The organism is Pseudomonas sp. E1BtOHC1 (assembly GCF_058744285.1).
Genome location: NZ_CP196023.1, coordinates 3628280 through 3742880, shown reverse-complemented (window position 1 = coordinate 3742880; position 114601 = coordinate 3628280). Strand labels below are relative to the sequence as shown.

At 64.2% G+C, this 114601-nt stretch carries 99 protein-coding genes (1 of these 99 only partly in view); 44 read left to right on the top strand and 55 right to left on the bottom strand.

The window, feature by feature from the left end; genetic code table 11:
* Nucleotides 1–129, bottom strand: the 5' end (the start) of a protein-coding gene (locus ACSSVC_RS17250; protein ID WP_346632646.1) for a DUF3995 domain-containing protein. The gene continues 309 nt to the left of window position 1, outside the view; the window shows 129 of its 438 coding nt (coding positions 1–129); its start codon is at nt 127–129; its stop codon lies off the left edge, out of view.
* Between the two features lie 96 nt (nt 130–225).
* Between ACSSVC_RS17250 and ACSSVC_RS17245 the strand changes: the two genes are divergently transcribed.
* Together ACSSVC_RS17245 and ACSSVC_RS17240 are read left to right on the top strand one after the other, a co-directional pair.
* The gene (locus tag ACSSVC_RS17245; RefSeq protein ID WP_346632645.1) at nt 226–612 is read left to right on the top strand and encodes a DUF2946 domain-containing protein; all 387 of its coding nucleotides are present in this window, start codon (nt 226–228) and stop codon (nt 610–612) included.
* 87 nt (nt 613–699) lie between these two features.
* Complete coding sequence (locus ACSSVC_RS17240) at nt 700–2835, top strand: TonB-dependent receptor (RefSeq protein WP_492611054.1); 2136 nt, start codon at nt 700–702, stop codon at nt 2833–2835.
* Nucleotides 2836–3092: 257 nt separating this feature from the next.
* Here ACSSVC_RS17240 and ACSSVC_RS17235 read toward each other — a convergent pair whose 3' ends face one another.
* The 3 genes from ACSSVC_RS17235 to ACSSVC_RS17225 form a co-directional block, all read right to left on the bottom strand.
* On the bottom strand, nt 3093–4103 hold the full coding sequence (locus tag ACSSVC_RS17235; protein ID WP_446440101.1) for an ABC transporter substrate-binding protein: 1011 nt from the start codon (nt 4101–4103) through the stop codon (nt 3093–3095).
* 135 nt (nt 4104–4238) lie between these two features.
* Entirely contained in the window at nt 4239–4442 is a 204-nt protein-coding gene (locus ACSSVC_RS17230) for a hypothetical protein (RefSeq protein ID WP_102864458.1), read from the bottom strand.
* Nucleotides 4442–4912, bottom strand: coding sequence for a hypothetical protein (locus ACSSVC_RS17225; RefSeq protein WP_346632642.1), 471 nt, complete (start codon nt 4910–4912; stop codon nt 4442–4444). The genes ACSSVC_RS17230 and ACSSVC_RS17225 overlap by 1 nt, the downstream gene beginning before the upstream one ends.
* A gap of 683 nt (nt 4913–5595) precedes the next feature.
* Between ACSSVC_RS17225 and ACSSVC_RS17220 the strand changes: the two genes are divergently transcribed.
* Nucleotides 5596–5826 (top strand): hypothetical protein, encoded by a 231-nt coding sequence (locus ACSSVC_RS17220; protein WP_102864456.1) that lies wholly within the window; start codon nt 5596–5598, stop codon nt 5824–5826.
* A 179-nt stretch (nt 5827–6005) separates the two neighbouring features.
* Here the strand turns inward: ACSSVC_RS17220 and ACSSVC_RS17215 are convergent, their stop codons facing one another.
* The 14 genes from ACSSVC_RS17215 to ACSSVC_RS17150 all read right to left on the bottom strand — a co-directional run bounded on the left by ACSSVC_RS17215 (nt 6006) and on the right by ACSSVC_RS17150 (nt 23645).
* Nucleotides 6006–6224 carry a hypothetical protein gene (locus tag ACSSVC_RS17215; protein WP_346632641.1) on the bottom strand — a complete coding sequence of 73 codons (219 nt, stop codon included), beginning with the start codon at nt 6222–6224 and terminating at the stop codon, nt 6006–6008.
* Between the two features lie 118 nt (nt 6225–6342).
* Nucleotides 6343–7968: a methyl-accepting chemotaxis protein gene (locus ACSSVC_RS17210; RefSeq protein ID WP_346632640.1), complete on the bottom strand. Its 1626-nt coding sequence runs from the start codon at nt 7966–7968 to the stop codon at nt 6343–6345.
* A 162-nt stretch (nt 7969–8130) separates the two neighbouring features.
* Entirely contained in the window at nt 8131–8535 is a 405-nt protein-coding gene (locus ACSSVC_RS17205; RefSeq protein WP_123723309.1) for a TraR/DksA family transcriptional regulator, read from the bottom strand.
* A gap of 408 nt (nt 8536–8943) precedes the next feature.
* The gene (locus tag ACSSVC_RS17200) at nt 8944–9966 is read right to left on the bottom strand and encodes an ABC transporter permease (protein ID WP_346632639.1); all 1023 of its coding nucleotides are present in this window, start codon (nt 9964–9966) and stop codon (nt 8944–8946) included.
* A gap of 69 nt (nt 9967–10035) precedes the next feature.
* Nucleotides 10036–11601, bottom strand: coding sequence for a sugar ABC transporter ATP-binding protein (locus ACSSVC_RS17195; protein ID WP_492611053.1), 1566 nt, complete (start codon nt 11599–11601; stop codon nt 10036–10038).
* A gap of 172 nt (nt 11602–11773) precedes the next feature.
* Nucleotides 11774–12700: a sugar ABC transporter substrate-binding protein gene (locus ACSSVC_RS17190; protein WP_346632637.1), complete on the bottom strand. Its 927-nt coding sequence runs from the start codon at nt 12698–12700 to the stop codon at nt 11774–11776.
* Nucleotides 12701–13082: 382 nt separating this feature from the next.
* Entirely contained in the window at nt 13083–14135 is a 1053-nt protein-coding gene (locus ACSSVC_RS17185) for a Gfo/Idh/MocA family protein (RefSeq protein ID WP_446440097.1), read from the bottom strand.
* A gap of 142 nt (nt 14136–14277) precedes the next feature.
* Nucleotides 14278–15288 carry a bifunctional inositol 2-dehydrogenase/D-chiro-inositol 1-dehydrogenase gene (iolG, locus tag ACSSVC_RS17180; RefSeq protein WP_404939561.1) on the bottom strand — a complete coding sequence of 337 codons (1011 nt, stop codon included), beginning with the start codon at nt 15286–15288 and terminating at the stop codon, nt 14278–14280.
* Nucleotides 15289–15322: 34 nt separating this feature from the next.
* On the bottom strand, nt 15323–17260 hold the full coding sequence (gene iolD, locus ACSSVC_RS17175) for a 3D-(3,5/4)-trihydroxycyclohexane-1,2-dione acylhydrolase (decyclizing) (protein ID WP_492611052.1): 1938 nt from the start codon (nt 17258–17260) through the stop codon (nt 15323–15325).
* A 132-nt stretch (nt 17261–17392) separates the two neighbouring features.
* On the bottom strand, nt 17393–18214 hold the full coding sequence (locus ACSSVC_RS17170; protein ID WP_346632633.1) for a TIM barrel protein: 822 nt from the start codon (nt 18212–18214) through the stop codon (nt 17393–17395).
* A gap of 36 nt (nt 18215–18250) precedes the next feature.
* Nucleotides 18251–19750, bottom strand: a complete 1500-nt coding sequence (locus ACSSVC_RS17165) for a CoA-acylating methylmalonate-semialdehyde dehydrogenase (RefSeq protein WP_492611051.1) — start codon at nt 19748–19750, stop codon at nt 18251–18253.
* Between the two features lie 112 nt (nt 19751–19862).
* Nucleotides 19863–20669, bottom strand: a complete 807-nt coding sequence (gene iolB, locus ACSSVC_RS17160; RefSeq protein ID WP_492611050.1) for a 5-deoxy-glucuronate isomerase — start codon at nt 20667–20669, stop codon at nt 19863–19865.
* The gene (gene iolE / locus ACSSVC_RS17155) at nt 20666–21574 is read right to left on the bottom strand and encodes a myo-inosose-2 dehydratase (RefSeq protein ID WP_346632630.1); all 909 of its coding nucleotides are present in this window, start codon (nt 21572–21574) and stop codon (nt 20666–20668) included. Before iolE ends, iolB begins: the two co-directional genes overlap by 4 nt.
* Before the next feature lie 130 nt (nt 21575–21704).
* A complete protein-coding gene (locus ACSSVC_RS17150) occupies nt 21705–23645 on the bottom strand; it encodes a bifunctional 5-dehydro-2-deoxygluconokinase/5-dehydro-2-deoxyphosphogluconate aldolase (RefSeq protein ID WP_404939555.1) in 1941 nt (646 codons plus the stop codon).
* On the opposite strand from ACSSVC_RS17150, the gene ACSSVC_RS17145 reads away from it, so the two are divergent.
* Complete coding sequence (locus tag ACSSVC_RS17145) at nt 23644–23805, top strand: hypothetical protein (protein ID WP_404939553.1); 162 nt, start codon at nt 23644–23646, stop codon at nt 23803–23805. The two genes, ACSSVC_RS17150 and ACSSVC_RS17145, sit on opposite strands and share 2 nt — an antisense overlap.
* 152 nt (nt 23806–23957) lie before the next feature.
* Nucleotides 23958–24878 carry a MurR/RpiR family transcriptional regulator gene (locus ACSSVC_RS17140; RefSeq protein ID WP_346632627.1) on the top strand — a complete coding sequence of 307 codons (921 nt, stop codon included), beginning with the start codon at nt 23958–23960 and terminating at the stop codon, nt 24876–24878.
* A gap of 15 nt (nt 24879–24893) precedes the next feature.
* On the opposite strand, the gene ACSSVC_RS17135 is transcribed toward ACSSVC_RS17140, so the two are convergent.
* From ACSSVC_RS17135 to pdxR, 3 genes are all read right to left on the bottom strand, one after another.
* Complete coding sequence (locus tag ACSSVC_RS17135; RefSeq protein WP_346632626.1) at nt 24894–25163, bottom strand: DUF7660 family protein; 270 nt, start codon at nt 25161–25163, stop codon at nt 24894–24896.
* Between the two features lie 14 nt (nt 25164–25177).
* Nucleotides 25178–26098 (bottom strand): DHH family phosphoesterase, encoded by a 921-nt coding sequence (locus tag ACSSVC_RS17130; RefSeq protein WP_346632625.1) that lies wholly within the window; start codon nt 26096–26098, stop codon nt 25178–25180.
* A gap of 82 nt (nt 26099–26180) precedes the next feature.
* The gene (gene pdxR / locus ACSSVC_RS17125) at nt 26181–27650 is read right to left on the bottom strand and encodes a MocR-like pyridoxine biosynthesis transcription factor PdxR (RefSeq protein ID WP_492611049.1); all 1470 of its coding nucleotides are present in this window, start codon (nt 27648–27650) and stop codon (nt 26181–26183) included.
* A gap of 92 nt (nt 27651–27742) precedes the next feature.
* Here pdxR and ACSSVC_RS17120 point away from each other — a divergent pair, with 92 nt between their 5' ends.
* Both ACSSVC_RS17120 and ACSSVC_RS17115 read left to right on the top strand, forming a co-directional pair.
* The gene (locus tag ACSSVC_RS17120) at nt 27743–28966 is read left to right on the top strand and encodes a multidrug effflux MFS transporter (RefSeq protein WP_492611048.1); all 1224 of its coding nucleotides are present in this window, start codon (nt 27743–27745) and stop codon (nt 28964–28966) included.
* Between the two features lie 147 nt (nt 28967–29113).
* Nucleotides 29114–29725, top strand: a complete 612-nt coding sequence (locus ACSSVC_RS17115) for a glutathione S-transferase (RefSeq protein WP_346632622.1) — start codon at nt 29114–29116, stop codon at nt 29723–29725.
* Nucleotides 29726–29958: 233 nt separating this feature from the next.
* On the opposite strand, the gene hcnC is transcribed toward ACSSVC_RS17115, so the two are convergent.
* From hcnC to ACSSVC_RS17085, 6 genes are all read right to left on the bottom strand, one after another.
* Complete coding sequence (gene hcnC, locus ACSSVC_RS17110) at nt 29959–31212, bottom strand: cyanide-forming glycine dehydrogenase subunit HcnC (protein ID WP_492611047.1); 1254 nt, start codon at nt 31210–31212, stop codon at nt 29959–29961.
* Nucleotides 31205–32614: a cyanide-forming glycine dehydrogenase subunit HcnB gene (hcnB, locus tag ACSSVC_RS17105; protein WP_346632620.1), complete on the bottom strand. Its 1410-nt coding sequence runs from the start codon at nt 32612–32614 to the stop codon at nt 31205–31207. Before hcnB ends, hcnC begins: the two co-directional genes overlap by 8 nt.
* On the bottom strand, nt 32611–32928 hold the full coding sequence (gene hcnA / locus ACSSVC_RS17100; RefSeq protein ID WP_102864437.1) for a cyanide-forming glycine dehydrogenase subunit HcnA: 318 nt from the start codon (nt 32926–32928) through the stop codon (nt 32611–32613). The genes hcnB and hcnA overlap by 4 nt, the downstream gene beginning before the upstream one ends.
* 379 nt (nt 32929–33307) lie before the next feature.
* Nucleotides 33308–34249: a hypothetical protein gene (locus ACSSVC_RS17095; protein WP_492611046.1), complete on the bottom strand. Its 942-nt coding sequence runs from the start codon at nt 34247–34249 to the stop codon at nt 33308–33310.
* Between the two features lie 186 nt (nt 34250–34435).
* Nucleotides 34436–34822: a hypothetical protein gene (locus tag ACSSVC_RS17090; protein WP_346632618.1), complete on the bottom strand. Its 387-nt coding sequence runs from the start codon at nt 34820–34822 to the stop codon at nt 34436–34438.
* 38 nt (nt 34823–34860) lie between these two features.
* Nucleotides 34861–35202, bottom strand: coding sequence for a YdcA family protein (locus tag ACSSVC_RS17085; RefSeq protein WP_346632617.1), 342 nt, complete (start codon nt 35200–35202; stop codon nt 34861–34863).
* A 169-nt stretch (nt 35203–35371) separates the two neighbouring features.
* Here ACSSVC_RS17085 and ACSSVC_RS17080 point away from each other — a divergent pair, with 169 nt between their 5' ends.
* Both ACSSVC_RS17080 and ACSSVC_RS17075 read left to right on the top strand, forming a co-directional pair.
* Nucleotides 35372–36055, top strand: coding sequence for a response regulator transcription factor (locus tag ACSSVC_RS17080; protein WP_346632616.1), 684 nt, complete (start codon nt 35372–35374; stop codon nt 36053–36055).
* Complete coding sequence (locus ACSSVC_RS17075) at nt 36033–37427, top strand: sensor histidine kinase (protein ID WP_404939543.1); 1395 nt, start codon at nt 36033–36035, stop codon at nt 37425–37427. Before ACSSVC_RS17080 ends, ACSSVC_RS17075 begins: the two co-directional genes overlap by 23 nt.
* A gap of 14 nt (nt 37428–37441) precedes the next feature.
* Here the strand turns inward: ACSSVC_RS17075 and ACSSVC_RS17070 are convergent, their stop codons facing one another.
* On the bottom strand, nt 37442–37702 hold the full coding sequence (locus tag ACSSVC_RS17070; RefSeq protein ID WP_492611045.1) for a DUF1652 domain-containing protein: 261 nt from the start codon (nt 37700–37702) through the stop codon (nt 37442–37444).
* Nucleotides 37703–37920: 218 nt separating this feature from the next.
* Nucleotides 37921–39420, bottom strand: a complete 1500-nt coding sequence (locus ACSSVC_RS17065) for a PAS domain S-box protein (RefSeq protein WP_346632613.1) — start codon at nt 39418–39420, stop codon at nt 37921–37923.
* A gap of 180 nt (nt 39421–39600) precedes the next feature.
* On the opposite strand from ACSSVC_RS17065, the gene ACSSVC_RS17060 reads away from it, so the two are divergent.
* Nucleotides 39601–40143, top strand: a complete 543-nt coding sequence (locus ACSSVC_RS17060) for a GNAT family N-acetyltransferase (protein ID WP_404939541.1) — start codon at nt 39601–39603, stop codon at nt 40141–40143.
* A gap of 27 nt (nt 40144–40170) precedes the next feature.
* Here the strand turns inward: ACSSVC_RS17060 and ACSSVC_RS17055 are convergent, their stop codons facing one another.
* Nucleotides 40171–41484, bottom strand: a complete 1314-nt coding sequence (locus ACSSVC_RS17055; protein WP_346632611.1) for a sigma-54 interaction domain-containing protein — start codon at nt 41482–41484, stop codon at nt 40171–40173.
* 251 nt (nt 41485–41735) lie between these two features.
* Here ACSSVC_RS17055 and ACSSVC_RS17050 point away from each other — a divergent pair, with 251 nt between their 5' ends.
* The 4 genes from ACSSVC_RS17050 (at nt 41736) to ACSSVC_RS17035 (ending at nt 45331) form a co-directional block, all read left to right on the top strand.
* Nucleotides 41736–42620: an MBL fold metallo-hydrolase gene (locus ACSSVC_RS17050; RefSeq protein ID WP_346632610.1), complete on the top strand. Its 885-nt coding sequence runs from the start codon at nt 41736–41738 to the stop codon at nt 42618–42620.
* 26 nt (nt 42621–42646) lie between these two features.
* Nucleotides 42647–43924, top strand: coding sequence for an NAD(P)/FAD-dependent oxidoreductase (locus ACSSVC_RS17045; protein ID WP_346632609.1), 1278 nt, complete (start codon nt 42647–42649; stop codon nt 43922–43924).
* Nucleotides 43921–44748, top strand: a complete 828-nt coding sequence (locus ACSSVC_RS17040; RefSeq protein ID WP_346632608.1) for a sulfite exporter TauE/SafE family protein — start codon at nt 43921–43923, stop codon at nt 44746–44748. Before ACSSVC_RS17045 ends, ACSSVC_RS17040 begins: the two co-directional genes overlap by 4 nt.
* A gap of 244 nt (nt 44749–44992) precedes the next feature.
* Nucleotides 44993–45331, top strand: a complete 339-nt coding sequence (locus tag ACSSVC_RS17035; RefSeq protein ID WP_492611044.1) for a YkvA family protein — start codon at nt 44993–44995, stop codon at nt 45329–45331.
* Between the two features lie 94 nt (nt 45332–45425).
* Here ACSSVC_RS17035 and ACSSVC_RS17030 read toward each other — a convergent pair whose 3' ends face one another.
* Complete coding sequence (locus tag ACSSVC_RS17030) at nt 45426–46442, bottom strand: PDDEXK nuclease domain-containing protein (RefSeq protein WP_492611043.1); 1017 nt, start codon at nt 46440–46442, stop codon at nt 45426–45428.
* Between the two features lie 123 nt (nt 46443–46565).
* Nucleotides 46566–46976, bottom strand: a complete 411-nt coding sequence (locus ACSSVC_RS17025; RefSeq protein ID WP_346632605.1) for a PA0061/PA0062 family lipoprotein — start codon at nt 46974–46976, stop codon at nt 46566–46568.
* 230 nt (nt 46977–47206) lie between these two features.
* Here ACSSVC_RS17025 and ACSSVC_RS17020 point away from each other — a divergent pair, with 230 nt between their 5' ends.
* The 6 genes from ACSSVC_RS17020 (at nt 47207) to ACSSVC_RS16995 (ending at nt 55243) form a co-directional block, all read left to right on the top strand.
* On the top strand, nt 47207–50428 hold the full coding sequence (locus ACSSVC_RS17020; protein ID WP_492611042.1) for an efflux RND transporter permease subunit: 3222 nt from the start codon (nt 47207–47209) through the stop codon (nt 50426–50428).
* Nucleotides 50418–51584: an efflux RND transporter periplasmic adaptor subunit gene (locus ACSSVC_RS17015; RefSeq protein WP_492611041.1), complete on the top strand. Its 1167-nt coding sequence runs from the start codon at nt 50418–50420 to the stop codon at nt 51582–51584. The genes ACSSVC_RS17020 and ACSSVC_RS17015 overlap by 11 nt, the downstream gene beginning before the upstream one ends.
* The gene (locus ACSSVC_RS17010) at nt 51568–52989 is read left to right on the top strand and encodes an efflux transporter outer membrane subunit (protein ID WP_492611040.1); all 1422 of its coding nucleotides are present in this window, start codon (nt 51568–51570) and stop codon (nt 52987–52989) included. Before ACSSVC_RS17015 ends, ACSSVC_RS17010 begins: the two co-directional genes overlap by 17 nt.
* Nucleotides 52990–53110: 121 nt before the next feature.
* Nucleotides 53111–53290: a type II toxin-antitoxin system HicA family toxin gene (locus ACSSVC_RS17005; RefSeq protein WP_092315415.1), complete on the top strand. Its 180-nt coding sequence runs from the start codon at nt 53111–53113 to the stop codon at nt 53288–53290.
* A 43-nt stretch (nt 53291–53333) separates the two neighbouring features.
* Entirely contained in the window at nt 53334–53741 is a 408-nt protein-coding gene (locus ACSSVC_RS17000) for a type II toxin-antitoxin system HicB family antitoxin (protein ID WP_102864418.1), read from the top strand.
* A 1229-nt stretch (nt 53742–54970) separates the two neighbouring features.
* Nucleotides 54971–55243: a hypothetical protein gene (locus ACSSVC_RS16995; protein WP_350024001.1), complete on the top strand. Its 273-nt coding sequence runs from the start codon at nt 54971–54973 to the stop codon at nt 55241–55243.
* A gap of 84 nt (nt 55244–55327) precedes the next feature.
* Here the strand turns inward: ACSSVC_RS16995 and msrA are convergent, their stop codons facing one another.
* The 7 genes from msrA to ACSSVC_RS16960 all read right to left on the bottom strand — a co-directional run bounded on the left by msrA (nt 55328) and on the right by ACSSVC_RS16960 (nt 63798).
* Entirely contained in the window at nt 55328–55792 is a 465-nt protein-coding gene (msrA, locus tag ACSSVC_RS16990; protein ID WP_492611039.1) for a peptide-methionine (S)-S-oxide reductase MsrA, read from the bottom strand.
* Nucleotides 55789–56844 carry an ABC transporter substrate-binding protein gene (locus ACSSVC_RS16985; RefSeq protein ID WP_492611038.1) on the bottom strand — a complete coding sequence of 352 codons (1056 nt, stop codon included), beginning with the start codon at nt 56842–56844 and terminating at the stop codon, nt 55789–55791. Before ACSSVC_RS16985 ends, msrA begins: the two co-directional genes overlap by 4 nt.
* Nucleotides 56841–58916, bottom strand: a complete 2076-nt coding sequence (locus ACSSVC_RS16980) for an ATP-binding cassette domain-containing protein (protein WP_492611037.1) — start codon at nt 58914–58916, stop codon at nt 56841–56843. The genes ACSSVC_RS16985 and ACSSVC_RS16980 overlap by 4 nt, the downstream gene beginning before the upstream one ends.
* A gap of 116 nt (nt 58917–59032) precedes the next feature.
* A complete protein-coding gene (locus tag ACSSVC_RS16975) occupies nt 59033–60001 on the bottom strand; it encodes an aliphatic sulfonate ABC transporter substrate-binding protein (protein WP_446440083.1) in 969 nt (322 codons plus the stop codon).
* Nucleotides 60002–60110: 109 nt separating this feature from the next.
* A complete protein-coding gene (locus tag ACSSVC_RS16970; RefSeq protein ID WP_377707678.1) occupies nt 60111–60665 on the bottom strand; it encodes a hypothetical protein in 555 nt (184 codons plus the stop codon).
* 142 nt (nt 60666–60807) lie between these two features.
* The gene (locus ACSSVC_RS16965) at nt 60808–62085 is read right to left on the bottom strand and encodes a Zn-dependent hydrolase (RefSeq protein ID WP_404939523.1); all 1278 of its coding nucleotides are present in this window, start codon (nt 62083–62085) and stop codon (nt 60808–60810) included.
* Between the two features lie 225 nt (nt 62086–62310).
* A complete protein-coding gene (locus tag ACSSVC_RS16960; RefSeq protein WP_346632595.1) occupies nt 62311–63798 on the bottom strand; it encodes an NCS1 family nucleobase:cation symporter-1 in 1488 nt (495 codons plus the stop codon).
* A 622-nt stretch (nt 63799–64420) separates the two neighbouring features.
* Here ACSSVC_RS16960 and hydA point away from each other — a divergent pair.
* The 3 genes from hydA (at nt 64421) to preA (ending at nt 68679) form a co-directional block, all read left to right on the top strand.
* Nucleotides 64421–65860, top strand: a complete 1440-nt coding sequence (gene hydA, locus ACSSVC_RS16955; RefSeq protein ID WP_404939519.1) for a dihydropyrimidinase — start codon at nt 64421–64423, stop codon at nt 65858–65860.
* 176 nt (nt 65861–66036) lie between these two features.
* Nucleotides 66037–67404 (top strand): NAD(P)-dependent oxidoreductase, encoded by a 1368-nt coding sequence (locus ACSSVC_RS16950; protein ID WP_492611036.1) that lies wholly within the window; start codon nt 66037–66039, stop codon nt 67402–67404.
* On the top strand, nt 67405–68679 hold the full coding sequence (preA, locus tag ACSSVC_RS16945) for an NAD-dependent dihydropyrimidine dehydrogenase subunit PreA (RefSeq protein WP_404939515.1): 1275 nt from the start codon (nt 67405–67407) through the stop codon (nt 68677–68679). It begins immediately after the preceding gene.
* A gap of 176 nt (nt 68680–68855) precedes the next feature.
* On the opposite strand, the gene ACSSVC_RS16940 is transcribed toward preA, so the two are convergent.
* Nucleotides 68856–69476: a TetR/AcrR family transcriptional regulator gene (locus tag ACSSVC_RS16940; RefSeq protein WP_346632591.1), complete on the bottom strand. Its 621-nt coding sequence runs from the start codon at nt 69474–69476 to the stop codon at nt 68856–68858.
* Between the two features lie 264 nt (nt 69477–69740).
* On the opposite strand from ACSSVC_RS16940, the gene ACSSVC_RS16935 reads away from it, so the two are divergent.
* The 6 genes from ACSSVC_RS16935 to copD all read left to right on the top strand — a co-directional run bounded on the left by ACSSVC_RS16935 (nt 69741) and on the right by copD (nt 76444).
* On the top strand, nt 69741–70175 hold the full coding sequence (locus ACSSVC_RS16935; protein WP_492611035.1) for a GNAT family N-acetyltransferase: 435 nt from the start codon (nt 69741–69743) through the stop codon (nt 70173–70175).
* A gap of 132 nt (nt 70176–70307) precedes the next feature.
* Nucleotides 70308–71678 carry an MFS transporter gene (locus tag ACSSVC_RS16930; protein ID WP_492611034.1) on the top strand — a complete coding sequence of 457 codons (1371 nt, stop codon included), beginning with the start codon at nt 70308–70310 and terminating at the stop codon, nt 71676–71678.
* 18 nt (nt 71679–71696) lie between these two features.
* Complete coding sequence (locus ACSSVC_RS16925; RefSeq protein WP_492611033.1) at nt 71697–74051, top strand: beta-glucosidase; 2355 nt, start codon at nt 71697–71699, stop codon at nt 74049–74051.
* 57 nt (nt 74052–74108) lie between these two features.
* Nucleotides 74109–75068: a helix-turn-helix transcriptional regulator gene (locus ACSSVC_RS16920; protein WP_492611032.1), complete on the top strand. Its 960-nt coding sequence runs from the start codon at nt 74109–74111 to the stop codon at nt 75066–75068.
* A 128-nt stretch (nt 75069–75196) separates the two neighbouring features.
* Nucleotides 75197–75565 (top strand): copper homeostasis periplasmic binding protein CopC, encoded by a 369-nt coding sequence (gene copC / locus ACSSVC_RS16915; protein WP_346632587.1) that lies wholly within the window; start codon nt 75197–75199, stop codon nt 75563–75565.
* Between the two features lie 3 nt (nt 75566–75568).
* Nucleotides 75569–76444, top strand: a complete 876-nt coding sequence (gene copD, locus ACSSVC_RS16910) for a copper homeostasis membrane protein CopD (RefSeq protein ID WP_492611031.1) — start codon at nt 75569–75571, stop codon at nt 76442–76444.
* Nucleotides 76445–76553: 109 nt separating this feature from the next.
* Here the strand turns inward: copD and ACSSVC_RS16905 are convergent, their stop codons facing one another.
* A complete protein-coding gene (locus ACSSVC_RS16905) occupies nt 76554–77678 on the bottom strand; it encodes an HlyD family secretion protein (protein WP_404939503.1) in 1125 nt (374 codons plus the stop codon).
* A complete protein-coding gene (locus tag ACSSVC_RS16900) occupies nt 77675–79330 on the bottom strand; it encodes an MFS transporter (protein WP_346632584.1) in 1656 nt (551 codons plus the stop codon). The genes ACSSVC_RS16905 and ACSSVC_RS16900 overlap by 4 nt, the downstream gene beginning before the upstream one ends.
* A gap of 214 nt (nt 79331–79544) precedes the next feature.
* Here ACSSVC_RS16900 and dapF point away from each other — a divergent pair, with 214 nt between their 5' ends.
* On the top strand, nt 79545–80339 hold the full coding sequence (gene dapF / locus ACSSVC_RS16895) for a diaminopimelate epimerase (protein ID WP_346632583.1): 795 nt from the start codon (nt 79545–79547) through the stop codon (nt 80337–80339).
* A 15-nt stretch (nt 80340–80354) separates the two neighbouring features.
* Here dapF and ACSSVC_RS16890 read toward each other — a convergent pair whose 3' ends face one another.
* Nucleotides 80355–81839 carry a DASS family sodium-coupled anion symporter gene (locus ACSSVC_RS16890; protein WP_325985927.1) on the bottom strand — a complete coding sequence of 495 codons (1485 nt, stop codon included), beginning with the start codon at nt 81837–81839 and terminating at the stop codon, nt 80355–80357.
* A gap of 246 nt (nt 81840–82085) precedes the next feature.
* On the opposite strand from ACSSVC_RS16890, the gene ACSSVC_RS16885 reads away from it, so the two are divergent.
* Both ACSSVC_RS16885 and ACSSVC_RS16880 read left to right on the top strand, forming a co-directional pair.
* A complete protein-coding gene (locus ACSSVC_RS16885; protein WP_041117679.1) occupies nt 82086–83708 on the top strand; it encodes a methyl-accepting chemotaxis protein in 1623 nt (540 codons plus the stop codon).
* A 133-nt stretch (nt 83709–83841) separates the two neighbouring features.
* Nucleotides 83842–85038, top strand: a complete 1197-nt coding sequence (locus tag ACSSVC_RS16880) for an HD-GYP domain-containing protein (protein WP_404939501.1) — start codon at nt 83842–83844, stop codon at nt 85036–85038.
* A 3-nt stretch (nt 85039–85041) separates the two neighbouring features.
* On the opposite strand, the gene bkdR is transcribed toward ACSSVC_RS16880, so the two are convergent.
* Nucleotides 85042–85530, bottom strand: coding sequence for a Bkd operon transcriptional regulator BkdR (bkdR, locus tag ACSSVC_RS16875; RefSeq protein WP_016963011.1), 489 nt, complete (start codon nt 85528–85530; stop codon nt 85042–85044).
* Nucleotides 85531–85726: 196 nt separating this feature from the next.
* Between bkdR and ACSSVC_RS16870 the strand changes: the two genes are divergently transcribed.
* The 8 genes from ACSSVC_RS16870 (at nt 85727) to ACSSVC_RS16835 (ending at nt 96267) form a co-directional block, all read left to right on the top strand.
* Nucleotides 85727–86962: a 3-methyl-2-oxobutanoate dehydrogenase (2-methylpropanoyl-transferring) subunit alpha gene (locus ACSSVC_RS16870; protein ID WP_346632580.1), complete on the top strand. Its 1236-nt coding sequence runs from the start codon at nt 85727–85729 to the stop codon at nt 86960–86962.
* A 1-nt stretch (nt 86963) separates the two neighbouring features.
* Complete coding sequence (locus tag ACSSVC_RS16865; RefSeq protein ID WP_123725672.1) at nt 86964–88022, top strand: alpha-ketoacid dehydrogenase subunit beta; 1059 nt, start codon at nt 86964–86966, stop codon at nt 88020–88022.
* Nucleotides 88023–89324 (top strand): dihydrolipoamide acetyltransferase family protein, encoded by a 1302-nt coding sequence (locus ACSSVC_RS16860; protein ID WP_346632579.1) that lies wholly within the window; start codon nt 88023–88025, stop codon nt 89322–89324.
* A gap of 17 nt (nt 89325–89341) precedes the next feature.
* The gene (gene lpdA / locus ACSSVC_RS16855) at nt 89342–90733 is read left to right on the top strand and encodes a dihydrolipoyl dehydrogenase (RefSeq protein ID WP_346632578.1); all 1392 of its coding nucleotides are present in this window, start codon (nt 89342–89344) and stop codon (nt 90731–90733) included.
* A 293-nt stretch (nt 90734–91026) separates the two neighbouring features.
* Complete coding sequence (locus ACSSVC_RS16850) at nt 91027–92046, top strand: branched-chain amino acid aminotransferase (RefSeq protein ID WP_123725670.1); 1020 nt, start codon at nt 91027–91029, stop codon at nt 92044–92046.
* Nucleotides 92047–92224: 178 nt separating this feature from the next.
* Nucleotides 92225–92746 (top strand): sigma-70 family RNA polymerase sigma factor, encoded by a 522-nt coding sequence (locus ACSSVC_RS16845; RefSeq protein WP_346632577.1) that lies wholly within the window; start codon nt 92225–92227, stop codon nt 92744–92746.
* Nucleotides 92743–93756, top strand: coding sequence for a FecR domain-containing protein (locus tag ACSSVC_RS16840; RefSeq protein WP_446440074.1), 1014 nt, complete (start codon nt 92743–92745; stop codon nt 93754–93756). Before ACSSVC_RS16845 ends, ACSSVC_RS16840 begins: the two co-directional genes overlap by 4 nt.
* A gap of 81 nt (nt 93757–93837) precedes the next feature.
* Complete coding sequence (locus tag ACSSVC_RS16835) at nt 93838–96267, top strand: TonB-dependent siderophore receptor (RefSeq protein ID WP_492611030.1); 2430 nt, start codon at nt 93838–93840, stop codon at nt 96265–96267.
* Between the two features lie 77 nt (nt 96268–96344).
* Here the strand turns inward: ACSSVC_RS16835 and ACSSVC_RS16830 are convergent, their stop codons facing one another.
* The 3 genes from ACSSVC_RS16830 to ACSSVC_RS16820 form a co-directional block, all read right to left on the bottom strand.
* Nucleotides 96345–97031 carry a hypothetical protein gene (locus tag ACSSVC_RS16830; RefSeq protein WP_492611029.1) on the bottom strand — a complete coding sequence of 229 codons (687 nt, stop codon included), beginning with the start codon at nt 97029–97031 and terminating at the stop codon, nt 96345–96347.
* Between the two features lie 63 nt (nt 97032–97094).
* On the bottom strand, nt 97095–97949 hold the full coding sequence (locus tag ACSSVC_RS16825; protein ID WP_492611028.1) for a TIGR03915 family putative DNA repair protein: 855 nt from the start codon (nt 97947–97949) through the stop codon (nt 97095–97097).
* Nucleotides 97946–99166 carry a putative DNA modification/repair radical SAM protein gene (locus ACSSVC_RS16820; RefSeq protein ID WP_402888377.1) on the bottom strand — a complete coding sequence of 407 codons (1221 nt, stop codon included), beginning with the start codon at nt 99164–99166 and terminating at the stop codon, nt 97946–97948. The genes ACSSVC_RS16825 and ACSSVC_RS16820 overlap by 4 nt, the downstream gene beginning before the upstream one ends.
* Nucleotides 99167–99342: 176 nt before the next feature.
* Between ACSSVC_RS16820 and ACSSVC_RS16815 the strand changes: the two genes are divergently transcribed.
* Nucleotides 99343–99993, top strand: coding sequence for an SEL1-like repeat protein (locus ACSSVC_RS16815; RefSeq protein WP_446440070.1), 651 nt, complete (start codon nt 99343–99345; stop codon nt 99991–99993).
* Between the two features lie 66 nt (nt 99994–100059).
* On the opposite strand, the gene ACSSVC_RS16810 is transcribed toward ACSSVC_RS16815, so the two are convergent.
* The 6 genes from ACSSVC_RS16810 to ACSSVC_RS16785 all read right to left on the bottom strand — a co-directional run bounded on the left by ACSSVC_RS16810 (nt 100060) and on the right by ACSSVC_RS16785 (nt 106858).
* Nucleotides 100060–101226, bottom strand: a complete 1167-nt coding sequence (locus ACSSVC_RS16810) for an acetyltransferase domain-containing protein (RefSeq protein WP_446440069.1) — start codon at nt 101224–101226, stop codon at nt 100060–100062.
* A gap of 183 nt (nt 101227–101409) precedes the next feature.
* Nucleotides 101410–102207, bottom strand: coding sequence for a transglutaminase family protein (locus ACSSVC_RS16805; RefSeq protein ID WP_446440068.1), 798 nt, complete (start codon nt 102205–102207; stop codon nt 101410–101412).
* Nucleotides 102204–103154, bottom strand: a complete 951-nt coding sequence (locus ACSSVC_RS16800) for an alpha-E domain-containing protein (protein ID WP_346635827.1) — start codon at nt 103152–103154, stop codon at nt 102204–102206. Before ACSSVC_RS16800 ends, ACSSVC_RS16805 begins: the two co-directional genes overlap by 4 nt.
* 3 nt (nt 103155–103157) lie before the next feature.
* Nucleotides 103158–104567, bottom strand: a complete 1410-nt coding sequence (locus ACSSVC_RS16795; protein ID WP_346635826.1) for a circularly permuted type 2 ATP-grasp protein — start codon at nt 104565–104567, stop codon at nt 103158–103160.
* Nucleotides 104568–105058: 491 nt separating this feature from the next.
* A complete protein-coding gene (locus ACSSVC_RS16790) occupies nt 105059–105559 on the bottom strand; it encodes a P-loop nucleotide/nucleoside kinase family protein (RefSeq protein ID WP_346635825.1) in 501 nt (166 codons plus the stop codon).
* Between the two features lie 90 nt (nt 105560–105649).
* Complete coding sequence (locus tag ACSSVC_RS16785) at nt 105650–106858, bottom strand: EAL domain-containing response regulator (RefSeq protein ID WP_346635824.1); 1209 nt, start codon at nt 106856–106858, stop codon at nt 105650–105652.
* 338 nt (nt 106859–107196) lie between these two features.
* Here ACSSVC_RS16785 and ACSSVC_RS16780 point away from each other — a divergent pair, with 338 nt between their 5' ends.
* On the top strand, nt 107197–110799 hold the full coding sequence (locus tag ACSSVC_RS16780) for a transporter substrate-binding domain-containing protein (RefSeq protein ID WP_346635823.1): 3603 nt from the start codon (nt 107197–107199) through the stop codon (nt 110797–110799).
* Between the two features lie 71 nt (nt 110800–110870).
* On the opposite strand, the gene ACSSVC_RS16775 is transcribed toward ACSSVC_RS16780, so the two are convergent.
* Entirely contained in the window at nt 110871–111665 is a 795-nt protein-coding gene (locus ACSSVC_RS16775; protein WP_346635822.1) for an ArsR/SmtB family transcription factor, read from the bottom strand.
* 81 nt (nt 111666–111746) lie between these two features.
* Here ACSSVC_RS16775 and ACSSVC_RS16770 point away from each other — a divergent pair, with 81 nt between their 5' ends.
* Nucleotides 111747–112880, top strand: coding sequence for a cytochrome P450 (locus tag ACSSVC_RS16770; RefSeq protein ID WP_492611027.1), 1134 nt, complete (start codon nt 111747–111749; stop codon nt 112878–112880).
* A gap of 83 nt (nt 112881–112963) precedes the next feature.
* The gene (locus tag ACSSVC_RS16765) at nt 112964–113458 is read left to right on the top strand and encodes a DUF1543 domain-containing protein (protein ID WP_492611026.1); all 495 of its coding nucleotides are present in this window, start codon (nt 112964–112966) and stop codon (nt 113456–113458) included.
* A gap of 150 nt (nt 113459–113608) precedes the next feature.
* On the opposite strand, the gene ACSSVC_RS16760 is transcribed toward ACSSVC_RS16765, so the two are convergent.
* Nucleotides 113609–114547, bottom strand: a complete 939-nt coding sequence (locus tag ACSSVC_RS16760) for a LysR substrate-binding domain-containing protein (RefSeq protein ID WP_492612572.1) — start codon at nt 114545–114547, stop codon at nt 113609–113611.
* Between the last annotated feature and the right edge of the window lie 54 nt (nt 114548–114601).

The window sequence follows — 114601 nt, the reverse complement described above, 5'->3', positions numbered from 1 at the left end:
GGGAGCCGGCCCCGGGACTTCGGGGATCACCGCGTCGCTGCCGCGCTTGCCACCGGCGGCCCAGTACAGATGGATCAGGCTGATGAACAGAAAAGTGCCGGACATCCCCTGTGCAAGCAGAAGATTCATGTTCAGACATCCGTGTTGAAAATGTCGCTGAAGAATGGACCCGATTGCTCGTTTTTGTAAGTACGTTCGTCGCCTTCGATGATAAAGTGCCGCCCCATGAAATTGACCCGTTCCGATCGCTCACTCGTTGCCTGGATGCTCTATTGCTGCGTCCTGTTCAACGTGTTCGCCTGCAGCATCGGCCACGGACAGATGCTCGGCATGCAGCTCAACGGCATCGGCGGGCAGTTCTGCAGCATTGATCCCAACACCCAGGCACCGCTGCAACAACCTGCCGACCAGGACTCCCTGCCCACCCTGTCCAAGGCCTTCGGTTGCCCGTTGTGCTCCACCGGCGGCATGGGTCCGGCACTGAACTCCAGCGTCACCCTGGCGCTGTTGCCCCAACCCCAGGCACCGCCGCTGGCGCGCCAGTTCCTGCCCGAACTTCCCGCCCGTTTCACCTGGCCCGCCGCCCATCCTCGGGCCCCGCCCCACGCCTGATTCTTGCTCGTGCTCAACCCGCCCACTGCGCTGCTGCGCGGCGCGCTGTCGTGGGCCTTTTCCTAGTCAAGAATTCAGGATGCACCCATGAAACACCTTCCTTTACTGGCGAGCCTGCTGGCCTGCCTGTCCGTCAACGCCTGGGGCAAATCCGGCCTCGAGCTGGCCCCGGCCACCGTCAATGCCGAAGAGACGGACGCGGAGCCCGGCCTGTCCCTGGAGCAGTCCAGCGGCATGGCCTCGCGGCTTGGCCTGAGCCTGCGGGAGACCCCGGCCTCGGTGGCGATAGCCAGCCGCCAGGACATCGAGCGACGTGGCGCCCAGACCTTCCAGGACGCCGCCAATGCCCTGCCCGGGGTCAACGCCAGCGCACCGCCGGGATTCGGCGGTTTCATCTCCTACCGCGGCTTCACCAGCAGCCAGATCACCCAGATGTTCAACGGCATCAACGTCGCCACCGGCCTGGCGCGGCCGGTGGACGCCTGGATCTATGACCGGGTGGAACTGGTGGGCGGCCCCTCGTCGCTGATCAATGGCGCCGGCTCCGTCGGCGGCTCGCTGAACTACGTGACCAAACTGGCGGACCGCCGCGAACAGGCGGCCGAGGGCCTGCTCAGCTACGGCAGCTACGACACCACGCAAACCGCCTTCGGGGTCAATCACGCCCTGAGCCCGGCGGGGGCCGAGGTGCAGCATTACGCACGTTTGGATGTCAGCCACAACACCAGCAACGGCTACATCGACCGCCAGCAGCGCGATGCCTGGAGCCTGGCGTTCTCCCTGCTCAGCGACCTGACCCCGGACCTGTCCCACACCCTGGCCGTGGAGTATCAGGACGAGCACGAAGACAGCCCCTACTGGGGCACCCCGGTACTCAATCCCAAGGCCGGCGAGCTGAAGATCGACAAACACAACCGCTTCAACAACTACAACGTCGCCGACGGCCTGTATGAGCAGCGCACGGTTTGGCTGCGCTCGATCATCGACTACCGGATCAACCCCAGCACCAGCCTGCGCAACACCCTCTATCACCTGGACAGCCAGCGCGACTACCGCAACCTGGAGACCTACCAGTACAACGCCGACAACAGCCGGGTGAACCGCTCCACCGCCTATCTGGTGCGGCACCAGGGCCAGCAGGACGGCAACCAGTTCGAGCTGCGTCATGACGATCAACTGTTCGGCCTCGACACCACCTGGTCCGGAGGGTTCGAATACAAGGTCAACAGCACTACCAGCTCACCGTGGAACGTGTCGGCCAACAACAGCGTGGACCCCGGCCATTTCCAGCCGGGGTACTTCTATGACCTGAAGGGCACCCGTCAGAGCTGGGTCAAGGACAAGACCAACCAGGTCACCACCCGTGCCTTGTTCGTCGAAAATCGCCTGGCCCTGACCGACGAGCTGTCCCTGCTCAGCGGCCTGCGCTATGACGCCATCGACCTGGACGTGACCAACCACCGAGTGATCACCGCCAGCAACCCGCGACATCTCAAGCGCAGCTGGGAACCGGTCACCGGGCGCCTGGGGCTGACCTGGCAGTTCCTGCCCAGCGCCAACGTCTACGTGCAATACAGCACGGCCGCCGAACAGCCCAGCGGCACCCAGAACTTCGACGTGTCCACCGGCAAGCAATGGGAAGTGGGCAGCAAGTTCGACTACCTGGACGGGCGCGGCTCGGCGACCCTGGCGGCCTACCGCATCGAACGCAAGGACTTTGCCGTCACCGATCCCCAGGACCCGACCAACAGCATTCCCGTGGGCCAGCAGACCTCCAAGGGCATCGAACTGGCCAGTTCCCTGCGGGTCACCCCCAAGCTGCTGGCAGAGGCCAACTTCGCCTGGGTGGACACCGAATATGACGAATTCAACGAGAAGATCGCCAGCGGCGCCGTGGTCTCGCGCAAGGGCAACACCCCGACCAACGTCCCCGAGCGGGTGGCCAACCTGTGGCTGACCTATGACCTGGCCCCAAGCTGGCAGACCGGCGTCGATGCCCGCTACGTGGCCTCGGTGTACGCCGACAACGCCAACACCCAGACCCTACCGGCCTACACCCTGTACGGCAGCTTCCTGCGCTACCAGGTCGACAGCCACACCACCCTCACCGGCCGGGTGCGCAACCTGACCAACGAGGTCTATGGCAGGTTCGCCCATGTCTCCCCGGCTTACTACCTGGGCACCCCACGCACCTTCGAACTGGCGGTGCAGACCCGTTTCTGACCGGCTTGCGGGCCTCTTCGCCGGCAAGCCGGCTCCTACGGGAATATCGTGCGGTGTCAGGGCGGCCGTAGGCGCTGGCTTGCCAGCGAAGGCGTCGCCATGGATGGTGCAAGGCTTGCGGGCCCTTTCGCCGGCAAGCCGGCTCCTACGGGATATCGTGCGGTGTCAGGGCGGCCGTAGGAGCTGGCTTGCCAGCGAAGGCGTCGCCATGGACGGTGCAAGGCTTGCGGGCCCTTTCGCCGGCAAGCCGGCTCCTACTACAGGGCGGCGGCGACTTTGGCGGCGATGTCCTGGGGCACCCAGTTGCGCCAGAGGTCAGGATGCTGCTTGAGGAAGGCCCGGGCCGCGTCACGGGGGGCGCTGTGGTTTTCGCTCATCTGCGCCAGGGCCTGGTTGAGGGGCTCGATGGGCAGGTCCACCTGGCTAAAGAAGTTCACCAACTGCGGGTACTGTTTGTGGAATGGCGCAGACACGCCGATGGACAGTTTCGAGGCCAGGGAACGGGTCGGACGCGGGTTGGGGTTGTCGGCGTCGGTCAGGGTCTTCCAGGCCTCGGCATCAAAGGGCGGCTCTTGCAACTGGACCAGTTTGAAGCGCCCCAGCAGCGGCGTCGGTGACCAGTAGTAGAACAGGATCGGCTTGCCCCGACGGATCGACGAACTGATCTCAGCATCCAGGGCTGCGCCGGAGCCACTGCGAAAGTTCACGTAGCTGTCCTTCAGGCCATAGGCCTTGAGCTTCTGCTGGTTGACGATCTCCGAGGTCCAGCCAATCGGACTGTTGAGAAAGCGCCCCTTGTTCGGACTCTCCGGGTCCTTGAACACATCTTTGTAGCGCACCAGGTCGGTGACGCTGCGCAACTCCGGCGCGAGGGCCACGATGCCCTTGGCGGGGTCGCCCTTGATCACATACTCCGGCACCCACCAACCTTCGGTGGCGCCCTTGACCGTGTCCCCCAGGGCCAGCACCTTGCCTTCGGCCTCGGCCTTGACCCACACCGGGCTGCGACCCGCCCATTCTTCGCCAATCACCTGAATATCGTTGTTGGCCAGGGCGGTTTCCAGGGTGATGGTGGTGCCGGGCAGCGTATCAGTGGGCAGGCCGTATCCCTTCTCGACCACGATCCGCAGGATCTCGGTAATCAGGCTGCCGCTTTCCCAATTCAGGTCGGCGAAGTGAATCGGCGCGGGGGCCGCTGCCAACGGTGGCGCGTTCAAGGCGGCAAGGGCCAACAGGCTGCTGGCCAGCAGCGCTCGAAATCCTTTCATGGGGTGCACCTCTCGGGTCGGAACCAGGGCAATAGGGACGCGCAGCGCAAAGACGCCAGGCCCCTGAAGCATTCAGTCAACTGACTGTAGTAGAGGTTCCGTTTTTTCAACCGAGGGCCAGGCCCGGATCGCCCCTCAAGGGTCCGCCGGCTCCTGCAGCCGCTGCAACTCGCGGCGCACCATGCTGGCGTAAGCCGCCGGGCGCAGGTGATACAACTGGCCAGCGACCCAGTTCAGCCAGGCGCCCTGCAAGCGCGCCTTCTCGGCGAACAGGCGTTGAGCTTCGTCACACGCGGCCTGCTGGTGCTGCTGGTGAAACTCGGCGCGGCTCTGGCTCATCACTCGCTGGCCTTGAAGCTCACCAGTTCGCCCTTGCGGAATTTGGCAGCCTTGGCGCTGACCGCCTTGAGGGTCTTGCTCAAGCCTTCCTGCAATTGCTCGTTGGCGGCGAAGACCATCACCACCGAGTGACCTTCCCTGAACACTATCCCCTGCCCCTGGGGGCTGCTGACAAAGGCATAGTCGCCCAAGCCATAGACCGTCAGCTTGATCTCGCGAAAGCGGATCTCCAGCTTGCCGCCTTCACGGCTGGGCAGCACGGCGGCGCGAAAATGATCGCCCACCTTGAGTTCCAGCCGAGGCTTGTCGTCCACCACCAACGCGGACTCGGTATCGATCTCGGCGATGTAGATGCCTTCGGCGGACTGTTCGGTGATGTAGACAAAACGAGATTGGAACTGCTTGACCAGCTTTGCGCGCAAATCACCCAAAACGAACAACGCATGCATTTCAAGATTACTTACTGCCAAGGAACACTCCCCGATACTCAAAATGGTGCCGTCCGAGGAAAAACGGACAGCACAAAAAAATCGCCATGACGGCGTAGTCAACCCAATCAGTGACCCAAAAAACCCACAAGTGAACCCGGCACTCCTGGCCACGACGCTGACGCCGGCGCTGAGCAACGGGCATTTCGCCGATGCATCAGGCTCATGTCGAAGGCTGTAGGAGTTGGCTCTGACATCCCGCAAAGCGTGGCGGCGCGTTAACTGGAGTGGGTACTGAAACCGGCCTGCTGGCCGGATACACCCTGATCATGATTCCCCAGATCGGCAGCCACTTCGGGTTGCAGAGGTAATTCTAGAGCAACTTTGTGCATTTCGACTATTTAAAGCAACCAAGCACTAGTCGGGCGACTAGTCATACAAAGACCGCTGTTGGACATCAGCCGGTAATGTTGCCGGGAGTCTGTGCTCGACGGCCGGACATTCTAGCCAGTAATACTCTGATGCAGTGGGCTGAATTGCCGGAGTTCTGCATAAGGATTTGCGCATAGGAAGTTTCAGCTTAGAACCTCAGAATAATCTTTACCTAGAGCAAGGTGACATAACTCAGCCCGTCACCACCTAACAACTGCCATACTCCGCCACTGGTTGAATGACCGCAGCACGCGGTGTTCAAGCACTCACTCATCTCCAAGGGAAGGCTAGAAGTGACCGAACTAGATATTGGCGAGTTTTTCATTCGTGGCGAGTGCAGAGAAGTCGAAGGCGAATTCCAGGCCGTGATTGCCATGCGCGCCAAACCCCCACTGACCCAGATCACCTTCCACCAGGTAGAACGCGACCGCTGGTTCAAGACCTCAGAAGAAGCTGCAGCGGCGGCCAGGGAATCCGCCAAGGCCCTCAAGCTGGCCATCGACCAGGGCGCCCTGAACGCCTGATACCCGCCCCAGCGCGCCGCCCAGGGACCCAGCGGCGCCACCGTGACCCAGGCGAGATCCGTTTAAGAGCATCATGATGATTAACTTAAAACCACCGACTCGCCTTCGGGCCCTGCCTGCAACAACCTGAATCCCTACATCCGCCCCTGCCGTTCAAGACGCTACCCGCCACCCAGGCATCAAGCCGAATGCTGGAGCGCATGGCGCCCGGACCGGCACTGCGCCAATTGCGTCTGCCAGGCCTGCCGGCACTCCTCGGCCTCGACGCGGCTGGCAAAGGCAGTGCCACGTTGTTCGCCATTGACCAGCACCACCCAGCACGCCTTGCGTCCCAGATCCCGCAGCATGGGGGGAACACCGCTGCCGATCATCACTGCTACATCAACCTTGCTGTGCATGGAGAACCTCCAGAAATTAGTTAGCTCCCTAACAATGTAGGGAATACTAGTCAGTTCCCGGCGCCTGGAACAGTCAGATTCTGCACAGCAGTGTTACGCCCCTGGTAACAATGTTCTCTCAGCCCTTGCGCTGGGGCGGCGCCTGCTCGGGCTTGTAGCCCAGGCGCAGCCCACCCCAATGCCGCCCCTGGACCCAGATCGGCACCGACAAGTCATGCATCAGTTCGCCGGTATCCCGGGTATAGGTTTGCAGCAACAACGGTTGCTGGTGACTGCCACAACGAATGCCGGTGCGATCGGCGAACTTGCGCTTGCTGCGGTTATGCAGGTTGTCCACCACGGGATCGCCGGTCAGCGGTTGGGAGAAGGCCTGGTTGTGGGTCGGTACATAACCTTCCTGGGTACAGGCGATGGCGAACACCAGGCCGTCATGGCGCGGCAGCAGGGATTCCTGGATCGGCGGCAGTACCTGGTCGGTGTAGCGGTCGAAACGGGTCTGGTACCTGGCCGGATCGGTGTTGGCAATCAACTGGTAGTGGCGGTCGAACAGGTCGTCGAGGCTGATGCGGTTCTGCGCCAGATCGGTCTCGAACTGCTCGGCGATACGCCGGGCACCTTCACGGGCCAGGTCATAGATACGCTGGTGGTAGTCATCCAGTCCCACAGCCGCCAGACGTTCGCTGATGGTTTCCGCCTGCCCTTCCATCTGCACCGCGGCCTGGGCCAGGCTGCGGGTCTGCTGATCGCTGACCGCCAGATCGCTGCGCATCTGCTCCACGGCATGGAACAGGCTGTCCAACTGTTCGCGGTTGGTCTCGGCGCCCCGGGCAATCTCGCTGACCTGGCCTTCTACCCCCGCTGCCAGCCGGGCGATGTTGTCCAGGTGCCGGCCGGTGTGTTCCACCTGTTCCACCCCCAGGTTCAGGTCGTCGGACAGCTGGCGGATCTGCTCCACCACATCACTGGTGCGTTGCTGGATATCAGCCACCATCACCCCGACCTCATCGGTGGCCGTGGCCGTGCGTCCGGCCAGCCCGCGCACTTCGTCGGCGACCACGGCAAAACCCCGCCCGTGTTCCCCGGCTCGGGCTGCTTCGATAGCCGCATTCAGGGCCAGCAGGTTGGTCTGACTGGCAATGGACTGGATCACCAGGGTCACCCGCTGGATCTCTTCACTGCGCTGGCTCAGGGCCTCGATCAGCTCGCGGCTGCCACTGGCCCGTTCGCTCAGGGAGTGCATGCGACTGATGGACTCCCCCAGCACCGTGCGCCCTTCGGCGCTGCTGGCGTGGGCTTCACTGGCGGCCTCCAGGGCTTGCCGGCTGAGTTGCGAGGTGGCCTGTTCGGTCTTGATCATCACTTCGGCGTTGCCGACGATGCGCGCCGCGGCATCCAGCTGGGATTGCAGCTTGCCCGCCAGTTGCGTCACCGAATAGGCCACGCCAGCAGCGGACAGGGCGTTATGGGTGGTGCTGTAGGAGAGGTCGCGGGTCAGCGTCGACAGTTCACTGTCGGCCGTTGTTGCCGGCGCCAAGGGCACTTTGCGGCCTCTCAGCCGGGGCAGCCAGACCACCAGCACCGCCAGGGGCAGGCACAGGTACAGCGGCCAGTCACCCAGTGCCTGGCCGCCCAGCAAGCCCATCAAGGCCGCGCTCTGCAAAGTCGGCGCCCACCAACGGGCAGCGGCGGGTGTTGTTGCCAGCGGTTGCGCGAGCGGCACCGCTAGAGATCCATCTCTTGACATGTTTAGCACCCCACATCGTTCTAATTATTTTCGGCATTAGACGCCACTAGAAGGCCATTATCCATGGTCCCTTAGTCGGGGGTTTGCAGTAGATCAAGGGAATGAGCGGGTATGGAGCCGTACCCGGAAAAACAAAGCCCCCGCTGTGGCGGGGGCTGGCGATCAGGCTTGACGCTGATGCTTGTCGATCTGCTCGTGGCGCTCTTGGGCTTCGATGCAGTACTTGGTGGTCGGGCTGATCAGCAGGCGCTTGAGGCCGATCGGCTCGCCGCTGTCGTCGCACCAGCCGAAGCTGTCGTCACTGATCCGGCCCAGGGCCTGCTCCAGTTGCGGCAGCATGCGCTGGTCGCGATCAATGGCGTTGACCAACCAGGTGCGCTCTTCTTCGACGGAAGCGGCGTCGGCCGGGTCAGCCGGGGTGTCCAGGCTTTCAATGGCGATCCGGTTCTGCTCGATGCGCTCGTGGGTTTCCACCTTCATGGCTTGCAACAGGTCGCTGAAAAAAGCGTGCTGCTCGGCATTCATGTAGTCATCCGCCGGCATGGCCAGCAACTTATCCTTGGTCATTGATTTCTCTATAAAAAATACGTGCATTAAGGCGAATTCAAACTGTTTCCGGTTGACCCGTCAGGTCATCAGAAAGGCGCCATACCTTCCAAGCGCCACCCGGCACTCAATTTACGAGGGGCGGCAGTCTAAGGCCGGTTTGAGGGCGCAGCAACTGAAATGACAGCGAATCTGTCCGACAAACCGCACAAAGCCCGCAATTGCGGGCTTTGGTGGCGCTTGTCAGAGTGCTTTTATAACAAAAAATTCCATACGAGCAGGTCTGTTAGAAGACAAACGGCAGTACCGGACGGCGGATTCGAGCCTTTTACCCCCATTTCTCACCCCCCGTAGAAGCCGGTTTGCCGGCGAATAACCATCTTGTGGACCCCTGCGCCGACAAGCCAGCGCCTGCAACAGCCAGGCGCATCAGCGTTTGAGCTTGCGCTTGTTGCGGTACTGGTCGATGACCACCGCCACCACAATGATCAGGCCCTTGATGATGTCCTGGATGTAGGCATCCACCCCGACAAAGGTGAAGCCGCTGGCCATGACACCAAGAATCAGCGCACCGATCACCGTGCCGGTGATGCGCCCCACGCCACCGGCCAGACTGGTGCCACCGATCACGGCTGCGGCAATCGCATCCAGTTCATAGGACATGCCCATCCCCGCCTGTCCGGTGGCGGCCCGCGCCGAGGCCACCACCCCGGCCAGCCCCGCCAGCAGCCCGGCGATGCTGTAGACGATCACCAGATGGCGCTTGACGTTGATCCCCGAGGTACGCGCCGCCTGCATGTTGCCGCCGATGGCGTAAGTGTATTTGCCGTACTTGGTGTAGCGCAGGGCGATGTGGAAGATCACCGCCACCACCAGGAAGATGATCACCGGCATCGCCCCGTGACCGATGGCGGTGTAGGAATCCGAGAGCATGCTCACCGGCTGGCCTTCGGTGTAGTAGCGGGCCAGACCGCGGGCCGAAACCATCATGCCCAGGGTGGCGATAAAGGGCGGAATGCCAGTAATGGCGATGATGCTGCCGTTGATCGCCCCCGCCAGCAGGCCCACCCCCAGCCCGGCCACCACCGGTATCCACACCGGCAAATCGGTCAGGGACGGAAACACCGCCCGGGAAAAGTCCGAGGTCTGGGCCAGGCTGGCGGCAATCATCGCCGACAGTGCCAGCACCGAGCCCGAGGACAGGTCAATGCCCGTGGTGATGATCACCTGGGTCACGCCAATGGCCAGCAGGCCGATGATCGACACCTGCAGGATCATCAGCACCAGGCGTTGGGAGTTCATCAGGAAGCTCTGGTCACGCACGATCCAGCCGAACAGTTCGAAGACCAGACCGATGCCGATCAGGACCAGAAAAATACTCAGTTCAGTGGGAAAGCGCCGGCGCGTTCTAGCGGGCGCCGCGGCCGGTTTGTTTTCAGACATCACGTTCATAACCACTCACCTTAGTTAGTGCCTGGCCGCGGCGAATCAACGCGCCGCCGGCCGCCATCGATTGAAAAATCAGTGCACCAGCGACATCCCTGATGCCAATTGCATCACCCGTTCCTGGGTCGCCTCGCTGCGGTCGAGGGTGCCCATCAGCTCACCTTCGTGCATGACCATGACCCGGTCGCTCATGCCCAGCACCTCGGGCAGCTCCGAGGAAATCATGATCACCGCCATGCCCTCGCTGGCGAGGAAGGAGATCAAGCGGTAGATCTCGGCCTTGGCACCGACGTCGATGCCCCGGGTCGGCTCATCGAGAATCAGGATTCGCGGATTGGTCATCAGCCAGCGCGCCAACAGGGCCTTCTGCTGATTGCCCCCGGACAAGGTATCGATGCATTGCTCCAGGGACGGAGTCTTGACCCGCAGCTTCTTGCACATGTCCTCGCACAGGGCACGCAAAGCCTTCTGCTGGACAAAACCGCCGCCGGCGTAATGCGGCAGCACCGCCACTTCCATGTTTTCCAGGACCGACAGACACGGAAACAGCCCGCTGAGCTTGCGATCCTCGGTCAGCAGGGCAAAGCCCTTCTCGATCGCCTGGTGCGGGTCGCTGATGCGCAGGGGCTGGCCGTCGAGGACCATCTCGCCGCCGTCGCTGGGGGTGATGCCGAACAGGGTTTCGGCGACATTGGTCCGCCCCGAGCCCATCAGCCCGGCGATGCCGAGGATCTCCCCGGCATGCAGGTCGAACGACACTCTGTCGAACACCCCGTCCAGGCGCAGGTCGCGGACCCTGAGCAGCAGGTCGCCGACCGGGTTTTCGCGCTGGGGAAACAGCTGGCTCAGCTCACGCCCCACCATCATCGAGATCAGGCTGTCGCCGTCCAGGCTGTCGGCCCGTTGCAGGCCGATGTAGGCACCGTCGCGGAACACCGCCACTTCATCGGCGATGGCGAACACTTCGTTCATTTTGTGGGTGATATAGATGATGCCCTTACCCTGGGCCTTGAGGTCGGCAATGATCGAGAACAGGTGCGCCACCTCCTTGTCGGTAATGGCCGAGGTCGGTTCGTCCATGATCAGTACGTCGGAGTCGTAGGACACCGCCTTGGCGATCTCCACCATCTGCCGCTCGGCGATGCTCAGGTTGCCCACCTGCTCCTCGGGATCGAGGTTGATGCGCAGGCGTTCCAGCAACTGCGCGGTGCAGCGGTGCATAGCGCGGTGATCGATCATGCGCAGGCCATTGAGTTGCTCACGGCCGATCCAGATGTTCTCGGCAATGCTCATGTGCGGCATCAGGTTGAGTTCCTGATGGATCATGGCGATGCCCGATTGCAGGGCCTGCAGGGGCGTTTCGAACACCACCGGCCGGCCCTTGAGGCGCAGCTCGCCGGCGTCCGGCTGGTAGATGCCGGCGATGATTTTCATCAGGGTCGACTTGCCGGCGCCGTTCTCGCCCATCAGCGCCAGCACCGTTCCCGGGCGTACCCGCAGTTGCACATCGGACAAGGCGACCACACCGGGAAAGCCCTTGCTGACGTTGATGACTTCCAGCAGATAGGGCTCTTCAATCGATGGGGCGGCAGGCTGGATACCCGCCAGCGGGGTGCTCGAGGCAGTCGCGCGAGAGAACATGATCAGGTACTCCATTGGCAAGGCTGCCCGAGGCCACCTTGCCACTTATTATTGTTAGCGCCTGTTCACGATCTGCTGCGCTTAGCTCATGCGGCGTTAAACATGGCTTGCCTGAGCGGCGCTCGCTAGATCGAGAACAGGTTCTTCTGGAACTGCTCTGGAAGCTGAGCCGTTACTTGAACTGGTCGACGTTGTCCGGGGTGATCAGCCGATACGGAACCCACACCGCCGGCTCCACCGGCTCATGCTTGATCATCTTCACCGCGGTATCGATGGAACCGTCCGCCTGGCCCTTGGCATCCTGGAACACCGAGAGCGCCAACTCGCCCTTCTTCACCGCGCGCAAGCCATCCGGGGTGCCGTCGACACCGGCGATCAGCACACTGCCCTTCTCGACCCCGGCCTGCTTCAGCGCCATGGCGGCACCAATGGCCATTTCATCGTTGTTGGACACCACTGCGTCGAACTTGCGGCCCTGGGTCAGCCAGTCGTTGACCAGGGTCATGCCCTTGTCCCGCAGCCAGACCCCGGTCTGTTCCTGGTCGACCTTGATCCCCGGGTACTGGGCCAGCACTTCCTTGACCCCCTTGGTGCGGTTGGTGGTGGAGTTGTTCGCCAGGTCGCCCAGCAGGATCACGATGTCACCCTTGCCGCCCATCTTGTCGGCCAGGTACTGCATCTGCATTTTCCCGGCTTCCAGGTCATTGGAGGCCACGGTGACCACGCCCTTGGGCAGGTTCAGGTCATCCGGGCGGCGGTTGACGTACACCAGGGGAATACCGGCCTTCACCGCAGCCTCGGTAATTTTCTTGGTGGCGGCGGTGTCCACCGGATTGACCACGATCGCGTCGACTTTCTGGCTGATGAAGTTCTCGACCTGGCTCAATTGCTTGACCACATCGCTGCGGGCGTCTTCGAACTGCAGCTTGACGCCATCGGGCAGGGACTTGGCTTTCTGATCCATCGACTCGCGCAGATAGGTCAGCCAGGTGTCATCGAACTGCGACATGCTCACGCCGATCTTGATGTCGGCGAGCGCGGCCCCGCTGGCCAGCAGCATCGACAGCGCAAGAGAGGCAAAACGGATCTTGGTGTTCATAACAGGTCTTTCTCCACATTCTTGTAGGTTTTATGGATAAAGCGCAGAAAAACTCAGAGCGGCAGATGCACGATCGGGGCACCGGGTACGCAGCACACCAGTGAACCGTTGCGCTCTTCGCACAGAAAGCCGAGGCAAGTCAGGAGGACGGCAGAACGGCTGGCCCGAGGCAGGACGGCGGCCGGCGCGTGAGGATGGCGAAACAATGAACGTACAGCCTGTACAACAGATTTGAAGGTTTTCATCGACGGTACCTGTTTGTTTTTGTTAGTCGGCCCGCACCGGTCTCAAGGCGTGCTTGAGGGGTTCGGAACCTAGCTAGTCGGCAACCTGGAAATGACTTTATTGGAAAATAATTTCTACATCAACTCATTTTAGAATTTTATTCTAAATCTGTTTTTCCCTCGGAAAACGTCGTCATCGATACCACCCGAGACTGCTGCGCACTCAAGCGCGCGGCGTCTAGCACCTGGGTGGTGGCCAACGCGTCGGCGGCCGTGACAGGCAGTGCGCCCTGGCCTTCCAGGGCCTGTTGCAGCTGCTGATAGAACTGCTGCCAGGCACCTCGCTCCGAGGTTACGCGCTCGCGCTCATCCCCTTGTTCGAACCAGCCCCAGCGCCGATGCTCCTCCACGCCCCAGCGTTCGCCCTCGGTTTTCGGCGAGCGACCCGCCACCAACGCCTGCTCCTGGCCGTCGAGGCCGTCAACCGTGTAACAACCGGTGCTGCCACTGACCCGAAACCGCGGCCCCTGGCTGTTCTGCAGGCAACTGCCCCATAAATGTGCAACCACGCCGCTGACGTGGGTCAGGGAAACAAAAAAGCCGTGGTCGACCACGGCTTCTTCAGGGGTGTACTGCAGCTCGGCATAGACCCGGACCACCGGCCCGAATAACTGGAGGGCCTGGTCCACCAGATGGCTGCCCAGGTCCCGCAGGAACCCACCGCCACTGGCATTGCCCACGGCTTGCGGGGCATAACGCTCGACCCGCGACTCGTAGCGGGTGATCCGGCCCAGCGCGCCGCTGTCGAGGAGTTTGCGCAAGGTCAAAAAGTCCGAATCCCAACGCCGGTTCATATAGACGCTGAGCGGCACCTGGCGCGCGGCGGCGGCCTGGATCATCCCTTCGGCCTCGGCTGCATCGGCGGCGAAGGGTTTGTCGCTGACCACCGCGATGCCCCGCTCAATGGCCTCCAGCACCAGAGCCGGGCGCCCGTCCAGGGGCGTGGAAATCACCAAGGCATCGACCCCGGCCTCCGCCAACTGGCCCATGCTGTCGAACGCCGCAACCCCCGGATGATCATCGGCCAGCAAGCGCCGGCGCTCTGCAGAGCGGGTCACCACCCCGACAAAACGCGCACCGGCCAGACTGGCAATCAGCGGCGCATGAAAATGACGACCGCCATGGCCGTAACCCACCAGACCTATACGCATACACCCTCCATCCATTCATTCCCCAGCATCGCCTCCCTCACGCCAGCCCTCGTAGGAGCTGGCTTGCCAGCGAAAGCGTCCTCAAGACATGCACAGCATCCACAGGCCCCTTCGCCGGCAAGCCGGCTCCTACAGGGTGGGGTTAGCCGTAGAAGCGCGGGCGCTCTGGCAGCTCGACCTTGACGATCTGCCCGCTGCCCTGCGCTTCGATGCAGGCATCGGCCGCCACGGCGGCGGCAAAGCCGTCCCAGGCTGACGGTCCGCCCACCTGGCCGGCGCGCACACCGTCGATAAAGGCCTGCAACTCCACGTCATAGGCGGCGATAAAGCGGTCCTTCCAATCCATCAGGATGGCGTTGGACAGCTTGGCTTCGCTGCGCAATTGCACCTGGGACGGCTCCGGCAGCTTGGCGATACCGCTCTCTCCCACCACTTCGCACTGGATGTCGTAGCCGTACTGGCAGTTGACGAACACCTCAACGTCAATGCGCGTGCCACGGGCGGTTTCCAGCAGCACGATCTGCGGGTCCCGCAAGTGAGCGTGGGCCTTGCTGGTCTTGCGCGGGAATACCACTTGCACCGACACGTAGTCGTCAGCCAGCAACCAGCGCAGCACGTCCAGTTCGTGGATCAGGGTGTCGGTGATGGCCATGTCGGTCTTGTAGTTCTCACCCACCCGCGGGTTGCGGTGGGCACAGTGCAGCATCAACGGCTCGCCGATCTGCCCGCTGTCGATCACCGCCTTCAAGGCCTGGTAACCCGAATCGTAGGGGCGCATGAAACCCACCTGCACCAGGCGCTTGCCGTGGGCCACTTCGGCGTCGACGATGCGGCGGCAGCCGGCGGCGGTCACCGCCAGGGGTTTTTCACAGAACACCGGCTTGCCCGCAGCAATCGCCGCCAGCACGAACTCCTCGTGGCTCGGACCCCAGGAGGTGACCAGCACCGCCTCGACGTCCGCCGCCTTGATCAGCGCGTGGCCGTCCGGGTAGACCTCGGCCGTGAGCTTGAGGTCGCTGACCACCTTGGCCGCCGACGCCAGGTTGATGTCGGTGACCGCCACCACCTGGCTGCCCAGCAGGGTCTGGCTGCAACGACGGATGTGATCCTGGCCGATGGCGCCGGTACCGATAACACCAAGTTTCAAAGACATGCAGATACTCCTGTTGTTGTGCGTTGCAGAGCAATCAGTACTGCCGGGCCTGGGCCAGGCGTTGATTAAGGATCTTGGCCGCCGCATCGGTGCGTTCGCTGGTGGACACCTGGGCCACGCCCACCCGCCACCAGGACAGGTAGCTGTGGATCATGGTCTTGGGCAGGACCTTGATGTCGATCAGGGTCGAGACCGTCTGGGTGCGGGCATCGGCCAGGGCCGCCAGCAGTTGTTCCTCAGTGCTGACCTTGTACGTCTTACAGCCGTAGGCCGCGGCGCTCATGGCGAAGTCCACCGGCACAAAGCCGCCGTCGAGCTTGCCGCTCGAAGGGTTGCGGTAGCGGAACTCGGTGCCGAAGCTGTCCATGCCGTGGCCCATCTGCAGGTTGTTGATGCAACCGAAGGTCATGTTGTCCAGCAGCACCACGTTGATCTTGCGCCGCTCCTGGATCGAGGTGGCCAGCTCCGAATGCAGCATCAGGTAGGAACCGTCGCCCACCAGGGCGTACACCTCGCGATCCGGCTCGGCGAGCTTGACCCCCAGGGCCGCGTTGACCTCGTAACCCATGCACGAATAGCCGTATTCCACGTGGTAGGTGTTGACCCCCTTGCTGCGCCAGCTGCGCTGCAGGTCGCCGGGCAGGCTGCCGGCGGCGGCGACGATAATGCCGTCCTCGGGCAAGGCCTGGTTGAGCACCCCGAGCACCCGGCTCTGGGTCAGGCAGGAGCCGGTCAGCTCGATGAATTCCCGCAGCACCGCCGGGTCCATGTGGTCGTTGATCTCCGGGACAAAACCCTGGTCCTGGTATTGCACCTGATAGACCCGGTCCACCTCGGCGTCCAACTGAGCCTTGGCCGCGCTGATCTGCCCGTCCCAGGCCGCCCGATAGCCACTGCGGCCCAAGGCTTCGCTCAGGGCCTGCAAGCCGAGCTGGGCATCGGCCAGCAACTGCACGCCATCCAGCTTGAGGCCGTCGCAGGGGCTGATATTGAGGTTGAGGAACTCCACCTCGGGGTGCTGGAACAGCCACTTCGACGAGGTGGTGAAGTCGCTGTAGCGAGTGCCGATGCCGATGATCAGATCGGCGTCCTTGGCCAGCAGGTTGGCCGCCAGGCAGCCGGTCTCGCCGATCCCGCCGACGTTCAATGGGTGCTCGGAAACCACCGCGCTCTTGCCCGCCTGGGTTTCGGCAAAGGGGATGCCGAAGCGTTCGGCAAAGGCCTGCAACGCCCGGTTGGCCCCGGAATACTTGACCCCGCCGCCACAGATAATCAGCGGTTTGCGCTTGCCCTTGAGCAGCGCCAGGGCATCGCCGAGCATGGCCTCGGTGGCCGGGCGGCGGTCGATGCGATGCACGCGCCTGGCGAGGAAGTAGTCCGGGTAATCGTAGGCTTCGCCCTGCACATCCTGGGGCAAGGCCAGGGTCACTGCGCCGGTTTCCGCCGGGTCGGTGAGCACGCGCATGGCGTGGATCGCCGCGCTCATCAGTTGCTCGGGGCGGTTGATCCGGTCCCAGTACTTGCTCACGGCCTTGAAGGCATCGTTGGTGCTGATGCTCAGGTCATGGAACTGTTCGATCTGTTGCAGCACCGGGTCCGGCTGGCGGCTGGCGTAAACGTCCCCAGGCAGCAACAGCAAGGGAATCCGGTTGGCGGTGGCGGTGGCCGCCGCGGTCAGCATATTGGCCGCGCCGGGGCCCACCGAAGAGCTGCAGGCGTAGATCTTGCGCCGCAGGTGCTGCTTGGCGAAACCGATGGCGGCGTGGGCCATGCCCTGCTCGTTGCGGCCCTGGTGCACCACCAGGTCGCCACTGTCCTGTTCCAGGGCCTGGCCCAGGCCGAGCACGTTGCCGTGGCCGAAAATGGTGAAGACCCCGGCGATGAACTTGCTCTGGACCCCATCCACCTCGACGTATTGGTTATCGAGGAATTTCACCAGGGCCTGGGCCATGGTCAAGCGTGTCGTACTCATGGTTTGCACCTTAATTTTGATGTGTCGCCAACACTCCCTTAGGAGCTGGCTTGCCAGCGAAAGCACGCTCAATGTTTGCGCCCTCTGCAAGGGCCCCTTCGCCGGCAAGCCGGCTCCTGCACACTGGCGGCGTCAAGTCAGGGATTGCTGCAGGTGGGCAATGCTCGCGCCAATCGCCTGCTGGATATCCGCCAGCCCGTGCACACTCTCGGCAAAGGGTTCGAACGACAGGTAGCCGCTGTAGCCACTGCTCAGCAACGTGTCGATCTGCGCTGCATTGCCGAGGATGTCCGCCTCGCCCACCAGCACCCGATGGCCGTCGCGAATGCTGTTGAGCGGCGCTTGGCGGTCCTCGACACCGGAGATGTGCACCAGCCCGGTCAGCTCGGGGAAGAACTCATGCTCGCTGGCCAAGTGGTGATGGAAGGTGTCGTGCACCAGACGGAACACGTCCAGGCCGCCGATGGCCCGGATCGCATCCACCGCCGTACGCTTGCGCCGCAGCGAGCATTCTTCGAAGCCCAGGGGCTCGATAAACCCCAGCAGGCCGTGATCCCGCAGGATCGGCGCCAGCTCGCTCAAAGCGCTGCGCAAACCGCTGATGCGCTGGGCCTCAGTGCGCGGGTCGGCACGCTCATTGAGCGGGCACATCACCAGCCCCTCGGCCCCACAGGCACGGGCATAGGCGGCGAGTTTCAAGGTCTGCTGGCGACGCTCGTCGTTCCACACGTCGAAGGGGTACAGGGCGTTGATCGACAACACCTTGATACCCTGGGCCGCGCACAATTCACGGACCCGTTCCGGCGGCGTGCCGTCCTCGATTTCCACGCCCGCAAGGTCGTTGCGGATCTCAATGGCATCGGCCTTCAGCGTCACCGCCAGGTCAATAAACTCCGGCAGTGACAAACGCGGTGCAACCATACGATTCAGGGCGAAACGCAGGGGCTGGCTCATGCTGGCTGTTCTCCAAAATCCATCGCGTCGAGAAAGTTACTTGGCCGTCGGCATGCTGAATTCCGGGCCCTTGGCGATGCTGTCGGGCCAGCGCTGCATCACGCTCTTGTAGCGGCTGTAGAAGCGCACGCCTTCCTCGCCGTAGGCATGGTGGTCGCCGAACAGCGAACGCTTCCAGCCGCCGAAGGAGTGCCAGGCCATGGGCACCGGGATCGGTACGTTGATGCCGACCATGCCCACCTTGATGGTGCGGGCAAAGGCCCGGGCCACGCCGCCGTCGCGGGTGAAGCAGGACACGCCATTGCCGAATTCATGGGCGTTGATCAGCTCCACCGCGCTGGCAAAGTCGGGCACCCGCACAATGCCCAGCACCGGCCCGAAGATTTCCTGCTGGTAGATGCTCATCTGGGTGGTGACGTGATCGAACAGGGTGGCGCCGACAAAAAAGCCCTGCTCCGCCCCCGGCACCTTGAAGCCGCGACCGTCCACCAGCAGCTGCGCACCCTGGGCCACGCCCTGGTCGATAAAACCTTCAACCCGGGCCTTGTGCTCGGCGGTCACCAGCGGCCCCATGTCGCTGTCGCCCTGCAAGCCGTTGCCAACCTTGAGTTGATCGATGCGCGGCAGCAGCTTGGCGATCAATTCGTCGGCCACCTCGCCCACCGCCACGGCGATGGAGATCGCCATGCAGCGCTCGCCGGCCGAGCCGTAGGCCGCACCGATCAGTGCGTCGGCGGCCTGGTCCAGGTCGGCGTCGGGCATCACGATCATATGGTTCTTGGCCCCACCCAGGGCCTGCACACGCTTGCCTCGGGCGCTGGCCTGCTGGTGGATGTACTCGGCAATCGGCGTCGAACCGACAAAGGAAATCGCCTCGATGTCCGGGTGCTGGAGCAAGCCGTCCACGGCGCTCTTGTCGCCCTGGACCACGTTGAACACCCCTTCGGGCAACCCGGCTTCCGTCAGCAGGCGCGCCATCAGCAGGCTGGCGGACGGGTCGCGCTCGGACGGCTTGAGGATGAAGCAGTTGCCGGTAATCAGGGCAATGGGGATCATCCACAGCGGCACCATCACCGGGAAGTTGAACGGCGTGACCCCGGCACACACGCCCAGGGGCTGGCGCAGGTTCCAGTTATCGATGCCGCCACCGATGTTGTCGCTGAAATCGGTTTTCAAAAGGTTCGGCGCGCCACAGGCGTACTCGACGATCTCGATGCCACGGGTCACCTCGCCCATGGCGTCGGACAGCACCTTGCCGTGCTCGCGGGTGATGATTTGCGCCAGTTCCTTGTGGTGCTGGTCCAGCAGTTCCTTGAACTTGAACATCACCCGCGCGCGGCGCAGGGAGGACTGTTCGGACCAGGCCGGAAAGGCCTTCAGCGCCGAGGCCACAGCCTCGTCCACGGTCTTCTGGCTAGCCAGGGCAACACGGGCCTGGACCGCCCCCGTGGCCGGGTTGAACACCTGGCTGAAACGCTCGCCGGCGTCCTGCACCTGGCCGCCGATGTAATGACCTACTACCGGGGTATCGCTCATTGTTCTTGTTCTCCGTGAAAGGTTGCAGTCTCAATTCAGAAATTCAGTTTTCAGAAATTCAGTTTTCAGAAATTCAGTTTCCAGAAAGTCAGGGCTTCAGAAACTCGGGGGTTCAGAGATCCAGCAGCCAGCTGTGCTGCGGGTCGTTATGGAACTGCCAGACCCGCTTCGGTCCGGCCATGACGTTCAGGTAATAAGACTCGTAGCCGTAAGGCACGCTGACCGGGTGATAGCCCTTGGGCACCACCACCAGGTCGCTGTTTTCCACGGCCATGGCCTGGTCGAGGCTGCGGTCGTCGGTGTAGACCCGCTGGAAGACAAAGCCCTGGGGCGGGTTGACCTGGTGGTAATAGGTCTCTTCCAGAAAGCTCTGGTGCGGCAAGTCATCGGTGTCGTGCTTGTGCGGCGGGTAGCTGGAGGAATGCCCGGACGGCGTGCGCACCTCCACCACCAGCAGGGAATGGGCCGGCTCGCTGTCGGGCAGGATGTCGCAGACATAGCGGGTATTGGCGCCCTTGCCGCGCACGCTGCGCTTGCACTGCTCCGGGCGGATCAGCCGTGGGCCGAGGCCAGCAGCGGCATCACCCGGGGCGGCACACACGGCGATCTGCACCTCGCTCAAGGCGGTGACCTGGGCCTGGCTGCCCGGCGGCAGGTAGGCGGCAAAGGGCGATTTGTCTTCGAACACCGATTGCCGGTCGCCCAGGTTGTCCCACTGGAAGGCGCCCTGGGGGGCTTCGCCCTGTACGTCGATGCGGCCGCTGAGCAGCACCAGGCACAGCTCCTTGTCGCCGGCGCTGACCGGCAGGCTTTCCCCCAGGCTCAGGCGGTAGGCACTGAACCCCACATACTCCAGGGCGCCCTCTTGCAGCTGGACCATGGTCCGGCCCTTGGCGGCGCTTTTAACCAGCAGGCTCATTGGGCAGTCCTCCTGCGTTGCAGGCCGGCGTCCAGCAGGGCCCGCAGGGTGTCGTAACCTTTTTTTGCGTAGACGTAGCTCGGCGCCACGGCCGGGTCCTGCTCGGCTTCCACCACCAGCCAGCCGTGGTAGTCGGCGGCCAGCAGCACATCGAGCAAGGCGGCAAAGTCGATGTCGCCATCGCCGGGCACGGTGAAGGTGCCGTTGACGATGCAATCCGGGAAGCTCCACAGGTTGTTGCGCGCCAGTTGCACCACCGGCTTGCGCACATCCTTGAAGTGCACGTGGCAGACGCGCTGGATATGCTTGCGCAGCACCTCCAGGGGTTCGCCGCCGCCCATGTAGCAATGGCCCGAATCGAACAACAGGCCGACTTCCTCGCCGGTCAGGCTCATCAGCTTGTCGATGTCCGCCGGGGACTCGACGTAGGCGCCCATATGGTGGTGATATGCCAGGCGCACGCCCTGGGACAGGGTGAAGCGCGCCAGCTCCGTGAGTTTGTCGGCGTAATCCTGCCAGGCCTGTTCACTGTGGAAGCGCGGGCGCTCGATCAAGCGCACCGGTGAGCCCTGGATCGAGTCGGCCACTTCGCCGTAAACCAGCACCGAGGCGCCGTTGCGTTTCAGCAGTTCGACGTGGCTGGCAATGGCGTCGATTTCCTCCGCCACCGAGCGCCGGGCCAGGCGGCTGGAGTACCAGCCCGAGACCAGCGCCAGGTCGTAAGGGCGCAACACATCGCCCACGCCTTTGGCGTCCTTGGGGAACTTGCCGTTGAGTTCAAAGCCTTCGTAGCCGATGTCCTTACCTTCGCTCAGGGCGGTGCTCAGGGGCGTTTCACCGCCCAGGGCCGGCAGGTCGTCGTTGCTCCAGGAGATCGGGTTGATGCCAATTCGGATGGCGGGCATGGCTGCACCTTTTGTTGTTATTCATGAAAGCGTGGAGAACGGCCTTGTACTTGTAGGAGCTGGCTTGCCAGCGAGGGCGCCGGCGAGCCTGGCACCAGGCTCAAGACCCTCTTGGCCGGCCAGCCGGCTCCTACAGGGGGCGAGCGCTGCGCCAGGCGTTGATCAGTTGTTCGAAGGTGCCCTGGACTTGCCGGATCAGGGTTTCGTCGTCGATCTCCCCCGCCAGCCACCCACGGCTCGGCTCCTGGAAAATCGTCCGGCCCACGGCAAAACCACGGCAGGTCTGGCTATGGCTCGCTTGCCGGAAGCCCTCGGCCAGGCACTCGGCCGACGCATTCAGGCCCAACAGCACCACGCCACGGCAATACGGGTCGCGCTCCTGGATCAGCTCGTCGAGCTTTTTCCACTCCTCGGCCGACTGTGCCTCGATCTTCCACCACGCCGGATAAATGCCCAGGTTGTACAGGCGCTTGAGGCTGCGGTAGAGCACCTCGGGATGCGCGCCGGGCAGGTCCTTGGGCGGGATGATTTCCAGCAGCAGTTCATGGCCGCTGACCTGGGATGCCTGGTACAGGCCCATGATCTGCGCCTCCTGCTCCAGGCGCAGCAAGGGTTCGTCGTCCGGGTGATATTGCACCAGGCACTTGATGATCTGTTCCTGGGGCCAGGCAATCAGGTTGCTGCCCACCGAGCGCCCATGTTCGAAGGCCAGTGGCCGCGAGCCCTGGACCTCCACTGGCCGCGCCACCCACCAGCCGCGACCGGTGGCGGCATTCAGTGCGTCCTGGCCAAAGCGCTGGTCGGCCAGCAGACCGACATCGGCCTCCACGCCCTGCTCGCCCAACTGGTGCTCGACCCGCTCCACCGCCTGGATAAACAGCTGCTTGAGGGCGCTGATACGCGCCGGGTCCTGCCCCCCCTGTTGCGCCAGTTCCACCAGTTGCCCGCGATGGTCGAAGGCAAAGACGAACAGTTGCTTCCAGGCTTTGCGCGGCACGCTGACCCGGTGCAGGCGTTGCAGGATCGGATCCTGGTCGGGACGGGTAATGGGCACCGGGCTGCTGAACAGATAATCCAGTTCGGCACGGGTCGGCATCGCCGGAGCACAGGCATGGCGCGACACCACCAGACCGCCGCAGGCGTTGGCCAACTGGCAGCAGCGCTCATCGCTGGCGTCTTCCAGCCAGCCACTGAGGAAGCCGGACATAAAGGCATCGCCGGCGCCCAGCACGTTGAGCACCTCCACCCGCACACCGGGGTAGATCGCCCCGTCTTCCAGGCGCTGCGGAATCTCGCCGTGGATCACCGTGCACCCTTGCGGGCCGAGCTTGACCACCAGGGTTGCGCGGCTCAGGGAACGCACGGTACGCAGAGCCGTCAGCAGGTCTTCACTGCCGCCGGCAATCAGGAATTCTTCTTCGGTGCCGACGATCAGGTCGAAGCGCGCCAGGATGCTCTGCACATGCTGGCTGACCTGGTGATCGGCGACAAACCGGGTCTCACCGTCAGCCTTGCCCGCCAGGCCCCAGAGCACCGGCCGGTAGTCGATGTCCAGGACCCGCTTGACCCCGTGTTTTTGCGCATAGTCCAGGGCCTGGATGCTGGCCTGGTAGACGCCATCGGTGGAGAAATGGGTGCCGGTGATCAGCAAAGATTTGCTGGAGGCAATAAAGGCTTCGTTGATGTCTTCGGCGCGCAGCGCCATGTCCGCGCAGTTCTCGCGGTAGAACACCAGGGGGAAGGTTTCGCGGTCCTTGAGGCCCAGCAGGACCATGGCGGTGAGGCGCTGCGGGTCGACCTTGATGGCGCTGACGTCACAGCCTTCACGCACCAGGGACTCCACCAGGAAGCGCCCCATGTGATCGTCGCCAACCCGGCTCAACATCGCCGACTTGAGGCCCAGGCGCGCGGTGCCGAAGGCAATGTTCGCCGACGAGCCGCCGAGGTACTTGGCAAAGCTGCTGACGTCCTCCAGCCGCGCACCGACCTGCTGTGCATAGAGATCGACGCCCAGGCGTCCGAGGCAAATCAGATCCAATTGACGCCCACTGGCAAAACGAGTCTGGCCCATGCTGGCTCCTGTTATTTTTATCAGCCTGTGCTCGCCGCCGCTGGAGGGCGTCGAGCACTCTTGGTGGATGCAGACTAAAACGTCTCTCGGCGCCAATCAATATTTTTTCTATAAGTTTTTTACGTGGAATATTTTTTCCATTAAACTTTTTCAAGCCTGAGCCAGAGGTCGTGCATCGTTTCAGCAAGGCGCCGCCCGGCATCAGCCCGAAGATTTTATGGGCCCCTAGCCTGTAGACTGCCGACTGCCCACCTATTGTCAGGGGACGGAGCCACAGGCCGTTCCCATAAGCACAAGCCAGAAGGATTTTCTATGTCCCGCACCGATCAGCCGGCCTTGTCCGAGAGCACGCCCGAGAGCGACCTCGTCAGCCCCCCGATCAATGCCGAACGCCTGCTGCAACTGATCACCGAGGAATACGAGAGCCTGCCACGCCAGCTCAAGCGCATTGCCAGCTACATGAGCCAGCAGAGCGACCGGATCATGGTCGACCGCATCAGCGACATCGCCCGGGAATGCGAAGTGCATCCCTCGGCCATCGTGCGCTTCTCCCAGCGTTTCGGCTTCAGCGGCTTCAGTGAAATGCAGGCGCTGTTTCGCGAGGCCTACACCCACAAGGCCACGCCGGTACAGAACTACCAGCAGCGCATCCGCAGCATGATTGCCAACAAGTCGCAGAAAGCCAGCGGTGGCGACCTGGCTCGCGAATGCGTGAACGCCACCCTCTCGGGCATCGAACGCCTGGGCCTGGAACTGGACGACGTGGCTTTCGACAAGGCCGTGGACCTGGTAGTCAATGCCGACAACATCTACGTGGTCGGGGTGCGCCGTTCCTTCGCCGTGGCCGACTACCTGGTGTACAACCTGCAGCACACCAACAAGCGCATTCATCTGGTGTCGGGCCTGGGCGGCAGCTACCGCGAGCAGATGCGCAGCATCCGCCCCAACGACTTGGTGATCGCCATCAGCTTCACCCCCTATGGCAAAGAGACCCAGCACTGCCTGCGCATTGCCCAGCACAACCAGGCCAAGACCCTGATCATCACCGACAGCACCCTGTCGCCCCTGGCCAAGCGCGCCAACAGCGTGCTGTTGGTCAATGAAGGCAGCTCCTTCGCCTTCCGCTCACTGAGCGCCACCCTGTGCCTGTGCCAGGCGCTGTTTATCGCCGTGGCGTACCGCCTGGAATTGAAAGTGGACGAGATTCATGAGCAAGGCGGCTTCGACGACTAGCCCGCCCGAGCGGTGCTACTCGTAGATCTTGCCGCAGTACAGGAACACCGCGAAACGCTGCCAGGGCGAGGCCTCCACCAGCCCCTGGGTGGCACCGACGCCGGTGGCCTCGGCCCAGGCGTGGGCGCCGTCGAGAAAGTCTTCGATGGAATGGTTGTGCCAACTGTCGGCCGCGCCGGCCTCGGTGCTGCGCTGCGCCTCGCGGCGGTCGGCAATCAGCGCCTGGACGAAGTCGAGGAAGCTCTGCTCGTCATGCACCTGCTGCAAGCGTTGTTCAAGGTCCATGGGGTTCTCCGGATTCAGGACGGGGCCTGGAGCGCCAGGCCCTTGCGCAGCAGTTCCTTGCGCAGGATCGGCCGGGCCAGGCAATGCACGCGGTCCAGGGCGCTGCACTCTAGCAGCCGCTCCAGCTTGTGGGCACTGCCCGGGCTGCCGGTCAGCAGGTAGCTTTTGCCCTCACTGAGGCTGATCAGGTTCAGCAGCCAGTCATCGCCCCACTGCCCCAGCACCTGCTCGATCAGGCTGCGCTGGCGCGCCAGCAGGCCCTGGCCCTGCCACAGGGTCAGTTGGGCAAAGCGCCGCGGCAGGTTGCTGGAAGGTTCGAGCAGCTTCAGGTCCTTGAGCAGGGCCTCGGGCAGTTGCGCTTCGATCTGCTGCTGGCACTGCTTGAAATACTCTTCAGGCCACTCGGGGCCCAGGTCGGCAAGCGCGGCCAGAGCCGCGTAGGCCTGGCGGTCCGCCGCAGTACAACCCTGGTCGCTGAAGTTCAGGGTATTGTCGAGAATCCCCGCCGCCAGCAGTTGCGCGCTGTCGCGGCTGATCTTCGGCAGCAGCCCGGAATCGCGCCAGCGCTCATAGACCTGGGTGCAGGCGGCGCCGATCGGGCGGATATCCGCGTATTTGCCCAGGCGCTCGTCCCAGAAGGCCTCGAACCCGGGGTGATGGTCGATGACCTCCACCACCCGGGCGAGGTCCACCAGCGGGTCCAGGTGCAGGTGATTGGAAATGTCCACCAGCACGAACTGATCGGCGCCCTCCGGGACGTGGCTGTCCAGGCCCTTGAGGCGCTGGCGGAAGTCGGCCGGGATGCTCTCGTTGAGCGGGGCGCTGCTCAGGGCCCGAGCCGGGCGGCCGCTGAGGTTGAGCCACTCGGCGTAGGCGATGCAACCGGCGTAGGCGTCGATATCCAGATAGGCCGCACCGGCGGTGACAATGATCATGACGTCCGTGTAATCCACAAAGGCCGAAGGCCGGGGCGCCGAGGGTGCCCGAGCGAGATGACAGCCAGATGACAGTCGGTGTTCATGTTTCTGGCTCTTGCCCCGCTTCGGCCACCAGCAGGGCCGCCAGCCGCGCGCCGCTGAAACGGATCTGCGCCAGGCTCAGGGCCGCGTAGCCGACGATCACCGCCGCCGGCCGGCGCACCTGCTGGCAGTGCTCGATCACCCCCTGCAGCAGCAGACCTTGCTGCGCGGCTCGCTGACGGAACCCCGCCTCATCGCTGCCCGGCGGCAATTCCAGCAGCAGGTGCAGCCCGGCTTGCTGGCCGCTGACCCGGTAGCAGCCCGCCGCCTCCCGGGCGAGGATCGCCAGCAGCAGGTCGCGGCGCTCCTGATAGGCCTGGCGCGCCGCCCGCAGGTTGCGCAGAAAGGCGCCACTGGCGATGTAGTCGGCCAGGGCCAGCTGTTCGATCACCCCCACCGAACGCCCGGTGTTCTGCAAGGTGGCCAGCAGCCGGGCACGCAGCGCCTCGGGCACCAGCATGAAACCCACGCGCAAACCGGCGAACAGGGTCTTGTTGAAACTGCCGCAGTAGATCACCCGGTCATCAGGGTCCAGGGACTTGAGGGCTGCCAGGGGCGCGCTCTGGTAGTTGAATTCGCTGTCGTAATCGTCTTCCACCACCCAGGTGTCGCTGTGCCGGGCCCACTCCAGCAGCGCCAGGCGCCGGGACACCGGCATGGTCATGCCCAGGGGCGCCTGATGGGCCGGGGTCACGTAGACCATGCGTGCATCGCCGTGGCCTTGCAGTTGCGTCACGTCGATACCCTCTTCCTGCACCGGGATCGGCACCAACCGGGCCCCGGCCAGGGCAAACAGGCTCTGGGCCGAGAGGTAGCCGGGGTCTTCGATACAGACCTTGTCCCCTGTATTGAGCAGGCTGCGGGCCAGCAGGTCGAGGCCGTGGCGGATGCCAGTGGTGATCATCACTTGCCCGGCATAGCAGGCGATGCCCCGGTGCTGCCCCAGGTACTCGGCGATCTGCTGGCGCAGCGCCGGCAGGCCGGCGGGGTCGGCATCGCATAGCGATTGCGCCGAGGCACTGCCCAGCGCCCGGGTCAGCGAGCGGGTCCAGCGTTGCAGGGGAAACAGCGCCGGATCGGCCAGCCGGGCAACGAAGGGCTGGCCGGCACGCACGCCGAGCGGCGGATACGAGGGCTGGTTGTCACTGGCGGCGCAGGGTGCCACCCGTGCCGGGGCGCTCAGATACAGGTCCGGCACCACCGCGCAGACCCGGGTCCCGGAACCGCTGGCCCGGCTCACATAGCCTTCGCTGCGCAAGCGGTCGAAGACCACTTCCAGGGTGCCCCGGGACATGCCCCAGCGCTGGGCCAGGGTGCGGGTCGAGGGCAAGCGGCAGCCGGCCGGCAGGCGTTTTTCCAGGATTGCCTGGCGCAACGCGCCGTAGGCGCTGTCCTGCTTGCCCAGGGCTTCATCCATGCGCTGTGGCAGGGGCAGGTCGAGGGGCACGGGGTGTTTTCCACGGCTCATAGTGGTCCAGTCAAAAGCACTCTAAACGGTGCTCGGCATTAAACCATAAACACCTTAATTTCAGCGCCGTGCCCCCTTGCCCCGAGCCTGCCATGCCACCCGTTAGCCCCTCCACGACCCGCTCCATTGCTGTTGAACCCACCCTCGCCCCCTGGCTCTGGACCTTGTTGCTGCTGGTGGTGGTCTGCCTGCCAAGGATCAGCATCGACCTGTACCTGCCGGCGCTGCCGGCCATGGCCGACGAGCTGATGGCCAGCGACGCCCAGCTGCAACTGACCCTGAGCCTGTACATGCTCGGCTATGCCCTGTCGATGCTGCTGGGCGGGCCGTTGTGCGACCGTTATGGACGGCGCCCGGTGCTGCTGGCGGGCACGGCGCTGTTCCTGCTGGCCAGCCTGGCCTGCATGCTCGCCGCCAGCGTCGAGGTGCTGATGGTCGCCCGTCTGCTGCAAGCGTTGGGCGGTTGCTGCGGCACCCTGATCGGCCGGGTCATGGTCCGCGACCGCTGCGCGCCCGAGGAGCAGCCGCGACTGCTCGGGCTGTTGTCCATGGGCATTGCCCTGTCGCCCATGCTGGCGCCGCCGCTGGGCAGCCTGATCGACCAGCTGCTGGGCTGGCGCGGCTTGTTTCTGTGCCTGAGCCTGGTGGCCGCAGCGGCCTGGCTGCTGATGTACAAGCGCCTTGCCGAAACCCGCCCGCCGCAGCTCTCCCCCGTGGCCGCCAAACGCTTGCCGCGCCTGTACCTGCGCCTGCTGGGCGAGGCCTACTTCATGCGTTACTCCCTGGTCATCGGCTGCCTGTACTGCACCTATTTCCCTTTTATCCTGCAATCGCCGGCACTGTTGCAGCGCCAACTGGGGCTGTCCTCCAGCACTTACGCCCTGGTGTTCGCCGCCACCGTGGCCGGCTACCTGCTCGGCTCCCGACTGTTCCAGCGCCTGGGGGTACGCCACCGCGCCGACCGCCTGATTGCCGGGGCCTGCCTGCTGAACCTGACTGGCGCCGGCCTGCTGCTGATCTCCCGCAGCCTGTGGCCCGACAGCCTGTGGGCAATTGTCTTGCCGATGCTGCCGCTGATGCTCTCGGTGGGCCTGGCGATTCCCGCCTGCCAGTTGGCGATCCTGCAACCCTATGCGGCGGTGGCGGGCACCGCCTCGGGGCTGTTCTTCTTTATCCAGATGGCCATGACCGCCGGCTGCGGGCTGCTTGCCAGCTTGTTGGCAGACAGCCCGGCCGGATCGCTGCAAGCCCTGACCGGCCTGTTCAGCGTCGCCCTGGGCCTGGTCTGGTGGTACCTGCGGCCTCGGAAGCGCTAGGCGCTGGAGCCGGCTGAGGCAGAATGGCGCCTGCACCGGTGACTGGTGCGCAAGTAGCAAAGTGGCCCTGTTCAACACGAAACCAATGCCGCTACATTAGCCGCGCCGTTCCCATCCGTTGTGCCGTTCAAGACAAGGAAATACGTGATGAAACTCATAGGAATGCTCGATTCGCCCTTCGTACGCCGCGTCGCCATCAGCCTCAAATGCCTGGACCTGCCCTTCGAACACCACTCGGTCTCGGTGTTCAGCACCTTCGAGCAGTTCAAGGCCATCAACCCGGTGGTCAAGGCGCCGACCCTGGTCTGCGACGGGGGTGAAGTGCTGATGGATTCGAGCCTGATCCTCGACTACCTGGAAACCCTGGCCGGCCCGCACAGGAGCCTGATGCCCTCGGCCCTGCCGGAACGTTTGCATGAGTTGCGGCTGATTGGCCTGGCCCTGGCGGCCTGTGAGAAGTCGGTGCAAATCGTCTACGAAAGAAACCTGCGCCCGGCCGAGAAACAGCATGGACCCTGGCTGGAACGGGTGGGCGGCCAGTTGCAGGCCGCTTATACCGAGCTGGAACAGGAACTGCAGAAACGCCCCTTGCCCCGGGACGGCTCCCTGAGCCAGGCCGGAATCAGCCTGGCGGTGGCCTGGAGTTTCAGCCAGATGATGGTGGCGGACCAGTTCGGTCCCGAGCAATTCCCGGCGGTACGCAGCTATACCGAATACGCCGAACACCTGCCGGTGTTCCTCGCCACCCCCGCCACCTGACCTCCACACCGCCCTCACCGTAGGAGCCGGCTTGCCGGCGAAGCGACCCGTAAGCCTTGTGGCGCTCTTGGAAACGCATTCGCTGGCAAGCCAGCTCCTACGACAGCCCCCACAGATCTGCGTAGGAGCCGGCTTGCCGGCGAAGAGGCCCGTGAGCCGTGCAGCGCTCTTGAGACCGTATTCGCTGGCAAGCCAGCTCCTACGACGGTCCGGCAGTTCCCCGCGGGGATCTGTCAGGCCGGTTCGGGCTGTTTCTTCGCAGGGGCCGTGGCAAAACGCCGGGCCAGGAACGGAGTGATGTCCAGCGGCAGGGCTTCGTCGTTCACCAGTTTGTCCAGCAGGACACCGGTGATCGCCGAGGTCAGGATGCCGGTACGGAAGTGTCCGCAGGCGTTGAGGTAACCCTCGACCCCGTCCATCGGCCCAAGAATCGGCAGCTCATCCGGCGAGCCCGGGCGCAGGCCCGCCCAGCAGCGCTTGAGGTTGACCTGGGCCAGCTCAGGGATGCAGCGCACCGCGCCCTGCACCAGGCCATTGATTTCCGGGTAGGTGGTGCTGACGTCGAAACCCTTGTCCTCGGTGGTACTGCCAATCAGGATCTCGCCGTTGTCCTTCTGCGCCATGTAGCAGTCGCTGGTGGTCAGGCAGCCATTGAGCAGCTTGGGCATGCGTTCGGTGAGGAGGATCTGGCCCTTCACCGGCTTCACCGGAATCTCCACCCCGGTGGCCTGCAGGCTCAGCTCGGCGGCCCAGGCACCGGCGGCATTGATCAGGGTCGAGCAATGGAACAGCCCGGCTTCGGCGGTCTGCACCCCACTGACCCGACTGCCCTGGTGCAAAACTCCGGTGACGTTGGTGTTGAAGTACACATCCACGCCGTTCTGCCGGGCGCCTTCGGTGTAGGCATCGGTCAGGCGGAAGGGGTTGACCTGGTGATCGCAGAGGAATTCCAGGGCGCCCTGGGCTTCGTGGCTGACCTTCGGCTCGGCGGCGCGCAGGGCCGCCTGGTCGAGCCAGCGCACCTGATCGGACAGGTGCGGGATGCAACCGACAATGTGCTCGGCGTACAGGCGGTCCTCGTCGTCATAGATGACGAACTTGAGCCCGGTCTGTTCGAACTTGAAGTCCATGCCGTGCAAGCCGATCAGTTCACGGTGCAGACGCGGGTACAGTTCGTTGGACTGCAGGGCGAAGTCAAAGAACGACTGCGGCAGGATATGCGGAGTGCTGGAGTCCACCACCACCGCCGAACCCTGCGCCTCGCGCTTGCGGTTGGCCGACATCATGCGAAAGAAGATCACCCCGCAACCCAGGCCCACCGACTCGCCAATGGCCCACAGGCCACCGGCCGAGGCCCGGCTGGCATTGCCTGGACGCTTGGCATCGATCAGCGCCACTTTGAGGTCTTTGCGCTTGGACAGCTGATAGGCGCAGGACGCCCCGATCACGCCGCCACCGGCGATCACCACGTCGTAATACTTACTCATGTCCGGGGACCTCCTGGTCAGGTGCGGCAAAGGCGGAAAACGGAATCGGGTCCAACGGGAAGCGCGGGCGAATCCAGCCCACATCCTTGCGTCCGGTGGCCTGGCGCAGGCGGTCGCTGCAATAGCCGACGCACATCCGTCCCTGGCAGTCGCCCATGCTCACCCGGGTGCGCATCTTCAGACTGGCCATGTCCTGCACGCCCTGGGACAGGGCGCGCTCGATATCGTTGCGGGTGGTGTGTTCACAACGGCAGATCACGGTGTCGCCCTTGGGCAGGTCTATCTGCCCGGTGCCACGTGCGGTATAGCGGTCCACCGCGCCGCGAAAGCGCAGGATCGAGGCCAGCTTGCGCTGGTAGCCCTGGCGCCGTTGCAAGGCCGCCTCGTTGGTCAGTACATCGCGCTGCATGAGGATCGACAGCGCCGCGATGCGGCCGGTAAGCATCGCTGCTTCACCACCCCGAATCCCGCCCATGTCGCCGGCCAGGTGGATGTGCGGCTCGCTGCTCTGCTGCCAGGCGTTGGCGCTAGCCCGCAGATAGCCGTCGTCGCTGAAGCCATGATCCAGGCCCATTTGCTGGCTCAGTTGGGTCCGGGGAATGAAGCCATAACCCACCGCCAGGGTCTGGGCAGCAATGCGCTGGGCCTGAGCCATGTCCGGCTGCCAGTCGGCGGAATAAGGGGCGACCGTGACCACGCTCAAGGCATCCTGGCCCTGGGCTTCCACCACGCCCCAGCCATAGCGCAGGGGGATGCCGTGGAGCTTGAGGTAGGCCAGCATGCTCAGACCGTCGAGAAACAGCTGGGGCTTGTTCAGCAGGGCCAGGCTCTGCTTGGCGATCTTGCTCAGGGCACTGGCCTCGTAGACCCCGGCCACCCGCACGCCCGAGGCGTGCAACTGGCACGCCACCAATGGCAACAAGGGCCCGGTGCCCGCGATCACCACCGGACCTTGCGGCTTGACCACGCCGCTCTTGATCTGCAGTTGCAGGCCACCGAGCAACTTGACCCCCGGCAGCGTCCAGCCAGGAAACGGCACGCTGCGCTCATGGCAGCCGGCCGCCAGCAACAATTGCCCATAGGTCACCTGCTGCACCTGCTCGTCGGCATCCAGCAGCATCAGGCTGTCGAAGCCCTCGGCGCCGATCACCCGACTGTTGAGGCGCACCTCGATCATCTGTTCGTGATCGCCGAAATCCCCGTGCAGCTTGGCCAGCATGTCGCAGTAGCGCGGTCCCAGGTAATCCAGTTGCACGCCATCGCGCAGCGGGCCGCGAAAGACCACGCCGCCCAGGCGCGAGGCTTCTTCGATCAGGGTGCTGCGCACGCCGTGCTCGGCCAGCTCGATGGCCGCCGCCATGCCCGCCGGCCCACCGCCGACAATTACCGGGTTCAGGCTCATACCGTGGGCTCCGTCTCGCTGATGCGGTTGCTCAGGGTCTGCACCTGCATCCCCGGCTTGACCAGGGTCTGGCAGGCGCGGCGCTTGTGACGGCCGTCGATCTGCACCAGGCAGCAATGGCACACGCCCATGCCGCAGTAGGCACCCACCAGTTGCCCGTGGTCGTTGCGCGCCACCTGGCGCAGGCCGGTGGCCTGGATCACGCTGAGAACTGTTTCACCCAGGGCGGCAGTGACCGGCTGGCCGTTGAGACTGATGGTCATGTCCGCATGCTGCAGCGGCTGAATATCAAAATTGCGGTCTATCTGACGCATTGCGGTTCATCCGTGAGAAGTGAGTGGGGTACCGGCATCCTGCCGCCCGCAATCCTGGGGCGAGGACGTGGTAACACCGCGGTTCCGAAGACTCTGTCAGAACCGAGCGCGGGCCAATCTAGTACTTTTGTCCGACAGGAATATTGATCTGGGCCAAGCAAAAGGCCGGTGCGCCCCCAAGCACCGCCCCCCCTCTCTCAGACTTGCGACACAGGCCACAAAAAAGCCGCTACCGGCAGAAGCCGGCAGCGGCGCATGGACAACGGGCAGCCCGCGTCGAAGACGATGCTTAGTGCACGAAAATGGCGATCAGGATAATCACCGGGATCGGCACACCGAGGAACCACAACAGTAATGAGCGCATGGGAGTTCTCCTGGGTCAGTGAACGGGAGTCGGGGCCACGGTGCGCGGCTGGACGTCGGTTTCAAACCAGACCACGGCATCCCGGCGACGGCCGCCGAAGGTCGCCGCCAGACTGGCGAAGAAGGCCCCGCAGAGCAGTGCGATGAACATCCACAACGACGACCAGGCAGCCACCTTGGCGGCACTGTCGGCGGCCTCTCGGGCGGCTTGTTTGGCTTCATGCACCGCTTGCTGGGTCTTGGCGTACACCTCGTCCACCCGACGCTCGGCTTCGGCCTGGCTGAGGTTGGTGCGCTGGGCCACCAGTTGCGCCAGGTAGCTGCGGTCCTCAGGCGAGAGCTGACCGTCGTTGCTCAAGGTGCGCACGAAGATCCGCGACACCGTGCCCCGCGCCGCATCGTCGCTGACCGCCACCGGGCGATCATCGCGGAACAGGCTGTCGACGAAATAGCCGTAATCGTCCTGGGAGCCCTGGGCCGCCGCATGACCGGCCACTTGGGTCGCGGCGCTGGCGGCCCCGGAAGCAACCTGGGCACCGGCCTGCACGCCGCCGCTGATGACGCTCGTCACCGAGCCCACCGCCAGAGTCGCGGTCACCAGGGTGGCCACGGCCCAGGCCAGGAAGCCGTGGGCCGTGTCACGGAAATACACTTCATCGCCGTGCAGATTGGCCCACTTCACCCGCAGGCGCCCGGCGAGGTAGCCGCCCAACCCGGCGGCCAGAATCTGCGTCAGGGCCAACCAGACAATGCTGGAGATACCCAGCCCCTTGGCACTGATGCCACTGCCGGCCCAGGGCGAAACCGCGGAAAAGCCCAGGCCGAAGCCCAGCAGTAAAAGGATCAGGGACAAGGCTGCAGCCGCCGCGGCGCCGGCGAAGATCGCCGCCCAGGACACCCCCGAGTAATGACTCGAGGCGTCCGCAGTGGCGAGCAGGTGTTCAGAGGGTCTGTTCATTGTTGTTCTGCTCCAGGCATGAAAGAGGGTGTTACACGTCTCGAAGGGAGAAGTGCAGTCACCGTGCCAGTTGCACGAACTTTATAAACCGATGTATTTCAATGGCTTGCGATTAATTGCCACACCTGGATCGTGCATTTTACCGGCCAGGGGGTTTTGTGGCGGGCGTTCTGCACGGCGGCGCCCTCAGGCGCGCTTGCTCAGGTAAAGCTCCCGGCCCCGGGTATAGCACCAGTGCCCCAGCAGGCCCAGGACCCACAGCGCCAGCAGCAGGTTGCCCGCCAGCGTCAATTGCGCGATGCCCTGCCCCCACAAGGTAAAGAGCGGCAATGCCAGCCAGGCGGACCGGCGAAAATCCAGCAGCCGCATGATGCCCGGCACTATCGCCGCCATCAGGGCAATGACCAGGACGTCCAGGGCGCGATACCCCAGCATCCACCGCGCATAGCGGGGATCGGCGGCATAGGCCTGCAGATAGCCCGGCAGGCGCAGCGCCAGATCCACGGCGAGACTCAACAGCAGGCTAGCCACCACCAGCCACAACAGCCCCTTGAAACGTGATGCGTATTTCATTGCATGACACCTTGATACAGAGAAGCTCAATCGGGGCTTCAACGCCGCTTGTAGCTTTTATTGCCACTGGGGGTCAGGCAGTAGACCCCGCCCCGCGGTCCGGTACAGAAACTGCCGCTGCCGCAGGTACAACCCTGAGCATCGCGCAGCAGCGGTTCGGCGCGGGGGGTGGAGGAGCGCTGGCCGAACATCAGCGCGCAGTTCTTCTTCGAGGCACTGATGGAGCCGTCGTTGCACAGGAACAGCTCGCCGTCACAACGGGCGATGCCGCCTTTGTTTCCGGAACAGGGTTGATTGGCCGCCTGGGCCGCCGCGCTGCACAGCAGCATCAGGCATACAACGACAAAGGGCTTCCAGCCGACCCGAGTCAGGGCACTCATGGTGACGCCTCCTGGCAAAAAAGTGGCCGGATGATATCAAGCTTCAACACCCCTGACTCGGGCTGCGCGGACCAGACGCCAAGCCAGATGAAAGTTTATTTAGAATCCCGGCCACAGTTTCTTGGCAAAATGCCCGCCTGTGTCACGAACCGCTAAGCAGGTAACGCCTATGACCCGCATTCTGACCATCGAAGACGACGCCGTAACGGCCCGGGAGATCGTCGCCGAACTGAGCAGCCACGGCCTTGACGTGGACTGGGTGGACAACGGCCGCGAAGGCCTGGTGCGCGCCGTGAGCGGCGACTACGACCTGATCACCCTGGACCGCATGCTGCCGGAGCTGGACGGCCTGGCCATTGTCACCACCCTGCGCACCATCGGTGTGTCGACGCCGATCCTGATGATCAGCGCCCTCTCCGATGTCGATGAGCGGGTGCGCGGCCTGCGGGCCGGCGGCGACGATTACCTGACCAAGCCCTTCGCCTCCGACGAAATGGCCGCCCGGGTCGAGGTGCTGCTGCGGCGCAAGAACACGGTCAAGGACTTCGACACCTGCCTGCGGGTGGCCGATCTGGAGCTGAACCTGATCAGCCGCGAAGCGACCCGCGCCGACCAGTTGCTGAGCCTGTTGCCCACCGAGTACAAACTGCTGGAATTTCTCATGCGCAACACCGGGCAGATCCTCTCGCGGATGATGATCTTCGAGGAGGTCTGGGGTTATCACTTCGACCCGGGGACCAACCTGATCGACGTGCACATCGGCCGCCTGCGCAAGAAGATCGACCCGCCCGGCATGACCCCGTTGATCCGCACCGTGCGAGGCTCGGGCTATGTCATTGCTGAACCCCTCTAAGGGCTGGCGCTCTTCCAGCAGCCGCCTGCTGGCGCTCTACAGCACGCTGTTCGTGGCCTGGAGCTGCATCCTCATGGGGGTGCTGTACTACGAAGTCTCCACCTACCTGGACAGCCTGGCCAAGCACTCGCTGATGCAGCGCCAGCACCTGTTCGCCCGCTTCGAAGGCGACCAGTTGGTGGAGGCCCTGACCACCAGCATGACCTTCGACATGCGCGCCATCGACGCCTACGGCCTGTTCGACGAACAGCGCCGGCCCTTGAGCGGACCGATCCGCCAGATCCCCGACGACCTGCCCCTGGACGGCAAGATCCACGAGCTGAAGAACTGCATCGACTCCGACGACCCGAGCCTGCCCCGGGACAGCTGCGACGCCGTGGCCACCCACACCCGGGACGGCCGCTGGCTGGTGCTGGTGCGCGACAACGGCTCGCTGTTCGCGGTGACCCGGATCATTCTCCACGCGCTGCTGTGGGGGATTTCCCTGACCATCATTCCCGGGGTCGCCGGCTGGCACCTGCTGCGCCGCCGGCCCTTGCGGCGCATCCGTCAGATCCAAGCCAGCGCCGAGGCCATCGTCGCCGGCGACCTGACCCGGCGCCTGCCGCTGTCGGACCGGCGTGACGAACTGGACATGCTGGCGGCCATCGTCAACGCCATGCTCGAACGTATCGAGCGGCTGATGCACGAGGTCAAGGGCGTGTGCGACAACATCGCCCACGACCTGCGCACCCCGCTGACCCGCCTGCGGGCCCAGCTCTATCGCCTGCAGCAACAGGCCGAGGAAGGTTCGCCCCAGGCCCTGCAAATGGACCAGTTGCTGGCCGAGGCCGACACCCTGATGGCGCGCTTTCGCGGATTGCTGCGCATCTCCGAACTGGAAGACCAGCAACGGCGATCGGGCTTCCTCGAACTCGATCCCCTGCCCCTGCTCCAGGAACTGCACGACTTCTACCTGCCCCTGGCCGAAGAAGGTCGCCTGACCCTGGTGCTGGATGTACCGCCGAGCCTGCCCCGGCTCACCGGTGACCGCGCCTTGCTGTTCGAGGCCCTGGCCAACCTGCTGAGCAACTCGATCAAGTTCACCCCGCCGGGGGGTGAAGTGATACTGCGCGGCCTCGACGATGGCGGCAGCCCGCGCCTGGAAGTCCTGGACACAGGCCCGGGCATTCCCCCGGCGGAACGGGCGGCGGTGTTCCGACGCTTCTACCGGGTGGACGAAAGCAACGCCCAGGGCGGCTTCGGCCTGGGCCTGTCGATTGTTGCCGCCATCGTCAGCCTGCACGGCTTCAAGCTCGAAGTGGGCAGCAGCGAACGGGGCGGCGCGCGCCTGAGCCTGGATTGCCGGCCGAGCCTGATCAGCGAAGGCTGAAGGCCGGACCGGACTCAGGACGAAAGATCGAGTTGCTTGAGGGAGTTGCTGTCCAGCTCGTAGAGCAACTCGTCGATGATCCTCTCGATGTCGGCCTCGCTGTGCAGGGACTTGCTGCTCAGTCCGGTCACCACCAGGTCGACCCGGCCACTGTCGGGCTCGAACACCCGCAGGGTCAGAGTGCCGTCGCCGGCATTGCTGAAGCTGCAGGCCAAGGGCGCCAGCCGCTGTTCGATACAGGCACGTAACCGGGTCTGGGTGATCACGGCCGGCACCTCAGCGACACCCCAGCAGTAGACGCGCCAGCCCGCCGGGGCCGGCGACCGCGCCAACGCTGCCCTTGATTTGTCGATTGCCCATGCTGGCTGTCCTTTTGCTGTGGTTCGCAGTGCCAAGGCCCGTAGCGGGACTTGCTCAGAATCACAGCGTAGAAAAGCCGCGTCGCCCGCAGAAGGCGCATTTGCACTGGTCGCACTGGTGCATTTGCACCGGCTCAGCGCCCCCGGCCCGCAGCCGTGCCGACAAACAGTCCGCGCTCCCGGGCCCAGACCACGGCTTCGCCACGGCTGTGCACGCCCAGCTTGGAATACAGGGTGGCAACATGGTTGCGCACGGTGTTGGGCGCCAGCTTCAACTGGGCGGCAATCTCCTTGTCCGCCAGCCCCTGGTAGATCAGCCCCAGCACCTCCCGCTCGCGGGCCGTCAGGTCGGCAGAGGAAACCCCGGGGGTGTCCTGGGTCTTCGGGCTTCTGACGTTGGCCAGTTTTTCGATCAGGGTCTGGCTGAACCAGGAAGCGTCGCGCATCACCTCCTCGATGGCCCCCACCAGCTCCAGTTCGGAACGCTTGCGCTCACTGATGTCCATCAGCACCAGCAGGTAACAGGGGCTGTCCTGGATGAGCACGGTGTCGGCGTAGGCCACACAATCGATCAGCTCGGCGCTCTTCTGGCGCACCTTGAGGTCCAGGCCATCGACATTGCCGGCCTTCTCCAGTTGATTGAACAGTTGCGTGGCCGCCGCGGCTTCAGCGATGAACCCGGTGGCGGCAATGGTCTTGCCCAGCAACTCCTCGCTGCTGTAGCCGCAGGTGTTGAGAAAGGCCTCGTTGACGTCGACGATCTGCTGCTCGGCGCTGCACACCAGGGTCGGCACCGGGGTCAGGCGGAACGACTTGGCAAAGCGCTCCTCGCTCTGGCGCAAGGCAATCTCGACCTTGCGCCGCGGCTCCAGGTCCATGAAGGAAAACAGCATGCAGTCTTCATCGTTGATGTCCAGGGGCTGGCCGGCGACGATCACCAGCTTGCTGCCGCCGTCCGGCAGGCGCAGCTCGGCCTGCATCTGCGGAATGGTCGCGCCCTGGCCCAGGCGCTCGATGGCCAGGTCCTTGTGCTCGGCGTCCTCCAGCACATCCAGCTCGTACACCGAACGGCCGATCACCTGATCCCGGGCATAGCCGGTCATTTCCACAAAGCCCTGGTTGACCTTGATGTAACGCAGGTCACTGAGGCGGCAGATCACCGCCGGCGCCGGGTTGGCGTTGAAGGTCTTTTCGAAGCGCTGTTCGGCGCTGGCCCAGTCGGTGGCATCGCTGAGGATCAGCACCAGGGACTCGGGCGCGCCACTGCGATCGGTGAGGATCATGCTGCGCACCCGGTGCACCCAGTGCCGCGGTTCGCCGTCGATCTCGGCCTGCACCTCCACCACCACGTCGCTGAAGGTTTCACCGGCGGCCACCCGGTTGATGGGATAGGCCTCCAGGGCCAGGGGGTGATTGTTGCGGTAGCGCAAGGCATAGCGCCGGGCGTATTCACGGACATTGGCCCCCAGCTCGCCGACCTCGCCGACCCCGTGCATGGCCAGCGCCGCTTCATTGGCCCAGAGCAGGCTGCGAGCCTTGTCGATCTCAATCAGGATCACCCCGTCGGACAGACCGGCGATGATCTGCTGCAACTGGCGGCGATTGGTTTCAGTGGCAAGTACGGCCTGGCTCATGGCATCTCCAATAGGACCCGGCGCCACAGCGGACAGGCCGCGCGCCGGAAAAAAGGGGCTGAACACTACGACCACGGCCGCTCGCCATCGTGCCCTGCACCGTAACCCTGCGCACTGGAGCCACCCAGCGCGAAGGGTTAAGCTGCTGCGCCCGGTCCGACCGCCCTCAAGGAGTGAAGCATGATCACCATCCGTGAAGCCGACAGCCGCGATATCGATGCACTGCAGGCCATAGGCTGCGCCACCTACCGCGAACACTTTGCGGCGATCTGGACGAGTGACGGCATGCAGCAGTTTCTCGACCAGGACTTCTCCCCCGCCAACCTCGAAGCATCCCTGGCGGCCCGGGACCAGCACCTGTGGCTGCTGGCCCTGGACGCGCAGCACCAGCCCATCGGCTTCGCCAAACTCAACTGGGCGCGCCCGACGCCGGGCAGCGGCCGGCCCGGGGCCGAACTGCAGAAGATCTACCTGCTCAAGTCCCAGGCCGGCCAGGGCCATGGCCGGCGCCTGCTCGAGCATGTGTTGCAACGGGCCAGCGCCGCCGGGGAATCCTGCCTGTGGCTGGACGTACTCAAGAGCAACAGCGGCGCCCGGCGCTTTTATGAAAGCGCCGGCCTGCGGCAGGTCGACGAGGTGCCGTTCAGCACCGACCTGGAGCAGATCGGCATGTGGGTGATGGCCTGCGACTTGCCCCGCAAGGAGCACTCCGCCCAGGGCTGAGGCGGCCTTCCCCGCCCCTGCCCGCCACTACAAGCCCAGGGCCTTGAGCCGCCGGTACAGGGTCCGCTCGCTCAGCCCCAGGGCCTTGGCCAACTCGCTGCGCGAGCCGTCGAAGACTTCCAGGGCATGGGCCAGTTGTTCCAGGTCCTTGCCGGCGCGACGGCGAATCACAGGGGCCGGTGCCTGTGGGCTGCGCAGTTCTGCCGGTAGGTCCTGCAGGCGGATCACCCCGTCATCACTGAACAACCGCGCCCGTTCGAGGATGTTGCGCAGCTCGCGGATATTCCCCGGATAGGTGTACAGGCGCAATTGCTCCAGGGCCTGGGGGTCGACCCGTGGCACCACCCCGGGATCGAGGCGGCGCAACAGGCTGTCGATCAGCAACGGCAGGTCGTCGCTGCGTTCGCGCAGGGCCGGCAGGCGGATCGGGAAGGCGCTGATGCGGTAGTACAGGTCCTGGCGGAAGGTGCCGGCAGCGACCATTTCCTTGAGCGGCTTGTGGGTCGCCGCCACCAGGCGGAAATCCGAGTGCACGGTGCGCAGGCTGCCCACCGGCCGGAAGCTGCCGGACTCGATCAGGCGCAGCAGCTTGACCTGCATGGCCAGGGGCACCTCGCCGATCTCGTCGAGAAACAGGGTGCCGCCATGGGCCGCTTCCGCCAGGCCGATCTTGCGTTGCAGAGCCCCGGTGAAGGCGCCCTTTTCATAGCCGAACAACTCGCTTTCCAGCAGGCTTTCGGTAAGCCCGGTGCAGTCCACCACCACCAGCGGTCCACTGGCCCGGGGGCTGCCATCGTGCAGGGCACGGGCGAACAATTCCTTGCCGGTGCCGGACTCGCCCTGCAGCAGCACCGGAATCGGGGCCGGGGCCGCCCGCTGCAGGGCGCTCAAGGCCTCGTTGAAGGCCGGCGAGCGTCCCACCAGGCCCTTCTGCTGGGGCTGCACCGAAGCCACCGCCACTGAACTCAGGCGCTCGACGTAAGCCACCACGGTGCCGGCCTCGCCAATGATCGGCCGCAGTTCCACGTCCACGTGCTCCGGGCCGCGAGGTGTGTGATGGATGTGCAGCATGCGCTCCGGCACCCGACTGTCATGGGCCTTGCGCATCGGGCAATGCTCCCCGGCCTGGTCGCAGGGCACGGCGAACTGGTGGGACACGCGGTAGCACTTGGCGCCCACATGAGGCTTGCCGGCCACACCGAACTGACGCTGGTAGGCGGTGTTGGCGGCGATGATGTTGTAGTCGGTGTCGAGGACGATGGTCGGTTGCGGATCGTGTTCGAGGTAGGACACCAGGGCAGCCATGGACGGCTGGGCAAGGTCGGTGGCGATCAGGGACATGGGCAACTCCGGGGCAGTGGCGGCAGCTTAAAGCACGGCGCGGCTTTCTGCCATGCTCTGCCACCAACTGCCATATCACTGCCAAATACCGCTGGCAGTCGCGTCGAAAAACGCCTGATGGCAGCCTCTACAGCCTTCTACTTCAATGAACAGGTAGCCAATCCGGGCGTCACGGGTTGGCACGTTTATTGACAGTCCAAGGGACGAGCGACAGCGCAGACTGCCCTCACCTTCATTGCCTGGAGTGCCCCATGATCATCAGCGACACGCTGCGTGTAGAAGCCTTTTTCGACCCTCACACCTGGACCATCAGCTACCTGGTGATGGACCAGGCCAGCCGCCGCTGTGCGCTGATCGACAGCGTGCTGGACTACGACCCGAAATCCGGCCGCACCCGCACCGAATCCGCCGACCGCCTGATCAACCGGGTACGCGAGCTGGACGCCCGGGTCGACTGGGTCCTGGAAACCCATGTGCACGCCGACCACCTGTCCGCCGCGGCTTACCTCAAGCAGCAACTGGGGGCTCAGGTGGCCATCGGCAATCAGATCACCCGGGTGCAGAAAGTCTTCGGCGCGCTGTTCAACGAAGCGCCGGCCTTTGCCCGGGACGGCAGCCAGTTCGACGTGCTGCTCGAAGACGGCGCCGAGTTCGCCATCGGCGGCCTCAGCGCTCGGGCGCTGCACACCCCGGGACATACCCCGGCCTGCATGACCTACCTGGTGCAGGTGGGCGACGAGTGCGTGGCCTTTGTCGGCGACACCCTGTTCATGCCCGACTACGGCACGGCCCGCTGCGACTTCCCCGGGGCCGATGCTCGGACCCTGTACCGCTCCATCGGCAAGATCCTCGCCCTGCCCCCGCAAACCCGGCTGTTCATGTGCCACGACTACCTGCCCAACGGCCGCGAGCTGCAGTACATGACCACCGTCGCCGAGCAGCGCGCCAACAACATCCACATCCATCAGGGCGTCGACGAAGACAGCTTCGTGAAGATGCGCGAAGCCCGCGACGCCACCCTGGACATGCCGGTGCTGATCTTGCCCTCGGTGCAGGTCAACATGCGCAGCGGGCACTTTCCCGAGCCCGAAGACAACGGCATCAGCTACCTGAAGATCCCCCTCAATACCCTATAACGACTACTCCACACGGAAACCTTGCCATGCGTCCCATCAACCCAGCCCTGCGCGCCGTCGACGGCAGCCACCAGGTGCTGATCGTCGGCGGCGGTGCCGCCGGCATTGCCGTCGCCGCCAGCCTCATGTCCCGCGACCCACACCTGGACGTGGCGATCATCGACCCCGCCGGCAGCCACTACTACCAGCCCGGCTGGACCCTGGTGGGCGCCGGGGTGTTCAGCGCCCAGTCCACCGAACGCAGCATGGCCGCGCTGATGCCCAAGGGCGTCAAGTGGCTGCAGCACGCTGTCAGCCTGTTCGAACCGGACAACAATGCCCTGGTGCTGGATGACGGCCGCGTGCTGGCCTATGACCAACTGGTGGTCTGCCCCGGGCTCAAGCTCGACTGGGCGGCCATCGACGGCCTGCCCGAGGCCCTGGGCAACCACGGCGTGACCTCCAACTACCGCTACGACCTGGCGCCCTACACCTGGCAACTGGTGCAGCAGCTGCAACAGGGCGAGGCGCTGTTCAGCCAGCCACCGATGCCGATCAAATGCGCCGGGGCGCCCCAGAAGGCCATGTACCTGTCCTGCGACCACTGGCGGCGCAACGGCCGCCTGGGACAGATCAAGCCGCGCTTCCTGAATGCCGGCGGCGTGCTGTTCGGCGTGGCGGACTACGTGCCGGCGCTGATGGAATACGTGAAGAAGTACGGCATCGAGCTGGATTTCGGCCACAACCTGGTGGCGGTGAACGGCCCGGCCAAGCGCGCGACCTTCGTCCGCACCCTGGCCGACGGCCGTCAGGAAACCCTGGAGCGCGCCTTCGACCTGCTGCACGTGGTGCCGCCGCAATGCGCCCCAGACTTTATCCGCGCAAGCCCCCTGGCCGACGCTGCCGGTTGGGTCGATGTCGATCCCCACAGCCTGCGCCACAAGCGTTTCGTCAATATCCACGGCCTGGGAGACGCCACCAACACCAGCAATGCCAAGACCGCCGCGGCGGCGCGCAAGCAAGCGCCGGTGGTGGCCAACAACGTGCTGGTGGCCCTCAAGCGCCTGACCCGGCTGGCCCAGTACGACGGCTACGGCTCCTGCCCGCTGACCGTGGAACGGGGCAAGATCGTCCTCGCCGAATTCACCTACGGCGGCAAGCTGGCGCCGAGCTTCCCGCGCTGGCTGCTGGACGGCCGCCAGGCGACCCGTCGCGCCTGGTGGCTGAAGGAACGGATTCTGCCGCCGCTGTACTGGCGCGGCATGCTCAAGGGCCATGAATGGCTGGCACAACCGACCCTGGCCACGGACACCCCGAAGACATGAATGAACACAGTCTCTTGGGCGCTGGGCTGGGGGCGGTCATTGGCGCGATCCTGGCGCTGACTGGCGCCGGCGGCGGCATCCTCGCGGTGCCGCTGCTGGTGTTCGGCCTGGGCCTGAGCATGGTCGAGGCCGCTCCCATCGGCCTGCTGGCGGTGGGTCTGGCCGCCAGCGTCGGCGCAGTGCTGGGCTTGCGCCAGGGCATCGTGCGCTACCGCGCGGCGGGGTTTGTCGCCAGCATTGGCATCCTCATGGCGCCGCTGGGGCTGTGGCTGGCCCACCGCCTGCCCAACCTGCCCCTGGCCCTGCTGTTTTCCCTGGTGCTGCTTTATGCCTGCGGGCGCATCCTGCGCAAGGCCAGCCTGGAATTGAAACAGGGCCAGGTCGCGCCACGCCCGGCGTTCCTGCCTTGTGTGCTCAACCCGGTCCAGGGTCGTTTGCGCTGGACCCTGCCCTGCGCCCGGGCCCTGACCTTCACCGGCATGCTCTCTGGACTGCTTTCGGGGTTGCTCGGCGTCGGCGGCGGCTTCGTGATCATCCCGGCCCTGAGCCGCTACACCAACCTGGACAGCAAGAGCATCGTCGCCACCTCGCTGGCGGTGATTGCCCTGGTGTCCCTGGGCAGCGTGGTCACCGCCAGCCTCAGCGGCGTGATGCACTGGGCCGTGGGTGCGCCCTTTGCCCTGGGCGCGGTGGTGGGCCTGGTGCTGGGCCGCCAAGTGGCCAGCCACCTGGCGGGTCCGCGCCTGCAACAACTGTTCGCCCTCACCGGCATATTGGCCGGGCTGCTGCTGGCGGCTGGCGCTTTGGGCTGGCTATCCCGTTGAACCCCTTCGCCGGCAAGCCGGCTCCTACACCAACATACGCACCGCCACCCGTAGGAGCTGGCTTGCCCGCGAAGGCGTCCTCACCGACGCTGGCGTTGCAAGGGAAAAATAGCGGCGCCACGAGCGGCCTCTTCGCCGGCAAGCCGGCTCCTACGTGGAGAACCACCGGGGAAATATTGGCCTCTGCCGTTCAGAGGCGCAGGTGACGACTATGGCCTGGACTTGCATCCCCCAGGAGCGCGCCATGTCGACAGCCCAATCCCTTGAACAGTGCCTCTGGCGCAAGATCGGCCGCTACACCTCGCGCATCGGCCGGACCCTGATCCAAAAAGCCCTGTGGCTCTACTACGCCGCGCAACGCCCGCAAACCCCGATCTGGGCCAAGGCCACCATCTACGCGGCACTGGGTTACTTCATACTGCCAGTGGACATCATCCCGGACCTGATCCCCGGGGCTGGGTACGTGGATGACCTTGGGCTGCTGGCCAGTTCAGTGCTGGCCGTGGCTGCCCACATCAACGCCGAGGTCAAGCAGCAAGCCAGCGCACGCCTGGCGGACTGGTTCGGCAGTGAACCAGACTGAGCAAGGGGCAGACGCAACGGCTGGGGGGCGGTCCTCGGTGCTCACCCGATTCACCAAAGCACTTAAACACGCCCGCACAAACTTGCCGCCAGCTTCATCGCGCCTCCGTGTCCAGGGCATAAAACTCCTGCAGCTTGGCCTGCAGCAGTTTCTTGTCCGGCAGTTGGGTTCGGTACTCGGCGATCAACGCCGGCGACAGTGAACGGTTGAGGGCATATTCCACCACCTCGTCATCCTTGCTGGCACAGAGCAGAACGCCCAGAGCCGGGTTTTCGTGGGGTTTGCGCACCTGGCGGTCCAGGGCCTCCAGGTAGAAGTCCAGCTTGCCCAGGTACTCCGGTTCGAAGCGCCCGACCTTGAGTTCAACGGCCACCAAGCAATTCAATCCACGATGGAACAGCAGCAGATCCAGGACGAAATCCCGCCCGCCAACCTGCAGGGGATAGCCAGACGCGACAAAGCAGAAATCTCGGCCCATCTCGATCAGAAAGTCCTTGAGCTGGCGCACCAGCCCCTGATGCAGATCGGCTTCGTCATGCCCCTGGGCCAGGCCGAGAAACTCCACCATGTAGGCATCCTTGAAGACCTTCAGAGCCTCGGGGCGGGCCTGTTTCAAGGTGGCCGAGGCATTGGCCGGGCGAGTCAGCGTGCGTTCGAACAGCGCGGATTTGATCTGCCGTTCCAGCTCTCGGGTCGACCACTGCTCCTGAATGGCCATGCGCAGATAAAACTCGCGCTCTTGCACGCATTTACCTTGCGCAAGAATGATCAGATTCTGGGTCCAGGGTAATTGTGTCAGCACTGCTGACACTTTCTCCTCCCCTCGATAGGCCTCATAGAATTGACGCATGCGGAACAGGTTACGCCGGGTAAACCCCCGCAGCCCCGGCTGCTGCCGCGCCAGGTAATCCGCCAATTGCTGGACCACGCCATCGCCCCATTCCGCCGCCTCGATCTTGCGGCTGATATAGGCCCCGACCTGCCAATACAACTCCACCAGTTCAGTATTCACCGCCCGCACCGCCCGCTGCCGTGCGGCGGTGATCATTAGCGCCACTTCGTTGAATGCCACCTCGGTGGAGGTGACGGCCGCTTCAGCCTCTTGCTTCATGACGAACGCCCGGTTGCCTGGATAAAGGCCTCCATCATCACCCGGCTCACCGTGCCGCTATAGTCGGCCCCGTCTCTTTAGCTTGAGCGAAACGTCCTTGTTTCAGTGACGCAAAAAGCCCTGTCAGCCAGGCATGCACGCAAAGCCATGGGTGCTGGCGACCTGCTTGCCCTTGGCGTCATATAAGCGAACCGACACCTCGGTCCCCAGGCTCGACTCCACCAGTTTGTAATGCTCACCGGCCTTGAAACCGCTGTAGCTGATATGGCCATTGCAGTCTTGCTGATTGGAGTCGCCGACGCTCTCTTCAAACAAGGTCACGTCCAGGCGATGAGCGCCGGGCTTGACCTCAAAATAACGCCCATCGTCGACCTTCTTCCCGTCCACCCGTTCGGCCATCAGGTCGTTGGGCGCCTCTTCCTCCAGGCCAATCCAGGCCTCACTGGGATCGGGCTGGGGCATCGGCCCGGCGCAGGCGCTAAGTAAGCAGGCAAGACCCAGGGCGGGAATCAGCAACAGCGGTTTGAGTCTCATGAAAACGTACCTCGCCAATAACAGAAATGAGTACGACGCAAGCCCAGGACAATCGGCTGCGTCGATGCCCATCAAGCGTGTCGAGGCCCCGAAGCAAGAACAAATGAATCCACATGAAAGGAAATACAGGCCTTACCTAAAACTTCCTTCACCTGGCTGAAAGCCGCGTGTTAGGTGGGTCGCTGCAGGCTGCCGAGGTTTGCAACCCCACTCCCTCGGAGGTTTTCGGCATGCTCGGGCTGGTCAAGACCGCACTGCTCAAGCCCTACACGTTCATCGTGCTGGCGATATTCATCTGCATCATCGGGCCCCTGGCGGCCCTGCGTACCCCCACCGACGTGTTCCCCGATATCGGCATCCCGGTGGTGGCGGTGGTCTGGCAATACAACGGCCTGTCGCCGGACGCCATGGCCGGGCGGGTGATCTACACCTACGAGCGTTCCCTGAGCACCACGGTCAATGACATCCAGCACATCGAGTCGCAGTCATTGCCGGGCATGGGCATCGTCAAGATCTTCTTCCAGCCCGGGGTCGATATCCGCACCGCCAACGCCCAGGTGACCGCGGTGTCACAAACCGTGCTCAAGCAGATGCCGCCGGGCATCACCCCGCCGCTGATTCTCAACTACAGCGCCTCGACGGTGCCGATCCTGCAAATGGCCTTCTCCAGCCCGACCCTGTCGGAGGCGAAGATCCGCGACCTGGTGCAGAACAATATCCGCCTGCCTTTGAGCGCCCTGCCCGGTCTGGCCATGCCCACGCCCATGGGCGGCAAGCAGCGCCAGATCACCCTCGACCTGGACCCGCAAGCCCTGGCCGCCAAAGGCCTGTCGGCGCAAGACGTGGGCAATGCCCTGGCGGCGCAGAACCAGATCATCCCGGTGGGCACCGCCAAGCTGGGCAGCAATGAATACACGGTGCTGCTGAACAACAGCCCGAAGGCCATCGACGAACTCAACGACCTGCCGATCAAGACCGTGGACGGCGCGCTGATCACCATCGGCCAGGTGGCCCACGTGCGCGACGGTTCACCGCCGCAGACCAATATCGTGCGGGTCGACGGACGCCGGGCGGTGCTGATGCCGGCGCTGAAGAACGGCAATATCTCCACCCTGTCCATCGTCGACGGCATTCGCGCGATGCTGCCGCGGATCAATGAAACCCTGCCGCCGTCCTTGAAGACCTCGCTGCTGGGCGATGCCTCGGTGTTCGTCAAACAGTCGGTGGGCAGCGTGGCCCAGGAAGGCATCATCGCCGCCCTGCTGACCAGCGCGATGATCCTGCTGTTCCTCGGCAGCTGGCGCTCCACGCTGATCATCGCCGCGTCGATTCCCCTGGCGGTGCTCTCGGCCATTGCCCTGCTGGCGGTCAGCGGCCAGACCCTCAACGTCATGACCCTGGGCGGCCTGGCCCTGGCGGTGGGGATCCTGGTGGACGACGCCACCGTGACCATCGAGAACATCAACTGGCACCTGGAACAGGGCAAGGCGGTGAAGGTGGCCATCCTTGACGGCGCCAAGCAGATCGTCGGCCCGGCCTTCGTCTCGCTGCTGTGCATCTGCATCGTCTTCGTGCCGATGTTCCTGTTGCAGGGCATCGCCGGCTACCTGTTCCGGCCCATGGCCCTGGCGGTGATCTTCGCCATGGCCAGCTCGTTCATCCTCTCCCGGACCCTGGTGCCGACCCTGGCCATGTACCTGCTCAAGCCCCATACGCCGGAAGCAGGCCCGGGGCATCACCCGGAAGATGCCTTCATCAACCATCACGAGGGCGAGCAGCACGCCAAGCCGCGCAATGCCCTGGTGCGCGGGCTATTGGCCTTTCAACAGGGTTTTGAGGCGCGTTTCTCCACTGTGCGCGACACCTACCACGGCCTGCTGCACCTGGCCTTGGGCCGACGCAAGACCTTCATCCTCGGCTTCTTGGCCTGCGTGCTGGCCTCCTTCGCCCTGCTGCCAAGCCTGGGCCAGGACTTCTTCCCCGCCACCGACGCCGGCGCCCTGGCCCTACACGTGCGCCTGCCCCTGGGCACGCGGATCGAGGAAAGCGCGGCGGCCTTCGACCGTATCGAAGGGCGCATCCGCGAAGTGATCCCGGCCGAGCAACTGGACAGCATCATCGACAACATCGGCACCCCCCTGAGCGGCATCGACATGGCCTACAGCAACAGCGGCACCATCGGCCCCCAGGACGGTGACATCCAGATCACCCTCAAGCCCGGCCACGCCCCCAGCGCCGAGCTGGAGAAACAGCTGCGCGAAGCCCTGCCGGAAAGCTTCCCCGGCAGCCAGTTCGCCTTCCTGCCGGCGGACATCAGCAGCCAGATCCTCAACTTCGGCGCCCCGGCCCCGCTGGACGTGAAAATCTCCGGGCCCGACGACGCGGCCAACCGCGCCTATGCCCTGGAACTGCAACGGCGCCTGCAACATGTGCCGGGCATTGCCGACCTGCGGATCCAGCAGTCCACCGGCTACCCGTCACTGCAGGTCAAGGTCGACCGCCTACGGGCCAACGGCCTGGGGATCACCGAGCGTGACGTGACCAACAGCATGGTGGCGTCCTTGGCCGGCAGTTCCCAGGTGGCGCCGACCTTCTGGCTCAACCCGAAGAACGGCGTGTCCTATTCCATCGTCGCCGCCACCCCGCAGTACCGCCTGGACAGCCTGCCGGCCCTGGAAGCGCTGCCGGTGACCGGCAGCAACGGCCAGTCGCAGATCCTCGGTGGCCTGGCGGACATCTCCCGGGGCGAGAGCCCGGCGGTGGTCAGCCACTACAACATCCAGCCCACCCTGGACCTGTACGCCAACGTGCAAGGCCGCGACCTCGGCGCCGTGGCCCACGACATGCAAAAGGTCTTGGACGACGCCGCAGCCCTGCGGCCCAAGGGCGCCACGGTCAGCCTGCACGGGCAGATCGACGCCCTGCACGAAGCCTTCAGCGGCCTGAGCCTGGGCCTGCTGGGGGCGGTGGTGCTGATCTACCTGCTGATCGTGGTCAACTTCCAATCCTGGGTCGATCCGTTCGTGATCATCACCGCGCTGCCGGCGGCCCTGGCCGGGATCGTGTGGATGCTGTTCTTGAGCGGCACCTCGCTGTCGGTGCCGGCGCTGACCGGGGCCATCCTGTGCATGGGGGTGGCCACCGCCAACTCGATCCTGGTGGTGAGCTTCTGCCGCGAGCGCCTGGCGGAACACAGCGATGCCCTCAAGGCCGCCCTGGAAGCCGGCTACACGCGCTTTCGCCCGGTGTGCATGACCGCCCTGGCGATGATCATCGGCATGCTGCCCCTGGCCCTGTCCGAAGAACAGAACGCGCCCCTGGGCCGCGCGGTGATCGGCGGGCTGATCCTCGCCACCGTGGCCACCCTGATCTTTGTGCCCGTGGTCTTCAGCCTGGTCCACGGTCGCCCTCCCCATTCCGCTGTTGCTGGAGAAAACACCCATGTCGCCTGATCACACCCCTTCGCGCAAACGCCTGATGCTGCTGGGCATCGGTGGCTTGAGCCTGGCTGCCCTACTGGTGGCCAGCGGCCTGGCGGCGCGTACCCGGCATGAGCAGGCCGTCGCCGCCTGGACCGAAACCGCCGCCGTGCCCCAAGTGCTGGTGTTCCAGCCGCAGCCCAATGTACTGGGCGACACCCTGCGCCTGCCGGCGCACCTGGAAGCCTGGAGCAAGGCGCCGATCCATGCCCGGGTCAGCGGCTACCTCAAGGACTGGACCCAGGACATCGGCGCCAAGGTCGCCGCCGGGCAAGTGCTGGCCCATATCGACAGCCCCGACCTGGACCAGCAAGTGGCCCAGGCCCGGGCACGGGTGGTCCAGCAACAGGCCAATGCACGGCTGGCCCAGACCACCGCCGAACGCTGGCAGCACCTCTTGGCCAGCCACTCGGTATCGCGCCAGGAAGCCGATGAAAAAAGCTCCAACGCCGCTGCTGCCAAGGCCAATGCCGAGGCGGCCGCTGCCGACTATGCACGGCTCTCGGCGCTGGAAGACTACAAGACCATTCGCGCGCCGTTCGCCGGCACCCTCACCGCGCGCCACACCGACATCGGCCAGTTGATCAAGGCCGACAACGACAGCGACCCGGAGCTGTTCGACCTGGCGGACACCCACAAGCTGCGGCTTTACGTGCCGATTCCGCAGAACTACGCCAGCGTCATCCGCCCCGGCCTGGTGGCGCAGCTGACTGTGCCCGAGCACCCTGGTCAGCACTTCAGCGCGCAACTGGTGGGCGACTCCACCGCCATCGACCCGCACTCCGGCACCCTGCTGGCGCAGTTCGTCGCCGCCAACCCCGACGGCGCGCTGATGCCCGGCGACTACGCCGAAGCCACACTGGCAATTCCCGCCGACACCCACGGTGTGAGCATCCCCGCCAGCGCCCTGATTTTCCGTGCCCAGGGCACCCAAGTGGCGGTGATCGACCGTGCAAAACGCGTGCACCTGCGCAGCATCCATATCGGCCTCGACCTGGGCGAACGGCTGGTGATCGACCAGGGCCTGCAAGCCACGGATCAGGTCATCGACAACCCGCCGGACGCCCTGCGTGAAGGCGACCTTGTGCAACTGGCGGACGCCGGAGGTGAGCATGCGCCCAAGGCTTAAGCCCCTCGCCGCCTTGCTGTTGCTGGCCCTGCACGGCTGCTCCCTGGCGCCCCACTACCAAGTGCCGCCCATCGACCTGCCGGCGCAGTATCGCGAACAGAGCAGCGATGGCCCCTGGCACCCGGCCGCCACGCCCCAGATGATCGCCGAGCAATGGTGGCTGCTGTACCAGGACCCGCGTCTCAACGACCTGCAACAGCGCCTGCTCCAGGCCAACCCGGACCTCGCGGCGGCCCTGGCCCACTACGACGCTGCCCAGGCTTACGCCAGCCAGTTGCATGCCGGGCTGTTCCCGCAGATCAGTGCCAGCGCCCAGCCGTTGCGCCAGCGTCAGTCGGACAGCCGCCCCCTGCGCGGCAGCACGCAACCGTCGATCTACAACAGCAACACCGCCGGTTTTGCCCTGAGCTTCGACCTCGACCTGTGGGGGCGAATTCGCAATCAAACGGAGGCCGGCGATGCCCAGGCACAGGCTTCCGGCGACGACCTGGCGGCGGCGCGCCTGAGTCTGCAAAAACAGCTAGCGAGCCTGTATGTGCAACTCAATGGCCTGGATGCCCAGCGCCGAATCTTGAGCCGCTCCCTGGAGGATTACGGCCAAGCGCTGCAACTGACCCGCGACCGTTATCAAGGGCAGATCGCCTCGGAACTGGACCTGACCCGGGCCCAAAGCCAACTGGCCAGCGCCGAAGCGGAACTGGACGAAGTGCGCGCCCAACGCAACCTCACCGAACACGCCATCGGCGAGCTGGTGGGGGAGCCGGCCAGTCAGTTCAGCCTGGCACCCTCGACGCAACTGCTGAGCCTGCCGGGCATTCCCCAGCAACTGCCCAGCACCCTACTGCAGCGCCGGCCGGACATTGCCGCCGCCGAACGCCGGGTGTACGCCGCCAATGCCGGCATCGGCATCGCCCGCGCCGCCTGGTATCCGGATTTCAGCCTGACCGGGATGCTCGGTGGGCAGACCCAGGGCGTGGGCAACCTGCTGGCGGCGGGTAATCGCTATTGGGCCTTGGGGCCGTTGGTGAACCTGCCGATTTTTGATGGCGGGCGGCTGAGCGCCAATGAGCGCCAGGCCCATGCCGAGTTCGAAGAAGCTGCCGCCCATTACCGTGGGCAGGTGCTGCGGGCGGTGCGGGAGGTGGAAGACAACCTGGGGCAACTGCGGGATTTGCGCCAGGAGGCGCTGGATCAGCAAGCGGCGGTGAATGTGGCGCTGCATACCCAGACCTTGGCCATGAACAGCTATCAGGCCGGGGCGGTGAGTTATCTGGATGTGGTGACGGCGCAGAACGCGGCCTTGCAGGCGCAACGGGGGTTGCAGGCGGTGCAGACCAGGGAGTTGCAGGCGAGTGTGGGGTTGGTGGTGGCGTTGGGTGGAGGAGAGTCAGCGTCAAGTTTGTAGCGGCAAGCTAAAAGCGTGAGGTTTGCCGCCTCGCCCTATGCGTCGCCAACCGTTGCTGATAGTGTTGAGCGCCAAAAAGTAGTTATCATACCCACCACCAAGACAGGGAGTTGAAAGCGATGTGAACAGCAGGCAACTCATCGCCCAGATCGAAGCAGATGGTTGGTATCTGGTCAGGGTCAAGGGCAGTCACCACCACTTCAAACACCCAACCAAGCCAGGCCTGGTCACCATTCCCCATCCCAAAAAAGATCTACTGGCCAAAACGGTAAGCAGCATATTGAAACAAGCCCGGCTCTAACCACCCAGGCTCGACGCTCCCAGGTCCGAAGGAGGATCAGTCCATGCTCTATCCCATTGCCATTCTCCCCGGTGACGACCAACACGCCTGGGGTGTGGAAGTACCCGATATTCCTGGCTGCTTCTCCGCCGGTGACGACCTCGACGACGCCATGGCCATGGCCCGCGAAGCCATCGAAGGCCACCTGGAATTACTGGCCGAAGAAGGAGCAGCCATTCCCACCGCGCGCACAGTGACCCTCCACGCCGCCAATCCCCAGTATCAAGGCTGCACTTGGGCCGTGATTGATATCGACATCACTCGCTACATGGGCAAGGCGGAAAAACTCAACATCACGCTGCCGGGCTATTTGCTGAATCGAATTGATGAATATGTGAAACATCATCCGGAACAGAAAAGCCGATCGGGCTTTTTGGCTCAGGCCGCGTTGAGGGTCTTGCAGGGCGTTTGAGGGTTTTGATTGAAAGGGTGAGGGTTCAGGCTTTGGCTTTGCTCTCCCGTCAGGAGACCGGAGCGAGGCGCCGGATGCTGGGGCAGGAGCCTTTTGGTTATTCTGGGCTGGACCGGCATTCCGGCTTTGCCAAAGTGATTCGCTCTTACCGCGAGTTCTGGGTACATATCCTTTGCTGCGGTTACGGCCGCTTAGGGTTTCGCCCTTACGGCGACTCACTTTGGAAAAGCCCCAAAGTAAGCAAAGGGCTTCTGCCCCTCCACTCGGTGCCTCGCCTAGGCTCGGCATGCCCTCACTCCGGCATTGATCCGTGGGCCGCCGCAATGGGCCATCCCTGGCCCAGTGCGGCTAACCCGGCGTCCTGCCGGGTTACCCACGGATCAATGCCTGCGTTCGGCCATCGTGTCTAAAGGGGCAGGAAGATCAAAAGCAAGATCAAAAGCAAAGGCAAAATCTGACGGCGGCCTGCCGGCCGGCCTGGAGATTGATCGGTGTGCACCGCCCCCCTGTAGGAGCTGGCTTGCCAGCGAAGGCGTCCGCCAGGGCGACGCATGTCTTGCGGGCCTCTTCGCCGGCAAGCCGGCTCCTACGGAAGCGCGTACAACGCGCTTGGGCTTTTGATCTTGCTTTTGCTTTTGCTTTTGATCTTCCTGCCCCTTCAGGAGGCCGAGCGTAGGCATTGCGCAGGGGGCAGCTCGGCATGGATGCCGAGCTAGCCGCCATCAGGCCATGGATGGCCTGTGGCGGCGTGCCCCCGGAGCAATGCCGGAGCGAGGGAACGCCGAGCCTAGGCGAGGCGCCGGATGCGGGGGCAGGAGCCCTTTGGTTACTTTGGGGCTTTTCCAAAGTGACTCGCCGTAAGGGCGAAACCGCCAGCCGCAACACCCGCAGCAATGGATATGTACTCCATCAAAACCAGCCACCAACAGTCGACACAACCACTCAAACATCACCTTCAATGCCCAATTGCACCGCTCTGGCATCCCCCCTATAGTTCGCCCACGCGGCAAAATCCGCGAGCGACCTTGGCCGGTCGAATATAGGAACGCATCCACTTTCAAACATCCTCGCAGTCGCTTTTGTCCCTGCGATCAAAGGTTATGACGGTGGTGCGCGGGACACCTCAAGGTGTGCTGTTGCCCTATCCCCGGCCAGCCTGCTCGCGCATCACTGCCCCAATCCTCACGGTCGGCAAAAAGACGATTGCTCTATAAGCAGGAGCCGTACCTATGACTGACCATCACCTCCCCCGCTTCACCCCCATCGACACCCACGACACCGAACACCCGGTGTTCTACCTCGATACCGACGCCCCCTTGAGCGACCTGGCCAGCAGCGCCGCCCACCGTTTCACCGTGGTCCGCGACCTGATGGACAGCCTGTCCACCCTGAAACTGAAAGACATCAGCGATTGCGACCTGACCCGCATCACCCGTGGCGTGCATCTGCTGACACGAGAAGGCTGCGCGGTGTTGGAAGTGATTCAGTGGAGGGTTGTGTAGGAGCCGGCTTGCCGGCGAAGGCGGTCTTACGGGCCTCTTCGCTGGCAAGCCAGCGCCTACAAAAGCCGGCGCACCTGCAAACGATCAGATGTGGCAACTGCTCAAGCCATTCTTCTCCAGGTAACGCTGGTGCGCTTCATCCGCCAGGTCGAAGCGGCCCAGGGGCACGATCACCGTGGCCACGGGTTTGTTGAGGCGGCCAGAGTCTTGCAGCGCCACCTTGGCCGCCCTCGCCTGTTCGGCCTGCACGGCGTTGGTGTGGAAAATCGCCGAGCGATATTTCACCCCGCCATGTTCGCCCTGGCGGTCCACCGACGTCGGATCGTGCAGGCCCCAGAAGTGTTCGATCAGGGTCGAATACGCCAGCACCTGCGGGTCGAAATCCACCTGCACCACTTCAATCTGCAACGCCTCGTCACCCGCTTCCACGGCGTAGCCCACACGGGAATCCACTACCCCCGGCAGCGCCCGGAACGCGGCTTCCGCGCCCCAGAAGCAGCCAGCGCCGAAGGTCGCCTGTTCGAGGCTATTCACCGGCGCCCCGCTCATTGCGCCACTCCCACTTTCTCACCGCTGGCACCCAGCCAGCCATCAACGATCTGCGGATGCGCCGCGACCCATTCCTTGGCCGCCTGCGCCGCCGGTTGCTGTTCCTTTTCGATCTTGAGGATCAGGTCATTCAAAGCCTGGGGTTCGATGCTGAAGTTCTCCAGGAACGCGGCGATCCGTGGTGCGCGTTTTTGCAAGGCGCTGGAGGCCAGGACATGGACCCGTGCATCCGGGTAGGCGCAGGTGATCTTGCTCTTGCTCAGCCAATCGGCATCCACCGTCGGGCTGATGAATTTCCAGCAACCGTCCGCCTTGTACAGCGGGTCGCCCTTCTTGTTGTCCTGGGCGTAGCCGTCGAACGCCGGTTCATCCAGGCGGCGCAGGTCGAAGGCGGAGAAGATCCAGTCCGGGGTGTAGGCGTAGAACACCACGCCGCGCTGGGCCTTGTAGGCCGCGGCGAGTTTGGCGTAGGTCACCGAGGCTTCGGTGGACACAGACTCGAATTTGTCGGCAAAGCCAAAATCCTTGGCCTTGATCTCGCCGATGTAGGTCGACTCCCAGCCCGCCGGACCCACCAGCAGTTGCGCCTTGCCGCCGCCCAGGGGTTCGAAGAGTTTCGCCACTTCAGGCTTTTGCAGGTCGTAGACCGATTTCACCCCGTATTTGTCTTGCAGGTAGCCGGGAATGTAGAAGCCCTGCACCCCCAGGTACGGCTGCTTGTTGGGCACCAGGGAACGGGTGCCGCCGGTGACGTATTTGGCCCAGGCGGCGGACTGGTTGGGCAGCCAGATGTCGGTCAGTACGTCCACCGAACCGTCGCCCTTGGCAGCGGCGGCGAACAGCACCGGCACGTCACCGGCCAGGTAGGAAACGTCGCCGTCGAGGCGGCTTTTGATCACTTCGCCGAGGATGTTCTGGATGGCGATGGCGCCGGTCCAGTTCTGTTCGCCAATGACGATCTTGTCCTTGGCCAGCACCGGCAGGGACAAACCCAACAGCAGCGCGGCGGCGCCAAGGGTACGGGTAAACGACTTGTTCAAGGGACACCTCATGATTGATGCAAAGTGCGATCCCGCTGGCGCAGGGTCGCTTGAATGATTCGATCGGGAATCAGCGCGCAGAACACGATCGCGGCGCCGGCCAACATGCCCTCGCCGCCCTTGATGTTGCGCAGCGCGGTCATCACGTCGTAGCCCAGGCCACCGGCGCCGATCAGCGCCGCCACCACCACCATCGACAGGCTCATCACCAGGGTCTGGTTGATCCCCAGCAGCAGTGAGCCGGCGGCCAGGGGCAGTTCGACCTTGGTCAGGATCTGCCACGGCGTGGCGCCGTGGGCCAGGGCTGCTTCGACAGCGGTCTTGGGCACTTCCTGAATCCCCAGGGCAGTGAGGCGGATCATCGGCGCCAGGGCGAAGATCACCGTGGCGATCACCGCCGGGGTCTTGCCCACCGAGAAGAACGCCACTGCCGGGATCAGGTACACGAAGGTCGGCAGGGTCTGCATCACGTCCAGCAGCGGGGTGATCAGACGCCGGGCCAGAGCGCGCTTGGCCAGAAGGATGCCGGCGGGCACGCCGATCAGCAGCGAGATCAGCACCGAGGAGCCCACCAGGGCCAGGGTGGCGATGGTCCGCTCCCAGAAGCCGAACAGACCGATGTAGAGCAAGGCGGCGGCGCTGGTCAGGGCCAGGGCGGCGCCGGCGCTGCGCCAGGCCAGCAGGACCAGGGCCAGGGCCGGCACTGGCCAGGGCAGCCAGCCCAGCAGGTTTTCGATGCTTTCGATCACCGTGCGCACGGCGACTATCACGCTGACGAAGGTGCTTTCAAAGGTGACCTGGGACCAGCCGATCAACTGGTCGATGGCCGCCGCGGTGCCCAGCAGCACTTGGCGGTCGGCGGGAAATTGCAGCCAGGGGCCAGAGGCATCGACGGCCAGTACCCGCCACAACACCAGGGCCTGGGACAGCAGCAACACCAACCACGGCAAGCGCCAGTCGGAACGGCCCAGGCGGCTGGGACGGCGGGCCAGGGTCAGGCTCAACAGACGGCTGAACAGCAAGCCGATGATCGCCAAGGCGGCCCAGGCGAAACTGGCCGTGGCCAGCCCCTGACCCAAGGCTGCAGCAGCGCCCAGTTCCAGGGCAAAGCCCAGCCAGTACAGGCTACCGCGACCGCTGGCGGCCAGGGCCGCCGGCCCCAACAGCAGGGCCTGGGCAAAGGACAATCCGGGGCTGACCGGAGCCGGTGCAGCCACAGCTTTGCTCGGCGCAATCGCGGCCACCACGGGCGTGCCGCTGCGGGCGCCGTGCTCCTGGAAGAAATCCGCGACTTCGGCATCCGCTGGCTGTTCCAGCAGTTCCTCGGGCGTGCCCAGTTGAATCAGCTGGCCGTGGCGCAATACGGCAATGCGGTCCGCCAGGCGCAGGGCTTCGGCCGGGTCGTGGGTCACCAGCAAGGTGGTGATGCCGCGCTCGCGCACCACCCGCAGAAAGTGGCTTTGCAGGTCGCGGCGAATAGTCGGGTCCAGGGCGCTGAAGGGTTCGTCCATCAGCAGGATGTCCGGCTCGCTGACCAGGGCCCGGGCCAGGCCGACCCGCTGCTGCATGCCGCCGGACAGCTCATGAGGGTAGTGATCGCCCCATCCTTCCAGGCCCATGGCGTGCAACTGCACGTCGGCTGCGGCATGGCGCAGGGCTTCAGGCTCGCCGCGCAGCTCCAGGGGCAAGGCGACGTTGTCGCGCACGCTGCGATGGGGCAGCAGGCCGAAGTGCTGGAACACCATGCCGATGCGCCGCGAACGCAGGGTGCGCAGTTCCTTGGTCGAAAGCTGGCTGATGGCCGAACCGTCGATCAGCACTTCGCCGCTGCTGGGCTCGATCAACCGGTTGATATGCCGCAGCAAGGTGGACTTGCCGCTGCCGGAGGTACCCATCAGGCACAGCACCTCGCCACGGCGTACCTGGAGGCTGACCTGCTGTACCGCAGGCGGAGCGGACGGGCCACGGCGGCGGGCGTAGTGCTTGGTCAGGTTGCGCAACTCCAGCACCACCTCGGGATTTTCCGCGAGCGGGCTGGACCAGGCTGGGACGGCAAAGGCCTCTTGGGGTTGAACGGCAGACACGGGAACTCCTGACGCCGGACGCGGGATGGCGTAGCCGGCGGTGAACAAGAAAAAAGGGGGGGACCTGTTCGCCGGCAAGCCGGGGCTCCTACAGGCGAAAGCGATCTAACGGTCACTTACAACGATTTGGGGCTCCACAACTGCACGGCCCGGGCATCCACCGGCTTGGGCAGGAGTTTTTCCTGATAGAAGGCATCGGCGATTTTCTGCTGCTCGCCCAAGGCTTCCGGCTTCACCACTTCCACCTGGTAGGTGCGGCGGCTGTTGGCCAGTTCCACGGTCGGCACGTCCAGGTTGCCCCACAGCGGGCCCAGCAGTTTTGCCGCCTCGGCCGGGTGCGCCTTGACCCAGGCGCCGGTCTTCTGCAACTCGGCGAACACTTGCTGCAGCACCTCGGGATGGGCCTTGGCGTAATCGTTGGAAGCCAGGTAGTAACGGCGATAACTGGCCAGCCCCTGGCCGTCATGCAACACCCGCGCGCCCTGCTGGCGTTCGGCGCTGGCAACGAAGGGTTCCCAGGTGACCCAGGCATCGACCTTGGCGGTTTCCAGAGCCGCGCGACCGTCGGCCGGGGTCAGGTACACCGGCTGGATATCGGCAAAGCTCAGCCCGGCTTGGCGCAAGGCGGCGATCAGCAGGTAATGGCTGCCGGCGGCCTTGGTCACGGCAACGCGCTTGCCCTTGAGGTCAGCCAGGGATTTGAGCGGCGAATCCTTGGGGATGACGATGGACTGGGCCGCAGGCGATGGGGTTTCCGTGGCGAAATAGGTCAGCTTGGCCCCGGCCGCCTGGGCGAAGACCGGCACCGTGTCGGCGACATCGGCGCTGATGTCGACGTTGCCCACGTTCAGCGATTCCGCCAGCGGCAGGCCACTGGTGAATTCGTGCCAGGTGATGTTGACGCCCTGCCCCGCCAGTTGTTTTTCCAGGGTGCCCTGAGCCTTGAGCAGCGCCAGCAGGGTCGAGGATTTCTGGTAGCCGATACGCAGGTTGGTGTCGGCCTGGGCATTGAGGGCCATGCCCAGCGCCAGACCGGCCAGGGCGGTGATCGACAAGCTACGACGCAAAGCAAAGGGCAGGCGCATGGGGGCGGACCTTCTCGGAGACAGGAAAGTCGCTAAAAGCTAATCGATCTAACAAATCGAAAATAAATACTTTTTAGGAATTAGCTTAGGTTCGTGCATCTACGCGCTGCTAACGGCCGCAGGGCGCGGAACCGCCGAACTGGGTTTGCCGCAGGCAGAAGTAGCCGTTTTTCTTCAGGGTCAGCGGAGCCACTGTGCAAGGCAGCACAGCCTGATTGACCTCGATTGACACCCGTTCGCCCTGCAACTGGCGAGCGTCAAGCCTTATCTGGCAGGAGCCCACCTGGTTACGGGACAGGTACTCGACATTGTCGATCACCTGGTTATCCAGCTTCAGCACCAGGGGATTCTGAGCAGACGAAGAACACGCCGTCAGGCTTGGGTGGCTGGCCTTGATGTCCAGGTGGTTGTCATCGCCGGTGGCCGCGGGGACCAGAGGAATGAACAGCAGCGACATCAGGTGGTGGGACGGCGCGGAGGTCACCGTTACATAGAGCGGTTCGGGCCCGCAGGCCAGCTTGAACGAGGTGCCCTGGTCATACTGGCCGGTGCTGGCGTCCTGCCAACCGCCGAGGCGGTCAGCCTTCCAATCGTGACCCCATTTGTAATCGATACAGCCACCCAGGCTCAGAGCCAGGGCCAGACAAAGCGCCATCCTGTGCATATTCGGCATCCCGTGCGAAAAAGTTCGCCAGTGTACGCCAGCCAAGCGCCTGACGATGCCCCATGCAGGAGCTGGCTTGCCAGCGAAAGCGTCGGCAGCATCGCTGCAAATCTTACGGGCTCTTTCGCCGGCAAGCCGGCTCCTACGGTTGGCGGTGGGCGATGGATTGGGAGGCGGCGAGCATGGCGCGCAGCAGCACGGCGCAGCCGGCGGCCAGGTCGTCGGGGTCGGCGTTTTCAATTTCGTTGTGGCTGATGCCACCTTCGCAGGGCACGAAGATCATCCCAGCCGGGCCCAGCTCGGCGACGAAGATCGCGTCGTGCCCCGCGCCGCTGACGATGTCCATATGGGACAGGCCCAGCCCCTGGGCGGCACCGCGCACGGCGTCGACACAGACGGGGTCGAAATACAGCGGCGGGAAGTCCGCGGTGGGGGTCAGTTCGAAGCTCAGGCCGTGCTCTTGGCAGGTGTTGTCGATCACCTGGCGCACTTCGGCAATCATCGAATCCAGGCGCGCCGGCTCCAGGTGGCGGAAGTCCAGGGTCATGCGCACCTCTCCCGGAATCACGTTGCGCGAACCCGGGTAGGCTTGCAGGCAGCCGACGGTGCCGCAGGCGTGAGGCTGGTGACCGAGTGCGGCGCGGTTGACCGCCGCCACCACGGCCGCAGCGCCCACCAGGGCGTCCTTGCGCAGGTGCATGGGGGTCGGGCCGGCATGGGCTTCGACACCCCGCAGCTTGAGGTCGAACCATTTCTGCCCCAGAGCACCGAGGACAATGCCGATGGTCTTGCGCTCGTCTTCAAGAATCGGCCCCTGCTCGATATGCGCCTCGAAGTAGGCACCCACGGGATGCCCGCTGACCGGGCGCGTGCCGGCGTAGCCGATGGCGTTCAGGGCCGCGCCGACGCTGATGCCATCGACGTCGGTCTTGGCCAGGGTGTCTTGCAGGGTGAACTTCTCGGCGAACACCCCGGAGCCCATCATGCACGGCGGGAAGCGCGAACCTTCTTCGTTGGTCCACACCACCACTTCCAGGGGCGCTTCGGTTTCCAGCTTGAGGTCGTTGAGGGTGCGCAGCACTTCCACCCCGGCCAGCACACCAAAGCAGCCGTCGAACTTGCCGCCGGTGGGCTGGGTGTCGATATGGCTGCCGGTCATCACCGGTGGCAACTGCGGATTGCGCCCGGGGCGGCGGGCGAAGATGTTGCCGATGCCGTCCACGGTGACGGTGCAACCGGCCTCCTCGCACCACTTCACGAACAGATCCCGGGCCTGGCGATCGAGGTCGGTCAGGGCCAGACGGCAGACCCCGCCCTTGACCGTGGCGCCGAGCTTGGCCAGTTCCATGAGCGACTGCCACAGGCGGTCGCGGTTGATGTGCTGATGGCTGGATTGCAGAACCTCGACGGCAGCGTTCATGGTGATCTCCTCAGGCGTTTCTTCTGATTTTGTCGGGGGATGCATGACGCAATCTCCCGGGATAACGGCCTGGCAACAATAGGTAGGAGCAGGCCGGATGGTGTTCCGCTTGCCGGCGAAGGGGCCCGCAAGATGTGCGTCGCCCGTGCCGACGCCTTCGCTGGCAAGCCAGCTCCTACAAAAAACCGCGCGTATGTGGTGAGCACGTGAGCGCTGGCTGGGTGTTCATGTTGGGGTCTTGGCGGTCGCCACCTGGGGGCTGCGCCAAGTGCACAGGCCGTAGTAGATCAGCCCGCCCAGGGCCGAACCGGTGAACCAGCCGTAGCTGTAGAACCAGTTGAAGGCGCTGCTGCCCAGGGACATCAGGGTCAGCGCCACCGGCACGCCGAAGGCGATGAAGCCGTGCCAGTTCCACGCCGGATAAACGTCGTCGCGGTACAGGCCGGCCAGGTCCAGGCGCTGTTGCCTGATGATGAAGTAGTCCACCACCATGATCCCGGCAATCGGCCCCAGCAGGCTGGAGTAGCCCAGCAGCCAGTTGGAATACACGGTCTCCAGGCTGACGTCGGAAATCAGCAGGCCGAGCTTTTTCAGCAACTCGTGGCCCATCAGCACCAGCCCCACCAGGCCGGTAAGGATCACCGCCGTGGTACGGCCGATCAGCTTCGGCGCCAGGTTCTGGAAGTCGTTGGTGGGCGAGACGATGTTGGCTGCGGTGTTGGTGGACAAGGTGGCGATGATGATCAGCGCCATGGCCAGGGCCACCCAGCCCGGGCTCTGGATATGGCCGATCAGGCTCACCGGGTCGGAGACGGTGACCCCCACCAGTTTCACCGAGGCGGCGGTCATCACCACTCCCAGGGCGGCGAACAGGAACATGGTCAGCGGCAAGCCGAAGATCTGCCCGAGGATCTGGTCCTTCTGGCTTTTCGCGTAGCGGCTGAAGTCGGGAATGTTCAGCGACAAGGTGGCCCAGAAGCCCACCATCGCCGTCAGCCCGGCCATGAAGTAACCGGTGACGCTGGCGCCCTCGGGACGCTTGGGCGGGATCGCCAGCAACTCGCTCAGGGACACGCTGGGCAAGGCCCACACCAGCAGCCCGATGCCCACCGCCACCAGCAGCGGCGCGGACAATGTTTCCAGCCACTTGATCGACTCGGCGCCGCGCAGCACTACCCACAGGTTGAGGGTCCAGAAGATCATGAAGCCGATCACCTCACCGGTGCCGCCCAGGGCCTTCCAGCCCTCGAAGATCGAGCCCAGGAACAGGTGGATCGCCAGCCCGCCGAACATCGTCTGGATGCCGAACCAGCCGCAGGCCACCAGGGCGCGGACCAGGCAGGGCACATTGGAGCCGATGATGCCGAACGACGAGCGCAACAGCACCGGGAACGGAATGCCGTACTTGGTACCGGCAAAGGCGTTGAGGGTCAGGGGAATCAGCACCACGATATTGGCCAGCAGGATCGCCAGCAGCGCCTCGCCGACGCTGAGGCCGAAGTAGGCGGTGAGCACCCCGCCCAGGGTGTAGGTGGGCACACAGATCGACATGCCGATCCACAGTGCGGTGATGTGCCATTTGTTCCAGGTGCGTTCCTGGACCTTGGTCGGTGCAATGTCGTGGTTGTAACGGGGGCTGTCGAGCACGTCGCTGCCGGCGTCCAGCTCGTACAAGCCTTCGCGCTCGGTCACCTGGGATCTGATCTGTTGCATGGCCGCTCCACTGTTGTTCTGATTATTTTGCTCATCAGGCCGGCGCACCCAGGAACAGCGCGCCGGACGATGGCCGGAGAACTTACGACTTCCGCCCTCCTGGCCAGCGATCTGCGGCGGCACTCAATAAAGATGCCAACAACTGCCGAACTCGCTACTGCACAGTGTGCGAAATCCATGTAAACAACTGATGCCACTCAGTTTTATTCAATTAACTTTGAAGTCCTCGGTTAGTTGCCAATTCACTCAGGCCGGGTGTTTGGCAAGTTGTCCATTCGGTCAGGACCCAAAGCAGTGCACGGTTATTTTCCTGGTTATCTATTGGTCTTCGCAGCGCCTCCTCAAGCAGCTGATTTGACATAGGAAATCTCGACTATTTTTCGATCCTGTCAAGTGCGTCAAAATGGTGAGGCGCTGCACCATTTTGCGAATTTATATTTTTAATCGTTATATTTCAATAAGTTATCCTTTGTATAAGCTTATAAAAAATATTCTTGCTGTTTCTTTGAAGTGCGACTAGCTTCTAATCCTGTCACCGCTGACAGGATTGTTTAAGTTGTCAGCGCGTTCAATAAAAAAGTTAGAACCGGCACAAGTCGGTCATGCCTGCGAGGAACTCGGAATGTCTCTGTTGATCCGTGGCGCCACCGTTATTACCCATGATGAAAGTTATAAGGCCGATGTACTCTGCGCAGCGGGTGTGATTCGCGCCATCGGCAACAACCTGGATATTCCCGCCGGTTGTGAAGTACTCGATGGCAGCGGCCAATACTTGATGCCCGGCGGCATCGACCCCCATACCCACATGCAACTGCCCTTCATGGGCACCGTGGCCAGCGAAGACTTTTTCAGCGGCACGGCGGCGGGTCTGGCGGGGGGCACCACCTCAATCATCGACTTCGTGATTCCCAACCCCCAGCAGTCGTTGCTGGAAGCCTTCCACCAGTGGCGCGGCTGGGCGGAAAAATCCGCCAGTGACTACGGTTTCCACGTCGCCATCACCTGGTGGAGCGAGCAGGTGCGCGAGGAAATGGCCGAGCTGGTGCAGCACCACGGCATCAACAGCTTCAAGCATTTCATGGCCTACAAGAACGCCATCATGGCCGCCGACGACACCCTGGTGGCGAGCTTTGAGCGCTGCCTGGAACTGGGCGCGGTGCCCACGGTGCATGCGGAAAACGGCGAGCTGGTGTATCACCTGCAACGCAAGCTGTTGGCCCAGGGCATCACCGGCCCCGAAGCCCACCCGCTGTCGCGGCCTTCGCAAGTGGAAGGCGAAGCCGCCAGCCGGGCGATCCGCATCGCCGAAACCCTGGGCACACCGCTGTACCTGGTGCACGTGTCGACCCAGGAAGCCCTGGACGAAATCAGCTACGCCCGGGGTAAGGGCCAACCGGTGTATGGCGAGGTCCTGGCCGGGCACCTGCTGCTGGACGACAGCGTCTACCGCGACCCGGACTGGCAGACCGCCGCCGGCTACGTGATGAGCCCGCCCTTCCGCCCTCGCGGCCATCAGGAAGCACTGTGGCGTGGCCTGCAATCGGGCAACCTGCACACCACCGCCACCGACCACTGCTGCTTCTGCGCCGAACAGAAAGCCGCCGGCCGCGACGACTTCAGCAAGATCCCCAACGGCACCGCCGGTATCGAAGACCGCATGGCGGTGCTCTGGGATGAAGGGGTCAATAGCGGACGCCTGTCGATGCAGGCGTTCGTCGCCCTGACCTCCACCAACACCGCGAAGATCTTCAACCTCTACCCGCGCAAGGGCGCGATCCGCGTCGGCGCCGATGCCGACCTGGTGCTCTGGGACCCACAAGGCAGCCGCACCATCTCCGCCAAGACCCACCACCAGCAGGTGGACTTCAACATCTTCGAAGGCAAGACCGTGCGCGGCGTGCCCAGCCACACCATCAGCCAGGGCAAGCTGGTGTGGGCCGACGGCGACCTGCGGGCCGAACGCGGCGCCGGGCGCTACATCGAACGCCCGGCCTACCCGGCGGTGTTCGACCTCTTGAGCAAGCGCGCCGAGCGGAACAAGCCGAGCGCCGTCAAACGCTGACCCCACTCCTCCTCCATCGCAGGAGCTGGCTTGTGTAGGAGCTGGCTTGCCAGCGAAGGCGTCCTCAAGGGCACCACCAGGCCCAAGGCCCTCTTCGCCGGCAAGCCGGCTCCTACGTGGAGTTGGAAAACATGCCCGTCAGAGGTAGCCGCTAAAAAAACCGTGAGGCCAATACCGTGATCAAGACCTTGAACCACTTGCCCCACCCGACCCTGGACGGCGCCACCCTGGCCGGCCATTTCAGCGATCTGGCGCCACCGCTCAACGCCCGCCAGGCCCATCTTGAAGCTTCGCGCTGCCTGTACTGCTACGACGCGCCCTGCGTCAACGCCTGCCCCAGCGAGATCGACATTCCTTCGTTCATCCGCAATATCCACACCGACAACGTCCAGGGCGCGGCGCAGAAGATTCTCTCGGCCAACATCCTCGGCGGCAGTTGCGCCCGGGTCTGCCCCACCGAGATCCTCTGCCAGCAGGCCTGCGTGCGCAACAACGCCCAGGAGTGCGCGCCAGTGCTGATCGGCCTGCTGCAACGCTATGCCCTGGACAATGCCCATTTCACTGAACACCCGTTCCAGCGTGCCGCCCCCACCGGCAAGCGCATTGCCGTGGTCGGCGCCGGCCCGGCCGGTTTGTCCTGCGCCCACCGCAGCGCCCTGCACGGCCATGAGGTGGTGATTTTCGAAGCCCGGGAAAAGGCCGGTGGCCTCAACGAATACGGAATCGCCAAGTACAAGCTGGTGGATGACTTCGCTCAGCGGGAGCTGGAGTTCCTGCTGGCCATTGGTGGCATCGAGATCCGCCACGGGCACAAGCTCGGCGACAACCTGAGCCTGACCCAACTGCATCAGGAGTTCGATGCGCTGTTCCTCGGCCTCGGGCTGGCCGCCAGCAAGCAGCTGGGGCTGGAGCATGAAGAGGCCCCCGGAATGCTGGCCGCCACCGACTACATCCGCGAACTGCGCCAGGCCGACGACCTCAGCCAATTGCCCCTGGCGGACCGCTGCATCGTTCTCGGGGCCGGCAACACCGCCATCGACATGGCGGTGCAAATGGCCCGCCTCGGCGCCCGCGACGTCAATCTGGTGTACCGCCGGAGCGTCGAGGACATGGGTGCCACCGGGCACGAGCAGGACATCGCCAAGGCCAATCAGGTGCGCCTGCTGACCTGGGCCGCACCGCAAGAAGTGCTGCTGGATGACCGGGGCCGGGTACGCGGTATGCGCTTCGCTCGCACCCGAATGCTGGAGGGACGTTTGCAGAACACCGGCGAAACCTTCGAGCTGGCCGCCGATGCCATCTTCAAGGCCATCGGCCAGTCGTTCGACGGCGGCGCCCTGGCCGATCCACTGGCTCGGGAACTGCAGCGCTGCGGGGAACGTATCCAGGTCGACGAACAACTGCGCACCAGCATCCCCGGAGTCTACGCCGGTGGCGACTGCGTCAGCCTCGGCCAGGACCTGACCGTGCAGGCGGTGCAACACGGCAAGCTGGCCGCAGAAGCCATGCATGCCCAACTCATGCTCAATGTGGAGGCTGCATAAATGGCCGATCTGTCGATTGTCTTCGCCGGTATCAAAGCCCCCAACCCGTTCTGGCTGGCCTCCGCGCCGCCCACCGACAAGGCCTACAACGTGGTCCGTGCGTTCGAGGCCGGCTGGGGTGGCGTGGTCTGGAAAACCCTCGGCGAGGACCCGGCGGCGGTCAACGTCTCGTCGCGCTACTCGGCGCACTTCGGGCCCAACCGCGAGGTCATGGGCATCAACAACATCGAGCTGATCACCGATCGCTCCCTGGAGATCAACCTCAGGGAAATCACCCAGGTGAAGAAGGACTGGCCGGATCGGGCGCTGATCGTCTCGCTGATGGTGCCCTGCGTCGAGGAATCCTGGAAAGCCATCCTGCCCCTGGTGGAAGCCACCGGCTGCGACGGCATCGAACTGAACTTCGGCTGCCCCCACGGCATGCCGGAACGGGGCATGGGCGCGGCGGTGGGCCAGGTGCCGGAGTACGTGGAGCAGGTGACTCGCTGGTGCAAGACCTATTGCTCGCTGCCGGTGATCGTCAAGCTGACGCCGAACATCACCGACATCCGCATGGCCGCCCGCGCTGCCCATCGTGGCGGGGCGGACGCGGTGTCGCTGATCAACACCATCAACTCCATCACTAGCGTCGACCTGGAGCGCATGGTGGCTCACCCGATGGTGGGCAGCCAGAGCACCCACGGCGGTTACTGCGGCTCGGCGGTCAAGCCGATCGCCCTGAACATGGTGGCCGAGATTGCTCGTGACCCGCAGACCCGCGGCCTGCCGATCTGCGGCATTGGCGGCATCGGCAACTGGCGCGATGCCGCGGAGTTCGTCGCCCTGGGCTGCGGCGCGGTGCAAGTGTGTACGGCGGCGATGCTGCATGGCTTTCGCATCGTCGACGAGATGAAAGACGGCCTGTCGCGGTGGATGGACAGCCAGGGCTACCACAGCCTGCAAGACTTCTCCGGGCGCGCGGTGGGCAACACCACCGACTGGAAGTACCTGGACATCAACTATCAGGTGATCGCCAAGATCGACCAGGAGGCGTGCATCGGTTGTGGCCGCTGCCATATCGCCTGCGAAGACACCTCGCACCAGGCGATTGCCAGCCTCCGGCAAGCCGACGGCACCCATGTATATGAAGTGATCGACGACGAATGCGTGGGCTGCAACCTGTGCCAGATCACCTGCCCGGTGCAGGACTGCATCGAGATGGTGCCCCAGGAAACCGGCAAGCCGTTCCTCGACTGGCTGCACGACCCGCGCAATCCCTACCGCGAAGCTGTTTGAGAGAGGCCTGCTCTTGCCGGCGAAGGTGGTCTTGCGGACCCCTTCGCTGGCAAGCCAGCTCCTACGGCTGGCAGAGAGATCGCGGGAGGTTCTGTAGGAGCCGGCTTGCCGGCGAAGGCGATCTTGCGGGCCTCTTCGCTGGCAAGCCAGCTCCTACGGGAAGCGGCGATGCAGGTTCAGGGTTCGAGGCCGATGCCCCGCAGGATGACGCGGGTGACGGTCTGGACTGCGCGTTCGAATTGCAAATCCGACAACGGTTGATGGTCGTTGAGGATCATCACCTGATGGTCGAAGTCGGCGTAATGCTGGGTCGAGGCCCAGATCATGTACAGCAGGCTCGACGGTTCCACCGGCAAGATCCGTCCAGCCTCGACCCATTGGCGGATCTTCGCTTCCTTCATCTTCGCCCAGTCGTACAGGCTGGCATCCAGGGTCTCGCCCAGGGTCGGCGCGCCATGGATGATCTCGTTGGCCCAGACCTTGGAGCCATAAGGCCGGCTGCGTGAATGCTGCATCTTGGCGCGGATGTAGCTGCTGAGCACCACGCGCGGGTCGTCGAACATCTCGAAGCACAGGGCGTCCTGTTTCCACACGTCCAGCAGGTCCAGGAGCACGGCGCTGTACAGCTCGTTCTTGGTGCTGAAGTAGTAATGCAGGTTGGAGCGCGGCAGTTGCACTTCTTCGGCGATGTCGGCCATGGCGGTCCCGGCATAACCTTTTTCGGCGAAGACTTTCTCGGCAGCCAGGAGGATCTTTTCAACGTTGCTGCGACGAATCTCGATCTTGTGATTGCCCATGAGGGCTCCTACGAAAACAGTCTGCGCCAAGACTAGCATCCGCCCGCGCACCGCGGGGAGCTGTCAGGCCTGCGACATTGCCGGTCGGCATGGGTCTTTCGCCACCCGGCGGTATTGGGTAGGATCGGCCTCCCGCTCATTTGCAGCAGTCACTGCGGTGCTCCGTCCAGGCGTTAATTCGCGAAACGGGCATACAGGTCTCTGCCCGAATGCCGGCCCTGCCCCATCGCCGGCCATCTGTCCTGATACTGATGGAATACCCCCATGAAGATTCGCCCTCGCGTCGCTGCGGACGACGCCCTGCTGACCGCGCTCTGGGAGCGTTCGGTCCGCGCCACCCATGACTTTATCGCTGAAGACGATATCCAGCGCCTGTACCCGCTGGTACGCGACAGCTACCTGCCGGCCCTTGAGGCCTGGGTCTGGGAGAACCCCGACGCCAGCCCCGGCGGTTTTATCGCCACCAGCGACAACACGGTACAAATGCTGTTCATCGAACCGGCCCAACGGGGCCAGGGCATCGGTCGAAAGCTTCTGGATCACGTACGCCGTCCCGGCCTCAAGGTCGACGTCAACGAACAGAACCCTCAGGCCCACGGCTTCTATCGTCACTACGGCTTCGTCGACTGCGGTCGCTCGGAAACCGACGGCGAAGGACGACCGTTTCCGATCATCCACCTGCAACTGAAAAACACCTGACCGCCCCTTGCCGGGGGAGTAGCCCTCCCCCGGCAACCGCACAAATAAGCCCCAGCATTCGCACAAATAACGACAAGTGTCCGGCGAGCGGAATTCTTAGAATCACCGTTCCTCTTGTCGCGGATAACAACAATGAATACGCCAACCGCCGGGATCTGTGCGAGCTACGTGGTCCTGGGTGCCAAGGAGAAGATCGGCTACGGGCTGGGCGATCTGGCCAGCAACCTGTCCTTCGGTTTCGTCTCGCTGTTCCTGCTGTATTTCTATACCGATATCTATGGCTTGTCCGCCGCCGAGGCGAGCCTGGTGTTCGTCATCGCCCGAGTGATCGACGCGCTGTTCAACCTCCTCATCGGCTACGGGGTGGACCGCACCCGCAGCCGCCACGGCAAGCTGCGTCCCTACCTGCTGTACGGCGCCCTGCCCCTGGCAGGCCTGAGCATCCTGTGTTTCAGCGCTTGGGACATCGAGCTTAAATTCACCTACGCGCTGGTCAGCTACACCCTCTATTGCCTGGCCTATACCACGGTCAACACGCCCTACTCGGCGCTGACCAACCGCATGACCCAGCACGAAGGCTCGCGGGCCTCGCTGTCGGTGTATCGCTTTGTCCTGGCGGTGATCGGCTACCTGATCGTGGCCACCAGTGCCGAGCGTCTGGTGGCGCTGTTCACCGATCCCAGGGACGGCTACGTCTTCGCGGTGAGCCTGTTCGCCCTGCTGGCCACCTTCTGCTTCATCGCCTGCTTCGGCATGACCCGCGAACGCGTGGACCCGCGCCAGGACAGCCCGACGCCGTCGATCCGCGAGATGCTGCGGGCGGTATTCGACAACCCACCGCTGTTTCACTTGTCACTGTTCACCCTGTTTTTCTACATCGCCTACACCCTGTGGATGGCCATTGCCGTGTACTTCATCAAGTACGTGATCGGCGATGAGGGGGTCAGCCCGATGTTCTTCGCCCTGCAGACCGCCGCCTACATCCTCGGCACCGTGCTTTCGGAAAAACTCATCGCCGTGCTGGGGAAGAAGAAAATGACCCTCGGGGTATTGCTGCTGGGGATCGGCGGGCTGCTGACGCAATACGGCTTCGCCGCCGGCAACCTGCCGCTGACCCTGTTCTGCATCGCTCTGTACAGCATCACCCTGGGCGCCGGGTTCGTCGCCATGTGGTCAATGATCGCCGACACCGTGGAGTACGCCGAGTGGAAGAACGGCCGCCGGGCCGAGGGCGCCATTTATGGCTTCTTCAACTTCGTGACCAAGATCGCCATGGCCCTGGGCGGCGGCCTGGCCGGCCTGCTGCTGCAGCTTTCGGGCTACTCGGCGGCCCAGGTGGATGCCCAGGCGATCAACGCCATTACCCTGATGATGACCCTGGTGCCGGCACTGATGTTCGCCCTGGGTTTGGTCTTCGTGCTGTTCTACCCCCTGGACGAACAGACCTACCGCAACCTGCTGCAGCGTATTGAACAACGCAAGCAAACAGCCCTAGCCCGCTGACCTCAAGGAGCCTGCCCCATGCCCGATTCTCACTCCCAGTTGCTGGCCCGGATGAGCGCCGCCGACAAGGTCAGGCTGCTCAGCGGCCAGGGCCTGTGGCGTAGCGCGCGCCTGGAACACCTGGGCATCGATGACTTCATCATGACCGACGGTACCTACGGCGTGCGCTACAGCACCCGGCAGATCGAGGACGGCGCCAGCTGGAGTTTCGAGGACTTTATCCAGGTGGTGAACCAGAACTGCGGCGAAATGCCCGCGCAGCCGTCACCGGCCAGCGGTTCCGAAGCGCTGTTCAGCCCGTCGAAACCCGCCACCTGCTTTCCCAACGGCTCCAGCCTGGCCTGCTCCTGGGACCTGCACCTGCTGTATCGCATGGGCCAGGCCCTCGGGGTGGAGTGCCAGCACTTCGGCGTCGGCCTGCTGCTGGGGCCGGGAATCAATATCCGCCGCACGCCCCTGGCCGGGCGCGGCTATGAATACTATTCCGAGGACCCGATCCTCAGCGGCGAACTGGCCGGGGCCCTGATCAACGGCCTGCAGGATCAGGGCGTGGGCGCCAGCCTCAAGCATTTCGCCTGCAACAACTCGGAGTACCGGCGCACGGAAATGGACTCGGTGGTGGACGAACGCGCGCTGCGGGAGATCTACCTGGCCGGTTACAAGCGTGCCATCGACCGGGCCCAGCCATGGACCCTGATGTCGTCCTATAACCGCCTCAACGGTGTGCAGACTTCTCAGCATCAATGGCTACTGACCCAGGTGCTGCGCCATGAGTGGCAGTACCCGGGGCTGGTGATGTCCGACTGGTACGGCATCAAGGACCGTCCGGCAGCGCTGCTGGCCGGTAACGACCTGGCCATGCCCGAGAGCCGCCGCGACCAGCGCGAGCTGCTGCACGCCATCGAACAGGGGCAGATCCCCAGCGATGTCCTCGACCGTTCCTGTCGGCGCATGCTGGACCTGATCGACAAGGTTCACCGCGGCCGCAAGCCCGAGACCCGGGCCGACTTCAAGGCCCATCACCAACTGGCCCAGACCCTGGCGGCCGAATCCCTGGTGCTGCTGAAGAACCAGGACCGGTTACTGCCCCTGTGCCCGCGGAAAACCCCGCGTATCGCGGTGCTGGGCAAGCCGGCCCAGGAGCCGGTGATCCAGGGCTCGGGGTGTGCCACCACTCGCCCCTACCTGCTGGACCGGCCCCTGGACGAAATCTTCGAGCTGGGGGCCGAGGCCTTCGAGATCCGCTACGCGGTGGGCGCAGCGGACGACCAGCAACTGGACCCCGCCGCCCTGGCCCAGGCCCTGGATACCGCCCGCGCCGCCGATGTGGCGATCCTGTTCGTCAGTACCGCGGTGGGCGAAGACGGAGAAAACGGCGACCGCCAGCACCTGGCCATTCTCCCCAGTCACGAGCGGCTGATCGGCGAAGTGGCCAAGGTCCAGGCCAACATTGTCGTGGTCCTGGCCAACAGCGACGCCGTGGTCATGCCCTGGCTGGGTCAGGCCAAGGCCGTACTGGAAACCTTCTTTGCCGGCCAGGGCATGGGGCGCGCCGTGGCCCAGGCACTGTTCGGGCTGATCAACCCCAGCGGCAAGCTCACCGTCAGCGTGCGCAATAGCCTGGAAGAAACCCCGGCGTTCCTCACCTACCCTGGCGAGAACCTAAAGCAGCGCTACAGCGAAGGCCTGTTCGTCGGTTACCGCTACTACGACAAGCGCCGCCTGGAGCCGCTGTTCCCGTTCGGCTTCGGCCTCAGCTACACCTGTTTCGAGTACCGGGCAATCCGCCTTTCCAGCAGCAGCCTGACACCCGGGCAGCAGTTGACGGTCAGCGTGGAGATCGCCAACCAGGGCGAGCGCTTCGGCAAGGAAGTGGTGCAGCTGTACCTGGCCCCGCCGACCTGTCGCCTGCCCCGGGAAGTCCAGGCCCTCAAGGCATTTGCCAAGGTGGCCCTGGAGCCGGGTCAGAGCGCCTGGGTCGAACTGCATCTGGACTGGGACGATTTCGCCTACTACGACCCGGCCCTGGCCCGCTGGGTGGTGGACAGCGGCGAATACCAGCTGCGGGTTGGCGGGTCCTCGCGGCACATCGAGCTGTTGGCCGAGGTCCAGGTGCAGGCGCCAACCCTGTATCCGCCGCTCAACATTCACAGCTCCCTGGTGCAACTGCTGGACAACCCGGTGCTGTTCCAGCAGGTGGCGCGGCTGGTGGCGCACAAGAGCGGACTGGCGGAGCAACAGGTACAGGAAAAGCTGCGCAAGATCGCCCCGGAGCTGTTCTGCGGCTTGCTGATCACCCTGACGGAAATGCTCGAACTGGACATCTCCCGTGAAGAACTGGCGGCGGCCCTGGAAGTGCACGCCCCGGCATGACCCGGCGCCGGTTCGGATACAGTCCGCAAACCGACGCTGCTGATTCGAGGATGCCCGATGCTGCCATTTTCCATGACCCGTCCTGCCCCGAGTGCCGGCCCCGGGCATGAGCTGGTGGAGTTCGACCGGCAGCAGATCAACCTGTTTGCCGCCCAGGTGCAACGCTGCGAGGCCCACTGGCATGCCGCCGCCGAACTGATCTGCGTGCTCAAGGGCCGCTTTCTGATCAGCGTCGACCCGCACAGCCAGCACCTGGGCCCCGGCGGCATGCTCTACATCAACCCCGAACGCAGCCATGAACTGCAGGCCCTGGAAGCCGACAGCCAGTTGCTCACGGTGCAATTCTCACCGCACCTGTTCGAGCAACTGCAGCCCGGCCTGCACATCGACTATCAAGTGCCGGATGCCAGCCAGTACCGCCCGCGCGACCGCCAGATCAAGGCGGCCCTCAGGCAACTGGTGGCGCATGACCTGGAAGGCGCCGAGGGTGATGCCTTGCGCCGTACCGCGTTGATCTACCTGCTGCTGTCCAGCCTGCACCAGGCCAATGCCGCGCCCCGGCAACCGGCACGGCTGAACCTGCGCAGCAAGGACCAGCAGTTGATCAGGCACTGCATCGACTACATCAACCGCCATTACCAACGGGAGCTACCCCTGGCGGAAGTCGCCGCCCAGGCCAACCTCAGCTACCACCACTTCTCCAAGCTGTTCAAGAAGGTCAACGGCTGCAACTTCAAGGACTACCTGGCGCAGGTGCGGGTCAACCGCGCGCGCTTCCTGCTGAAAAACACCCAGTTGCCGATCACCGAAATCTGCTACAGCTGCGGCTTCAGCGAGCACAAGCAGTTGATCGCGGCATTTCGCAACCACTGCGCCCTGACGCCCAGCGAGTACCGCAAGCAGTACCTGTCGCAATTGCAACGGGATTACCGGGATGCCGGCCGGGACTTTCGCTGCCTGGAGTGGGACAGCCAGATCCTCGGCTTGCTCGACGCCGATCCGCCACGAGCTTCCTGATCCGCGGCGGCTTCGATGTACACTGGCGCCGCCCAAGGATTGGGCCGGGGCCGAAAGTCCGCCCCGGGCCTTTTTAGTCGCCGCCAGTCGTGGCTTATCGCCCTCCAATGTTCATCAGGTACCTGACCATGTCACTGAAAAATCTGCTCAATGCCACCGCCCTGCTCGCCTCGATGCTCGCCGCCTCCTCGGTATGGGCCCACGCCCACCTGAAAGGCTCGACCCCGGCGGCCGACAGCAGCGTGGTTGCGCCCAACGAACTGCGCCTGGTGTTCACCGAAGGCGTGGAAGCGGCCTTCACCCAAGTGAAGATCAGCAAGGACGGCGCCCCTCTCGAGGTGAAAGGCCTGGCCACCGAAGGTGCGGACAAGAAGACCCTGATCGTCACCCCGGCCGCCACGCCACTGCGCGCCGGCGAATACAAGGTGGAATGGCACGCGGTGTCGGTGGACACCCACAAGAGCGAAGGCAGCTACAGCTTCAAGGTGAGCCCGTAATCCATGGCGTCATGGCTGGTGCTGTGCCGCTTCGTGCACTTTGCGGTGGTGCTGATCCTGGTCGGGGCCTGGGTATTTCGCCCGCTGTTGCTGGGCCGTGATTCAGCACAGAACGGCCAGGGCGCCGTGCATCGACAGCTCGATCGGCTCAGCCGCTGGTTGACGCTGATCGGCCTGGGCAGCGGCCTGTGCTGGCTACTGCTGATCACCGCCAGCATGGCCGGCTCCTGGTCGGCGGCGCTGGACCCGGCGACCGTGCAATTGGTGCTGGGCAAGACCTTCTTCGGCCAGGTCTGGACCTGGCACCTGCTGCTCAATCTGCTGTTGCTGGGGCTGCTGCTGACCCCGCTGGGCCGGCGCCTGCCGCTGCAACTGGGGTTGGGCGCCCTGCTCCTGGCAACCCTGGCTCCGGTGGGGCACGGCGCCATGCTCGATGGGGTGCAGGGGCAGATGCTGATCCTCAATCAGATCGTGCATTTAAGCTGTGTCGCCATCTGGTTGGGGGGTTTGCTGGTGTTGTTGCTGGTGTTGCGCCAACCCGCGGGGCTGTCTGTCGAGCCCTTGTTAAAGCGCTTCAGCGGCGTGGGTTATGGCCTGGTAACCGGCTTGCTGCTAACCGGCCTGATCAACGTGCGGGTGCTCACCGGGCAATGGTGGCCGACTCCATTGTTCAGTGGTTTTGCCCTGATCCTGCTGATCAAGGTGCTGCTGGTGGCCGGCATGCTCGGGCTGGCGTTGTTCAACCGCCTGCGAATCCGCGACTGCGACCAGCGCCTGTCGAGCCTGCGCAACAGCGTGCAGCTGGAATGGCTGCTGGGTGTGGCGGCAGTGGCCGCGGTCTCGCTGCTGGGCACCTTGCCACCGATGCAGGCGGCGTAAACCTCAGCCTGTAGGAGCTGGCTTGCCAGCGAAGGCGTTTGCAGCATCGGTGCAAATCTTGCCGGCCTCTGCGCCGGCAAGCCGGCTCCTACGTGAGGTGGTGTGTCGGCTATTGGCGGGTATCGATGCTGACCACCACCGACAATCCGGGACGCAGGCGTTCAAGCTCCGGCTGATCCGGGTCGACGGTGATCCGCACCGGTACGCGCTGGGCAATCTTGACGAAGTTGCCGGTGGCGTTGTCGGCCTGCAACAAGGCGAACTCGGAACCGGTGGCCGGGGAAATCCGTTGCACCTTGCCGCTGAATTTGCGGTGGCTCAGGGCATCCACGCTAAAGCTCACCGGCTGCCCGACCCGCACATTGTCCATCTGGGTTTCCTTCAGGTTGGCAATCACCCACAGCTGGTTCGGCACCAGCGCCATCAACTGTGCGCCAGAGTTGACGTAGGCCCCCAGGCGCACACCGATCTGCCCCAGCTGACCATCCCGGGGGGCGAGGATGCGGGTGTTGGACAGGTCGATCCGCGCCAGTTCCACCGCTGCTTGGGCATTGGCCACCGCAGCCTCCAGGGAGCCGCGATTGACGATCACGGTCTGCAGGTCCTGGCGGGCTATTTCCAGTTGCGCCTGGGCCTGGGCCACCGCGGCCACGGTCTGGGCATTGGCCGCACGGGTCACGTCCAGCTCGCGCTTGGACACCGAGCCATCGGCAATCAGCGCTTCGTTGCGCTGCAAATCGGCCGCGCTCTTGCGGGCCTGGGCCTGGCTGTCGGCCAGGGCGGCCTGGCGCAGTTTGATCGTGGCTTCAGCGCTGTTGCGCTGTTGCAGGGCATTGGCCAAGGCGGCCTTCTGCACTGCCAACTGAGCCTGGGACTGGTCCAGACGCTGCTGGTAGATGCGGTCGTCGAGGCGCACCAGCAGGTCGCCGGCCTTGACCTGCTGGAAATCCTGCACCGGCACCTCGAACACATAGCCGCTGAGTTGCGGGCCGATGATGGTCACCTGCCCGCGTACCAGGGCGTTCTCGGTGCTTTCGATGGCGCTAGAAAACGGCGGCAGTTGCCAGGCGTAGAGCACGATCAGCACGCCGACAATGGCGATGGCGGCAAAGCCCAGGGACGAGAGGATGCGCACCGCCAACGGCCGTGGCTCGGTGGCGGGAATACTCGGCGGGCCGTTGGGCTCGGGAGTCGAGGCAATGGCGTTGGTGGTGGGGTTGACGGTTTCGCTCATGAACTTGGGGCACCACTGGGTTGAACGGGAGCCGCGGGCGCGACTGCTTGGGTCGTGCTCATCAGCCACAGGCTGCGAATGAATATCCAGATCATGGTGAGTACGGCAATCACTGCAATCAGCATGAATACATCGTTATAGGCCAGCACGTTGGCCTCGCGGGTGGCCGCGCTGGCCAGGCTGCGAATGCCTTGCAGGGTGCGCAGATCGGGGTCGGCAATCACCTTGCCGTAGGCCGCCCCGCCACTCTGCACCCGGGCCAGGACCTGAGGATCGAGCAGGGTCAGTTGCTCGACGATATGGCTGGAGTGGTATTTCTCGCGCACGATCTGGAAGGTCCCGAGCAAGGCCGAGCCGATCAGCCCGCCGAGGTTCTGGCAGATGCCGAACAGCACCGAGAAGCTCACCAGATTGCGCGGATTGGTCAGCACATTGCGGGTGCCCAGGACCATGGTCGGGCCGAGGAAAAAGGTGCCGCCAAAGGCCAGGAGGAACTGGCTGAGGTACATGTTGGCCGGGCGCGTGAGGTTGCTGGAGAAACTGTCCATCACCGAGCCCACGGCCATCAGCGCCAGGGAAATGATCAGCGGCATCAACAGGTGCGCCGGGTTGATGGTCAGGGCGCTGGTGGCCAAGCCGGCGATGCTGCCCAGTAGCATCACCCCGTAGAGCAGGCGCATCTGCTGGCTGCTCATGTTCAGCGCTTGGAGAAAACCCACGGCGCCGGTGGACTGCTCGGACAGCACCATGCGGATCAGGATCACCGCCAGGGCCAGTCGGATCATCGCCCCGCTGCCCAGCCAGCGGGTCATCAGCATCGGGTTGCGGCGGTTATGTTCGATGCACAGCCCGGCCAGGATCAGCACGATGGAGCCGGCGCTGGCGTAGCCGATCCACGGCGCCTCCAGCCACCAGTCAATGCGCCCCAGGGACAGCACCGCGCACAGCAGGGCAACGCCTGTGGCCAGCAGGGCGAAGGTCAGGAAGTCGAGTTTCTCGAAGGTGCGAAAACGGTCCCCCGGCGGCAGCTTGAGCATGAACACGCAGCCCAGGGAGGTCAGCGCCAGGCCCAGTTCGAACAGGTACAGGCCACGCCACTCGGCAATCTGCAGCAGGTCTTCGGAAAACAGCCGGGCCAGGGGCAAGGCCAACTGCGAGGTACCCAGCCCCAGCACCAGGGCCTTGAGCCGCCATTTCGCCGGGAAGGCCTGGACCATGTAGTACAGCCCCAGGGAACTGAGCGCCGCGCCGACCATGCCGTGGGCCGCCCGCACGGCAATGGCCGAGCTCAGGTCGTTGACGAACAGGTGGCCGAAGGTCACCAGGGCATAGAGCACCAGAAACACTTCGGTGAAGGCCCGCAGGCCGAACTGCTGGCGAAACTTCACCAGCAGCAGGTTCATCGACACGTTGGTCATCACGTAGGCGGCCGGCAGCCAGGCCATTTCCGCCGTGGTTGCCCCCAGTGCCCCTTGCAGGTACGGCAGATTGGCGATCACCAGCGAGTTGCCCAGGCCGCCGGTGATCGCCACCAGCAAGCCCACCAGCGCATAGGCCAGGCGCTTGTGAGTGGGGTGCAGCGGTGTCGAGGGGGAACCGGGCAAGCTGGGCTTTTCGTGGGGCTGCCAGTTGCGCGGGGCGTAATGATCCATGCCGTGACCTTGTGCTGTGCCGGCCGCTGTTGCAGCGGTTGGCGATGTTCCCGGTGGTCCGGCAGTGTGCCGGAAAATCCCGCCGTCCAGGCAATGCCCGGGCTGGCAGGATGAATTTTATTTTAAGGCGCTGGCGCCGGTGGCTTTTTTTCGCAATCCTGCGTTCGCTGGTGGTCGTAGCACCGGTTGCCTGCCCTCGCCTGTCGGAGCCCGAATGCCGCTGAACTTTGTGAAGATGCACGCCAATGGCGACGATTTCGTGCTGATCGATGCCCGTGGTCGCGCCAACCCGATCACCGCTGAGCGGGCCAGGGCCCTGGGAGATCGCCAGCGCGGCATCGGTTTCAATCAGTTGGTGGTGCTCGGCGATTGCCACGAGAGTGCGGCGCAACTGACCTTCTTCAACGCCGATGGTTCCAGCCTGGATACCTGCGGCAGCGCCACCCGCGGCGCCGCCGACCTGCTGATGCAGGAAAGCGGCGCCACCGAGGTGCAGGTGAAAACCGCTCGCGGCCTGCAGCAATGCCTGCGCCTTGAGGATCAGTCGCTGTCCGTGGAAATGGGCCTGCCGTCGTTCGACTGGCAGGCCATCCCCCTGGCTCAAGCGTTGGACAGCCTGCACCTGCCGCTGCCGGGAACACCGGCGGCGTGCAGCATGGGCAACCCCCATTGCAGCTTTTTCGTCGACGATCTGGAACAGCTGGACATTGCCGCGCTGGGCCCAAAGATCGAGAGCGACCCGCTGTTTCCGCACAAGACCAACGTGCACTTCATCCAGGTGCTGGACCGCCAGACCATCCGCCTGCGCATCTGGGAGCGCAATGGCGCGATCCCCCTGGGCTCCGGTTCCTGCTCCTGCGGGGCGGCGGTCAACGGCATCCGTCGTGGCTTGCTGGACAGCCCGGTGCGGGTGCTGTGCGACGGTGGCCCGGTGACGGTGAGCTGGGACGGCCAGGGCAAGGTGCGCCTGGCCGGCAGCGTGACCCGGGTGTTCAGCGGGTCAGTGTGAAGGGGTGGGTTTTCGCTACATCCAGCCCAGCCATTTCCACCAGGTCATGGCGAACACCAGCATCAGCAGGTAGCCGATCAACGTCACCAGCAGCCCGACCTTGGCGAACTGCCGAGCATTGAAGGTCTCGGTACCCAGGCAGACCATGTTCTGCGGCGCGTTGATCGGCAGGATAAAGCCGTAGCTGACGACAAAGCCCAGGAGCATGGTCATGCCCAGCCGGCTGAACTCCCCAGGCAAGGTCTGCAACACCGCGATCAGGATCGGCAGCAAGGCCGAAGTCAGGGCCGTGGCGCTGGCGAACCCGAGGTGGATGAGAATCAGGAACGCCGCAAGAATGGCGAACACCGCCAAAGGCCCGACCTGATCCAGGCCGGTATGGGCCACCACCTGCCCTCCCAGCCACTGCCCGGCCTGGGTGCTGAGCAGCGCCGAACCCAGGCTGATGCCGACCCCGAAGACAATCACCGTGCCCCAGGGAATGCGCGACTGCACATCCTTCCAGGTCATGATGCCGATCCGTGGCAGCAACAGGATCACCAGCCCGGCGTAGGTGGTGGTCGTGGTGTCGAAGGGGTGCAGTTTGCCTTCGGTGGACCAGGCCAGGAGCAGCAGCACCGACACCGCCAGCAGGCGCTTCTGCGGCCCGGTCATGGGGCCGATGTCCACCAGGGACTGGGCCACCGCTTCCTTGCCGCCGGGGATGCTGTCGGTTTCCGGGGGCAGCAGTTTCAGCACCAGCCACAGCAGCACCAGGGACATGATCACCGCCCAGGGCGCGCCGGCGATCAGCCAGTCGAGCCAGGCCACACGCTGGCCGAGCATCTTGTCCATGAAGCCCACGGTCAGCAGGTTCTGCGCCGCGGCGGTCTGGATGCCGACGTTCCAGATGCTGGTGCCCTGGGCGACCACGATCATCAGCCCAGCGGCGATATTGGAGCGCTTGTCGACGCCGAACGCGGCGATCACGCCCATCATGATCGGCACCACGCAGGCACTGCGGGCCGTGGCGCTGGGCACCAGCAGGCTGAGCAGGATGGTCACGGCAATGGCGCCGATGAGGATGCGCCGGGTACTGGTGCCGACCCGGGTCAGGGTCACCAGGGCGATGCGCCGGTCGAGGCCGGTGTGGGTCATGGCGGCGGCGATGAACAAGGCACCGGCCACCAGGGCCAGGGCCGAGTTGGAGAACCCGGTCAGGGCCAGGCTGATGGCTGCCGAGCTGCCATAGACCTGGGTCGGGTCCTGCAGGGTTGGCGCGGTGCCAATCAAGAACGCCATCAGCGCTGTGATCATGATCGCGCTGGCCTCGTAAGACACCGCTTCACTGATCCACACCACCACGGCAAACGCCAGGATCGCCAGCATCCGGTGGCCGGCCACCGGCAGGTCGGCGGGCAGTGGCAGAAGCAGCACCCCGACCATGGCCAGTACGGCGATCAGCAATCCAATCGGTAATACAGCCTTGGCCGCGGGCGCCGTTGTCAGAGGCGTAGTCATGGGCCTTTTCCTTTTCAATTGGAGAGCGCCCAGCTTGCTACAAAACCGCCAAAAGCGCGTTGATAAAGGTCAAGCCTGCGCAGTTGCCCGCCGTTGATCTGGCTCTGGGTTGAAGCCACACACACGCAAAGAAATATTTTTTTACATCTCTACAGATTTTTCATCTCTTTGGAGTCACAGTGCTATCAAGGCGACAAGGAGTCGAAAAGAAATTGGCGGTATCACTCCAACCTGCAAGGTGCCTTTATGGTGACAAGAAACTTGAAACTGACTTCCAGGGCGCTCCTGAGTTTTGGCGCTATCTGTGTACTACTGATTGGTCTGGGGGGACTGGCGCTGTGGAAAATGGGACAGATTCACGACGCTGCACTGGACCTGCAAACCAATTGGCTGCCCAGCGTCAGGCAAGCCACGAAAATCGAATCTTCCACCTTGCGTGTGCGCCTGGAGGCCCTGCACTACGCCACTGAAAGCGAAGCCCAGAAAGGCGCATCCCTGGACAAGCTGGCTAGCCTGAAAACCATCCTGGCCCAGGCCATCAAGGACTACGAGCCGCTGGTCTCCAGCGCCGAGGAAAAAACCACCTTTGAACAGGTCAAGCGCGGCGCCCAGGACTACCTGGACAAGCTGGCGGTGCTGATCGATGCGAGCAAGACCAACACCGCGCAACAGAGCAGCGACTACATCAATCAGGTCACGGTGCCCCTGGCCAATACCCTGCAAAGCGCCATCGAGGCCCTGATCAAGATCAACGAGAGCGGTGCCGCACACTCGGCGACCGTGGCCGGCGAGCAATTCGACAGCGGCCTGACCCTGACCTCGCTGATCATCGTCCTGGCGATTGTCCTGACCATGCTCATCGCCACCCTGTTCACCCGCAGCATCACCCGCCCGGTGCAATCGCTGCTGGCCACCACGCAGAAAATCGCCGAGGGCGACCTGCGCGCCCAAGTGGAAGTCAGCGGCCAGGACGAACTCACCGACCTGCAGAAATCCACCCAGTCCATGCTCGACAGCCTGAAGTCGACCATCCGCCACATTGCCGACTCCTCCACCCAACTGGCCTCCGCCGCCGAGGAAATGAGCGCCATCACCCGCGAATCCAACGCCGGCATCCAGCAACAGAGCATGGAGACCGACCAGGCCGCCACCGCGGTCAACGAAATGACCGCCGCGGTGGAGGAAGTGGCACGCAACGCGGTGTCCGCTTCGCAGTCGACCCAGGCCTCGGAGCGTTCCGCCGGGCTGGGCAAGGAGCGGGTCGAGCAGACCATCCACTCCATCGAAAAACTCACCGGGACCGTGGAGAACACCCGGGTGGAAATGGCCGGCCTGGCCCAACAGGCCCAGGACATCACCAAGGTCCTGGACGTGATCCGCGCCATTGCCGAGCAGACCAACCTGCTGGCGCTCAACGCCGCCATCGAGGCTGCCCGGGCCGGCGAGCAAGGCCGCGGGTTTGCCGTGGTCGCCGATGAAGTGCGGGCCCTGGCCCACCGTACCCAGCTCTCGACCCAGGAGATCGAGCAGATGATCCAGGGCATCCAGAACGGTTCGAGCAAGGCCATGCTGTCGATGCAGCAAAGCAGCGAGGATGCCAGCCAGACCCTGGCCATCGCCCACGAGGCCGGCGCCGCCATCGGCCATATCGCCCAGGCCATCAGCGAGATCAACGAACGCAACCTGATGATCGCCACCGCCTCGGAGGAACAGGCCCAGGTGGCGCGCTCGGTGGACCAGAACCTGATGAGCATCCGCGACCTGTCGCTGCAAAGCTCCTCCGCCGCCAGCCAGACTTCCATCGCCAGCAGTGAACTGTCGTCCCTGGCGGTGAGTCTGAACAAGCTGGTGGCACGCTTCTCCCTGTGAGACGGGCCGAGGCCCGGTAAGACGTCAGGTAGAAAAAGCGGTGGCGCTGTTCGCCGGCCAGCCGGCTCCTACACGGGTCTGTAGGAGCCGGCTGACCGGCGATGGCCGACTGCCCTGAAAGGGAGTGCTGTTGATGCTCAAACTGATTTCGATCCATCAGCTGCAGATGGGCATGTACATCCATCAATTCTGTGGTTCCTGGCTGGACCACTCCTTCTGGAAGGCAGGCTTTGTGCTCAAGAGCACAAGCGATTTGCAACGCTTGCGTCAATCCAATATCGATAGCCTGTGGATCGACTCGGACAAGGGCCGCGATCTGCCGGAGGAGCATCCGCCCGCTACGGCCGTTGCCGAGCCGCTGTTTCGCAGCGATGCACCGCTGCGGGTCGAACGGGCCGACGAAATCCAGCGCGCACTCAAGCTCTGCGCCCACTCGAAACAGGCCGTCATGAGCATGTTCCAGGAGGTGCGCATGGGCAGGGCCATCGAGCTGGTGCAGGTAGACGATCTGGTGCACGACATCTCCACCTCCCTGCTGCGCCATCCCGATGTATTGATCAGCCTGGCCCGGCTCAAGACTGCCGACGATTACACCTACATGCACTCGGTGGCGGTATGCGCGCTGATGGTGGCGGTGGCCCGGCAACTGGAGTTGCCGGTGACCCAGGTGCATCAGGCCGGGGTCGCCGGGCTGCTGCACGACATCGGCAAGCTGACGGTTCCCGACAGCATCCTCAACAAGCCGGGCAAACTCTCCGCCGAGGAATTCGAACGGGTCAAGCAGCACCCCACCGCCGGGGGCGCGATCCTGCGCCAGCACCCGCAGCTGGATGCGCTGGTGCTGGACGTGTGCCTGCATCATCACGAAAAGATCGACGGCAGCGGTTATCCCCACCGTCTGGCAGGCGAACAGATCAGCCTGTTCGCGCAGATGGGCGCGGTCTGCGATGTGTATGACGCGGTGACCTCGACTCGCCCCTACAACCGTGGCTGGGACCCGGCCGAAGCGCTGCAGCGCATGTCCGGCTGGACCGGGCATTTCGCGCCCCGGGTGTTCCAGGCCCTGGTGAAAAGCGTCGGCATCTATCCCGTGGGTTCCCTGGTGCGCCTGCACAGCGGGAAACTGGCAGTGGTCCTGGAGCAGCACCCGGACTCGCTGCTGGCGCCCAAGGTCAAGGTGTTCTTCTCCACCCGCTCGAAAATGCCCCTGCCACAACGGGTCCTGGATCTGTCTCGGCTCCAGGGTCAGGAGCGCATCGTCGGCCGTGAAGCCCCGGAAGACTGGGACTTCAAGCAGCTCGATCAATTGTGGAGCGAAATCCCCGCCTGAGCCTCAGGTCCCCAGGGTCAGGCCGTTGGCCGGCAGCGGCAGCGCGGTCTTGTAGCGCACCTGCTTGAGGGCGAAGCTGGAGCGGATATTGGCCACCCCCGGCACCTTGGTCAAAAAGTCCATCATGAAGCGCTCCAGGGCCTGGATGGTGGGCACCAGCACCCGGATCAGGTAGTCCGGATCACCGGCCATCAGGTAGCACTCCATGACCTCCGGGCGATCGGCAATGGCCTCCTCGAAGTGCTGCAAGGCCTCTTCCACCTGCTTCTCCAGGCTGACGTGAATGAACACGTTGACGTGCAGCCCCAGGAGGTCGGCGTCCAGCAGGGTCACCTGCTCGCGGATCAGCCCCAGCTCCTCCATGGCCTTGACCCGGTTGAAGCAGGGCGTGGGAGAAAGGTTCACCGAACGGGCGAGGTCGGCGTTGGTGATGCGGGCATTCTCCTGAAGACTGTTGAGAATGCCGATGTCGGTACGGTCCAGTTTGCGCATGAGACAAAACAACCTGTTTTTTATGTTTATGCAGATTTTTTATCTGCAAATAACTTCCAGCGCAATGAAACAGAGATAAATATTCTCCTACGCCCGGCCTATGATGTTTGTAGGACAAGATTTCTTTTATCCAAAGAATGACTGTCAGCTAGCGCGCCCAATTACAAGAAATCCACAAGATCGAGCGTAGAAAGCCATGACCACAGCGTATGCACCGCTACGCCTGCACGTTCCCGAACCCTCGGGCCGTCCCGGCTGCAAGACCGACTTCACCTACCTGCGTCTGAACGACGCCGGCCTGGCCCGCAAACCCCCTATCGATATCGAACCTGCCGACTGCGCCGACCTGGCCCGCGGCCTGATCCGTGTGCTCGACGATCAGGGCAACGCCCTGGGCGAATGGGCCGACGAGGTGCCGCTGGAGATCCTCCGCCAGGGCATGCGCGCCATGCTCAAGACGCGGATCTTCGACAACCGCATGGTGGTCGCCCAGCGCCAGAAGAAGATGTCCTTCTACATGCAGAGCCTGGGGGAAGAAGCCATCGGCAGCGCCCAGGCCCTGGCCCTGAACATCGACGACATGTGCTTCCCCACCTACCGCCAGCAAAGCATCCTGATGGCCCGGGAAGTGCCCCTGGTGGAAATGATCTGCCAGCTGCTGTCCAACGAGCGCGATCCGCTCAAGGGGCGCCAGTTGCCGATCATGTACTCGGTGAAGGAATCCGGGTTCTTCACCATCTCCGGCAACCTGGCGACCCAGTTCGTCCAGGGTGTGGGCTGGGGCATGGCCTCGGCTATCAAGGGCGATACCAAGATCGCCTCGGCCTGGATCGGCGACGGCGCCACCGCCGAATCGGACTTCCATACCGCCCTGACCTTCGCCCACGTGTACCGGGCGCCGGTGATCCTCAACGTGGTCAACAACCAGTGGGCAATCTCCACCTTCCAGGCCATTGCCGGGGGTGAAGCCACCACCTTCGCCGGACGCGGCGTGGGCTGCGGTATCGCTTCCCTGCGGGTCGACGGCAACGATTTCATCGCGGTCTACGCCGCCTCGCGCTGGGCCGCCGAACGCGCCCGTCGCAACCTCGGCCCGACCCTGATCGAGTGGGTCACCTACCGCGCCGGCCCCCACTCCACCTCCGACGACCCGTCGAAATACCGACCGGCCGACGACTGGAGCCACTTCCCCCTGGGCGATCCGATTGCCCGCCTCAAGCAGCACATGATCAAGATCGGCCAGTGGTCCGAAGAGGAACACGCCGCGGTCAGTGCCGAGCTCGAAGCCCAGGTCATCGCCGCACAGAAGGAAGCCGAGCAGTTCGGCACCCTCGCCGGCGGCCAGATCCCCAGCGCCGCGACCATGTTCGAGGATGTCTACAAGGACATGCCCGAGCACCTGAAACGCCAACGCCAGGAACTGGGGATCTGAGATGAACGATCACAACAACAATATCCAGCTGGAAACCGCCATGACCACCACCACCATGACCATGATCCAGGCCCTGCGCTCGGCCATGGATGTGATGCTCGAGCGTGACGACAACGTCGTGGTGTTCGGCCAGGACGTGGGCTACTTCGGCGGCGTGTTCCGCTGCACCGAAGGCCTGCAGGCCAAGTACGGCACCTCGCGGGTGTTCGATGCACCGATCTCGGAAAGCGGCATCGTCGGCGCGGCCATCGGCATGGGCGCCTACGGCCTGCGCCCGGTGGCGGAAATCCAGTTCGCCGACTACGTCTACCCCGCCTCGGACCAGATCATTTCCGAAGCCGCGCGCCTGCGCTATCGCTCCGCCGGCCAGTTCACCGCGCCCATGACCCTGCGCATGCCCTGCGGCGGCGGCATCTACGGCGGCCAGACCCACAGCCAGAGCATCGAGGCGATGTTCACCCAAGTCTGCGGCCTGCGCACCGTGATGCCGTCCAACCCCTACGACGCCAAGGGCCTGCTGATCGCCTCCATCGAAAACGACGACCCGGTGATCTTTCTCGAACCCAAGCGCCTGTACAACGGCCCGTTCGACGGCCACCACGACCGCCCGGTAACCCCCTGGTCGAAACACCCGGCGGCCCAGGTGCCGGACGGCTACTACAAGGTGCCGCTGGATGTGGCCGCCATCACCCGTCCGGGCAAGGACGTCACCGTCCTCACCTACGGCACCACCGTCTATGTGTCGCAAGTGGCGGCCGAGGAAACCGGCATCGACGCCGAGGTCATCGACCTGCGCAGCCTGTGGCCCCTGGACCTGGACACCATCGTCAAGTCGGTGAAGAAGACCGGCCGTTGCGTGGTGGTGCATGAAGCCACCCGTACCTGCGGGTTCGGCGCCGAGCTGGTATCGCTGGTGCAGGAACACTGCTTCCACCACCTGGAAGCCCCGATCGAGCGCGTCACGGGTTGGGATACGCCGTATCCCCACGCGCAGGAGTGGGCATATTTCCCAGGGCCGTCCCGAGTGGGCGCGGCGCTGCAACGGGTCATGGAGGTCTGAATGGGCACGCACGTTATCAAGATGCCGGACATCGGCGAAGGCATCGCGGAAGTAGAACTGGCGCAGTGGCACGTAAAAGTCGGCGACCAGGTAGTGGAAGATCAGGTCCTGGCGGACGTGATGACCGACAAGGCGATGGTGGACATCCCTTCCCCGGTGCACGGCACGGTCATTTCCCTGGGCGGTGAGCCCGGTGAAGTGATGGCGGTGGGCAGCATCCTCATCAGCATCGAAGTCGAAGGCGCGGGTAACCTCAAGGAATCCGCCCAGGCAGCCGCACCGGTGGCAAAAGAGCCGGCAGCTATTAATAAGCCAGCGGCTGCCGCGCCAGTGGTCGAAGCGCCGAAGGTGGAAAAAGCCGTCGTCAGCCAAGCCGCCTGCCGCGCAGCGCCCCAGGCACCGGTGGCCCGGGAAGCCGACGAGCGTCCGCTGGCCTCGCCGGCGGTGCGCAAGCACGCCCTGGACCTGGGCATCCAGCTGCGCCTGGTGCAAGGCAGCGGCCCGGCCGGGCGCATCCTGCACGAAGACCTGGACGCCTACCTGGCCCAGGACAGCCAGCCGCTCAAGGGTTACTCGGCGCCGGGCGCCGGTTATGCCGAACGCCACGACGAAGAGCAGATCCAGGTGATCGGCATGCGCCGCAAGATCGCCCAGCGCATGCAGGAATCCAAGCATCGCGCCGCGCACTTCAGCTACGTCGAGGAAGTGGACGTCACCGCCCTGGAAGAGCTGCGCATCCACCTCAATGAAAAACACGGCGCCACCCGCGGCAAGCTGACCCTGCTGCCGTTCCTGGTGCGAGCCATGGTCGTCGCCCTGCGCGACTTCCCGCAGATCAACGCCCGCTATGACGACGAGGCCCAGGTCATCACCCGCCTCGGCGCGGTGCACGTCGGGGTCGCCACCCAGAGCGACGTCGGCCTGATGGTGCCGGTGGTGCGTCACGCCGAAGCCCGCAGCCTGTGGGGCAATGCCGAGGAAATTTCGCGCCTGGCCAAGGCCGCCCGCAGCGGCAAGGCAGCCCGGGATGAACTGTCCGGTTCCACCATCACCCTCACCAGCCTCGGCGCTCTGGGCGGGATTGTCAGCACGCCGGTGCTGAACCTGCCGGAAGTGGCGATTGTCGGGGTCAACCGCATCGTCGAACGGCCGATGGTGATCAAGGGCCAGATCGTGATCCGCAAGATGATGAACCTTTCCAGCTCCTTCGATCACCGGGTGGTCGACGGCATGGACGCTGCGCAATTCATTCAGGCCATTCGCGGTCTGCTCGAACAACCCGCCACGCTGTTTGTGGACTGATCATCAGAGGAGCAGGCATGCAACAGACTCTCAATACTCAACTGCTGATCATCGGCGGCGGCCCTGGCGGTTACGTGGCGGCGATCCGCGCCGGCCAGCTGGGCATTTCCACCATTCTGGTGGAAGGCCAGTCCCTGGGCGGTACCTGCCTGAACATCGGCTGCATCCCGTCCAAGGCGCTGATCCACGTCGCCGAGCAGTTTCACCAGACTCGCCATCACAGCCAGGGCTCGGCCCTGGGCATCGAAGTGGCAGCGCCGACCCTGAACATCGGCAAGAGCGTGGAATGGAAAGACGGCATCGTCGACCGCCTGACCACCGGAGTCGCCGCACTGCTGAAGAAACACAAGGTCCAGGTGATCCATGGCTGGGCCAAGGTGATCGACGGCAAGACCGTGGAGATCGAAGGCTCGGACACGCGCATCCAGTGCGAGCACCTGCTGCTGGCCACCGGCTCGAAAAGCGTCAACCTGCCGATGCTGCCCCTCGGCGGGCCGATCATCTCCTCCACCGAAGCCCTGGCGCCCAAGACCCTGCCCAAGCGCCTGACCGTGGTCGGCGGCGGCTATATCGGCCTGGAGCTGGGCATCGCCTATCGCAAGCTCGGGGTCGAGGTCAGCGTGGTGGAAGCCCAGGAACGCATTCTCCCGGCCTACGACGCCGAGCTGACCCAGCCGGTGCTCGAATCGGTGAAGCAGTTGGGGATCAAGCTCTACCTCAAGCACAGCGTGCTGGGCTTCGATGCCGCCAGCAGCAGCCTGCAGGTGCGCGAGCCCAACGGTGACACCCTGAACCTGGCCACCGAGCAGGTGCTGGTGGCCGTGGGTCGCAAGCCCAACACCCAGGGCTGGAACCTGGAAAGCCTGAACCTGGACATGAACGGCGCGGCGATCAGAATCGACAACCGTTGCCAGACCAGCATGCGCAATGTCTGGGCCATCGGCGACCTGAGCGGCGAGCCGATGCTGGCCCACCGGGCCATGGCCCAGGGCGAGATGGTGGCCGAGTTGATCGCCGGCAAGCAGCGCGAATTCAACCCGGCGGCGATTCCCGCGGTGTGCTTCACCGACCCGGAACTGGTGGTGGTGGGCAAGACCCCGGACGAGGCCCGCGCTGCCGGCCTGGATTGCATCGTCAGCAGCTTCCCGTTCGCGGCCAATGGCCGGGCCATGACCCTGGAATCGAAAAGCGGTTTCGTGCGGGTGGTGGCCCGAAGTGACAATCACCTGATTGTCGGCTGGCAGGCCGTGGGGGTCGGGGTGTCCGAATTGTCCACGGCGTTCGGCCAATCCCTGGAAATGGGCGCGCGCCTGGAAGACATCGGCGGCACCATCCACGCCCACCCGACCCTGGGCGAGGCGGTCCAGGAAGCGGCGCTGCGGGCACTGGGCCACGCCTTGCATCTGTAACCATTCAAGGGGCACACAGGACAGTGCCCAGGTAGGAGCGCGGCTGGCCCGAAAGGGCCGGCAGGGATCGCCAAGCGTTCGCGCCGTGGCCTTCGCGAGCAAGCTCGCTCCTACCGGGGGTGTTACGGGGGCTGTTGCAGGGAGGAACGCTTCATGAGCAGGCCAAGTTTTTTGCGCACCCTCCCATCGTCCGGGATGCGGTACGCCCCCGGAATGCAGTATTGTTGTGCCCATCCAAAAAAACGTCAGAAGCCTTGAGCCGTTGCGACGGTTGTTAAGCGATAGAGGGTGTCATGGGTAACGAAAGCATCAATTGGGACAAGCTGGGTTTTGACTACATCAAGACAGACAAGCGCTATCTGTCGCACTGGCGTAACGGCGAGTGGGACGCAGGCACCCTGACTGAAGACAACGTGCTGCACATCAGCGAGGGCTCCACTGCCCTGCACTATGGCCAGCAATGCTTCGAAGGCCTGAAGGCCTACCGCTGCAAGGACGGCTCGATCAACCTGTTCCGTCCCGACCAGAACGCCGCGCGCATGCAACGCAGCTGCGCCCGCCTGCTGATGCCACAGGTGTCCACCGAGCAGTTCATCGAGGCCTGCAAGGAAGTGGTCCGTGCCAACGAGCGCTTCATTCCGCCATACGGCACCGGCGGCGCGCTGTACCTGCGTCCGTTCGTGATCGGCGTGGGTGACAACATCGGCGTGCGCACCGCTCCCGAGTTCATCTTCTCGATCTTCTGCATCCCGGTCGGCGCCTACTTCAAGGGCGGCCTGACTCCGCACAATTTCCTGATCTCCAGCTACGACCGCGCCGCGCCACAAGGCACCGGCGCCGCCAAGGTCGGCGGCAACTACGCCGCCAGCCTGATGCCCGGCTCCCAGGCCAAGAAGGCCAGCTTCGCCGACTGCATCTACCTGGACCCGCTGACCCACAGCAAGATCGAAGAAGTGGGCTCGGCCAACTTCTTCGGCATCACTCACGACGATAAATTCGTCACCCCGAACTCGCCGTCGGTACTGCCGGGGATCACCCGCCTGTCGCTGATCGAGCTGGCCAAGACCCGTCTGGGCCTGGAAGTGGTGGAAGGCGACGTGTTCATCGACAAGCTGGCGGACTTCAAGGAAGCCGGCGCCTGCGGTACCGCGGCCGTGATCACCCCGATCGGCGGCATCCAGTACCAGGACAAGCTGCACGTGTTCTACAGCGAAAAGGACGTCGGCCCTGTCACCCAGAAGCTCTATAAAGAGCTGACCGGCGTGCAGACCGGCGACGTGGAAGCGCCAGCGGGCTGGATCGTCAAGGTCTGATTCGCCCCGGCTGCAACCCAGCCCGCCCCTGCTTGCCAGGGGCGGGCTTTTTCATGCCGGCGATTTGCTTCGTCGACTTACTCCCTACTCCGTTGAGACTTTTCTTGCCGAGGCCGAGCAGCGATCTATATGATAAGCGTTATCATTTGCAACCTCTCTGCCACGGTAATGTCTCGCCATGTCTTTACCCGTTCAAGCCAGTGCCTGCGATCTGACCCAGCTGTATAGCCAGCAGCACCAGTGGCTGAAAAACTGGCTGCGCCTGCGCCTGAACTGCTCCCACAGCGCCGCCGACCTGGCCCAGGACACCTTCCTGCGCCTGCTGGCAAAACCCGAGCCGGTACAGATCCAGGCACCGCGCAGCTTCCTGGCCAAGGTGGCGCAGAGCGTATTGAGCAATCACTACCGGCGTCAGAAGCTGGAGCGGGCCTACCTGGAAGCCTTGCAGCACGTCCCCGCGCACGTGGTGCCGGACCTGGAAACCCAGGCCATCCTCCTGGAAACCCTGATGCAGTTGGACGCGGTGCTCGAACGCCTGGAGCGGCCGGTGCGCCAGGCGTTTCTCTGGTGGCAACTGGATGGCCTGGGCCATGAGCAGATCGCCGAACGGCTGCAAGTCTCGGTCACCACGGTCAAGCGCTACATCGTCAAGGCCGGTGCCCAGTGCATCCTCCTCGACGACCGCCAGGACCTTTCATGAACTCGTCTCAAAACAGCATCGGCGGCACCACTGGAAACAGCCATGCCCTGAGCATCGACCTGGAGATGGCCGAACAGGCCATGCAATGGCAGCTCGACCTGCAAGAGCCTGACGTCAGCCCCGCTACCCTGGCCGCCTGGCAACGCTGGCGCCAGGCCCATCCGCTGCATGAAAAGGCCTGGCAACGGGCCGAGGCCCTGACCCAGCGCCTGCAACAGGTACGCAGCCAGGGCCACAGCGAACTGGCCCGCGCCACCCTGGCGCCGAACCTTGCACGCCGCCGCGCCCTCAAGCACCTGGGCCTGCTGCTGGTGGCCGGCGCCGGCGCCTGGGCCGCACGAGACACCGCTCTGGTGCAGGACTGGAGCGCCGACTACAGCACTCGGGTCGGGCAACAGCGTCGTTTCACCCTGGCGGACCAGACCCAGGTGCAACTCAATACCGACTCCGCGATTGCCGTGCGCTTCGACCAGCAGCAACGACGCCTGACCCTGCTGCGCGGTGAAATGCTCCTGACCCTGGCTCGGCAATCCTCGCTCCAGCCCTTGCAGGTGGAAACCGCCGAGGGCTGGATCGAGGCCACGGCAGCTCGCTTCAGCGTGCGCCAGCAGGCCGGCCGTACCGAGCTGGCGGTCTACCAAGGCAGCCTGACCCTGCGCCCCCGTGATGGCGGGCAGCAGACGCTGTCCCTGACGGCCGGCGAACAGGCGCGTTTCAACCGCCACGGCCTGCTGCTGCGCCAGGCGCAAAACGCCCTGCAACCGGCCTGGAGCCAAGGCATGCTGGTGGCCCAGGGCCAACCCCTGGGGGAATTTCTCGAAGAGCTGGGACGCTATCGCCACGGTCATCTGGCCTGCGATCCGCGTCTGGCGCACCTGCCGGTATCCGGCACCTTTCCCCTGGCCGATACCGACCGCGTGCTGGCCGCCGTGGCCGACACCCTGCACCTGGAAGTGCGCCAGTTCACCCGCTATTGGGTGACCCTCAAACCCCGCGCCACGCTGGGATAAAAAATATCTCATGCAGGTGGTCTGTTTTTCGCGCTCGCGAGACTTAACCCCCAGAACATTCATTTGTATGGGGAGCAACACATGTCATTCGCCGTAAAGCTGCGCCGCCACAAAGCCTTTTCACTCAAGCAGAACCTGGCGGGCGCCATCGCCCAGGGCCTGGTCTGCCTGACCGGCGGCACTGGCGCTGCACTGCTGCCGGCCTGGGCCCAGGCGGCGCAACAGACCCAGGTGGAGTTCGACATCGCCCCGGGCAACCTGGCCGGCGCCCTCGCCCGCTTCGGCCAGACCGCGCACATCCTCCTGTCCTACCCGGCGAGCCTGACCGAGGGCCGCAGCAGCCCCGGCCTCAAGGGCCGGCATGATGTCGACAGCGGCCTGACACTGCTGCTCGGCGGCACCGGCCTGCAAGCGGTGCGCGGCGCCAATGGCAACTATTCCCTGGAAGCCCGCAGCAGCGGCACCAGCCTGGAGTTGAGCCCGGTCTCGATCTCCGGCAAGGCCCCCGGTTCCACCACCGAGGGCACCGGCGAATACACCACCTACTCCTCCAGCAGCTCGACCCGGCTCAACCTGACGCCTCGGGAAACCCCGCAGTCCATCACGGTGATGACCCGCCAGCGCATCGACGACCAGAACCTCAGTACCTTGACTGACACCCTGGAAGCCACCCCGGGGATCATCGTCACCCGCGACGGCCTGGGGGCGGAAACCGACAGCTACTGGTCCCGGGGCTTCGCCATCCAGAACTACGAGATCGACGGCGTCCCCACCAACACCCGCCTGGACAACTACTCCCAGAGCATGGCCATGTACGACCGGGTGGAAGTGGTGCGTGGCGCCACGGGCCTGATCAGTGGCATGGGCAACCCGGCCGCCACCATCAACCTGATCCGCAAGCGCCCCACCAGCGAAGCCCAGGCCAGCATCACCGGCCAGGCCGGAACCTGGGACCGCTACGGCGGTGGAGTCGACGTTTCCGGCCCGCTCACCGACAGCGGCAATGTCCGCGGGCGCCTGGTGGCCGACTACAAGACCGAAAGCGCCTGGGTCGACCGCTTCAAGCAGCAGACCCAGCTGATGTACGGCATCACCGAGTTCGACCTCAGCGAAGACACCCTGCTGACCCTGGGTTTCAGTTACCAACGCACCGACGTCGATTCACCGCTGCGTACCGGCCTGCCCACACGCTTCAGCAGTGGCGAGCGCACTCACTTCAAGCGCTCCACCAACACCGCGCCGGACTGGTCCTACAACGATCACCAACAGACCAGCTACTTCGCCTCCATCGAGCAACAACTGGGCAACGGCTGGAGCGGCAAGATCGAGTACACCCACGCCGAAAACCAGTTCGACGAGGTGTTCAACTTCGCCATGGGCCAGGTGCACAAGGACGGCAGCGGCACCACTCAGTTGCCAGTACGCTTCTCCGGCACACCGCGCCAGGACAACCTCGACCTGTACCTCACCGGCCCCTTCAACCTGTTGGGCCGCGAGCACGAACTGATCGGCGGCATGACCCTGTCCCAGTACAAGGAACGCACCCCCGGCTGGGGCAGCTGGCGCTACGACTACGCCGCGTCCCCGGCCGGGGTCATCGACGACCTGGACGGCTGGGACGGCCATTCGCCGAAACCGGACTTCAACGTCAGCGGCAAATCGTCGATCGATGAAAACCAGTACGCGGCCTACCTGACCTCGCGCCTGAGCCTGACCGACGATCTGTCCCTGATCCTCGGCAGCCGGGTCATCAACTGGAAACGCGACACCCACGAGCGCCCCTACGGCGGTGCCGAAAGCGAGGTCAATCGCGCTGAAAACGGCGTGTTCATTCCCTACGCCGGGGTGGTCTACGACCTGGACGAGATCTGGTCGGTGTATGCCAGCTACACCAGCATCTTCAACCCCCAGGCCTCCTGGGTGCGAAGCGAAGACAACAAGCCCCTGGACCCGATGGAGGGCAAGGGCTACGAGGTCGGGATCAAGGGCAGCCACTTCGACGGTCGCCTGAATTCCAGCCTGGCCCTGTACAAGCTGCAGCAGGACAACCTGGCAATCTGGAAGCACGACAACGTCTACAGCGCCGAACAGGACACTACGTCCAAGGGCGTGGAACTGGAGTTCAACGGCGAACTGGCCGAAGGCTGGCAGGCGTCCGCCGGCTACACCTACTCGGTCACCACCAACGCCGACAACCAGCGGATCAACACCGGCCTGCCGCGCAACAGCTTCAAGACCTTCAGCAGCTACCGCCTGCACGGCCCGCTGGACAAGCTGACCGTCGGTGGCGGGATCAACTGGCAGAGCAAGGTCGGCAACGACCTGCACACCTTCAACCAGGGCAGTTACGCGGTGACCAACCTGATGGCCCGCTACGACATCAGCCGCAACCTCAGCGCCTCGCTCAATCTGAACAACCTGTTCGACCGCGAGTACTACAGCAACGCCGGCCTGTACGGTAACTACGGCGCACCGCGCAACCTGATGACCAGTTTCAAGTACAGCTTCTGAGGGGGGCCCGGCCCCAGGCACGTTGAGTGGTCATACTGCAGTCCCGCCTTCGCCCCGGCGAAGGCGGGACTGCCAGGCTAGAGCCGGCTATCCAGCAGCTCCAGCACCTGTTGCCAGCCATTGACGACCAGAAGCGCCGTCTGCGCAGCCATGAAGGTATAGAGACAACTGACCACCAGCACCGAGAGCTCGAACCAGACGAACATCGGCCAGTTGCTGGCACGCAAGGGCCGCCCGCACATCAGCTCTTGCACCTTGTTGCGTGGAAGGTGATAGACGATCTGGAAAATCTTCGTCTCGCGAAAGTTGCTGACCACGCTGTACACCAGGGCCACCACGGTCACCCCGGCCATCCACCAGAACATCATGAACTGCACGGTATTGTGCTGACCCTGGTTGAGGCTGAGGCTCTGCTGAAAAAAATGCAGACCAATCCCCGAAACCAGTGGCAGCACGATGCCGAAGTAGATCAGCAGCCCCAGGCAGGCCATGGCGATGCCACTGCTGAAGACACAGGCGCGGATCACCCGGGCGAGAAAGCCTGGAGAAAACTTCGAGTAAGCCCGCTGTGTTTCAATCACCAGCAAGGGGATCAGCATAGTCAGTACCCCGACCGCAATATCCACCCCCTTGAAGCCCGTCCTGGGCAACAGTAACGCCGCCAGGAACGTCATCCCGCGACTCCCTAATCGCCATAGCATCTTGGCGTCGTCAGTCACCCCCTTCGACCAGAACTCCTCGGTAATCCCCTTGCCGTCATCCATGCCTTCATCCATTGAGCATCTGCCTCGTGGTGCAAAGCCGTGCATTGTCATCTAGCACAACGGTCACTGCCCAGTGCCCGGGCTGCGAGCCTCGCCAATGCGCTTGCCACGCCGCGCCGCCACCGGGCTGGCCTGGCCATCGCGCTGCTTGCCATGGCGAGCCTCGCTGATCAGCGCCGGAATCAGCGGCCCTTCCGGCAGGTGTTTCCAGAAGCGGGCCGGCAGGTGCCCCTGCATGACCTTGGGATTGAGTCGCGCCGGGTTGAAGATGTGACTGTAGTAGGCCAGCCACAGGTCGCCTCCGGGGTCTTCGACAGGCTGTGCCAGTTGCTGCCAGGCAATGGGGCACTGACGTTGATAGAGCAGGTCCCGGCCATCGAAATACACCCCGTCCCGGGGCGTGGCGATCATCCAGCGGTGGCGCCCCATGCGCCCGATAAAGTGCTGGCTGGCGCTGGCCAGGATGTCGTGGGCCGGCTCGTGCCAGGCGACGAACTCCGGCTGTTGCGCCAGGCTCGAACGCCCTTCGGCCAGGCGCACGAATCGTACGAAGGCATGCAGGTGATGAGCCTCGCGGTCCACCTGCTTGATCCGCCGCTGCAACTCGCTGCCCAGTTGATCGCCGCTGAGCATGGCGGTGCGGTCGCCGTGGCTGACCCGCCACAGCACCTCGTACAACAGGTTCCAGCGCTGCTCGCCGCGATAGGCCGCCGCCCGCTCCAGCTGTTGCAGCAGCGCCAGGGGAATCCGCGCCTGGAACGGCCCGGCTTCCGGAGGCAGGTCCTCATCACTGGCAAACAGATCGGTTACCCGGGGGCCGGACCAGTTGACCCGGCTCGGATCGACGGAGTGACTGAGCAGCCAGCGAGCCTGCTGGCGCCAGGTGTCGAACCAGTCGTCGCAGTCCAGGCTGATCATCCCCAGAGCCCCATCTGCTGCGGTTGGGGACGGTCCCGCAGTTGCTGGTAGAGCAAGGCGCTGCTGCTTTCGGCCTGCTGGGGGTGGTAGTCGCTGGTGATGAAGAACGGCTTGGCCTTGCTCAGCACACAGCGCATGCGCGCCAGGTCCTCATAGCGGATGCGGCGCTCGCGACGCAGCTCCACCAAGCGCTGGGTGGTACGCAGGCCGATCCCCGGAATGCGCGCGATCAAGGTGGGCTCGGCGCGGTTCAGGTCCAGGGGAAACACGCTGCGGTTAGCCAGGGCCCAGGCCAGCTTGGGGTCGATGTCCAGGGCCAGATGCCCGGGGCCCTGAAACAGTTCATTGGCACTGAAGCCATAGCCCCGCAGCAGGAAGTCCGCCTGGTACAGACGGTGCTCGCGCATCAGCGGCGGCGCGGCCAGGGGTACGCTTTTCGGGCTGTTGGGAATGGGACTGAACGCCGAGTAATAGACCCGCCGCAGGCGAAAGTCGCCATACAGGGCCTCGGCACTATGGAGGATGGTGCTGTCATCGGTGTCGTCGGCGCCGATGATCATCTGCGTGCTCTGCCCCGCCGGGGCGAAGCGCGGGGCCCGAGGCTCGTTGCGCACCGTCTGCTCGCCGGTATAGATGGTGCCCATGGCCCGTTTGATCGAGCCCAGCTGTTTTTCCGGGGCCAGGGTCTTCAGACCCTCGTCCGTAGGCAGTTCGACATTGACGCTGAGACGATCGGCATAACGCCCGGCGGCCTCGATCAGCAGCGGGTCGGCGTCGGGAATGGTCTTTAGGTGGATGTAGCCGCGGAACTCGTGCTCTTCACGCAATAGCCTCGCCACCTGCACCAACTGCTCCATGGTGTAGTCCGCCGAGCGGATGATCCCGGAGCTGAGGAACAGCCCGCTGACACAATTGCGCCGATAGAAATCCAGGGTCAGGCGCACCACTTCCTCGGGGCTGAAGCGCGCCCGGGGCACATCGCTGGAACGGCGATTGACGCAGTACTGGCAGTCGTAGAGGCAGAAGTTGGTCAACAGCACCTTGAGCAGCGAAACGCAGCGTCCGTCCGGGGTATAGCTGTGGCAGATGCCCATGCCGTTGCTCGAGCCCAATCCGCCCTTGCCTTCCGAGCTGCGCTTGGGCGCGCCGCTGCTGGCGCAGGAAGCGTCGTACTTGGCGGCGTCGGCGAGGATGCTCAGCTTGTCGATCAATTGCATGGCGAGGCTCGAATACTGTTTTTATATACAGTACAGAGTAAAAGCCCGGGACCACAAGAGAGTGGCCGGAGGCAAAATGAAAAAAACCTCTCGCCACCCCATCGGCAGCCTGGAGCTATTGGTGAAAATCCTTAAGATACGCACGCGCCCATGACCTCTGGAAAGGACTCTGCCCCATGCCTCGTCTCTACCGTTTCTGCCTGTTCGGCATGGCCCTGCTGTCGAGCCTTGCCGCCAATGCCGCGCCCACCGACCAGGAACTGATCGACGCCCTGTACGCCAAAGTCCAGGCCCGGCAGGACTGGCAAGCCCAGGCCAGGCAATGCCCCAGCGACAACATGCCGGCCAGGACCGCGACACGGGCCACGCAGGCCAACCGCTGCGAAACCCCGGAGCAGCTGGGGGCCTGCCTGCAGCGCTGCGAAACCGGCGACGGCAACGATTGCTACTGGCTGGCAACCACCCTGCAACAGGCCAAAGGGCCCGCCGCAGGCTATGAACCGCTGTACCAGCGCGCTTGCAGCCTGGGCCTGGTCTCCGGCTGCACCAACCGCGCCGCCGGTATGCTCACCGCCGACGCCGACAACCAGGCCTCCCGGCACTGTGCGGTGCAGACCTTCAACAAGGCCTGTGAACTGAATGATCCCTGGGCCTGCACCATGTACGGCTTCCACCTGAGCCGGGGCATAGGCGTAGCGCCCGACGCCGATCTGGCGCTGAAGGTGCTGGATAAATCCTGCAAGTACGGCCCCGCCGACCCGGCCTGCAGCGGGGCTCGACAGTTGCAGGAAGAGATCCGCGAGGCCATTCGGGCGGCGCGGCCCTGACCGCGATCGGGGGATGCTTGCGCCGGCCAGCCAGCTCCTGCGGGAGACGTGCCGGCGAACGATCCCTTAGAAATACTTCAGCCAGGCCAGGTCCCGGCGCCGAGCCTTGAGTCGGGCGAAGGCCCGCACCGGTGGGTACAGTGCCACGGCCAAGAGCAGCGTGATCAGCCACAGCCACCCCAGCGAATCGAAGCCAAAATAGGCCCCGTGGTTACGTCCCAGCAGCGCCACTGCCAGCAGATACAGGCCCTTGAGCACATACAAGTGCAACAGGTAGAAGAACATCGGCGCTGCGCCAAACACCCCGAGCACCCGGATCAAACGGCTGTCCTGAGGCCGCTCCAGGGCCCGCAGCACAAGCAGCCCGGCGCCCAGGGTCAGGGCAATGAACAGCAGCGACGGCGGGTATTTGGTGATGTTGAAAAAGCTCATCAGGGTTTGCACCCAGGTATCGCCACTGACCCAGGGCCGCTCGCCATAACCGTTGAACAGCCGCAGCCCGATGAACCCCACCAGCGCCGCCAGCCCCCACAGCAACAGACGCCGCTGCCGCTGAGCAGCCTCGGCTTCGCGGGCGAACCAGGGGCCCAGGGCATAACCCAGGCCGATCACGCCGATCCATGGCAGCAGTGGATAGGAGGTCCGCAGGCGCAGCCCCTCGCCCCATTCGATCCAGCCGCGATCATGGAGGATCGCCCAAGGCACGTGCAGCGCCTCGCCCGGGGCGAAGTGCAGCCCATCCAGCAGGTTGTGCCCGCCAATCAGCAGCAGGCTCAGGCCCAACAACAGCGCCCGGGGCAGCCACAACAATGCCGACAGCGCCAGCATGCTCAGGCCGATGACCCAGATCACCTGCAGGTAGATCAGCGTCGGCGGAATCTGCCCGGTCCAGGCGAAGTTCACCAGGGTCAGTTCCAGCACCACCAGGAACAACCCACGCTTGAACAGGAAGGCGCTGGCATCTGCCCGATGAGCGTGCTTCTGGGCAAACAGATAAGCCGAGAGCCCGGTGAGCAGGACAAACACCGGAGCGCACAGGTGTGCCAGGGTGCGGCTGACAAATAACCCGGGCTCGGTAGTGGCCACGTCCATGGGATCGCTCACCTGCCGGTGCAGGAAGAAGGTTTCCCGAACATGGTCCAGAAGCATGAACAGCATCACCAGGCCACGCAGGGCATCGATGCTCAGCAGCCGGGTGCCGAGGCTCGCGGGAGGGTTGGATAAAGAGCTCATAAGGAGGGATCGCAGCGTCAGGTTCGAAGGGTCGGTACCGGTCTCGCGACCGGCAAATTTCCCGTTACTTTATAACATCTACCTGCCTATCCGAAACTCCTCAGCTGTGGCCGCGGCCCCAGGCAACCATCGGCCTGTAGCGCCGCGCCCCGGCCGGTGCATGGGCCGCGACGCTGCTCGGAACTACTGATGCTGGACCTGCACCATGGAGCTGACCTGGACCCGGGCCTGCATCTGTTCGGCCCCTCCCCCGCGACGCATGCCACGCACCGGGCAGGCATCCAGGTAGTCCAGGCCCACCGCCAGTTTCAGGTGGCGTTCGGGTCGCGCCAGGCGGTTGGTCACATCGAAGCTGTACCAGCCGTCGTCGAGCCAGGCTTCGGCCCAGGCATGGCTGGCCAGGTGACTTTGGTCTTCGGTGCACAGGTAGCCGGAGACGTAGCGTGCAGGAATCCCCAGGCTGCGGGCGCACGCCAAGAAAGCATGGGTATGGTCCTGACAGACCCCGGCCGCGCCGGCAAAGGCCTCGGCTGCGGTACTGCCGACCCCGGTGGCGCCCGGGCTATAGGGCATGTGCTCGGCCAGGGCCTGCATCAGCTCGATCAGCGCGGCGCGATCACGGCGCTCGCCGCAATGGCGCCGGGCAAAGTCGCAGAGGGCCAAGTCCGCCTTGCTCAGGTGGCTGCAACGCAGGAACGGCAGCGGCGACTGGCTGTCGCCCTCCACTTCCCGCGAGCCATCGATCTGCACTTCACCAAAGGCCGTGAGGACAATGGCGCCGTGGGGCTCGTCGAGGGTCATGACATGCAGGATGTTGCCATAGGGATCGCGCTGGGCGCGCACCTGCCGTGGCAGCTCCAGGTGCCATTGGAGGATCTGCTGGCGCTGGCTGTTCTGGGGCGTCAACCGCAGGAACTGGATGCTGGTGCAGACTTCATCGGCGTAGCTGTAGGTCGTGTCGTGACGAATGGACAGTTTCATACCACCTCCAGATAGGACTCATGCACGGTCTGCCCCAGGTGGCGGATCTGGCCGATGCAATCGGTCAGCCACTGGTGCAGGCCGGAATCGAGAATCTCGTTGATCCCGGTGTAGCGCAGGCGCGCGTTCAGTTCGGCGGCCAGGCGCTGGGCCGGGCGTCCGTTGTCCCCCGGCAAGGTGGCCAGGAGCTGGTCCAGCTCCTCGACACAGGCATGCAGGGAGCGCGGCACATCGGCGCGCAGCAGCAGCATCTCGGACACCTGCTCGGCCCCCGGGGCGTTGCGGTAGATCTCGTTGAACGCCTCGAAGGACGACAAGGCCCGGAGCAAGGCGCTCCACTGGTAATAGCCCCGGGCCGAGTTGTCGCTGACTTCCTCGGACTCCTCGCCGAACATTTCATAGCGCGCGTCCAGCAGGCGCAGGGTGTTGTCGGCGCGCTCGAGAAAGGTCCCCAGGCGGATAAAGCGATAGGCATCGTTGCGCATGATGGTGCCGGCGGTGGCGCCGCGGAACAGGTGCGAACGCTCCTTGACCCACTCGCAGAACTGGCTGATGCCGTAGCGCCCCAGGCCGTTGCGGGCGATGTTGCGCATCTCCAGCCAGGTGGCGTTGATGTTCTCCCACATGTCCGCGGTGATCCGCCCGCGCACCGCGTGAGCATTGCTGCGGGCCGCCCGCAGGCAGCAGTAGATGCTCCCCGGGTTGGTCTCGTCGAGGGCGAAGAAATGCAGCATGCGCTCGGTGTTGAGCTCACCGTAGCGCTGGTTGTAGTCATCCAGGGTGCCGGCCGCCAGCAACGACATGGCCAGTTCGGCATGGCCGTCACTGCGCCCGGCCTGGGGCATCAGCGACAGCGAATAACTGACCTCGAGCATGCGTGCCAGGTTCTCGGCGCGCTCCAGGTAGCGGGACATCCAGTACAGGTCCGCAGCGGTTCTTGAAAGCATGTGTCAGTCCTCCACTACCCAGGTGTCTTTGGTGCCGCCGCCCTGGGACGAGTTCACCACCAGCGAGCCTTCGCGCAGGGCCACGCGGGTCAGGCCGCCAGGCACCAGGCGGGTTTCGCTGCCTGAGAGTACGAATGGGCGCAGGTCGATGTGCCGCGGGGCAATGCCGCTTTCGACAAAGGTCGGGCACGTGGACAGCGACAGGGTCGGCTGGGCGATGTAGGCCTCGGGGCGGGCCTTGAGCCGGGCGCGGAAATCCTCGATCTCCGCCGCCGTGGCCGCCGGGCCCACGAGCATGCCGTAGCCGCCGGAGCCCTGGGTTTCCTTGACCACCAGCTCTGGCAGGTTGGCCAGCACATGGGACAGTTCGGCAGGTTTGCGGCACTGCCAGGTGGGCACGTTCTTGAGGATCGGCTCTTCGCTGAGGTAGAAGCGGATCATTTCGTCCACATAGGGATAGATCGACTTGTCGTCCGCGACCCCGGTGCCCACGGCGTTGGCCAACACCACATTGCCCGAGCGATAGGCGGCGATCAGCCCGGGCACCCCGAGCATGGAGTCCGGATTGAACGACAGCGGATCGAGGTAGGCATCGTCCAGCCGACGGTAGATCACGTCCACCGCCTGGGCACCGGCCGTGGTGCGCATGAACACCCGATCGTCACGGACGAACAGGTCGGCACCCTCCACCAGTTCCACGCCCATTTCCCGGGCGAGGAAGGCGTGCTCGAAATAGGCACTGTTGAAGCGCCCCGGGGTCAGCACCACCACCGTCGGGTTGTCCAGGGGGCTGGAGCTCTTCAGGGTGTCCAGCAACAGGTTGGGATAATGGTCGATGGGGGCAATGCGCTGAGCGGCAAACAGCTCGGGAAACAGGCGCATCATCATCTTGCGGTCTTCGAGCATGTAGCTCACGCCACTGGGGGTGCGCAGGTTGTCTTCCAGTACGTAATAGCTGCCATCGCCGTCGCGCACCAGGTCCACCCCGGCGATATGGGCGTAGGTGCCCCGGTGCAGGTCCAGGCCCTGCATGGCCACCTGATAGCCTTCGTTGGCCAGCACCTGCTCGGCGGGAATGATGCCTTCCTTGATGATCCGCTGGCCGTGATAGATATCCGCCAGGAACAGGTTCAGCGCCTGAACCCGCTGCACGCAACCGCGCTCCACCGTGCGCCACTCGCTGGCCTTGATGCTGCGGGGAATGATGTCGAAGGGAATCAGGCGTTCAGTGCCCTGTTCGTCGCCGTACAGGGTGAAGGTGATCCCGGCGCGATGGAACAGCAGGTCGGCCTCGCGCCGCCGCTGGTCCAACAGCTCAATGGGGGTGTCCGCCAGCCAACGGGCGAACGCTTGGTAATGGGGTCGACAGGTGCCGCTGGCAGCGTACATTTCATCGAAAAAAGCGCGGGACATAGCCAACTCCTTGCCGTGATGCGAACGGCTTTTTATTTGAACCCTGTGTGTGCGTGACCCGGCTTTGACCTTGAAGGGATGATCGTTCCCCTGTGTGCGAGCACCTCCTGGGCTCATGATCGGACGGCCCCTGCCGCCCGTCTCACAGAGTGGTAGCAAACGCTATGCCGCAAATGCCCAAACAACCGTCACGGCGGCATACGGTCTGAAAAACCAGCAAAAAGCGACAAATACATTCAAAAAAGAGACACACCTCCCCAGCAGGAACCTGTCTTGGGGACGCCCATGGGGACTCAGCTTGAATCACGGCCAACCGACACGGGCTGAATCGGTGCATAAAGCCCCGGAGAGGATTTTTTTGCCCCGTTATCGGGAGTTTTCCGGGCAGTACGGCGTGCACTGGCCGGCAGCGGCCCCTGAGCACTGACCGCCCACGCACCATCGAGGTTCAAGGCATTGACTGGCCGCGACAGGGATTGGCCGGTTTGCCGTCAGTTGCGCACCGGCAACCGAGCCAGGATCAACGCCACCGCCTGCTCCGGCGACAGGCTCGCACTGTCCAGGCGCAAGGGCGCCGACGTCCAGACCTCGTAGTCGTGATCAAGCACCGACTGCCAACTGGGCGCTTGCAGGCCCGGCACATCCAATTGCCGGGTCTCGACCCGCCGTCGATGTTCGCGGGGGTCGCAACAGATCACCTCGACATCCAGCAGCGGCACATCCAGTCGCTGCGCCAGATCGCTCCAGGCCTGACGGCTTTCGGCCACGGGATTGACGCAATCGGCCAGCACCGGGTTGCCCAGGGCCAGATTGGCCTCGGCCAGTTGCAGGGCGATCTGGTAGCCGGCCTTGCCGACCTCTGGCAGGCCGGCATCGCGCAAGCCCTGCTCGATGCTGTCGATGCGCAGGTAGGTGGCTCCCAAGTGGGGAGCCAGGGTGCGAGCGATGGTGGTTTTGCCGGAACCCGGCAATCCGCTGAATACGATGAGCATGCATGGCCCTGGCTGGAACGGTGGAGCGCCAGCTTCAACGCAATGACCGTCGGCGTCCAGTGCAGCACAGCCCGGCACAGCAGAACGGGGTCAGGGAAACGCTGCAGACTGCTCGGCCGGGACGCTTCGCGGCCAGGACAACAGTTCGCTTTCCGACATCGGCCGGGCGTACCAATAGCCCTGGGCCATGACGCAGCCCATCTCCAGCAACAGGCGTCGTTCGAGCTGGGTTTCCACCCCCTCCACCACCAGGCACATTTCCAGGTTGCTGGCTAATGCCAGAGAGGCACCGACCACCGCGCGACAGCGCGGCTGACGCACCAGCTCACGAACGAAATGAGCATCGAGCTTGATCTGGTTGAACGGCAGTTCGCACAGGCGCTGCAAGGAGGAGTAGCCGGCGCCGAAGTCGTCGATGGCCAGGTTGCACTCCATCATCCGCAGGCGCACCAGATTTTCCAGGCTGATGGCCGGGGCCTGTACCAGGCCCACCTCGGTGATTTCAAAGGTCAGTAACCGCGGCGGCACCTGATGCCGGTCGATGGCCTGACGGATATGCCTGACGATGTCACCGCAAGCCAGCTGCCGCGGCAGCAGGTTGAACGCCAGCTCCAGTTCTTCTCCCTGGTCCAGCAGTCGGCGCTGCAGGGCCATGCTCTGGTCAAGCTGCTGGTGCAGCACCTCGTCCAACAGGCCCGCGGCCTCCAGCTCATCGAGAAAGGCTGCCGGGGCCAGCACCCCGTGTTCGGGATGACGCCAGCGCATCAGCACTTCGGCGCCACGGCAACTGGCGTGTTGCAGATCGAACTTGGGCTGGTAGTAGGAAACGAACTGGCCCTGTTCGACGCCCCGCTGCAGGTCTTCCCGGCTCACTGGAACAAAGTGCCGGGGCGCTGCCGGAACCTGTTGCTGATGGCGCAGTTGATAGAGTTCAAGCATCGCCTGCAGGGTCGCCAGTTCCGCCGGCTTGCCCACATCCCCCAGGACGATCAGCCCGTGCAAGCTGATCATCTGCAGCACCGCACGACGCAGGTCGGATTCAATCAGGCTGTAGAGAATCACCGCCCGCACCAGTTGCTCCCCACTGGCGCGCCGCAAGAATTCCAGGCCGTCCATGCCGGGCATCTGCAAGTCACAGAGAACGATGTCCGCCGCACCGCGTTCACGCAGCAGGTGCAGGGCACTGGCCCCGTCGGACGCCGCCAACGGCTGAGCTACACCCAGGCGCCGCAACTGCTCCAGAGCCAGCAGTTGCTGCACAGGATGGTCTTCAAGAACCAATATCTTCAGGGTATTCACGCGCGGCTCCAGGGTGAGCGGCGACTGCCGAGGGGGACCCGATAACGGATCAGCTGGCCCTTCTGGGGCACCAACCGACAGGAGCATTGAGAGAGTGCAGATAGACACAAGCGTATCGCTAACCGCAAGCGGGTCAAGGTGCCGACAATACCTTCGGTCTGCCAGCCTCGGTGGACTTGCCCGAGCCCGCGCGACTCAGGAAAATAAGCCCATTTCGCACCCACCCTTGATCTATATTTGTTTTCAGCATTGGCGCCAAGCCCTTGTGCGGCTGGCCACGCCGCCCGACACTTTCCTCCTCGACTCATTCTTGTGCCGTTATTCGATCAGGAGCCTCGATGCCTCGTTTCCTCCTGCCAACGCTGATATGGCTGGCATGCCTTCCTGCCCTGGGCGACACCGCGACTCCCTTGCAGCTGCTCAACTACGAATCACCCCATCACCATGAGTTGTCCCTGGCCAACGATGACTGGCTATGGCTGCGCAACAAGCGCGAGCTGGTGCTGGGCACCTCGCAGCAGAACCTGCCACCGCTGGAGATGGTCAACGAGTCCCGGGAATACGAAGGCATCACCGCGGACTACATCGGTCTGCTGGCCGACTCCCTGGGGGTGAAGGTCGCTGTCCGTGCCTACGACACCCGCGAGCAAGTCTACGAGGCCATGGCCAAGGGCGAGGTCGATTTCATCGGCGGCGTCACCTTGAGCGAGGCCCAGAAACACCCCCTGCTACGCAGCCAGAACTACCTGGTCAATCGCCCGGCTCTGGTGGCCCGCCTGGGGGATTCTCCATCGCTGAAAAACGGTTTGCAGGGACGCAACCTGGCCATCTCCCTGGACACCATCACGCTGCCCGCCGCCCAGGCCCTGTACCCCAAGGCCCGGATCGAAAGCTACGCCAGTACGGATGCGGCCATGGCCGCCGTGGCCTTCGGTGACGCCGATGTGTTGTTCAGCGACGCGGTCTCGGCGCAGTTCCTGATCTCGCGCAACTACAGTGACTACCTGCGAATCATCTACAGCGGCCCGGCCAGCCTCTCGGGTTTCGCCTTCGCGGTGAATCCGCACAACCACCAGTTGCAGCGCTTGCTCGACGCCGCACTGCAAGCGATCCATAAAGAGCAGGACATCAGCATCCGCAATCGTTGGGGCGACCGCCTGCTGCTGAGCATGGAAAAAACCGATCTGACTGCCGATGAGCAACGCTGGATCGAAAAGAACCCCGTGGTGCGCATCGGCATTCACCGCTATCTGCCACCGATGTCCTACTTCGACGCCGACGGCAATTACCTGGGGATTACCTCCGACCTGCTGACCATGCTGGAGGCCAAGACGGGGCTGAGTTTCGAGATCGACGCCCTGCCCAGCTTCACGGACCTCAACGTCGCCGTGCGCGAGGGCCGGGTGCAGATGGTTGCCGATCGGGCCCGCAACCCTGAGCGCGAAGGCTACCTGCAATTTACCCGGCCTTACCTGGTCGGGCCCTACATGCTGATCACCCGCGACACCCCCGATGCGCCGAAATCCCTGGAAGAGATGGCTGGCAAGACACTGCTGATCGGCAGCGGCCATTCGCTGGTGCCACTGCTGCGCCAGCGCTATCCACAGATTCGCATCAAGGAAGTGCAGACCAACTTCGAAGCCCTGACCCTGCTGCGCGAGCATCAGGCCGATGGCGCGGTGCAAGCGGAGATCGCCGTCAGCTTCAACCTGCCGCGCATCAAGGAGGACGGGCTCAAGGTCAACTCAGCCCTCAACCTGCCCCTGCTCAACGAGTCCTTCGGCATCCGCCGCGACCAGCTGGAACTGTTCAGCATCATCGACAAGTCCCTGCGCAGCATCGCGCCCGACGCCCTCACCGAGCTGAACAACCGCTGGCGTTCCAAGGCGGCGGTTGTGCCGCCCTCCTGGCGCGACTATCGCACCACCCTCTATATGGCAGGTGCCGGCGCGCTGCTGTTGCTGCTGATCGCCCTGGCCTGGGGCTACGCCATGCGGCGCCAGGTCAGCCAGCGCGAACGTGCCGAACATGCCCTCAACGATCAGATGCGCTTCATGGACGCGCTGATCAACGGCACGCCCAACCCGATCTATGTGCGCGACCTGAACCGCCGCCTGGTGATCTGCAACGACAGCTACCTCAAGGCCATGGGCACCGATCGCCAAAGCATGCTGGGCACCAGCCTCGACCAGCTGGCGGTGCCCGAGGCCCCGCAGTTTGCCGAAGACTTCAAGACCATCCTTGCCGGCGGCCAACCCTTGCTGATCGACCGCGAAGTGCACATCCGCGGCCAACGCCTGAACATCTACCACTGGATGCTGCCCTACCGGAATGCCCAGGGTGAGATCCAGGGCATCATCGGTGGCTGGCTCGACATCAGCGATCGCCAACAACTGCTGGAAGAACTGACCCAGGCCAAGAACGATGCCGACAAGGCCAACCGGGCCAAGACCACCTTCCTGGCCACCATGAGCCATGAAATCCGCACCCCCATGAGCGCGGTCATCGGCATGCTGGAGCTGGCCCTCAAGCGCGCGGATCAAGGCCAGCTCGACCGCAGCTCGATCGAGGTGGCCTACGGTTCGGCCCAGGGCCTGTTGGAGTTGATCGGCGACATCCTGGACATCGCCCGGATCGAAAGCGGACGCCTGAGCCTGAGCCCCGAGCGGGCCAACCTGCGGGATCTGGTGGAGTCGGTGTTCCGGGTCTTCGATGGCCTGGCCCGGCAAAAGGGCCTGCGCCTGGAGCTGGACCTGGACAGCAGCGTCAATGGCGACGTGTTGGTGGACCCGCTGCGCTTCAAGCAGATTCTGTCGAATCTGCTCAGCAATGCGATCAAGTTCACCGAACACGGCGGGGTGCAGATCCGCTTGCAGGCCGAGGGTGACGATGCGCAATTGCTGCCCTTGCTGCTGACCGTCAAGGACACCGGGATCGGCATCGAGCCCGACGACCAGCAACGGCTGTTCCAGCCCTTCAGCCAGGTGCCCGGGCAACATCAGAACGCCCGCTCGGGAACCGGGCTGGGCCTGGTGATCTGCCGCACGCTGTGCGAAATGATGGGCGGTCAACTGCGCCTGGAGAGCCAGCCCGGCGTCGGCACCCTGGCGCGGGTGCAGGTGCAGTTGAGTCGTCTCGACCCGCTGCCCGATGCCCCGCCTCCGGTAGCGGAGGAAACCCTGACCGTCGCTGCCCGGGGGCCGCTGCATATCCTGGTGGTGGACGACAGCCAGGCCAATCGCCAACTGCTGTGCGAGCAGTTGCGCTTCCTCGACTATTCATTGAGCCAGGCGCAGAACGGTGCCGAAGCCTACAAGGTCTGGCAGCGGGAAACCTTCGATGTGGTGATCACCGACTGCAACATGCCGGTGCTGAACGGTTACGAACTGACCCGACAGATCCGCGTTGCCGAACAGACCCAGGGCCGGCCGCCAGTGCAGATCTTCGGCTTTACCGCCAACGTCCATCCCGAAGAGGAACAGCGTTGCCGGGACGCCGGCATGAATGGCTGCATCTTCAAACCCATTGCCCTGCCTGAACTGGACCGCCGCCTGCGGCAACTGCCCGCCCTGCCCCGGTTGCAACTCAAGGCCAGCAGTGAGCGCTACGACATCCAGCAACTGGACCACCTCACCGGCGGCAACCCCGAATCCATCCAGCGGGTACTCAAGGGCTTGCACCAGAGTAACCAGCAGGACTTGAAGCAGATCCGCGAACTGCTGGCCAGCCCCGACAATAAAGGCGTGACTGACCTGGCTCACCGTATCCGCGGTGCAGCGCGGATCATCAACGCCCAGGCCCTGATCGATGAATGCGAATACCTGGAGAGGGCCTGCCGCGAAGGCGCGAATGCCGGCCAGATCAAGACCGCATTGACGCGATTGGAGCAGGCCATGGTTGGATTGGATCGCGACTTGCTGGAGTTCCAGGTGCCCGATTGAGCGGCCCTGGCATCACCTCATCGCATGCTCGCCGCAGCACCGAAGCACCAGAACTGCGAAACCGCCGAGGCTCAGGCCCCCAGGCTTTGCAGCTCCAGACTGGCCGATGCCGACAGCGGTTTGGATGGCTGAATCAGGGCGATGCCGAAACGCCTGCTGATGTAGCGCCCGCCGGTGCCGGTCAGGGTCAGGGCGCGGCTGTCCACATCCTGTCTCAGCCATTTGCGCTGCAACAGGACACGCAGCAACGCCGCCCCCAAAGCACCTCCCAGGTGCGGGCAACGCATGCTCCAGTCCAGGCATGGACAGGCCAGGCTGCGGCGCAACCTGCGCAACTCGGCCACGTCGATGCCCAGGCCGCGGAAGAACTCGACACCACTTTCACTGACCCGATAATCCCTGCCCCTTTTGCCTCCTTTGCCCCCTTTGCCTCTTTTTCCCGCCTTGCCCTCTTCCCCCATCAGCAACCAACCGGCCTCGAACATCCGGTCGTGCAACTGCACCCCCAGGGTGCCTGCCAGGTGGTCGTAGCAAGTGCGGGCAAATTGCAGGCGGTCCGGGGTACGCGGGGTGAAGGTGCTGCCCTGGCCGATCACCATCAGCGCCTCCAGAGCCTGGGCCACCAGCGGATCGCCGAGGCAGTAGTAACGGTGCCGTCCCTGGACCTGTACCTGCAACAGGCCGGAGTCCCTGAGCTTGGCCAGATGGGCGCTGGCGGTCGACGTGCTGACTTCGGCAATCGCCGCCAGTTCAGTGCTGGTACGGGCGTGGCCATCCATCAGCGCACAGAGCATCCGGGTGCGGGCCGGCTCGGCGATGGCCGCCGCCACGTTGGATACCCCCAGGTCGTTCTGCACTACATTCATATTTCGCTCCATGACGAATCGTGTCTTCGAAAAGATCAGGATAGTAGCAACCTGAATATCTGCCCGACAAAGAGACGAATCATGGACCCGATCAGTGCTGTCACCCATTTCGACCCCTACGATTTCTACTACGCCCGCCTGCGTGCTCGGGGCGGCCTGACCTACGATTCAGCGCTGGGCCTGTGGGTCGCCAGCAGCGCCGCCGCGGTGGCGGCAGTGCTGAACCACCCCGCCTGCCAGGTCCGACCGCCCCAGGAGCCGGTGCCCAAGGCCATCGCCGACCGGCCTGCCGGGGACGTGTTTGCACGCCTGATGCGGATGAACGATGGCCCGCGCCACAGCTGTCCCCGTGCCGCTATGGCGACGCCTCTGCAGCAACTGGGCGCCATCGACCTTATGCCCTTGCTGGCACAATGGCGCCCTGTCCTGAGTGCACCGCAAGGTGCCAGCGATCTGCAACGCTGGCAGTGGCGCCTGCCAGTGGCGCTGCTGGCAGGACTGCTGGGAATAGCCGCCGAACGGCGCGAAGACCTTGCCCGGCGCACCGGCGAATTCGTTGCCTGCCTCTCCCCCCTGAGCAATGCAGAACAGCTGCAGGCTGCCGATTGCGCGGCGCAACACCTGCTCCAACAGATGCAGGCGTTGCTCGATGCCCCACAACACAGCCCACTCCTGACGGCGATCCTTGAGCGCAGCAACGGCCTGGCCCCAGCGGATCTGCTGGCCAATCTGCTGGGCCTGCTGGCGCAAACCCACGACGCCTGTGCCGGATTGATCGGCAACAGCCTGATCGCCCTGCTGGCGCAACCGTCTCTGTGCCAGCACCTGTCCAGTGATCCGGACCTGCTCAGTGCCTGGCTGCTGCAACGCCAGCGCCTGGACCCGCCGGTGCAGAACACCCGGCGGTTCGTCGTCCAGGCCTGCACCCTGCTGGGGGTGGACCTGCAAGCCGGCGATACGGTGCTGGTGCTGCTGGCGGCGGCCAACCACGACCCGGCCCTGACCGCGGTCACCGGCAGCGATCCGGCGTACCAGGGATTCAGTTTCGGCAGCGGAGCGCACCGCTGTCCCGGCCGGGGCCTGGCATTGAATATCGTCCAGCGTTTGCTGCAGCTCCTGCTGCGCTCGCCGGGGCTGAGCGCCCTGGCGCTGGACTGGCACTACCAGGACTCGGTCAACGGCCGTATTCCCCTGTTCACCGATGCCGTCGGATAGCCGGCAAGCGCGCTGGCAGTCCCCGGACGCTTGAGGTAAAACGTGCCCCTACTGCCAAGGCCGATACTGGAAAAGGAACAACAATGCTGTTTGTGGTGATGCTGGGGGGAAAACACCCCAGAGCGAAAATTGAAGTCCACGATGTCCAGTTCGTGGTCGCCGACCGTCTCGAAGCGGCCTACCCGCAACTGCGCGAAGGCTGGTTCGGCAGCCCGGCGGGCTTGCACATCGACTCCTGGATGCAGGTCGACGGGGTCGAGGACTACAAGATCGAACTCAGCCCCCTGGCCCCATTGCCGAGTGCACCGCGCCTGTACTTCCTGAACCTGGGCGGCTACGAAGCGACGGCCTTTGGCGAGGCCCACCGCTACCTGCTGGTGGTGGCCCGGAACAAGGCCGAAGCCAAGGCCAAGGGCAAGCGGCAGATGCTTGCCCACTGGCACAAGTCCCACACCGATGCCCTGCTGGACGTGGACGACTGCCTGCCGATCGACCTGCTGGAAGGCCGTTATGTGCATCTGGTGCCCGGCCCGCACCGGGGCATCGTGCAGCAAAACGACTACATCATTCTGGGCTGACCTGATAGGCGCCGGCTTGCCGGCGAACAGGCCATAGAGCATTTGCCATGTACGCCGTTTTTTTTCAGGGAGGAGGCAAGCATGCCGTTTCATGCTCGTGCAGCACAGGGCGCTGACGGTCAGCGAAGCCAATGTCCGGACCCTGTGCTTCTAGGGGCTCAGGTAGTCCAGTTCAAGATCGCTGATGTCCGCGACCTGACTCAGTAGAAACTCCCGCAGCCGAGCGATGGATTCCCGGCGCACGCTGTCTCGCAGCCACACCAGGTAATAACCGTCCCCCGACGCCACGGCGCTGGGGAATGGCAGGCTGACCCGCCCTCGACGAATGTCCCCCACCACCAGGTGCAGATCACCAATGGACAGGCCGTGCCCGGCCATCGCCGCAGAGATCGCCTGGTCCAGGGTGTCGAAGACATTGCCCCGCTCCAGTCGTACCTGTTGCAGCAGGTCCCTGTCCTTGAGCCGTTGCGCCTGCAACCAGCGTCGCCAGTCACGACGGTCCGCCGAAGGATGGATCAGCTCCGCATCCTTGAGCCGTTCCAGGGTCCAGGGCGGCGCGTCCGCGGCCTCGGGTGGACCGATGGGAATCAGCCATTCATCAAACAGCTTGCAGGCCTCGACCCCGGCGCCAAAGTGCCCGTTGCCCAAGAGAATCGCGCAGTCGTAGGGCTCGGCGTAGAAATCCACATGGTCGAAGTCCATCCAGACACTGGCCAGTTGCACCGCCAGCGCCGGCTGTTGCCCCTTGAGCTGCTCCAGGACCCGCAGCAGCCAGCGCATGGTCAGGGTCGAAGGCGCCTTGAGGCGCAACTGTCCGGTGTTGGCCCGCAGCGGCAGGCAGGCATCCTCGATGATCCGGAAGCCCACCTTGAGCTCCCGGGCCAGGCGCTGTCCGGCTTCGGTGAGCACCAGCCTGGGTCCGTGACGCTCGAACAAACGACAGCCGAACTGACTTTCCAGGGTGCGGATATGCCGGCTGATGGCGCTTTGGGTCAGGGACAGCTCCTCGGCGGCTCGGGTAAAGGAGCTGGAGCGGGCGGCCACTTCAAAGGCCCGCAGCGCGTAGAGCGGTGGCAGGGATTCGACCATCGATGAGCACCAATAATGATTAATACTCATAGTAGGTCATAGCTTTTTGCGTTT

Bases quoted from the DNA above. Each gene is read 5' to 3' on its own strand.
- ACSSVC_RS16975 (WP_446440083.1), bottom strand. From the start codon at position 60,001: ATGCGCCTGCCCTTTGCTTTGCGTCGTAGCTTGTCGATCACCGCCCTG.
- hcnC (WP_492611047.1), bottom strand. From the start codon at position 31,212: ATGAGTAAGTATTACGACGTGGTGATCGCCGGTGGCGGCGTGATCGGG.
- ACSSVC_RS16825 (WP_492611028.1), bottom strand. From the start codon at position 97,949: ATGATCAGCCTGGACTGCGACGACTGGTTCGACACCTGGCGCCAGCAG.
- copD (WP_492611031.1), top strand. From the start codon at position 75,569: ATGGCGTCATGGCTGGTGCTGTGCCGCTTCGTGCACTTTGCGGTGGTG.
- ACSSVC_RS17170 (WP_346632633.1), bottom strand. From the start codon at position 18,214: ATGAGCCAGCCCCTGCGTTTCGCCCTGAATCGTATGGTTGCACCGCGT.
- ACSSVC_RS16790 (WP_346635825.1), bottom strand. From the start codon at position 105,559: ATGCTCATCGTATTCAGCGGATTGCCGGGTTCCGGCAAAACCACCATC.
- ACSSVC_RS16800 (WP_346635827.1), bottom strand. From the start codon at position 103,154: ATGCTTTCAAGAACCGCTGCGGACCTGTACTGGATGTCCCGCTACCTG.
- ACSSVC_RS16900 (WP_346632584.1), bottom strand. From the start codon at position 79,330: ATGGATCATTACGCCCCGCGCAACTGGCAGCCCCACGAAAAGCCCAGC.
- ACSSVC_RS16880 (WP_404939501.1), top strand. From the start codon at position 83,842: ATGCTCAAACTGATTTCGATCCATCAGCTGCAGATGGGCATGTACATC.
- ACSSVC_RS17145 (WP_404939553.1), top strand. From the start codon at position 23,644: ATGCTGGCTCCTGTTATTTTTATCAGCCTGTGCTCGCCGCCGCTGGAG.
- ACSSVC_RS17050 (WP_346632610.1), top strand. From the start codon at position 41,736: ATGATCATCAGCGACACGCTGCGTGTAGAAGCCTTTTTCGACCCTCAC.
- ACSSVC_RS17200 (WP_346632639.1), bottom strand. From the start codon at position 9,966: ATGAACGTGATGTCTGAAAACAAACCGGCCGCGGCGCCCGCTAGAACG.
- ACSSVC_RS17025 (WP_346632605.1), bottom strand. From the start codon at position 46,976: ATGAGACTCAAACCGCTGTTGCTGATTCCCGCCCTGGGTCTTGCCTGC.
- hydA (WP_404939519.1), top strand. From the start codon at position 64,421: ATGTCTCTGTTGATCCGTGGCGCCACCGTTATTACCCATGATGAAAGT.
- ACSSVC_RS17040 (WP_346632608.1), top strand. From the start codon at position 43,921: ATGAATGAACACAGTCTCTTGGGCGCTGGGCTGGGGGCGGTCATTGGC.
- ACSSVC_RS16860 (WP_346632579.1), top strand. From the start codon at position 88,023: ATGGGCACGCACGTTATCAAGATGCCGGACATCGGCGAAGGCATCGCG.
- ACSSVC_RS17150 (WP_404939555.1), bottom strand. From the start codon at position 23,645: ATGGGCCAGACTCGTTTTGCCAGTGGGCGTCAATTGGATCTGATTTGC.
- ACSSVC_RS17190 (WP_346632637.1), bottom strand. From the start codon at position 12,700: ATGAACACCAAGATCCGTTTTGCCTCTCTTGCGCTGTCGATGCTGCTG.
- ACSSVC_RS16820 (WP_402888377.1), bottom strand. From the start codon at position 99,166: ATGCAATTGATCGACAAGCTGAGCATCCTCGCCGACGCCGCCAAGTAC.
- ACSSVC_RS16970 (WP_377707678.1), bottom strand. From the start codon at position 60,665: ATGCACAGGATGGCGCTTTGTCTGGCCCTGGCTCTGAGCCTGGGTGGC.
- ACSSVC_RS17035 (WP_492611044.1), top strand. From the start codon at position 44,993: ATGTCGACAGCCCAATCCCTTGAACAGTGCCTCTGGCGCAAGATCGGC.
- ACSSVC_RS17095 (WP_492611046.1), bottom strand. From the start codon at position 34,249: ATGAACAGACCCTCTGAACACCTGCTCGCCACTGCGGACGCCTCGAGT.
- ACSSVC_RS16965 (WP_404939523.1), bottom strand. From the start codon at position 62,085: ATGAACGCTGCCGTCGAGGTTCTGCAATCCAGCCATCAGCACATCAAC.
- ACSSVC_RS17135 (WP_346632626.1), bottom strand. From the start codon at position 25,163: ATGGACCTTGAACAACGCTTGCAGCAGGTGCATGACGAGCAGAGCTTC.
- ACSSVC_RS16850 (WP_123725670.1), top strand. From the start codon at position 91,027: ATGGGTAACGAAAGCATCAATTGGGACAAGCTGGGTTTTGACTACATC.
- iolG (WP_404939561.1), bottom strand. From the start codon at position 15,288: ATGTCTTTGAAACTTGGTGTTATCGGTACCGGCGCCATCGGCCAGGAT.
- ACSSVC_RS17000 (WP_102864418.1), top strand. From the start codon at position 53,334: ATGCTCTATCCCATTGCCATTCTCCCCGGTGACGACCAACACGCCTGG.
- iolB (WP_492611050.1), bottom strand. From the start codon at position 20,669: ATGAGCCTGCTGGTTAAAAGCGCCGCCAAGGGCCGGACCATGGTCCAG.
- ACSSVC_RS17230 (WP_102864458.1), bottom strand. From the start codon at position 4,442: ATGAGCCAGAGCCGCGCCGAGTTTCACCAGCAGCACCAGCAGGCCGCG.
- ACSSVC_RS17205 (WP_123723309.1), bottom strand. From the start codon at position 8,535: ATGACCAAGGATAAGTTGCTGGCCATGCCGGCGGATGACTACATGAAT.
- ACSSVC_RS16815 (WP_446440070.1), top strand. From the start codon at position 99,343: ATGCCTCGTCTCTACCGTTTCTGCCTGTTCGGCATGGCCCTGCTGTCG.
- ACSSVC_RS17115 (WP_346632622.1), top strand. From the start codon at position 29,114: ATGAAACTCATAGGAATGCTCGATTCGCCCTTCGTACGCCGCGTCGCC.
- ACSSVC_RS16760 (WP_492612572.1), bottom strand. From the start codon at position 114,547: ATGGTCGAATCCCTGCCACCGCTCTACGCGCTGCGGGCCTTTGAAGTG.
- ACSSVC_RS17185 (WP_446440097.1), bottom strand. From the start codon at position 14,135: ATGCGTATAGGTCTGGTGGGTTACGGCCATGGCGGTCGTCATTTTCAT.
- ACSSVC_RS16795 (WP_346635826.1), bottom strand. From the start codon at position 104,567: ATGTCCCGCGCTTTTTTCGATGAAATGTACGCTGCCAGCGGCACCTGT.
- ACSSVC_RS16925 (WP_492611033.1), top strand. From the start codon at position 71,697: ATGCCCGATTCTCACTCCCAGTTGCTGGCCCGGATGAGCGCCGCCGAC.
- ACSSVC_RS16935 (WP_492611035.1), top strand. From the start codon at position 69,741: ATGAAGATTCGCCCTCGCGTCGCTGCGGACGACGCCCTGCTGACCGCG.
- dapF (WP_346632583.1), top strand. From the start codon at position 79,545: ATGCCGCTGAACTTTGTGAAGATGCACGCCAATGGCGACGATTTCGTG.
- ACSSVC_RS17085 (WP_346632617.1), bottom strand. From the start codon at position 35,202: ATGAGTGCCCTGACTCGGGTCGGCTGGAAGCCCTTTGTCGTTGTATGC.
- ACSSVC_RS17240 (WP_492611054.1), top strand. From the start codon at position 700: ATGAAACACCTTCCTTTACTGGCGAGCCTGCTGGCCTGCCTGTCCGTC.
- ACSSVC_RS17245 (WP_346632645.1), top strand. From the start codon at position 226: ATGAAATTGACCCGTTCCGATCGCTCACTCGTTGCCTGGATGCTCTAT.
- ACSSVC_RS16890 (WP_325985927.1), bottom strand. From the start codon at position 81,839: ATGACTACGCCTCTGACAACGGCGCCCGCGGCCAAGGCTGTATTACCG.
- ACSSVC_RS17030 (WP_492611043.1), bottom strand. From the start codon at position 46,442: ATGAAGCAAGAGGCTGAAGCGGCCGTCACCTCCACCGAGGTGGCATTC.
- ACSSVC_RS17120 (WP_492611048.1), top strand. From the start codon at position 27,743: ATGCCACCCGTTAGCCCCTCCACGACCCGCTCCATTGCTGTTGAACCC.
- ACSSVC_RS17015 (WP_492611041.1), top strand. From the start codon at position 50,418: ATGTCGCCTGATCACACCCCTTCGCGCAAACGCCTGATGCTGCTGGGC.
- ACSSVC_RS17210 (WP_346632640.1), bottom strand. From the start codon at position 7,968: ATGTCAAGAGATGGATCTCTAGCGGTGCCGCTCGCGCAACCGCTGGCA.
- hcnA (WP_102864437.1), bottom strand. From the start codon at position 32,928: ATGCGTCAGATAGACCGCAATTTTGATATTCAGCCGCTGCAGCATGCG.
- iolD (WP_492611052.1), bottom strand. From the start codon at position 17,260: ATGAGTACGACACGCTTGACCATGGCCCAGGCCCTGGTGAAATTCCTC.
- pdxR (WP_492611049.1), bottom strand. From the start codon at position 27,650: ATGAGCCGTGGAAAACACCCCGTGCCCCTCGACCTGCCCCTGCCACAG.
- ACSSVC_RS16805 (WP_446440068.1), bottom strand. From the start codon at position 102,207: ATGAAACTGTCCATTCGTCACGACACGACCTACAGCTACGCCGATGAA.
- ACSSVC_RS16920 (WP_492611032.1), top strand. From the start codon at position 74,109: ATGCTGCCATTTTCCATGACCCGTCCTGCCCCGAGTGCCGGCCCCGGG.
- hcnB (WP_346632620.1), bottom strand. From the start codon at position 32,614: ATGAGCCTGAACCCGGTAATTGTCGGCGGTGGGCCGGCGGGCATGGCG.
- ACSSVC_RS17075 (WP_404939543.1), top strand. From the start codon at position 36,033: ATGTCATTGCTGAACCCCTCTAAGGGCTGGCGCTCTTCCAGCAGCCGC.
- ACSSVC_RS16810 (WP_446440069.1), bottom strand. From the start codon at position 101,226: ATGAGCTCTTTATCCAACCCTCCCGCGAGCCTCGGCACCCGGCTGCTG.
- ACSSVC_RS16845 (WP_346632577.1), top strand. From the start codon at position 92,225: ATGTCTTTACCCGTTCAAGCCAGTGCCTGCGATCTGACCCAGCTGTAT.
- ACSSVC_RS17130 (WP_346632625.1), bottom strand. From the start codon at position 26,098: ATGATCATTGTCACCGCCGGTGCGGCCTATCTGGATATCGACGCCTAC.
- ACSSVC_RS17215 (WP_346632641.1), bottom strand. From the start codon at position 6,224: ATGCACAGCAAGGTTGATGTAGCAGTGATGATCGGCAGCGGTGTTCCC.
- iolE (WP_346632630.1), bottom strand. From the start codon at position 21,574: ATGCCCGCCATCCGAATTGGCATCAACCCGATCTCCTGGAGCAACGAC.
- ACSSVC_RS16835 (WP_492611030.1), top strand. From the start codon at position 93,838: ATGTCATTCGCCGTAAAGCTGCGCCGCCACAAAGCCTTTTCACTCAAG.
- ACSSVC_RS17165 (WP_492611051.1), bottom strand. From the start codon at position 19,750: ATGAGCGATACCCCGGTAGTAGGTCATTACATCGGCGGCCAGGTGCAG.
- ACSSVC_RS16985 (WP_492611038.1), bottom strand. From the start codon at position 56,844: ATGAGGTGTCCCTTGAACAAGTCGTTTACCCGTACCCTTGGCGCCGCC.
- ACSSVC_RS17010 (WP_492611040.1), top strand. From the start codon at position 51,568: ATGCGCCCAAGGCTTAAGCCCCTCGCCGCCTTGCTGTTGCTGGCCCTG.
- ACSSVC_RS16930 (WP_492611034.1), top strand. From the start codon at position 70,308: ATGAATACGCCAACCGCCGGGATCTGTGCGAGCTACGTGGTCCTGGGT.
- ACSSVC_RS17195 (WP_492611053.1), bottom strand. From the start codon at position 11,601: ATGTTCTCTCGCGCGACTGCCTCGAGCACCCCGCTGGCGGGTATCCAG.
- ACSSVC_RS17065 (WP_346632613.1), bottom strand. From the start codon at position 39,420: ATGAGCCAGGCCGTACTTGCCACTGAAACCAATCGCCGCCAGTTGCAG.
- ACSSVC_RS16905 (WP_404939503.1), bottom strand. From the start codon at position 77,678: ATGAGCGAAACCGTCAACCCCACCACCAACGCCATTGCCTCGACTCCC.
- ACSSVC_RS16780 (WP_346635823.1), top strand. From the start codon at position 107,197: ATGCCTCGTTTCCTCCTGCCAACGCTGATATGGCTGGCATGCCTTCCT.
- ACSSVC_RS16870 (WP_346632580.1), top strand. From the start codon at position 85,727: ATGACCACAGCGTATGCACCGCTACGCCTGCACGTTCCCGAACCCTCG.
- ACSSVC_RS17235 (WP_446440101.1), bottom strand. From the start codon at position 4,103: ATGAAAGGATTTCGAGCGCTGCTGGCCAGCAGCCTGTTGGCCCTTGCC.
- ACSSVC_RS16940 (WP_346632591.1), bottom strand. From the start codon at position 69,476: ATGGGCAATCACAAGATCGAGATTCGTCGCAGCAACGTTGAAAAGATC.
- ACSSVC_RS17020 (WP_492611042.1), top strand. From the start codon at position 47,207: ATGCTCGGGCTGGTCAAGACCGCACTGCTCAAGCCCTACACGTTCATC.
- ACSSVC_RS17140 (WP_346632627.1), top strand. From the start codon at position 23,958: ATGTCCCGCACCGATCAGCCGGCCTTGTCCGAGAGCACGCCCGAGAGC.
- bkdR (WP_016963011.1), bottom strand. From the start codon at position 85,530: ATGCGCAAACTGGACCGTACCGACATCGGCATTCTCAACAGTCTTCAG.
- ACSSVC_RS16830 (WP_492611029.1), bottom strand. From the start codon at position 97,031: ATGGATGACGGCAAGGGGATTACCGAGGAGTTCTGGTCGAAGGGGGTG.
- ACSSVC_RS16770 (WP_492611027.1), top strand. From the start codon at position 111,747: ATGGACCCGATCAGTGCTGTCACCCATTTCGACCCCTACGATTTCTAC.
- preA (WP_404939515.1), top strand. From the start codon at position 67,405: ATGGCCGATCTGTCGATTGTCTTCGCCGGTATCAAAGCCCCCAACCCG.
- ACSSVC_RS17060 (WP_404939541.1), top strand. From the start codon at position 39,601: ATGATCACCATCCGTGAAGCCGACAGCCGCGATATCGATGCACTGCAG.
- ACSSVC_RS17045 (WP_346632609.1), top strand. From the start codon at position 42,647: ATGCGTCCCATCAACCCAGCCCTGCGCGCCGTCGACGGCAGCCACCAG.
- ACSSVC_RS16885 (WP_041117679.1), top strand. From the start codon at position 82,086: ATGGTGACAAGAAACTTGAAACTGACTTCCAGGGCGCTCCTGAGTTTT.
- ACSSVC_RS16995 (WP_350024001.1), top strand. From the start codon at position 54,971: ATGACTGACCATCACCTCCCCCGCTTCACCCCCATCGACACCCACGAC.
- ACSSVC_RS17055 (WP_346632611.1), bottom strand. From the start codon at position 41,484: ATGTCCCTGATCGCCACCGACCTTGCCCAGCCGTCCATGGCTGCCCTG.
- ACSSVC_RS16865 (WP_123725672.1), top strand. From the start codon at position 86,964: ATGAACGATCACAACAACAATATCCAGCTGGAAACCGCCATGACCACC.
- msrA (WP_492611039.1), bottom strand. From the start codon at position 55,792: ATGAGCGGGGCGCCGGTGAATAGCCTCGAACAGGCGACCTTCGGCGCT.
- ACSSVC_RS16775 (WP_346635822.1), bottom strand. From the start codon at position 111,665: ATGAATGTAGTGCAGAACGACCTGGGGGTATCCAACGTGGCGGCGGCC.
- copC (WP_346632587.1), top strand. From the start codon at position 75,197: ATGTCACTGAAAAATCTGCTCAATGCCACCGCCCTGCTCGCCTCGATG.
- ACSSVC_RS17090 (WP_346632618.1), bottom strand. From the start codon at position 34,822: ATGAAATACGCATCACGTTTCAAGGGGCTGTTGTGGCTGGTGGTGGCT.
- ACSSVC_RS16960 (WP_346632595.1), bottom strand. From the start codon at position 63,798: ATGCAACAGATCAGATCCCAGGTGACCGAGCGCGAAGGCTTGTACGAG.
- ACSSVC_RS16840 (WP_446440074.1), top strand. From the start codon at position 92,743: ATGAACTCGTCTCAAAACAGCATCGGCGGCACCACTGGAAACAGCCAT.
- lpdA (WP_346632578.1), top strand. From the start codon at position 89,342: ATGCAACAGACTCTCAATACTCAACTGCTGATCATCGGCGGCGGCCCT.
- ACSSVC_RS17080 (WP_346632616.1), top strand. From the start codon at position 35,372: ATGACCCGCATTCTGACCATCGAAGACGACGCCGTAACGGCCCGGGAG.
- ACSSVC_RS16765 (WP_492611026.1), top strand. From the start codon at position 112,964: ATGCTGTTTGTGGTGATGCTGGGGGGAAAACACCCCAGAGCGAAAATT.